The 107070-nt window shown below is 58.5% G+C and carries 99 protein-coding genes, 1 tRNA gene, 2 pseudogenes and 1 riboswitch; of the genes and pseudogenes, 50 read left to right on the top strand and 52 right to left on the bottom strand.

What is annotated here, in order from left to right; translation table 11 throughout:
* Positions 1 to 197: 197 nt before the first annotated feature.
* From ACVWXF_RS02720 to ACVWXF_RS02705, 4 genes are all read left to right on the top strand, one after another.
* A complete protein-coding gene (locus tag ACVWXF_RS02720) occupies positions 198 to 1985 on the top strand; it encodes an ABC transporter ATP-binding protein (RefSeq protein ID WP_457473559.1) in 1788 nt (595 codons plus the stop codon).
* A gap of 203 nt (positions 1986 to 2188) precedes the next feature.
* Positions 2189 to 2941, top strand: coding sequence for a response regulator transcription factor (locus ACVWXF_RS02715; RefSeq protein WP_011431916.1), 753 nt, complete (start codon positions 2189 to 2191; stop codon positions 2939 to 2941).
* Between the two features lie 84 nt (positions 2942 to 3025).
* Entirely contained in the window at positions 3026 to 5158 is a 2133-nt protein-coding gene (argZ, locus tag ACVWXF_RS02710) for a bifunctional arginine dihydrolase/ornithine cyclodeaminase (RefSeq protein ID WP_457473555.1), read from the top strand.
* A 68-nt stretch (positions 5159 to 5226) separates the two neighbouring features.
* The gene (locus ACVWXF_RS02705) at positions 5227 to 6009 is read left to right on the top strand and encodes an SAM hydrolase/SAM-dependent halogenase family protein (protein WP_457473554.1); all 783 of its coding nucleotides are present in this window, start codon (positions 5227 to 5229) and stop codon (positions 6007 to 6009) included.
* A gap of 46 nt (positions 6010 to 6055) precedes the next feature.
* On the opposite strand, the gene ACVWXF_RS02700 is transcribed toward ACVWXF_RS02705, so the two are convergent.
* Positions 6056 to 6529, bottom strand: coding sequence for an Hsp20/alpha crystallin family protein (locus ACVWXF_RS02700; protein WP_011430710.1), 474 nt, complete (start codon positions 6527 to 6529; stop codon positions 6056 to 6058).
* Positions 6530 to 7033: 504 nt separating this feature from the next.
* On the opposite strand from ACVWXF_RS02700, the gene ACVWXF_RS02695 reads away from it, so the two are divergent.
* Positions 7034 to 11164: a hypothetical protein gene (locus ACVWXF_RS02695; RefSeq protein WP_457473553.1), complete on the top strand. Its 4131-nt coding sequence runs from the start codon at positions 7034 to 7036 to the stop codon at positions 11162 to 11164.
* Between the two features lie 27 nt (positions 11165 to 11191).
* Here the strand turns inward: ACVWXF_RS02695 and ACVWXF_RS02690 are convergent, their stop codons facing one another.
* From ACVWXF_RS02690 to ffh, 3 genes are read right to left on the bottom strand one after another with little or no spacing between them, the layout of a single operon-like run.
* Complete coding sequence (locus tag ACVWXF_RS02690; protein WP_457394778.1) at positions 11192 to 12253, bottom strand: histidinol-phosphate transaminase; 1062 nt, start codon at positions 12251 to 12253, stop codon at positions 11192 to 11194.
* A gap of 48 nt (positions 12254 to 12301) precedes the next feature.
* Positions 12302 to 12760, bottom strand: coding sequence for a tRNA (cytidine(34)-2'-O)-methyltransferase (locus tag ACVWXF_RS02685; RefSeq protein ID WP_414342486.1), 459 nt, complete (start codon positions 12758 to 12760; stop codon positions 12302 to 12304).
* A gap of 9 nt (positions 12761 to 12769) precedes the next feature.
* Positions 12770 to 14233: a signal recognition particle protein gene (gene ffh, locus ACVWXF_RS02680; RefSeq protein ID WP_011431929.1), complete on the bottom strand. Its 1464-nt coding sequence runs from the start codon at positions 14231 to 14233 to the stop codon at positions 12770 to 12772.
* Positions 14234 to 14399: 166 nt separating this feature from the next.
* Between ffh and ACVWXF_RS02675 the strand changes: the two genes are divergently transcribed.
* From ACVWXF_RS02675 to darG, 6 genes are all read left to right on the top strand, one after another.
* On the top strand, positions 14400 to 15848 hold the full coding sequence (locus ACVWXF_RS02675) for a carotenoid oxygenase family protein (protein ID WP_457473552.1): 1449 nt from the start codon (positions 14400 to 14402) through the stop codon (positions 15846 to 15848).
* An 802-nt stretch (positions 15849 to 16650) separates the two neighbouring features.
* On the top strand, positions 16651 to 17376 hold the full coding sequence (locus ACVWXF_RS02670) for a hypothetical protein (protein WP_457473551.1): 726 nt from the start codon (positions 16651 to 16653) through the stop codon (positions 17374 to 17376).
* An 82-nt stretch (positions 17377 to 17458) separates the two neighbouring features.
* Positions 17459 to 17749 carry a DUF7219 family protein gene (locus ACVWXF_RS02665; RefSeq protein ID WP_099835047.1) on the top strand — a complete coding sequence of 97 codons (291 nt, stop codon included), beginning with the start codon at positions 17459 to 17461 and terminating at the stop codon, positions 17747 to 17749.
* Positions 17750 to 17816: 67 nt separating this feature from the next.
* Positions 17817 to 19544, top strand: a complete 1728-nt coding sequence (locus ACVWXF_RS02660; RefSeq protein ID WP_457473550.1) for an ABC transporter permease — start codon at positions 17817 to 17819, stop codon at positions 19542 to 19544.
* Between the two features lie 28 nt (positions 19545 to 19572).
* On the top strand, positions 19573 to 20946 hold the full coding sequence (locus ACVWXF_RS02655) for an ABC transporter ATP-binding protein (protein WP_414522746.1): 1374 nt from the start codon (positions 19573 to 19575) through the stop codon (positions 20944 to 20946).
* A gap of 148 nt (positions 20947 to 21094) precedes the next feature.
* Positions 21095 to 22105 carry a type II toxin-antitoxin system antitoxin DNA ADP-ribosyl glycohydrolase DarG gene (gene darG, locus ACVWXF_RS02650; RefSeq protein ID WP_457473549.1) on the top strand — a complete coding sequence of 337 codons (1011 nt, stop codon included), beginning with the start codon at positions 21095 to 21097 and terminating at the stop codon, positions 22103 to 22105.
* 63 nt (positions 22106 to 22168) lie between these two features.
* On the opposite strand, the gene ndk is transcribed toward darG, so the two are convergent.
* The 3 genes from ndk to ACVWXF_RS02635 all read right to left on the bottom strand — a co-directional run bounded on the left by ndk (position 22169) and on the right by ACVWXF_RS02635 (position 23939).
* Positions 22169 to 22618 (bottom strand): nucleoside-diphosphate kinase, encoded by a 450-nt coding sequence (ndk, locus tag ACVWXF_RS02645; RefSeq protein ID WP_011431937.1) that lies wholly within the window; start codon positions 22616 to 22618, stop codon positions 22169 to 22171.
* An 87-nt stretch (positions 22619 to 22705) separates the two neighbouring features.
* Positions 22706 to 23377 carry a HupE/UreJ family protein gene (locus ACVWXF_RS02640; RefSeq protein ID WP_457467129.1) on the bottom strand — a complete coding sequence of 224 codons (672 nt, stop codon included), beginning with the start codon at positions 23375 to 23377 and terminating at the stop codon, positions 22706 to 22708.
* Between the two features lie 49 nt (positions 23378 to 23426).
* Positions 23427 to 23939 (bottom strand): hypothetical protein, encoded by a 513-nt coding sequence (locus tag ACVWXF_RS02635; RefSeq protein ID WP_414522914.1) that lies wholly within the window; start codon positions 23937 to 23939, stop codon positions 23427 to 23429.
* Between the two features lie 61 nt (positions 23940 to 24000).
* Between ACVWXF_RS02635 and ACVWXF_RS02630 the strand changes: the two genes are divergently transcribed.
* The 3 genes from ACVWXF_RS02630 (at position 24001) to ACVWXF_RS02620 (ending at position 27398) form a co-directional block, all read left to right on the top strand.
* A complete protein-coding gene (locus ACVWXF_RS02630) occupies positions 24001 to 24354 on the top strand; it encodes an MGMT family protein (protein WP_414329999.1) in 354 nt (117 codons plus the stop codon).
* 212 nt (positions 24355 to 24566) lie between these two features.
* The gene (locus ACVWXF_RS02625) at positions 24567 to 26519 is read left to right on the top strand and encodes a bifunctional metallophosphatase/5'-nucleotidase (RefSeq protein WP_457473558.1); all 1953 of its coding nucleotides are present in this window, start codon (positions 24567 to 24569) and stop codon (positions 26517 to 26519) included.
* 351 nt (positions 26520 to 26870) lie between these two features.
* A complete protein-coding gene (locus ACVWXF_RS02620) occupies positions 26871 to 27398 on the top strand; it encodes a hypothetical protein (protein ID WP_414343588.1) in 528 nt (175 codons plus the stop codon).
* Positions 27399 to 27433: 35 nt separating this feature from the next.
* Here the strand turns inward: ACVWXF_RS02620 and ACVWXF_RS02615 are convergent, their stop codons facing one another.
* Entirely contained in the window at positions 27434 to 28654 is a 1221-nt protein-coding gene (locus tag ACVWXF_RS02615; protein ID WP_457473548.1) for an RNA-guided endonuclease InsQ/TnpB family protein, read from the bottom strand.
* A gap of 57 nt (positions 28655 to 28711) precedes the next feature.
* On the opposite strand from ACVWXF_RS02615, the gene tnpA reads away from it, so the two are divergent.
* From tnpA to ACVWXF_RS02590, 5 genes are all read left to right on the top strand, one after another.
* Positions 28712 to 29173 carry an IS200/IS605 family transposase gene (gene tnpA, locus ACVWXF_RS02610; RefSeq protein WP_457440533.1) on the top strand — a complete coding sequence of 154 codons (462 nt, stop codon included), beginning with the start codon at positions 28712 to 28714 and terminating at the stop codon, positions 29171 to 29173.
* A gap of 33 nt (positions 29174 to 29206) precedes the next feature.
* Entirely contained in the window at positions 29207 to 29671 is a 465-nt protein-coding gene (locus ACVWXF_RS02605) for a GUN4 domain-containing protein (protein ID WP_414389061.1), read from the top strand.
* Positions 29672 to 29699: 28 nt separating this feature from the next.
* Positions 29700 to 30449 carry a DUF1995 family protein gene (locus tag ACVWXF_RS02600; RefSeq protein WP_457473547.1) on the top strand — a complete coding sequence of 250 codons (750 nt, stop codon included), beginning with the start codon at positions 29700 to 29702 and terminating at the stop codon, positions 30447 to 30449.
* Positions 30450 to 30561: 112 nt separating this feature from the next.
* A riboswitch (TPP riboswitch) is annotated at positions 30562 to 30662 on the top strand.
* Positions 30663 to 30667: 5 nt separating this feature from the next.
* A complete protein-coding gene (gene thiC / locus ACVWXF_RS02595) occupies positions 30668 to 32035 on the top strand; it encodes a phosphomethylpyrimidine synthase ThiC (protein WP_457473546.1) in 1368 nt (455 codons plus the stop codon).
* Positions 32036 to 32241: 206 nt separating this feature from the next.
* Positions 32242 to 32628 (top strand): VOC family protein, encoded by a 387-nt coding sequence (locus ACVWXF_RS02590; RefSeq protein ID WP_414399249.1) that lies wholly within the window; start codon positions 32242 to 32244, stop codon positions 32626 to 32628.
* Positions 32629 to 32766: 138 nt separating this feature from the next.
* Here ACVWXF_RS02590 and psbM read toward each other — a convergent pair whose 3' ends face one another.
* Together psbM and ACVWXF_RS02580 are read right to left on the bottom strand one after the other, a co-directional pair.
* The gene (gene psbM / locus ACVWXF_RS02585; protein WP_071818137.1) at positions 32767 to 32874 is read right to left on the bottom strand and encodes a photosystem II reaction center protein PsbM; all 108 of its coding nucleotides are present in this window, start codon (positions 32872 to 32874) and stop codon (positions 32767 to 32769) included.
* Between the two features lie 86 nt (positions 32875 to 32960).
* Complete coding sequence (locus ACVWXF_RS02580; RefSeq protein ID WP_414350488.1) at positions 32961 to 33257, bottom strand: 2Fe-2S iron-sulfur cluster-binding protein; 297 nt, start codon at positions 33255 to 33257, stop codon at positions 32961 to 32963.
* 362 nt (positions 33258 to 33619) lie between these two features.
* Between ACVWXF_RS02580 and psbB the strand changes: the two genes are divergently transcribed.
* The 3 genes from psbB (at position 33620) to ACVWXF_RS02565 (ending at position 36167) form a co-directional block, all read left to right on the top strand.
* Positions 33620 to 35152, top strand: a complete 1533-nt coding sequence (gene psbB / locus ACVWXF_RS02575) for a photosystem II chlorophyll-binding protein CP47 (RefSeq protein WP_011431948.1) — start codon at positions 33620 to 33622, stop codon at positions 35150 to 35152.
* Positions 35153 to 35258: 106 nt separating this feature from the next.
* Positions 35259 to 35357: a photosystem II reaction center protein T gene (locus ACVWXF_RS02570; protein ID WP_011431949.1), complete on the top strand. Its 99-nt coding sequence runs from the start codon at positions 35259 to 35261 to the stop codon at positions 35355 to 35357.
* A gap of 399 nt (positions 35358 to 35756) precedes the next feature.
* The gene (locus ACVWXF_RS02565; protein ID WP_457473545.1) at positions 35757 to 36167 is read left to right on the top strand and encodes a response regulator; all 411 of its coding nucleotides are present in this window, start codon (positions 35757 to 35759) and stop codon (positions 36165 to 36167) included.
* 17 nt (positions 36168 to 36184) lie between these two features.
* Here the strand turns inward: ACVWXF_RS02565 and purQ are convergent, their stop codons facing one another.
* Together purQ and purS are read right to left on the bottom strand one after the other, a co-directional pair.
* Complete coding sequence (gene purQ / locus ACVWXF_RS02560; RefSeq protein WP_457473544.1) at positions 36185 to 36862, bottom strand: phosphoribosylformylglycinamidine synthase subunit PurQ; 678 nt, start codon at positions 36860 to 36862, stop codon at positions 36185 to 36187.
* Between the two features lie 115 nt (positions 36863 to 36977).
* Entirely contained in the window at positions 36978 to 37235 is a 258-nt protein-coding gene (purS, locus tag ACVWXF_RS02555; RefSeq protein WP_011431952.1) for a phosphoribosylformylglycinamidine synthase subunit PurS, read from the bottom strand.
* Between the two features lie 62 nt (positions 37236 to 37297).
* On the opposite strand from purS, the gene ACVWXF_RS02550 reads away from it, so the two are divergent.
* Both ACVWXF_RS02550 and ACVWXF_RS02545 read left to right on the top strand, forming a co-directional pair.
* Complete coding sequence (locus tag ACVWXF_RS02550; RefSeq protein ID WP_457473543.1) at positions 37298 to 38071, top strand: ABC transporter permease; 774 nt, start codon at positions 37298 to 37300, stop codon at positions 38069 to 38071.
* 16 nt (positions 38072 to 38087) lie between these two features.
* Positions 38088 to 38816, top strand: coding sequence for a 2-phosphosulfolactate phosphatase family protein (locus tag ACVWXF_RS02545; RefSeq protein ID WP_457473557.1), 729 nt, complete (start codon positions 38088 to 38090; stop codon positions 38814 to 38816).
* Positions 38817 to 38952: 136 nt separating this feature from the next.
* Here the strand turns inward: ACVWXF_RS02545 and ACVWXF_RS02540 are convergent, their stop codons facing one another.
* Positions 38953 to 39237: a hypothetical protein gene (locus ACVWXF_RS02540; RefSeq protein ID WP_011431955.1), complete on the bottom strand. Its 285-nt coding sequence runs from the start codon at positions 39235 to 39237 to the stop codon at positions 38953 to 38955.
* 231 nt (positions 39238 to 39468) lie between these two features.
* On the opposite strand from ACVWXF_RS02540, the gene argC reads away from it, so the two are divergent.
* The 4 genes from argC to ACVWXF_RS02520 all read left to right on the top strand — a co-directional run bounded on the left by argC (position 39469) and on the right by ACVWXF_RS02520 (position 44855).
* Entirely contained in the window at positions 39469 to 40575 is a 1107-nt protein-coding gene (gene argC / locus ACVWXF_RS02535; protein ID WP_011431956.1) for an N-acetyl-gamma-glutamyl-phosphate reductase, read from the top strand.
* A 38-nt stretch (positions 40576 to 40613) separates the two neighbouring features.
* Positions 40614 to 42044 (top strand): hypothetical protein, encoded by a 1431-nt coding sequence (locus tag ACVWXF_RS02530; RefSeq protein ID WP_457473542.1) that lies wholly within the window; start codon positions 40614 to 40616, stop codon positions 42042 to 42044.
* A 299-nt stretch (positions 42045 to 42343) separates the two neighbouring features.
* Positions 42344 to 43786, top strand: a complete 1443-nt coding sequence (gene murD / locus ACVWXF_RS02525) for a UDP-N-acetylmuramoyl-L-alanine--D-glutamate ligase (protein ID WP_457473541.1) — start codon at positions 42344 to 42346, stop codon at positions 43784 to 43786.
* Positions 43731 to 44855 (top strand): FtsW/RodA/SpoVE family cell cycle protein, encoded by a 1125-nt coding sequence (locus tag ACVWXF_RS02520; protein WP_457473540.1) that lies wholly within the window; start codon positions 43731 to 43733, stop codon positions 44853 to 44855. Before murD ends, ACVWXF_RS02520 begins: the two co-directional genes overlap by 56 nt.
* 144 nt (positions 44856 to 44999) lie before the next feature.
* Here ACVWXF_RS02520 and ACVWXF_RS02515 read toward each other — a convergent pair whose 3' ends face one another.
* Both ACVWXF_RS02515 and ACVWXF_RS02510 read right to left on the bottom strand, forming a co-directional pair.
* Positions 45000 to 45194, bottom strand: coding sequence for a hypothetical protein (locus ACVWXF_RS02515; RefSeq protein WP_414409501.1), 195 nt, complete (start codon positions 45192 to 45194; stop codon positions 45000 to 45002).
* Between the two features lie 115 nt (positions 45195 to 45309).
* Entirely contained in the window at positions 45310 to 45921 is a 612-nt protein-coding gene (locus ACVWXF_RS02510; RefSeq protein WP_011431963.1) for a hypothetical protein, read from the bottom strand.
* 331 nt (positions 45922 to 46252) lie between these two features.
* Here ACVWXF_RS02510 and ACVWXF_RS02505 point away from each other — a divergent pair, with 331 nt between their 5' ends.
* On the top strand, positions 46253 to 46432 hold the full coding sequence (locus ACVWXF_RS02505; RefSeq protein ID WP_011431964.1) for a hypothetical protein: 180 nt from the start codon (positions 46253 to 46255) through the stop codon (positions 46430 to 46432).
* A gap of 191 nt (positions 46433 to 46623) precedes the next feature.
* Here the strand turns inward: ACVWXF_RS02505 and ACVWXF_RS02500 are convergent, their stop codons facing one another.
* Positions 46624 to 48210, bottom strand: coding sequence for an NAD(P)H-quinone oxidoreductase subunit 4 (locus tag ACVWXF_RS02500; protein ID WP_457473539.1), 1587 nt, complete (start codon positions 48208 to 48210; stop codon positions 46624 to 46626).
* A gap of 253 nt (positions 48211 to 48463) precedes the next feature.
* Positions 48464 to 49465, bottom strand: coding sequence for a pyruvate dehydrogenase (acetyl-transferring) E1 component subunit alpha (pdhA, locus tag ACVWXF_RS02495; RefSeq protein WP_414350741.1), 1002 nt, complete (start codon positions 49463 to 49465; stop codon positions 48464 to 48466).
* A 326-nt stretch (positions 49466 to 49791) separates the two neighbouring features.
* Here pdhA and ACVWXF_RS02490 point away from each other — a divergent pair, with 326 nt between their 5' ends.
* Positions 49792 to 50613: a phosphatidate cytidylyltransferase gene (locus ACVWXF_RS02490; protein ID WP_457403230.1), complete on the top strand. Its 822-nt coding sequence runs from the start codon at positions 49792 to 49794 to the stop codon at positions 50611 to 50613.
* On the opposite strand, the gene ACVWXF_RS02485 is transcribed toward ACVWXF_RS02490, so the two are convergent.
* On the bottom strand, positions 50603 to 51097 hold the full coding sequence (locus tag ACVWXF_RS02485) for a putative iron-sulfur cluster-binding metallochaperone (RefSeq protein ID WP_457473538.1): 495 nt from the start codon (positions 51095 to 51097) through the stop codon (positions 50603 to 50605). The two genes, ACVWXF_RS02490 and ACVWXF_RS02485, sit on opposite strands and share 11 nt — an antisense overlap.
* On the bottom strand, positions 51094 to 51519 hold the full coding sequence (locus ACVWXF_RS02480) for a heavy metal-responsive transcriptional regulator (protein ID WP_414401614.1): 426 nt from the start codon (positions 51517 to 51519) through the stop codon (positions 51094 to 51096). The genes ACVWXF_RS02485 and ACVWXF_RS02480 overlap by 4 nt, the downstream gene beginning before the upstream one ends.
* A gap of 170 nt (positions 51520 to 51689) precedes the next feature.
* Here ACVWXF_RS02480 and ACVWXF_RS02475 point away from each other — a divergent pair, with 170 nt between their 5' ends.
* Both ACVWXF_RS02475 and ACVWXF_RS02470 read left to right on the top strand, forming a co-directional pair.
* A complete protein-coding gene (locus ACVWXF_RS02475; protein ID WP_457473537.1) occupies positions 51690 to 54428 on the top strand; it encodes a valine--tRNA ligase in 2739 nt (912 codons plus the stop codon).
* Between the two features lie 224 nt (positions 54429 to 54652).
* Positions 54653 to 54952: an RNA recognition motif domain-containing protein gene (locus tag ACVWXF_RS02470; protein WP_457394815.1), complete on the top strand. Its 300-nt coding sequence runs from the start codon at positions 54653 to 54655 to the stop codon at positions 54950 to 54952.
* A 205-nt stretch (positions 54953 to 55157) separates the two neighbouring features.
* On the opposite strand, the gene cobN is transcribed toward ACVWXF_RS02470, so the two are convergent.
* From cobN to ACVWXF_RS02415, 11 genes are all read right to left on the bottom strand, one after another.
* A complete protein-coding gene (cobN, locus tag ACVWXF_RS02465) occupies positions 55158 to 57374 on the bottom strand; it encodes a cobaltochelatase subunit CobN (RefSeq protein WP_457395706.1) in 2217 nt (738 codons plus the stop codon).
* Positions 57375 to 57952: 578 nt separating this feature from the next.
* The gene (locus ACVWXF_RS02460; protein ID WP_457473556.1) at positions 57953 to 58729 is read right to left on the bottom strand and encodes an RNA-guided endonuclease InsQ/TnpB family protein; all 777 of its coding nucleotides are present in this window, start codon (positions 58727 to 58729) and stop codon (positions 57953 to 57955) included.
* Between the two features lie 33 nt (positions 58730 to 58762).
* Positions 58763 to 59047 (bottom strand): hypothetical protein, encoded by a 285-nt coding sequence (locus ACVWXF_RS02455; RefSeq protein WP_457388257.1) that lies wholly within the window; start codon positions 59045 to 59047, stop codon positions 58763 to 58765.
* Between the two features lie 633 nt (positions 59048 to 59680).
* Positions 59681 to 60457 (bottom strand): gamma-glutamyl-gamma-aminobutyrate hydrolase family protein, encoded by a 777-nt coding sequence (locus ACVWXF_RS02450; RefSeq protein WP_414389413.1) that lies wholly within the window; start codon positions 60455 to 60457, stop codon positions 59681 to 59683.
* A 167-nt stretch (positions 60458 to 60624) separates the two neighbouring features.
* Positions 60625 to 61689, bottom strand: coding sequence for an ABC transporter permease (locus tag ACVWXF_RS02445; RefSeq protein ID WP_011431976.1), 1065 nt, complete (start codon positions 61687 to 61689; stop codon positions 60625 to 60627).
* A 43-nt stretch (positions 61690 to 61732) separates the two neighbouring features.
* Entirely contained in the window at positions 61733 to 63526 is a 1794-nt protein-coding gene (locus ACVWXF_RS02440; RefSeq protein ID WP_457473536.1) for an ArnT family glycosyltransferase, read from the bottom strand.
* A gap of 109 nt (positions 63527 to 63635) precedes the next feature.
* Positions 63636 to 64112 (bottom strand): hypothetical protein, encoded by a 477-nt coding sequence (locus ACVWXF_RS02435; protein ID WP_457473535.1) that lies wholly within the window; start codon positions 64110 to 64112, stop codon positions 63636 to 63638.
* Complete coding sequence (locus ACVWXF_RS02430) at positions 64096 to 65313, bottom strand: DUF2254 family protein (RefSeq protein WP_457473534.1); 1218 nt, start codon at positions 65311 to 65313, stop codon at positions 64096 to 64098. Before ACVWXF_RS02430 ends, ACVWXF_RS02435 begins: the two co-directional genes overlap by 17 nt.
* A gap of 27 nt (positions 65314 to 65340) precedes the next feature.
* The gene (gene ftsY / locus ACVWXF_RS02425; protein ID WP_414329639.1) at positions 65341 to 66834 is read right to left on the bottom strand and encodes a signal recognition particle-docking protein FtsY; all 1494 of its coding nucleotides are present in this window, start codon (positions 66832 to 66834) and stop codon (positions 65341 to 65343) included.
* A gap of 103 nt (positions 66835 to 66937) precedes the next feature.
* Positions 66938 to 67765 carry an LmeA family phospholipid-binding protein gene (locus tag ACVWXF_RS02420; RefSeq protein ID WP_457473533.1) on the bottom strand — a complete coding sequence of 276 codons (828 nt, stop codon included), beginning with the start codon at positions 67763 to 67765 and terminating at the stop codon, positions 66938 to 66940.
* 68 nt (positions 67766 to 67833) lie between these two features.
* Positions 67834 to 68301 carry a hypothetical protein gene (locus ACVWXF_RS02415; protein WP_414390857.1) on the bottom strand — a complete coding sequence of 156 codons (468 nt, stop codon included), beginning with the start codon at positions 68299 to 68301 and terminating at the stop codon, positions 67834 to 67836.
* A gap of 327 nt (positions 68302 to 68628) precedes the next feature.
* Here ACVWXF_RS02415 and ACVWXF_RS02410 point away from each other — a divergent pair, with 327 nt between their 5' ends.
* The 5 genes from ACVWXF_RS02410 to ACVWXF_RS02390 all read left to right on the top strand — a co-directional run bounded on the left by ACVWXF_RS02410 (position 68629) and on the right by ACVWXF_RS02390 (position 73864).
* The gene (locus ACVWXF_RS02410) at positions 68629 to 68775 is read left to right on the top strand and encodes a hypothetical protein (protein WP_414424419.1); all 147 of its coding nucleotides are present in this window, start codon (positions 68629 to 68631) and stop codon (positions 68773 to 68775) included.
* Between the two features lie 403 nt (positions 68776 to 69178).
* Entirely contained in the window at positions 69179 to 69922 is a 744-nt protein-coding gene (minC, locus tag ACVWXF_RS02405; protein ID WP_457473532.1) for a septum site-determining protein MinC, read from the top strand.
* Positions 69919 to 70725 (top strand): septum site-determining protein MinD, encoded by an 807-nt coding sequence (minD, locus tag ACVWXF_RS02400; RefSeq protein ID WP_414406662.1) that lies wholly within the window; start codon positions 69919 to 69921, stop codon positions 70723 to 70725. The genes minC and minD overlap by 4 nt, the downstream gene beginning before the upstream one ends.
* A gap of 98 nt (positions 70726 to 70823) precedes the next feature.
* Entirely contained in the window at positions 70824 to 71126 is a 303-nt protein-coding gene (gene minE / locus ACVWXF_RS02395) for a cell division topological specificity factor MinE (protein WP_011431985.1), read from the top strand.
* Positions 71127 to 71509: 383 nt separating this feature from the next.
* A complete protein-coding gene (locus ACVWXF_RS02390) occupies positions 71510 to 73864 on the top strand; it encodes a cation:proton antiporter domain-containing protein (protein ID WP_457473531.1) in 2355 nt (784 codons plus the stop codon).
* Here ACVWXF_RS02390 and ACVWXF_RS02385 read toward each other — a convergent pair.
* The 5 genes from ACVWXF_RS02385 to ACVWXF_RS02365 form a co-directional block, all read right to left on the bottom strand.
* The gene (locus ACVWXF_RS02385) at positions 73842 to 74210 is read right to left on the bottom strand and encodes a gamma-glutamylcyclotransferase family protein (protein ID WP_414329655.1); all 369 of its coding nucleotides are present in this window, start codon (positions 74208 to 74210) and stop codon (positions 73842 to 73844) included. The genes ACVWXF_RS02390 and ACVWXF_RS02385 overlap by 23 nt on opposite strands.
* A gap of 42 nt (positions 74211 to 74252) precedes the next feature.
* The gene (plsY, locus tag ACVWXF_RS02380) at positions 74253 to 74864 is read right to left on the bottom strand and encodes a glycerol-3-phosphate 1-O-acyltransferase PlsY (RefSeq protein ID WP_414522593.1); all 612 of its coding nucleotides are present in this window, start codon (positions 74862 to 74864) and stop codon (positions 74253 to 74255) included.
* A gap of 202 nt (positions 74865 to 75066) precedes the next feature.
* Positions 75067 to 76995, bottom strand: coding sequence for a DNA topoisomerase (ATP-hydrolyzing) subunit B (gene gyrB / locus ACVWXF_RS02375; protein ID WP_457473530.1), 1929 nt, complete (start codon positions 76993 to 76995; stop codon positions 75067 to 75069).
* Between the two features lie 201 nt (positions 76996 to 77196).
* Positions 77197 to 77736 carry a ribosome maturation factor RimM gene (gene rimM / locus ACVWXF_RS02370; RefSeq protein ID WP_457385950.1) on the bottom strand — a complete coding sequence of 180 codons (540 nt, stop codon included), beginning with the start codon at positions 77734 to 77736 and terminating at the stop codon, positions 77197 to 77199.
* Positions 77737 to 77748: 12 nt separating this feature from the next.
* The gene (locus ACVWXF_RS02365) at positions 77749 to 78714 is read right to left on the bottom strand and encodes an SPFH domain-containing protein (RefSeq protein ID WP_457473529.1); all 966 of its coding nucleotides are present in this window, start codon (positions 78712 to 78714) and stop codon (positions 77749 to 77751) included.
* Between the two features lie 223 nt (positions 78715 to 78937).
* Between ACVWXF_RS02365 and ACVWXF_RS02360 the strand changes: the two genes are divergently transcribed.
* The 3 genes from ACVWXF_RS02360 (at position 78938) to leuC (ending at position 82694) form a co-directional block, all read left to right on the top strand.
* Entirely contained in the window at positions 78938 to 79969 is a 1032-nt protein-coding gene (locus ACVWXF_RS02360) for an NAD(P)/FAD-dependent oxidoreductase (protein WP_457473528.1), read from the top strand.
* A gap of 64 nt (positions 79970 to 80033) precedes the next feature.
* The gene (locus ACVWXF_RS02355) at positions 80034 to 81125 is read left to right on the top strand and encodes a polysaccharide deacetylase family protein (protein ID WP_457473527.1); all 1092 of its coding nucleotides are present in this window, start codon (positions 80034 to 80036) and stop codon (positions 81123 to 81125) included.
* Between the two features lie 165 nt (positions 81126 to 81290).
* A complete protein-coding gene (leuC, locus tag ACVWXF_RS02350) occupies positions 81291 to 82694 on the top strand; it encodes a 3-isopropylmalate dehydratase large subunit (RefSeq protein WP_414522598.1) in 1404 nt (467 codons plus the stop codon).
* A gap of 18 nt (positions 82695 to 82712) precedes the next feature.
* Here the strand turns inward: leuC and ACVWXF_RS02345 are convergent.
* From ACVWXF_RS02345 to ACVWXF_RS02325, 5 genes and pseudogenes are all read right to left on the bottom strand, one after another.
* Positions 82713 to 82786, bottom strand: a tRNA-Met gene (locus tag ACVWXF_RS02345).
* Between the two features lie 48 nt (positions 82787 to 82834).
* A pseudogene (locus ACVWXF_RS02340) lies at positions 82835 to 82969 on the bottom strand (XdhC family protein); the annotation flags it as partial.
* A 6-nt stretch (positions 82970 to 82975) separates the two neighbouring features.
* Positions 82976 to 84217, bottom strand: a complete 1242-nt coding sequence (locus ACVWXF_RS02335; protein ID WP_457473526.1) for an RNA-guided endonuclease InsQ/TnpB family protein — start codon at positions 84215 to 84217, stop codon at positions 82976 to 82978.
* A 69-nt stretch (positions 84218 to 84286) separates the two neighbouring features.
* Positions 84287 to 84877: an XdhC family protein gene (locus ACVWXF_RS02330; protein ID WP_457473525.1), complete on the bottom strand. Its 591-nt coding sequence runs from the start codon at positions 84875 to 84877 to the stop codon at positions 84287 to 84289.
* A 379-nt stretch (positions 84878 to 85256) separates the two neighbouring features.
* Complete coding sequence (locus ACVWXF_RS02325; protein WP_457473524.1) at positions 85257 to 86408, bottom strand: serine hydrolase domain-containing protein; 1152 nt, start codon at positions 86406 to 86408, stop codon at positions 85257 to 85259.
* 124 nt (positions 86409 to 86532) lie between these two features.
* Here ACVWXF_RS02325 and ACVWXF_RS02320 point away from each other — a divergent pair, with 124 nt between their 5' ends.
* The gene (locus tag ACVWXF_RS02320) at positions 86533 to 87495 is read left to right on the top strand and encodes a LysR family transcriptional regulator (protein WP_414329225.1); all 963 of its coding nucleotides are present in this window, start codon (positions 86533 to 86535) and stop codon (positions 87493 to 87495) included.
* A gap of 108 nt (positions 87496 to 87603) precedes the next feature.
* Positions 87604 to 88644 (top strand): anthranilate phosphoribosyltransferase family protein, encoded by a 1041-nt coding sequence (locus ACVWXF_RS02315; RefSeq protein ID WP_457473523.1) that lies wholly within the window; start codon positions 87604 to 87606, stop codon positions 88642 to 88644.
* A 24-nt stretch (positions 88645 to 88668) separates the two neighbouring features.
* Here ACVWXF_RS02315 and ACVWXF_RS02310 read toward each other — a convergent pair.
* Positions 88669 to 88852 (bottom strand): annotated as a pseudogene (locus ACVWXF_RS02310) (hypothetical protein); the annotation flags it as partial.
* 164 nt (positions 88853 to 89016) lie between these two features.
* Positions 89017 to 90297: a DUF4912 domain-containing protein gene (locus tag ACVWXF_RS02305; RefSeq protein WP_011432000.1), complete on the bottom strand. Its 1281-nt coding sequence runs from the start codon at positions 90295 to 90297 to the stop codon at positions 89017 to 89019.
* A 454-nt stretch (positions 90298 to 90751) separates the two neighbouring features.
* Here ACVWXF_RS02305 and ACVWXF_RS02300 point away from each other — a divergent pair, with 454 nt between their 5' ends.
* The 3 genes from ACVWXF_RS02300 (at position 90752) to ACVWXF_RS02290 (ending at position 93997) form a co-directional block, all read left to right on the top strand.
* A complete protein-coding gene (locus tag ACVWXF_RS02300; RefSeq protein ID WP_148202674.1) occupies positions 90752 to 91558 on the top strand; it encodes a hypothetical protein in 807 nt (268 codons plus the stop codon).
* Between the two features lie 127 nt (positions 91559 to 91685).
* A complete protein-coding gene (locus ACVWXF_RS02295; RefSeq protein WP_011432002.1) occupies positions 91686 to 92807 on the top strand; it encodes a glycosyltransferase family 9 protein in 1122 nt (373 codons plus the stop codon).
* 248 nt (positions 92808 to 93055) lie between these two features.
* The gene (locus tag ACVWXF_RS02290; RefSeq protein WP_238376852.1) at positions 93056 to 93997 is read left to right on the top strand and encodes a DMT family transporter; all 942 of its coding nucleotides are present in this window, start codon (positions 93056 to 93058) and stop codon (positions 93995 to 93997) included.
* Positions 93998 to 94021: 24 nt separating this feature from the next.
* Here ACVWXF_RS02290 and ACVWXF_RS02285 read toward each other — a convergent pair whose 3' ends face one another.
* Entirely contained in the window at positions 94022 to 95149 is a 1128-nt protein-coding gene (locus ACVWXF_RS02285) for an iron-containing alcohol dehydrogenase family protein (RefSeq protein WP_457473522.1), read from the bottom strand.
* A gap of 279 nt (positions 95150 to 95428) precedes the next feature.
* On the opposite strand from ACVWXF_RS02285, the gene ACVWXF_RS02280 reads away from it, so the two are divergent.
* Both ACVWXF_RS02280 and ACVWXF_RS02275 read left to right on the top strand, forming a co-directional pair.
* Complete coding sequence (locus ACVWXF_RS02280; RefSeq protein WP_041436116.1) at positions 95429 to 95701, top strand: tellurite resistance TerB family protein; 273 nt, start codon at positions 95429 to 95431, stop codon at positions 95699 to 95701.
* Positions 95702 to 95824: 123 nt separating this feature from the next.
* Positions 95825 to 96076 (top strand): hypothetical protein, encoded by a 252-nt coding sequence (locus ACVWXF_RS02275; RefSeq protein ID WP_457395888.1) that lies wholly within the window; start codon positions 95825 to 95827, stop codon positions 96074 to 96076.
* Here the strand turns inward: ACVWXF_RS02275 and ACVWXF_RS02270 are convergent.
* From ACVWXF_RS02270 to ACVWXF_RS02240, 7 genes are all read right to left on the bottom strand, one after another.
* A complete protein-coding gene (locus tag ACVWXF_RS02270) occupies positions 96054 to 97313 on the bottom strand; it encodes an aminotransferase-like domain-containing protein (protein WP_457473521.1) in 1260 nt (419 codons plus the stop codon). The genes ACVWXF_RS02275 and ACVWXF_RS02270 overlap by 23 nt on opposite strands.
* A gap of 22 nt (positions 97314 to 97335) precedes the next feature.
* Complete coding sequence (locus ACVWXF_RS02265; RefSeq protein ID WP_457473520.1) at positions 97336 to 98457, bottom strand: hypothetical protein; 1122 nt, start codon at positions 98455 to 98457, stop codon at positions 97336 to 97338.
* A gap of 200 nt (positions 98458 to 98657) precedes the next feature.
* Positions 98658 to 99242: a hypothetical protein gene (locus ACVWXF_RS02260; RefSeq protein ID WP_414344494.1), complete on the bottom strand. Its 585-nt coding sequence runs from the start codon at positions 99240 to 99242 to the stop codon at positions 98658 to 98660.
* Positions 99243 to 99373: 131 nt separating this feature from the next.
* Positions 99374 to 100081 carry an orotidine-5'-phosphate decarboxylase gene (pyrF, locus tag ACVWXF_RS02255; protein ID WP_457473519.1) on the bottom strand — a complete coding sequence of 236 codons (708 nt, stop codon included), beginning with the start codon at positions 100079 to 100081 and terminating at the stop codon, positions 99374 to 99376.
* Positions 100078 to 100506 carry a DUF6464 family protein gene (locus tag ACVWXF_RS02250; protein ID WP_457473518.1) on the bottom strand — a complete coding sequence of 143 codons (429 nt, stop codon included), beginning with the start codon at positions 100504 to 100506 and terminating at the stop codon, positions 100078 to 100080. Before ACVWXF_RS02250 ends, pyrF begins: the two co-directional genes overlap by 4 nt.
* Positions 100507 to 101270: 764 nt before the next feature.
* Entirely contained in the window at positions 101271 to 102071 is an 801-nt protein-coding gene (pgeF, locus tag ACVWXF_RS02245) for a peptidoglycan editing factor PgeF (protein WP_457473517.1), read from the bottom strand.
* Entirely contained in the window at positions 102068 to 102499 is a 432-nt protein-coding gene (locus ACVWXF_RS02240; protein WP_011432011.1) for a DUF3119 family protein, read from the bottom strand. Before ACVWXF_RS02240 ends, pgeF begins: the two co-directional genes overlap by 4 nt.
* Positions 102500 to 102930: 431 nt before the next feature.
* Here ACVWXF_RS02240 and ACVWXF_RS02235 point away from each other — a divergent pair, with 431 nt between their 5' ends.
* Entirely contained in the window at positions 102931 to 103842 is a 912-nt protein-coding gene (locus ACVWXF_RS02235) for a diguanylate cyclase (RefSeq protein ID WP_457473516.1), read from the top strand.
* 21 nt (positions 103843 to 103863) lie between these two features.
* Here the strand turns inward: ACVWXF_RS02235 and gcvH are convergent, their stop codons facing one another.
* Entirely contained in the window at positions 103864 to 104253 is a 390-nt protein-coding gene (gcvH, locus tag ACVWXF_RS02230; protein ID WP_011432013.1) for a glycine cleavage system protein GcvH, read from the bottom strand.
* Between the two features lie 82 nt (positions 104254 to 104335).
* A complete protein-coding gene (locus tag ACVWXF_RS02225; protein WP_414331097.1) occupies positions 104336 to 105241 on the bottom strand; it encodes an alpha/beta fold hydrolase in 906 nt (301 codons plus the stop codon).
* Between the two features lie 142 nt (positions 105242 to 105383).
* On the opposite strand from ACVWXF_RS02225, the gene ACVWXF_RS02220 reads away from it, so the two are divergent.
* Positions 105384 to 106331 (top strand): NAD(P)H-dependent glycerol-3-phosphate dehydrogenase, encoded by a 948-nt coding sequence (locus ACVWXF_RS02220; protein ID WP_457403193.1) that lies wholly within the window; start codon positions 105384 to 105386, stop codon positions 106329 to 106331.
* Between the two features lie 276 nt (positions 106332 to 106607).
* On the top strand, positions 106608 to 106973 hold the full coding sequence (locus tag ACVWXF_RS02215; protein WP_011432017.1) for a response regulator: 366 nt from the start codon (positions 106608 to 106610) through the stop codon (positions 106971 to 106973).
* Positions 106974 to 107070: the final 97 nt, after the last annotated feature.

Below are 107070 nucleotides of genomic sequence, written 5' to 3'. Positions count from 1 at the left end.
CACATGGCCGACACTGCGTTTTTAAAGGGCGTCGGCTACGGTCGGCGCTATCCTTCCCCGCCCTGAAGGACGGGGCTTGCCGCGCCTTTTGGTCAGCGGTGCGGAGCACTTTGGAGGCCAAGGCGGGGGCGGTAGTCTATAATCCTGCCAATTCCCCTAATGCGTTCGCGCCAGCGGTGCGGAGCACTTTCGTCGCCATGACTGAGGCTGTCTCTACTGCCGATTCTGCCTTGCTGACCGTACAAGGGCTGCGGGTTTTCTTGCCCAGCCGTGCAGCTGGCGAGCCCTCGGGATCCCCGGTGGTGGACGGGCTGTCTTTCCAGATCGGGATCGGCCAGACCTTAGGCCTGGTGGGGGAGTCGGGATCCGGCAAAACCATGACCGCCCTGACGCTGATTGATCTGCTGCCCAGCTCGGCCCGGGTGGAGGGCAAAATCCTCTTCAAGGGCCCCAACGGAACGGTGGACTGGCTGCAGTTGGATCCCCGGCAACGGCGGCGCTATCGCGGATCCCAGATCGCCATGATTTTCCAGGAGCCGAGCACCGCCCTCAACCCCCTCTACACCTGTGGCCAGCAGTTACAGGAGACCTTGAGGGCCAACACCTCCCTGAGCCCGGCGGAGATCCGCGCCCAAGCCATTCGCCTGTTTGAGGAGGTGCAGCTTTCTCCCCAGATGCTGGAGCGCTACCCTCATCAGCTCTCCGGCGGCCAAATCCAACGGGCGGCCATCGCCTGTGCCATCGCCTCCAATCCCCAACTGTTGATTGCCGATGAGCCGACCACCGCTCTAGATGTTACGGTGCAAGCGGAAATCCTGCGCCTGCTCTGGGAGCTGCAGCAGCACCGGCAGATGGCCATCCTCTTCATCACCCACGATCTCAATTTGGTGGCCGAACTGGCAGATCAGGTGGTGGTGATGCGCCAGGGCCAAGCTGTGGAACAGGGATCGGTGGAGCAGATCTTTCGGGATCCCCAGCATCCCTACACCCGCGGCCTGTTGGCCTGTCGCCCGGTGTTGGAGCGGCGGTTGCGGCGGTTGCCCACCGTCCAGGATTTTCTGGAAAAAGGGGGATCCCCAGAGGAGCAGTGGCAGCAGGTGGAGATCCCGGCTGCCGAAGAGGAAGAACGGCTGCGCCGGCTGTACAGTCAGCCCCCCCTGTTGCAGGTGCAGGATCTGCGAACCCACTACGCCGTCCGTCGAGGGCCATTTGGCCGCCAGGTGGGCGAGATCCGGGCCGTGGATGGGATCACCTTTGACCTCTACCCCGGAGAGACCTTGGGGCTGGTGGGAGAATCCGGCTGCGGCAAAACCACCCTGGGGCGAACCCTGTTGCGCCTGGTCCGTGCCAGCTCTGGCCAGGTGATCTACGACGGCGAGGAGCTGCTCCGCTTGCCGCCCCAACGCTTACGTCGTCTCCGCCGCGAGATTCAGCTGATCTTTCAGGATCCGGCAGCCTCACTGGATCCGCGCATGAGTGTGGGAGCCAGCGTCATAGAGCCGATGGCCCTGCACGGGATTGGGAGAAATGCTGCTGAGCGACGAGCACGGGCCCAACGCCTGTTTGAACGGGTAGGGTTGGATCCGGAAGCGCTGGATCGCCTGCCCCACCAGTTTTCCGGAGGACAGCGGCAGCGGATCTGTATTGCCCGCGCCCTGGCCTCGGAGCCCCGCCTGATCGTCTGCGATGAGGCAGTGTCTTCCCTGGATGTCTCCGTGCAGGCCCAGGTGCTGAACTTGCTCAAGGATCTGCAGGAGGAACTGGGGTTGGCCTACCTGTTCATCTCCCACGACCTGAGCGTGGTCAAGTTCATGAGCGACCGCATCATGGTCATGAACCGGGGCCGCATCGAAGAGCTTGGCCCCGCCTCCCAGATCTACCAGCAGCCGCAGCAGGACTACACCCGCCGCCTCATCGCCGCGTTCGCGCCAGCGGTGCGGAGCACTTCCCCCAAAGGGAGATCCGTTCGCGATAGCGGGCCGTAGGCCTTAAAAACGCACCCATTTGCCCCAAACGGGTTGAAAAGTTTCCCCTGCATCCGGCTCCGGGCTGGGCAACCCTGCGGGTTAACTTCGCAGTAAGATTTGCAATGAGGCTAAAATTAAGTAAACTTCCAGTCGTAAAGCTTCGGCTCTTTGTTAGCACATTTAACAAAACGTTTTATCCGCAGTTTGGGCTGCAACCGGCTATGGCTCGCATACTCATTATTGAGGACGACCCTTCGATTCTGGATATCCTGCGCATCAATCTGGAGTTGGCGGGCTACGAGGTTGTGAAGGCCACCGATGGGGTGCGCGGGCAAGCACTGGCTCTGCAAGTTCTCCCCGATCTGATCATCCTCGACCTGATGCTGCCCCAGGTGGATGGCCTAACCGTATGTCAGCGCTTGCGGCGGGAGGAGCGCACCAGTGAGATCCCGATTTTGATGCTCACCGCCCTGGGCCAAACTCAGGATAAGATCGAGGGTTTCAATGCCGGTGCCGACGACTACCTGACCAAGCCTTTTGAAGTGCAGGAGCTGCTGGTGCGGGTGCGGGCCCTGCTGCGTCGCTCAGACCGGATCCCACAGGCGGCCAAGCATGGGGAGATCCTCACCTATGGCCCTCTCACGCTGGTGCCGGAGCGCTTTGAGGCGTTGTGGTTCGGCAAAACGATCAAGCTCACCCACCTGGAGTTTGACCTGCTCCACTGTCTGATGCAGCGACATGGGCAGACCGTTTCCCCCAGCGAAATCCTGCAGGAGGTGTGGGGCTACGAGCCCGACGACGACATCGAGACCATCCGTGTTCACATCCGCCACCTGCGCACCAAGCTGGAGCCGGATCCCCGCCACCCCCAGTACATCAAAACCGTCTATGGGGCGGGCTACTGTCTGGAGTTGCCCAACATCGCCGATCCCGTCCCACCGCAGCCAGAGCTGGCGAAAGATTCCCACAAATAATGATTCTTTCATGATTCTTGAGGATGCTGCTCACGCAACTGATAATCTAGGGGATGCCCTGCTGCAGATTGCGCTCTGAGATCTATGCCTGGTGCCATTCGGTATTTGATGTGCCCACCCGATCACTACGAGGTGGACTATGTGATCAACCCCTGGATGGTGGGGAATGTTCACCGCTCTTCGCGAGAACGGGCGCTGCAGCAGTGGCAGGCTCTTTATCGGCATCTCTCGCAGCGGGCGGAGGTGAAGCTAATCCAGCCGGTGCCGGGATGGCCGGATATGGTGTTTACGGCGAATGCTGGGCTCATCCTGGGATCCAAGGTGGTGCTGAGCCGTTTTTATCACCCAGAGCGGCAGGGGGAACAGCCCCATTTCAAGGCTTGGTTTGAGGAACAGGGCTACACCGTCTATGAGCTGCCGCCAGCCCTGGCTTTTGAGGGGGCGGGAGATGCTCTGTTGGATCGGGCAGGGCGCTGGCTGTGGGCGGGCTACGGCTTTCGCTCCATGTTGGAGTCTCACCCCTACTTGGCCAAGTGGCTGGGGATCGAGGTGTTGTCTTTGCGGCTGGTGGACGAGCGGTTCTACCACCTAGACACCTGCTTTTGCCCCCTCTCCGAAGGCTATTTGCTTTACTATCCACCGGCTTTTGATACCTATTCCAACCGCTTGATCGAGATGCGGGTGCCCCCTGAAAAGCGGATCCCGGTTCAGGAGGCGGATGCCATTCACTTTGCCTGCAATGCCGTGGATGTGAACGGCACGATCTTGGTGAATCGGGTCAGCCCAGAGCTGGAAGCCACCCTACAGGAGCGGGGATTTGCGGTGGTGCAGACGGAGCTGACGGAGTTCCTGAAAGCCGGTGGGGCGGCCAAGTGCCTGACGCTGCGCCTCGACGAGACGGTGGCTCCCCAAACCGATCCGGTGGCCACGGTGCTCAGCCGGACGGTGACCCTCCAGGGACATTTGGTGGACAGCGATCTGCTCACCAGGGCCGTCGATTGCATTGTCGACAATGGCGGCAGCTTCCAGATCCTCAAGTTTCAGCTTGGGGAAAAACGGCAGAGCACTTCCACGGTGGAACTGGCCGTTTCCGCTCCCACCGAAGAGACCCTGGATACCATTCTCAGCGCCTTGATCGAGCAGGGGGCCCGTCTCTCGGAGGAAACCCAGCAAGATGCCCGTCTGGAGCGGGTAGAGAAAGCAGGGGTAGCGCCCGACGATTTTTATGTCACCACCATCTATCCCACGCAGGTGCGGGTGGCCGGCCAGTGGATCCCGGTGCAGCGGCAGCGCATGGATGGGGTGATCGTGGTCAAGGGATCCGATTGCAATGGCAAGACGGAGTTTTCAGCCTATTGCACCCTGATTCGAGATTTGCAGGTGGGGGATGCCGTGGTGTGTGGGGTGGAAGGGATCCGCACCGTGCGCCAGGCCAGCAAAGAGCGCTCTTCCCAGGAGTTTACCTTTATGGGATCGGGGGTCTCCAGCGAGCGGCGGGTGGAGATCCTGGTGGAGCAGATTGCCTGGGAGCTGCGGCAAATCAAGGAGCGGGGCGGCAAAACGGTGGTGGTGGCAGGGCCGGTGGTCATCCACACAGGCGGCGGATCCCACTTGGCCACCCTCATCCGCGAAGGCTATGTGCAGGCGCTGCTGGGGGGCAATGCCATTGCCGTTCACGATTTGGAGCAGAATCTCTACGGCACCTCGCTGGGGGTGGATCTGTCGCGGGGCACCCCGGTCAAGGGCGGCCACAAGCATCACCTCAAAACCATCAACCTCATCCGCAAGTATGGCAGTATCCGAGCTGCGGTGGAAGCGGGCGTGATTACCGGCGGGGTGTTCTACGAGTGTATTCGCGCTCAGGTGCCCTTCTCCCTGGCGGGATCCATCCGCGACGATGGGCCGCTGCCAGATACGGAGATGGATCTGATCAAGGCCCAACAGGATTATGCGCGGCTGCTGCAGGGGGCCGACATGGTGCTGATGCTCTCCAGCATGTTGCACTCCATTGGAGCCGGGAACATGACGCCTGCCGGGGTCAAGCTGATCTGCGTGGACATTAACCCGGCAGTGGTGACCAAGCTGGCCGATCGGGGATCCCTGGAGTCGGTGGGGATTGTTACCGATGTGGGCCTGTTCTTGAGTTTGTTGGTGCAGCAGTTGGCGCGTTTGGGGCAGGTGTATGAGCGCCCGCAACCTGCTCTTGCTGCCCGCTAGCCACCCCATCCATAAGCGCTGTTATCTTTTGGGATCCTTAAACTGGGATCCTCAAGCCTCAAAAGGGTATGCCTTTTATTAGCCTGTTGACGGATTTTGGCCTGCAGGATCCCTATGTGGGCATTATGAAAGGGGTGATTCATACCCTTTCCCCACAGGCTCAACTCATCGACCTCAGCCATGGGATCCCGCCTCAGGATGTGGCGGCGGCTCGCTTTGCCCTGATGACGGCCTACCCCTATCTGCCGTCGGGCGCCATTCACCTGGCCGTTGTGGATCCAGGGGTGGGGAGTAGCCGCCGGGCGGTAGCCATCCAAACCGAGACGGGCTTTTTGGTTGGCCCTGACAATGGCCTGTTCAGCGGCGTTTTGGCCCAAACTCCGGCGCTGGCTGCTGTGGAACTCAACCGGCCCCGCTATTGGCGCACCCCCTCTCCCAGCCGCACCTTTCATGGGCGGGATATTTTTGCCCCGGTTGCCGCTCATCTGGCCAACGGGATCCCTTTGGCGGAGCTGGGGGATCCCCTAGACGTAGCAGAACTAACCCGCTGGGAGTGGCCGCCACCCCAGATGGAGACCAACGGCTGTCGCGGCCTGGTCCAGGCCATCGACCACTTCGGCAACGGCATCACCAACCTGCCCGGACAGTGGGTGGAAGGTCGAAGCTGGAGCGCCTGGATCAAAGGGATCCCCGTCCGCTCCGTGGCCACCTTTGCTGAGGGAGAAGTTGGGGAAGTGCTGGCCCTGGTGGGCAGCTCCGGCTGGGTGGAGATCGTGCAAAACCGAGGCAATGCCAGCCGTGCCTTGGGTTTCAAAGTGGGAGATGAGGTGCGCGTGCAGTGGGATAGCTAGCCGAACTCCCTCCCCCCTGCCCCCTCTCGCTTGGGGAGAAGGGAGACTAGGCAGGCTGGCTTTCCACCGTTAAAGTTTCCGGCTCAGCTGCGGAAGTTGAGGTTCCTATCTGAACTTTGACCGCCCGCACGGCATCGGCCTTGGGCAGGGTGAGGGTGAGAATGCCATCCCGGTAGATGGCCGAGACTTTTTCCGGCTGAATGCTTTTGGCTAGCTTGAGGGTGCGTTGAAAAGGCTGAGGCTCCACCTCTTGGTAGCGTAATTCAGCACCTTCAGGGCCTTGAAGCTGGATCTCACCGCTGATGGAGAGCTGCTGGGCTGTGGCCTCGATGTGGAAGCGTTCCCGATTGGCCCCCGGCGCCCACAACTGGACGATGTAGGCTTCGCCGCTCTCCCAAACCTGTAATGGCGTGGGGAAGAAAGTGCGAGGGTGCTCTCCAGAGCTCTGCTGCCTCGGGAAGTCAAGGGTGCTTTGCTGCACGCGCACATCGAGGATGGGGGTGAAGTAAACCAATTGCATAGCCGCTCCTTGGGTAGTAGGGTGGACAATTCTTGAAAAACGGGTCAACAGGGGTAACAACCGGATCCCACCGTTCTACAGAACTCCCCCCACGTCGGAAAAAGCTGTATTGAGACGAGATGGGATCCAAACCCCGTTCTGCTTCAATGATCCAAGACCGCTGTTGCCAGCAGGGAGGGCAAACCGATCCAGCTAGGGGAGGATCCCATCACCTTTCTCCAAAGTTCACTTTGGACAACCTCATCTAGAGCCAGCGGGATCCCTGTCGCAACCTTTTCTCTGCCGGTTCGATCGGCTTCTGCTGAGAATGCTGCCGCCAGACAGCTTGACAGAGGCATGGGCGTTAGGGCCGCGCGGTAACAGCCTGGATTCTCTAACAGTTCAGCACAGTTTATCAAAGCTTAAAAGTCTAACTCTAGCTTCAATTGAAGTTGTTTGGTTAGTCTCTCAGTTTGGTAGCAAGTTTTGAGAGAGACCTGACAGACAAGGCAGGCCGCCTCTAAGATGGCCTTCAAACCAGGACAGCTTGAGCAGTGGGATCCCATGTACGTGTATTGCCCAGAAGAAGTTTTGGAGGCAGGAGCGCCATACAACCTTGAGGAGCTGATAGAACGGCTGGAGCAGGGGGATCGCACCCTTTTAAGCCGGTTGTTCGACGTTCGCTACCCCTACTGGAAACGCAACCTCCGGCGCAACGTTCGCTTGGTGGCTGATCTGCGCTATCTGGGAGAGGTGCCGGTTTTGGTCTTGTTTGGCCTTTGGGGGAGAGGCAGCCACGAGTACCGAGAGTTCCTGGAGCGGCGGCAGGATCCCAGCTATCAAGAGCGGGTGAGGAACTGGGTGTCTGACGATCAGCTACAGGCATGGCTGGCACAAAGGCAAGCGGAAAATGAACAAGAAGAAGCGCGGCAAAACCAGCTCCTCCCTCTGCCCAACGAACTGTACGATTGGACACAGTTTTTAAATACTCTCAACCGCCAGGAGCGGCTTGTGTTGGAAAGCGGGGAATGGGTTCGGCAAGTGCAAGCCCTTTCTCTAGAACAGCGGCGCCAAGTGTATCGGGCGGTAGAGCAATTTATCATTGGCGATGAGAAAGGGAATCTCTACTGGAAACTACCACTGTTTTATCCAGAAACTGAGGTTAGGTGCTGGCGGGAAGGCTCGATACATCTGGCTATCAGCCTGGTGCAGGTATGTGAGCAGGAAAAAGTCTTATCTCCATTTTTAATTGGAGTTTACGACCACGCTCCGGAGCAGAGAGAGCGGTTTGACCTGGGGCGCCGAACTTGCCTATTTGGGAGGGGGGCCGATCAGCCGGATATTCTCCAACACCCACAATCTTTAGAGATTTGGAAGCGATATGCCCGCCGCGCCTACCCCGACTGCATGGTTGCAGATGAAAACGTCTGGCTGGAAATCCAGGAGACTACAGAGGGGAACTTAGCTTTGTCGATGGAGGAAGAAGAAATTCTCCAAAGCACCTCTATGCCTCTACTAATCAACGGGCGAGCTGGGAGCGGCAAATCTCTGATGTTGTATTACCGTTTTGCTGATTACTGCAGCCATTACCTGAAGGATTCAAGCAAAGGAAGCTTTCAGTACCGTCCTCTCTTTTTAACCTATAGCCCGAGTCTAGTACAGCAAGCCCGCAGCAAGGTAAGTACAATTTTGCGGGTCAACCATCGTTACCGAGAGAGAGGCAGTGACTTCTCAGAAGGGGGAATTGAGCGATGTCAAGCTTTCTTTAGCACCTTCCAGGACTACCTGTTAAGCTGCCTTCCACCAGAGAGACAAGAACGCTATCAACCGGAGCGATATGTCAATTTTTATCGATTCCGGAGCTGGTACCGCGGCCGCAGTGATGTAGAATTAGCTTGGCATACGATTCGTACTCTGATCAAGGGCTATGGAGTAAGCGACTACTTGGATCCAGATTGCTATCGGGAATTGCCTCAAGCCGACCGCACTGTAAATGTAGAAGTCTTTGATCGAATATACGAGCAAGTTTGGCCGGGTTATCAAGAACGAACTACCTACGGAAGCTACTGGGACGATCAAGATTTGGCTAGGGATGTGTTACAGAATGGTTTTCTTAGATCAATTCACCCAGTCATTTTCTGTGATGAGGTTCAAGACTTTACCCAGCTTGAACTGAATATTGTTTTCTGCTTGTCCCCCTGGGGAAAATATAAGTTGGATTGGGCTATCGAGCGTTTACCTTATGCTTTTGCTGGGGATCCTCTGCAAACTATCAATCCTACAGGATTTCGTTGGGGTGCCCTGAGGAGGTATCTCTACGAGCATATCCATGCTTACTTGTTGCCCGGCCATTCTCTCGAGATTCCAAGTCCCCGGGAGTTAAAAAATAATTACCGCTGTAGCCCTCAGATTACTCGTTTTAGCAACCTTATCAACTTGTGGCGGCGAGTTCTTAGCAATGATCGGGGGATTTGCCCACAGCAGCCTTGGCGTTTTCAGGAACCGGGGAGGCCAGCTCAAAAGTTTGTACTGGATGGCCAAGACAAGAACTTAACTCAACATGAGCTGAGGAGTATGCTCAGGAACAGCACGGGTACAGTTTGCATCCTGCCTTGTTCTATAGGAGAGGAGCTGGACTACGTGCGCCAAGATCCCGACCTCCAGAGGGTTTTTGCCGAAGAGCTGGAGCAAAATCTCAAGCCGGCGCTGCTGCAGACTGTTACCGCTGTCAAGGGCATGGAGTTCAAAAAGATCATTCTCTACAAGTTTGGCGACTGCTATCGACAAAACTTTAGCCGAAGGCTTAACCACTACGCTCAAGAAGCTGCAGAGAAGGTATCCCTGCAACTACATTATTTTCTCAACCAGCTATACGTTGGTATTACCCGCCCCATCGAAGCCTTAGCTGTTGTGGATACTGCAGCCGGCTGGCGGGAATTCTGGGATCCTGCCTTGGAGATTGACTTTTGGCTCAATCACTCTCATTTGCAGCCCGATCGATCCCAATGGCAAACGCATCCGCCTGTACTGGCCGGCTTCGCTCAAGGCACTGGCATCCAATACTGGACGGATAAAAACTTACAGGATGTGCTGGACTTGGCTCTTGGGTTTCTTAGGCAAGGGGTAGAGGAGGGAAATCCTGAGCTCTTGGAAGATGCGCGCGCCTTTGCTCGGCAGGCAGGCAACCAGAAATTAGAACAGGAATGCCAAGCTTGGATCCTCAAGCTGCAGAGGGATTACGTTTCTGCAGGCCGTCAGTTTTTAAGCTTGGAAAGATCCGCCCTACCCAATAGAAATCTCATCCGAGAAGCCTGGGAGTGCTTTTGGAAGGCAAAAGCTTGGTCAGAGTTGCAGCAGCATCGTTCTACTCACTTTGCCAGGTGCTCCGAGATCCCTAACTACGGTCCTCTGGTGGATTTGATGGTGGTAACCCAAAGCAGCTCTGCCAAGTCCATGGAGCGCTTTCGACAGATAGTTCGAGTGCGAGATTGGTTGAGCGTTGAGGTCAGCCCGAAGCATTCGGATCTGACTTGGAAGGTTTGTGTGGAGAAGTTTTTGGCGGAGCTGGAGGAAGTTTTCGATAACCTAGGGACTTTTTGTCCTAAGCCGGAGGATCGTGAACTTTTTTGGCAAGAGACTCTTGAGGCTTTGAGGGAGCGTTTGGCCTTTCTTGGCCAGCGGCAGCCGTTCGCAGGGCAATATCACAAGATTCTCGGCATCTGTTATTTCCAGCAACAAAAACTTGAGGAGGCAGTTGCCATTTGGGATCAAGGTGGCCAAACGGAGCATTCCCGCTACTACCGAGCCAAGATCCAATTGGAGAAGCCGCCTGGCCAGGTGAGGTGGCTATCCAAAGACCGGCAGGACGCAGCAGTGGTGAGCAAATGGCAGGAGGCGGGACGTCCCCTCGCGGGCGAGTGGGAGGAGTACATCAACGACGTCATTCTCAGTCTGGAGCGCTTGAAAGACTGGCCGCTGATGCTGCGAGTTCTGATCCAGTGCCGAGAGTGGGAGAAGCTCTGGAAAACGGTGCAGGCCCATCCTCAGGCGTGGCAGCGGGGACATGACTACGAGCTGGTGGCTGCCATGGCCCGGGATATCCGGACCAACTGGGAAGACTTAAGGCGCAAATCCCCTGGGCTGCGAGATTTTCTGCAGGAAGTGGTTACCAGCACACAGATGGAGCGGGCCTGGTGGCTACAGCCCCTGGAGGTAGGCTTGGCTTGTGAGCGATTGGGCCACTACCGAGACACGCTCAGGTTTTACGAGCGCTTCACCGAAAGCAGAACCGGCAGGCTGAAACGCTCTCAAATCCGGCAGCGCTGGCTGGTGACCCACCAAAGGTATCAGGAGTTTCTCCAAGCAGAAGGACGCCCAACAGACCGTTTGGCAGAGGAGTTTCGACAGGCTCAAGAGCGCTGGGGGGAGCAACTGCCCCAGGCAGAACCTGAGCTGGACGAACGGGATCCCTGGGCGTTTGACTTTGTGGAGTACCCCAGCCCTGTCCAAAGTTGGCTGCTGCAGCGGGCCCAAACCGACACCCAGAGCCGACTCAGAGCAGAAATCGCCCAGGCGCTGGAGCATCTGGACGAACGACACTTGCAGCAGGTGCACAGCTTGATCCAGCGCTTTTCGCGCGCCGACCCATCCACCTAGGCTGGCTCCGAACGCAGGCCGGGAGGCCTATTGCAGGATTTGGCGCAGGCGCTCCAAGGCCCGTCGGTTCTCTTCAGGGGTGCCCACCGTCAGACGCAGCCCCCCACCCGTGTAGCGCACACCAGTCCCCAGCTCCTGCCAGGCCCGCTGCAGCTCTTGGGGATCCCAGCCGGCCACCCGGAAGTAGAGGAAGTTGGCTTGGCTGGGCCACACCCGCACCCCTGGCAGCTCCTGCAGAGCTTGATAAAGGGCTTCCCGCTCCTGACAAATTAGCGTCACGTCGGCCAAAAGCTCCTCGGCATGCTCCAAAGCCATCTGAACCGCCCACTGAGAAAGGGCCGTGAGGTTGTAGGGCAGGCGGATCCCATCCAACACTTGCATAAGCTGTGGATGACCCACAGCATAGCCCACCCGGTGGGCCGCCAGGCGAAAGGCTTTGGAGAAAGTGCGCAAGATTACCCAGTTGGGATGCTCCGCCAATTTGGGCAGGGCTGTGTGCCGGCTGAACTCAAAATAGGCCTCATCCAAAATCACCAGAATCTCTTCGGGCAGCCCTTCCACCCACTCCCACTCTGCAGCCGTCAGGCCGTTCCCCGTCGGCGAGTTGGGATCCACCAGGCACACCACCCGAATCGGATGCTCCCTCAAAGCCTGTTGACAGCGCTCCAGATCCAGAGCAAACGTCTCGGGATCGCGGGGAACTCGCACCACTGGGATCCCCAGGCTCTGGGCCAGGATGGCGTACATGGAGAAGGTGGGCTCTGCCACCAAAATGCCGCCCCGCCCGCCCAGACAGGTGGCAATCAGCAGGGAGCGGATCAGCTCATCCGACCCATTGCCCAGGCTGATCTGCTCTGGCTCCGCTCCGGCATAGGCGGCGATGGCCTGCTTCAGGCCCCGGTGGTGGGCATCGGGATAGCGGTTGCTGGGGATCCCCTTTTCCCAAAGGAGGGAGAGCTTCTGCTTAAAGCCCACCGGCCAATCGAGGGGGAACTCATTGGCATCCAGCTTGTCGGCAGCCGGGGCAGGCACGGCGTCGTAGGGCTTGAGGTGAAGCAAATCGGGGCGCAGATACTGCAGAGCACACATCTTCCTGACGGGGAGAAGTAGCTATTATATCAGGGCCAACCCGACCACTTATTCTTTTGTCAGGGATCCCTGCTGACGTAGCGCCTCAAAAAGGGCAATCGCTACGGCATTGCTGAGGTTCAGGCTGCGCACCGGCCCCCGCAGTGGGATGCGCACGCTGGGATAGGTTTCCAAAAACATGGGATCCAACCCCCGGCTTTCGCTGCCGAACACCAACCAGTCTCCCGGCTGATAGGTTACTTCCGTATAAAGGGCTTTGCCGCGCACGCTAAAACACCAGAACCGGGCCTCAGGGTGGGCCTGCACCAGAGCAGACCAAGAGGGGTAGCGATACAGTTGGACGTGCTGCCAATAGTCCAGCCCCGCCCGCTTGAGGTAGCGATCCGAAAGGCGAAACCCCAGAGGATCCACCAGATGGAGAGGCGTATCGGTGGCTGCACAGGTGCGGGCGATATTCCCTGTGTTGGCCGGGATCTCTGGGGCAACCAAAACAACGTGGAAGGGCATAATCCTATCCTACTTGCCCCCAAATCCGCGGTTGCCGCCCCCTTTTTTACCCCCACCTTTGCCCGGCTTGCGGCTGGGCTGTTGCCGAGAGGGAGAGGCCGTTGAACGTCCGCGCCAACTGGGATCCCCGCCAGGAAGAGAGGTACGCCCACCCCCCCAACCCATACCGGGAAAACCGCCACCCATGCCCATGTTGCGCATCATGTCGCGCATGCGTTGAAAATCACTGACCAGTCGGCTGACATCCTCCAGCTTGTGGCCAGATCCGCGGGCCACCCGTCGTTTGCGGCTGACGCTGCGGGCCAACAGATCCGGGTTGCGCCGCTCTTCGGGGGTCATGGAGTTGATCATGGCTTCGGCGCGGGCCAGTTGGTCTTGTCCCTTTTGCAGTTGTTCCTCGCTGATTTTGCCCATCCCTGGCATCAGTCTCAGCAGCCCTGCCAAGGATCCCATGCGTTTAATTAGGCGCATCTGCTTGAGGAAATCGGTGAAATCAAACTGGGCAGTCATCATCTTCTCCGCCATGCTGGCGGCATCTCCCAGGTCGATTTCCTCTTGAGCTTTTTCCACCAAGCTGAGGATATCCCCCATCCCCAGAATGCGGGAGGCCATGCGATCCGGGTAGAAGGGATCCAGCGCTTCCACCTTTTCGCCAACACCGATGAACTTGATGGGCTGACCGGACACTTGGCGAATGGAAAGGGCGGCCCCACCGCGGGTGTCCCCATCCAGCTTGGTGAGAATGGCCCCAGTGATGCCCAAGCGCTCGTGGAAGGCTCGGGTAAGGCTGGCTGCCTCTTGGCCGATCATGGCATCCACCACCAGCAGGATCTCGTGGGGCTGCACCGCCGCCTTGATCCGCTCCAGCTCCGCCATCATCTCCAGGTCAATCTGCAAACGACCGGCAGTGTCCAAAATCACGTAGTCGTAGCCCTGCTGCCGGGCCGTCTCCACCCCCTGCCGGGCAATCTCGACGGGATCTGCTTTGCCCAGGTCGAAAACGGGGATCTGAATTTGCTGGCCCAGCGTCTTGAGCTGGTCGATGGCCGCCGGACGGTAGATGTCTCCGGCCACCATGAGAGACTTCTTGCCCTGCTTGCGCAAATACAGAGCCAACTTGGCGCAGGTGGTGGTTTTCCCGGATCCCTGCAAACCGGCCATGAGGACAATGGTGGGAGGCTGCTCCGCTTGGGCAATGGGCACGTTGGCTTCCCCCATCACTTTCACCAGCTCGTCGTGGACGATCTTGATGAACTGCTGATCCGGCGTCACCCCCAGGATGACCTCGGATCCCAGGGCAGCTTCCCGCACATCCTCGATGAACTGCTTCACCACCTGCAAGTTGACATCCGCATCCAGCAGGGCTCGCCGCACCTCCCGCAGAGCTTCTTGAATGTTGGTTTCGGTGATCTTGTCCTGGCCGCGCAGCTTTCTCCAGGCCAATTCCAACTTCTCGGAGAGGGCATCAAACATGGGTACTGTGGATCCTGTCAGGCGCTTTGGGGGCATTTCCTACCATAGTCGAATCGGGGCGACTCCATCTTGGGGATCCCCACCCAGGAGACCATCCCGGCCCAGAAAAACTGGCGACTTCACAAAAGTTTAAGCAACAATAGAGGGCGTTGCATGCAGATCTTCCATGGTCAGCGTCGCTTCCCTTCCCTACAGCACCACCGACTGGCAATTGGGCTATCGCTCCCTATCCCAGGAGTACGACTATTGGATTACGGAGATCGAAGGACGGATCCCGGCAGGGTTGCGGGGAACCCTGTTTCGCAACGGCCCGGGCAAGCTGGAGGCGGGATCCCAGCGCTACGGACACCCGTTCGATGGCGACGGCATGGTCTGCGCCATCACCTTTGTGGGGGGGAAAGTTCATTTTCGCAACCGGTTTGTGCGCACCCGCGAGTTTGAAGCAGAGGAAAAAGCCGGTCGGGTGCTTTACCGAGGGGTGTTTGGCACCCAAAAGCCGGGCGGCTGGTGGAGCAACTTTCTCGACTTGCGGTTTAAAAATCCCGCCAACACCAATGTCATCTACCAGGGAGATAAGCTGCTGGCCCTGTGGGAGGCCAGTGCCCCTTACCGGCTGAACCCGGCCACCTTGGCCACCGAGGGGATCGAAACGTTTGCAGGAGGGATCTCAGCCAACCAGCCTTTCACTGCCCATCCCCGGCGGGATCCCCACACGGGAGATCTCATCGCCTTTGGGGTGCGGGCTGCCCAGAACTCCACGTTGCTGTTTTATCGTCTGGACTCGCGCGGGCGCTTGGTGGAAAAGCGGGATTACCGCCTGCCCGGTTTTGCCTTCCTGCACGATTTTGTCTGGACACCCCGCTACCGCATCTTTTTCCAAAATCCCTTGGCTTTCAATCCCCTGCCGTTTGTGTTGGGCTGGCAACCGGCGGGCACCTGTCTGACCTTGAAACCGGGGGAGCCGACCCGCATCTGGCTCTTTCCCCAGGGCGATAAGCCGCTGCAACTGGAAGCGGAGCCGGGGTTTGTTTTCCATTTTGTCAACGGCTACGAAGTCGGGGATCGGGTTGTGGTGGATGCCGTCCTCTATGAGAACTACCCTGCCCTGGAGCCGGATGCCGATTACCTGCAGATTGACTTTGCCCAGATTCCGGCGGGCAAGCTGTGGCGGTTCTATCTGGATCCCAAGGGGGGCAGCGTGAAGCGGGAACTGCTGCTGGATCGCTCGGTGGAGTTTCCGGCCATCCACCCGGCTCGAATGGGGGGATCCCACCGCTACATCTACATCGGGGCCACCCATGCTCCTGGCCCCAATGCTCCTCTGCAAGCCATCCTCAAGCTGGATACCGCCACAGGCCGCACACAGCAGTACAGCTTTGCCCCCCGCGGCTTTGTGGGAGAACCGGTGTTCATCCCCAATCCAGAAGACCAGGGAGAAGAGGCAGGGTGGATCGTGACGGTGGTTTTTGATGCGGCCAGCCAGCGCTCTCAAGTGGTGATCCTAGAAGCAGCCGACCTGACAGCCGGCCCCGTCGCGCGGATCCCATTGCGGCACCACATTCCCTATGGCCTACACGGCAGCTTCACTCCGCAGGTATGGGCAACGCCTGCCTAAGCGATGAGCTTCAAGATGGCTGAATGGATCCCCTTGGCTGAGGGAATGCAATCCAGCCCTTAGAGAGCCCTGGGGATCGGTCAGTCGGATCCCGGCTGTGCAGAAACACCTCCAGTCAGCGTTGCCGGAAAAAACTACAGGTACTCTATTCGTTTCAGCTTAGGGTGAGACGCCTGGGCTACTGAGAAAAGCCTTCTGGCTCTGCACCTTCAATGTTTTGGGTGTGAGTATAATGTCCTAGTTCGAATCGAAATGACCATAAAGATGAAATGGTTCTGTCTGGGGGATAAACATTCTGCGGCCTGAGAACCATTCCCTTGGAACAGTTGCTAGTATTGGCTACACGTCGGCTACAGTGTTGACAACTGCTGGCTCCCCAGTTCCCGACGAGGGCACCTGCTGGGAGTTTGTCAATGGAAGCAGGATGGAAAGATGCTGTTGGGCGTTGTTAGGCTAGTGAATGGTGTGTTGAGCAGGTCTTGGGTCAAGAGCAAAGTTATGGCCTGTTTTTGCAACGGTAAATGTCTGCCGCCGAGCATTCTGAATTGACAGCAACGGAACCGTCACAATGTCCTCCGATCTGAGACCTCCCTTTCGACCTGTACGGCCCCCCAGACCCAGCTCAACCGGCGAGGCCAAGGGATCCCTGTCATCAGCGAAAGCTCAGGATCCTGCGGCAGCTCCTGGTGCTGTTCGCGACAGCGGGACGGAGTCCTTGCAGCCTGTTGTCAGTACCACTGCTAGCTTGGAAGAAAAGAAAGAGCGAGTCTGTTTGGAACCCATCCCCCCGCCTGGGGAGAAGATGCAATACCGAGCCATCGGCCTCATCGAAGGGCAATACATCCCCTCCCCAGAGCACTTTACCCGCGGGATTTTGCGCACCTCGGATGGCTTGGATCTGAATGCCGTATTGCTGGGCCGGGTGATGAGCCTGGTACGCAAGCATCTACGGCCGGAACGCAACTATCTGTGGGTGGTTTATCCTCGCACCCGCGACAAAACCGAAGATCTGCACGTGCAGTTGCTGGGGGTGTGGGCCCCAGAAGAAATGGGGCGAACTCTCCCCGAGGGATCCCGTCCAACAGTGGTGCCGGATTGGTTTTCCATCCGGGGCGAGGTCGTTTTTCAATCGCAGGAGAAAGGGTTCATCATTGTCAAGATCCGTCAATCGGGCAAAAAAGCTTCCGCCAACTCTCCCTCTCAGCGAGTCCAGAAGGATGGAGCCGCAGCCCCCAAGCCCCAAGCCTTTAAATTGCGCCTGATCGGATCCCTGCCGGGCAAAGGGGTAGGCAATTTCTGGGATCTGCAGGTGCGCCGCCGCGGATCCCTGCTCTATGTGGAGGCGGGCACTCCCATCGGCCCAGTACTCAAAACGCCGCCGCGCCCACGCCTGAAGCGTTCAACCCCCCGACTCCAGAAGGGCCCTCTCCCCCCGCCGCGAGGGCAGCAGCCCATTTCCAATCCACAAGTGTATCCGCCGCGGGATCCCACAAAAGTACCCAAGCCGGTTAAGAGAAAACGCCCATAAACTGGGCTAGCAGATCCTGCTTTAATGGAGCTTTTCATGTTGACCTTCTTGTTGTGAACCATTCTTTTACCCTGGTTAGGCCGTGGCAGAACCAACTCCTCCCAACAAACCTCCCAACAAAGATGAATTCATTTCGCCTCGCTATCCCTACTGGGGCGAAGTGAGGCCGCAGAACCTAGTTTTTGATGCCAACCTGCAGGAATTTAGCAATAAAGTGTCCTTGATTTGTAGCTTGGAAACCGGGGGCAAAATTACCCCGGAAGAAGCCTACCGGCAAATCAAGAAGCTGTGGAAACAACTCAAGCAGACCAAAAAAGCCATCTTGGACGATCCCCAGTGGAAGGAGTCTCCCCCCGACTTGCCGGAAGAGTAGCCGGCTGGATCCTGGCTAACCGCAAACGGTGTACACTGGGCGCGGACGCCGGGCTTAGTCAGGGAAGATGAGGACTTTTCCTTCGCCGGAGGCGCTTCGTCGGCTGCCAGCAGGGGCTGCGGATGGGGCCATCATTCTGGGCACGTTGGTTCTCCTGGCCTTGGTGGCGCAGGTGGGAGTGGGGGCTTTTGAGCGGTTTCAGCCTCCGGCGGTGGTGCCCCGGATCGACTTGGATCCGCGCAACCTGCCCTACTATGCGGCCCGCTCCACCTTGCGCATGTTCATTGCCTTGGCCTTTTCCACCCTTTTTACCTTGATCTATGGCTACATTGCTGCCAAAAGTCGCTGGGCCGAGCGCATTTTGATCCCTCTGTTGGATGTCTTGCAATCGGTGCCGGTGTTGGGATTTCTCTCCATTACGGTTACCGGTTTCATTGCTCTGTTTCCTGGCAGCTTGCTGGGGCTGGAGGCGGCTTCTATCTTTGCCATCTTCACCAGCCAAGTCTGGAACATGACCTTTTCCTTCTACCAATCCCTGCGCACGCTGCCTCAAGAGTTGGTGGAAGCGGCTACCTTGTATCGCCTGTCGGGGTGGCAGCGCTTTACCCAGTTGGAAGTGCCGGCGGCAATGGTGGGCCTCATCTGGAACGCCATGATGAGCTTTGGCGGAGGGTGGTTCTTTGTGGCAGCCAGCGAAGCCATCAGCGTGCTCAACCAGGAATACACGCTGCCGGGCCTGGGATCCTATGTGGAAGCGGCCGTCCAGGCGGAGGATCTGCCCAAGCTGGGCTGGGCGCTCCTGACCATGGCCGGGGTGATCCTGCTGGTGGATCAGCTCTTCTGGCGGCCTTTGGTGGCTTGGTCGGATAAATTTCGCCTGGAACAGAGCAGCGGGGCTGCTGCCCCCGAATCCTGGCTGTACGATCTGCTGACCACGGCGCGGATCCCGCGGCTGATCGGCAGTTGGCTGTCCCCCTTGGCAGAGTTGGTGGATCGACTGTTGTCCCACTTAACTCGCCCCCGTTGGGTGGATCCCCTCAGTCCTGAGGTCGAGCGACGCCGCGAGCGGCTGCTGACTCAGCTTTCCTGGATAGCTATTGGCGGCATTGGGATTTGGATTGTTTATTTTGTGGCTACCACTGTGGGCTTTGGAGAGGTGATGCTGACCTTCGGGCTAGGGATCCTCACCTTGCTGCGGGTTAGCGTGTTGCTGGTGTTCGCCACGATGATCTGGACTCCCATTGGGGTGGCCATTGGCTTTAATCCAAAACTGGCAAAACTGCTGCAGCCGGTGGTGCAATTTCTGGCAGCTTTCCCGGCCAATTTCCTCTTTCCTTTTGCCACGTTGTTTTTTATCCGCGCCCAGATCAGCATTGAGTGGGGCAGCATTTTGCTCATGTCGTTGGGGGCACAGTGGTACATCCTTTTCAACTCCATTGCCGGCGCCCAGAGCATCCCCACGGACTTGCGAGAAATGGCTGTGGATGTGGGCCTGCGGGGATGGCAGCGCTGGCGAAAGCTGATCATTCCAGGGATCTTTTCCGCCTGGGTCACCGGGGGAGTCACGGCCAGCGGCGGCGCTTGGAACGCCAGCATTGTCTCGGAGATTGTGGCCTGGGGATCCACCACCCTCAAGGCTACAGGATTGGGCACCTACATTGCCGAGGCAACCTCGGTGGGGGACTGGCCCCGCATCACCTTGGGCATTGGCATGATGAGCTTGTTTGTGGTGGGCCTTAACCGCCTCTTCTGGCGACGGCTGTATCGGTTGGCAGAAGAAAAATATCACCTTTAGTCTTTTCAGTTTCTGAGGCAATCTCTCTATGAGCTCTGCAGCTTCCCCCGTTTTGATCGAGGTCGAGAAAGTCTACAAGCGCTTTCCTTTGCCAGAGGGCAAGGGGGAGTTTACCGTTTTAAGCCAGATTGACCTGCAGGTGCGGGCTGGGGAAGTCTTGGCTCTGCTGGGCCGCAGCGGCAGCGGCAAAAGCACCCTTCTGCGCATCATGGCGGGCCTGATCCCCCCCAGCCAAGGGCGGGTGCTGAGCAACGGCCAGCCTCTACGCGGGCCTAACCCCGATGTGGCGATGGTGTTTCAGAGCTTTGCTCTCCTACCCTGGCTGACCGTGCAAGAAAATGTGGAGCTGGGGCTGCAAGCCCGAGGGATCCCCCGCGAGATCCGCCGGCAAAAGGCCCTGAAGGCCATTGACCTGGTGGGCTTGGATGGGTTTGAGAACGCTTACCCCAAGGAGCTTTCGGGGGGGATGAAGCAGCGGGTGGGCTTTGCCCGCGCCTTTGTCCTAGAGCCCAAGGTGCTGTTTATGGATGAGCCTTTTAGCGCTTTGGACGTGCTGACGGCGGAAAACCTGCGGGGGGAAATTGATGAGCTGTGGAATGCGCAAGCCTTCCCTTCCCAAAGCATCCTTATCGTTACCCACAACATCGAAGAGGCGGTGTTTTTGGCAGATCGGGTGGTGATTCTGGGATCCAACCCGGGGCGGATCCGGGGGGAGGTGAGAATAGATCTGCCGCGGCCTCACGAGCGCACGGATCCCCGCTTTAAGTCCTTGGTGGACTACATCTACGAGATCATGACCAACCCCGAAATTGCTGTTACCGGAGAGGTGGCTCTGCCTGCGCTGGCTGGTGATAAGACCACTTCCCCCTATGCCCTGCCTCTGCCCCATGCGCGGGTGGGCGGGATCAGCGGTCTGCTGGAGTTGATCGTGGAGTGGCCGCAAGGGCGGGCGGAGATTGCCGATTTGGCCGAGCGGCTGCAACTGGCCGTGGACGATCTGCTGCCGATTTTGGATGCGGCGGTGCTGTTGGGCTTTGCCGAGGTGGCCAGCGGGGTGGTGCAACTGACCGAAATTGGCCAGGACTTTGCCAACACCACCATCCTGCGCAGCAAGGATCTCTTCCGACAACAGCTATTGGCACGGGTTCCCGTGTTCCGCAGCATCTTGCAGACTCTGGAAGAAAAAGGCAGCCGCTCCATGCGAGCGGACTTCTTCTTGGATCTTTGGGACGAACACTTCCCCCACGCTGAAGCCGAGCGGCAGTTTGCCACCGCCATTGACTGGGGACGCTATGCAGAGCTGTTTGAGTACGACGCCTCGGAAGAACGTCTCTATCTGCCGGAGCCAAGCGAGAGCTCCACTGCTCAAAAGCCTGTCGGTCTCAACTCTCGTTCCGACTGAAGCGCATCTGGCTCTGCCTTTTTCAAAGCTGCATCGTAGAGCGGAGGTATGGCGCCAATTCCAGAAAGTCCCAAAATCTGCCACATTACCCATGTAGACAACTTGCAAGGGATTTTGACATACCCCCCCGCTTTTAGGCAGGGGATTCTTGTTACTGGTTCTGCGACAGCACTTGAAATCATGGCCTGGGAACTTCAAGGCCTATGCCGCAGCCTGCCGGCGGGGGGAAGTCCAACCGGGCAAAATGTTCGTTTTCGAGACCGGAAACCTGACCAATCCGCGCTACATCATCAATTTCCCCACAAAACGCCACTGGCGGGGGAAGTCGAGGATTGAGGACATCGAGGCCGGGCTACAGTCCCTTGTGGAAGAGATCAGGCGTCTTGGCCTACATTCGGTTGCTCTGCCACCCCTGGGTTGTGGCCTCGGTGGTCTCAGTTGGCCGGATGTTCGCTCCCGCATCGAGTGGGCGCTGGCAACGCTCCCAGATGTGCGCATTCTTGTTTTTGAGCCGACTGAGGTTCAGCCTTTGCCGAAGAGCATGCGCCGTGGGCAGGTTCCTACCCTAACTCCGGGAAGAGCGGTGCTGGTGGGCCTTATGGAGCGCTATGTAAACGGTCTACTTGTTCCGTTTGTCTCTTTGCTTGAGCTGCACAAGCTGATGTACTTCCTGCAGGAAGCCGGGGAGCCGCTTCGCCTGCGATTTACAAAGGGCGTTCATGGACCCTACGCCGAGAACTTGCGGCATGTTCTCAAAGAAATCGAGGGATATTACATCTCTGGGTACGGCTCGGGCGGTGATCGACCAGACAAGAAGCTGGAGCTGGTGCCTGGCGCCATCGAGGAGGCCCACAGCTATCTCGCCGATCAGCCAGAGACGAGAGAACGCTTTGAGCGTGTCAGTGACCTCGTGGAGGGCTTTGAGTCGCCCTATGGTCTAGAATTGCTGGCTACTGTCCACTGGATCGTGACTCGTGGGCACCCTTCTACGACGGCAGAGTTGGTGGAAAGCTTCTACGCCTGGGGAGATAGAAAACAACAATTCAGTAGCAAACAGATCCTGCTTGCCGCTCGAGTTTTGGCAGAGAAGGGGTGGTTCAAGGCACTTCCAACAGAGTCGCTTGCGGCCAGCCGAAGCCAGTTCGAAACACGGCCCTAGCGCTCTGCACTACTTCCGGTCTGGAACCTGCGAACACGACTACCCCTTGCCTGCAGCAAGTACCTACTCATAAATCCAGCTTTGGGCAACCGGTGTCCAGCTCACCAATTCCGACTCATCGAACCAAAGGGCGATCTCCCGCTGCGCGGTTTCAACTCCATCGGAGCCGTGAATGAGGTTGCGGCCAATGTCGATGCCAAAATCGCCGCGAATGGTGCCCGGTTCTGCCTCCAGGGGGTTGGTCTTGCCGATGAGCTTACGGGCGGCAGCAATCACCCCTTTGCCCTGCCAGACCATAGCCACCACCGGCCCCGAGGTAATGAACTTCACCAAACTGTGGAAGAAGGGGCGCTCCTTGTGTTCGGCGTAATGGGCTTCCGCCAGCTCTTGGCTCACTTGCACCAGCTTCAGGCCCACCAATTGGTAGCCCCGGCTCTCCAGGCGCTGGATGATGGTGCCCACCAGCCCCCGCTGCACGCCGTCTGGCTTGATGGCAATAAAGGTGCGCTCCATGGGATCTCCCCTCGTTTTACAGATCTTCACCGCTATCCTTGTACCGGATCGGGGATCCCGAGCGCAAGGGAGCAAAATTAGCGCTTTTTACGCGCCCACCACTGCCAAGGTCAGGAAGGCAGCCCCCACCACTGTAATCGCCCAGCCGGCCCAGCGAGTTAAGCCAGGGATCCGCAACCCCCAGCCTTCTGCTGCCCAAAGGGCCAGGAGAGCTACCCCATACTGGACGGTGCTCAACCCCAGTAGATATCCCACCCAAGGCATGGGTTGGGCGCCGATAATGGTTTCGGCGTAGGCATAGCCATGGAATAGCCCCGCCAGGGATCCCCCTATTAGCAAGAGCCAACTTGGGATCTGCCGCGGTTGCACCAGCAGCAAGCCGAAGAGAACCACGGAAGAGGCAATGGCCAGCTCCGTCAGTCCCAGGGGATCCCAGCCGGCCAGGTGGATCCCAGTGCCCACCAGACCCGCTAGCACAAAGCCCAGCGGGATCCCGTAGCGCCAGGGCTGCCCCGCCGCAACAAAACCGATGGCCACGACGAAGGCCAGGTGATCCAAGCCAATGACAGGGTGAGCTAGCCCAGAGAGAAATCCCTCCCAGGCCGTTGCAGGCAGTTTCCCTCCCAGGGCGTGGTGGGCAAAAGCCGGCGAAAAAAACCCCGTAACTGCCAGTGCACCCCCAGCAGCGGCAAAGCTGGGGATCCCTTCCTTCCGCCACCGCCCAAGCGGCGATGGGACTTGCTGCCACAGCCAAGACATGCTTTTGGACCTCCCTGAGTTCTCTCAATAGCTGCCCAGATCTCCCAGTCTAGGGGCGCTCTCTGTACCCTTGCAGATTCTCCGGCTCAAATTGGCGCAGAATCCGAGTGGCTTCGCGGATGCGGGGCTCGCTCTCTTCTTCCACAATGAGCACATACTTGCCTGCGTCTAGGCGGTTGCGGTAAGCCAAAGCATCGCCGGAGCCACTGGACAAGCCCACTCCGCCGCCGACGAAAAAGCTGCCCATGGCCCCGCCCATCGCGCCCAATAGGCCGCCGATCAGGTGGTTGCCTATAGGTCCCGCCCAGGCAAAGGTATCCAAACCACTCAAAACGCTGAACCCCACCCCAGCCAAAAAGCCAAAGGGCACCAACCAAATGGCCAAACGCTGCATCTGACGGCGGGCGGCTCGGGCCGGATCGATCAGCCCAAACTCATCGGCGGTTTTGTAGCCTCGCCCCAGTAGGTGCAATCGCTCTAGCGGGAAGCCCGCTCGCTCCAGGGCGCTGTAGGCCGCCTCAGCGGCCATACGATCCGGCAGTACCGCGATCAAATAGCTCATGGATGCGGAGAGCCAATCAGTTCCGTACTTCATTGTCTGCCAAGTTTGAGCGAGGATCCCTGTGACCCAGTCTGGCTCCACTAGCGCTCCATCTACTAGCCTCTACCAGCGCTTTTACGAAGTGGTGCGGCGGATCCCGCCGGGCCGAGTGGCCACCTATGGGCAGGTGGCGCGGGTTGCCGGTTACCCCGGCTATGCTCGCCAGGTGGGCTATGCTTTGTTTCGCCTGCAAGGCCAAAACACCGACATCCCTTGGCACCGGGTGATCAACGCCCAGGGCTGCATTTCCTACTCCCCTTTTCGCCTGGGCTACGACGACCTGCAGAAAGCGCTGCTGCAAGCCGAAGGGATCCACTTCGACGCCGAGGGCCAGGTGGACTTGCAACAATTTGGCTGGGATCCAGGGGAAGTTTAACCTAGGCTTGACCTAACCTTAAACAGGTCATAGCGAAACCCCAATCCCAGCCTTGGTAACGTGAACGCGGATGCGTCCTCTCTTGTGGATGGAGTGAAGGAATTGTCATGAAACCAGCTTGCCGTGCTCGAGGGTCTGCCCCTGCCAAGAGATGGCTCCCGGATTGGCTGAACCCTCTGGCCAGGTCCCTGTGGGTCGGGTTGTGGTGTTTGGTGCTGAGCCTGGCCAGCGCCTGCGGTAGCAGCAGCTCGGTTCCCCCAACCGGCGGAGGGGCTGGGTTTATCGCCTCGGATCCCAATGTGGCTCTCTCGACTCAGCCGCCCGCTTTTACCCTGCAAATCCTACATGCCAGCGACTTGGAAGCCTCGATCGCTGCCGTACAAGATGCGCCGCGCTTCTCGGCGGTGGTGAATGCTCTGCGCCCCCAATTCCCAAATACGGTGGTGCTCTCCAGTGGGGACAACTATATCCCCAGCCCCTTCTACAACGCCAGCACGGATCGGTCTCTGCAAGGCCGTTACAACCTCACCCCTGGCAAAGCCGATATCGAGATCATCAACGCCATTGGCTTTGAGGCGGCTGCCTTCGGCAACCACGAGTTCGACCAGGGCACGCGCCAAATTCGCGACCTCATCCGGCCCGACACTGGCCGCGGCTACGCTGGGGCTCGTTTTCCCTACTTGAGCGCCAACCTCAGCTTCAGCGGTACCGGGGAATTGGCCAGCGCTGACTTTGCCGCCGATGGCCAAGAGGCCAGCTCCATTCGAGGCAGAATTGCCAAGACAGCAGTGATTACCGTAGGAGGGCAGCGAATTGGCTTGGTGGGAGCCACCACCACTCGCTTGGCTGCCATTTCCAGCCCCGGCCCAGAGGTGAGGGTGGAAGGCAGAGTGGACGACACCGACCAGGTAAGTGCTGCCCTGATCCAGGGCTTTGTCGATCAACTCACTGCCCAAGGCATCAACAAAATTATCCTCCTGGCCCACCTGCAACAGTTGCAAAACGAGGTGAGCCTAGCCAGCCAATTGCGAAATGTGGACATCATCATTGCCGGCGGATCCCACCGGGTGATTGCCAAGCCCACCGACCGCCTGCGCACCGATTTGCCGGATACCCGCACGGGTGACTACCCCATCTTGCGCTCCTCCGCCAGTGGTCAACCGGTGGCGGTGGTCAACACCGGCTCCAACTATCGCTACGTGGGCCGCCTGGTGGTCAGCTTTGACGCCAACGGGGTTATTGCCCGCATTGACCCGGTGAGCGGTGCCTATGCCACCGACGACCAAGGGGTAGCAGCTGTCAGGGGCACCCCCAATCCTGACGTGGTTCGGGTGGCCAATGAGATCGGCAACATCATCCGCACCAAGGATGGCCGCACCTTTGGCTCCACCACTCAATTTCTCAACAGCCTGCGGGCAGAGGTGCGCACCGAGGAAACCAACCTGGGCAACCTCACTGCCGATGCCAACTTGGCCTACGCCAGAACGGTCGATCCTTCTACGGTTATCTCCCTGAAAAATGGCGGTGGCATTCGCGCTCCCATTGGGGCTACCACCGGCGGCGGCGGCGGTGAGCCGGTGCGGCGCATCCCACCGGTGGCTAACCCTGAAGCCGGCAAGCAGTCCGGTCAAATCTCTCAGCTGGACATCGAAACGGCCCTTGCTTTTAACAACGGCCTCTCTCTGTTGACCGTCACCGCTGAGGAACTGAAGCAGATAGTGGAACACGGGGTGGCGCAAACCCAGCCGGGAGCTACGCCGGGCCGCTTCCCCCAAATTGGCGGCTTTGCCTTTAGCTTTGATCCCTCGCGGCCACCGGGATCCCGCGTCCTCTCCTTGCGGGTGGATACGCCCACAGGTCGGGATGTGGTGGTGCGCAACGGCCAAGTGCAAGGGGATCCCAGACGCACCTTCCGCCTGGTGACCCTGGACTTCTTGGCCAATGGTGGGGATGACTATCCCTTCCCTCGCCTGTCTAACCCCAACCGGGTCAACTTGGCCCCCAGCTCTGGCATTACCTTCGACACCCCCGGCAGCGAGCAAGATGCCTTGGCTCGGTATTTGCGGCAGATCGGCGTGTTCACCCAAGCAGACACCCCGCCTGCCCAGGATACCCGCATCCAGAACCTGTCGGCCCGCCCAGATACGGTGCTGCAAGGGCTGTAGATTGGGTTAATGGACTGGGGCGGATGGATCCGGAGGAGTAGGGATTCCGATGCCAGACTCACTTCTTGCAAAAGGGGAGATTGGCTTGGATGAGTTGCCTCAGCAGCGTGCCGGAGAAATGTCTTGAGCTTTTTAGGAAGGGATCCCTGGCCAGTGTCAAGGATCCCTTTTCTTTTTCCCACTTCCATCCCCGCTGTTGTTGCTTGGCAAGGCTTACACGAATGCCCGGACGGGCTGTGAACCTTTTGGGCATTGCTCCCAACAAATTCATGGATTCTGTATACGAATCGAATTGCAGATTGAAGGAGGAATCATTACCATCAAGGGTGACGTTCGCTCCTTTTGCTGTTCATGACCCTGGAGACGTTTTTTACCCAGCTCAACGCCAATGGCTTAGCCATTGCGCTTTTGCTCTTTGCCACCCCTTGGGTGGTTTGGGTTCTCTGCGACTGGATCCCAGGCCAATGGGAGGAGCCTTTTTTGCTCAGCTTAAGTATCGGCTTGGGAGCGGTAACTCTTGTCCTCTGGGCGGGCTACTTGGCCTATGCCACCAACACCGCCGGCTGGCAGGCGGTGGTGAAGCAGGCGGATATGTTCTTGCTGCTGGTGCCTCCCTGGACTTTTCTTAGCTCCATCTGGGTGGCGCGGCAGCGCATGCCTCTCTCGCGGGTGCCGGCTTTTCGCACCTTGCAAGGGATCGGCATTTTGGCGGCAGTCTATCTTATTTTTTCTTGGCTCAGTCGCCGGGTTTATCTTGTCTTCTTTTCCCGCCTACCCTTCTCGGCTTTCCTGTGGATCCTGGCGGGGCTGTTGGGGGTAGCCTACATTGGCTATCGCATCATCTTCGGGGATCCGCCCAAGTACCCGCCTGAAACCTGAGGGGACGGACAGCAGGGAGTGACATACTCCCGCACTCATGCTGACGCATAGAGTGCGGGCTTCTCAGTGACTCCTGTGAAGGACGTTTCCTGAGCTTTAAGAACGGGATGCCCCACCGCTCTGTATTTGATGTTTATCGCCGCGTTGTGGTCTCGGTGTAGTTCCAGTCCACAATGCGGGCAAGAGTGCCACCTGTCTTGAATGGTCTTCGGTACCTTTTGGCCGCACCGAGAGCAGTTTTGGCTTGTGCCGTTTGGATCCACTGCGATCACCCTCAGCCCAGCTCTTTCAGCCTTGACTGCGAGAATCCGCAGGAATTGCCCCCACCCGGCATCATAAGTAGATTTCGCTAGTTTGGTTCTGGCAATACCTTTGATGTTGAGCGCCTCATACGCAATATGCTTTCCCTTGCTTACCAGCTTCTTGGCTGTTTTGTAGTGGAAGTCTTTACGCTGGTTGGCCACCCTGAGATGAGCCTTGGCCACCCGCTTCAGGGCTTTCTTGTGACGGTTTGATCCTCTCCTCTTGCGAGACAAGGCCCGCTGCAACCTCTTGAGCCTGAGCTCTGCCTTGCGATAGTGCTGGGGAACTGGAACAGACTCCCCCGTGTCGGTTACCAAAAAGGAGTCCAGCCCCATGTCGATCCCCATGGTGTTCTCCAGTGTTGGCAGGTCAGGAGTGAACTCGGGGACAGACGTATCTTGCAGGCTTAATGTCACATACCACCCGTCCGCTTTGCGGGTGATGGTAGCAGTCTTGATGACAAAACCGTCAGGCAAAGGACGGTGCTGAATCAGCTTAACTGTGCCAATCTTGGGCAGATGAATGAACTTCCCCTGAATGCAGTCCTGCTTCATCTGGGGGAAGGTGAAGGAACGATACCGGCCCACCCCCTTGAATCTCGGCCTCCCTGTCCTCTTGCCGTTGTGGTCGCCTTTCAGCCAGCGGTCGAATACTTTGTGCACTCGCTCTACGCAATCTTGGAGGACTTGCGCATGGACTGTTTGGTATTCGGGGAACCTTGCCTTGGTATTCACCAGATCCCGTTTTTGGGAGTAGTAATCAGGCCTGTCTTTCAGTTCAGGCAAATGACAGATTAAGGGGCAAGCTTTGATATCACAGCGGTTTTGCTCCCACCAGTTAAACCGCTCTGCCAACCGATAGTTGTACTGCTTGCGCAACAGCTCCAGCCACTGATCCATCAGGGCAACCTGGCTGGGCGTAGGCCGCAGGCGGTACTGATAAGTAGTCCTCATCTTAAGCGTGCCTAGAAACCGCTACACTGATTATAGCACCAGTAAGGATTAGCAGCCATGAAGCATGATTTTGTTTCCAGCGGCAGAGCTGTATCTGATTTGAAGGCACACTTGGTCTTAACCACCAAGTACCGACGCAAGGTATTTACTAGAGAAATGTTGCAGCGATTGCATGAAGTTATGTATGACCTCTGCCAAAAGTGGGGCTGCAAACTTATTGAGTTTAACGGCGAGGCAGACCATATTCATCTGCTGTTCCAGTACTATCCGCAGATAGATTTGTCCAAGTTGGTAAACAACATTAAATCCGTCTCTAGCCGTAGGATGAGAAGCGAGTTTGCGGACTACATCAGCAAGATATATCGGAAAAATGTACTGTGGAATGAATCTTATTTCATCGCTTCATGTGGTGGGGTGACGGTCTCGGTTTTGTGCCAGTACATTGAAAACCAAGGAACTCCCGCCTCTCATCCCGACCCTCGTCCTGCGGACAGAGGGCGGGGCTTCTCGGCGGACTAGCTAAAATCAAGGGAGACCTTTTGCAACTTGGCAATGGTGACCGTCCCTCTGACTTCAGCCCTGAATATCGACTATCGTCCTCTGCAGGAGCTGTTATCGGCGGGAGCCTGGCTGGAGGCGGATCGGCTGAGCCTACAACTGCTATGTCGGGCGGCAGGAGAGGGGGCGGCGCGGCGGGGCTGGCTGTATTTTTCCGAGGTGAGCCGGATTCCGGTGGAGGATTTGCGAACGATTGATCACCTGTGGCGAGTGGCCTCTGGGGATCGCTTTGGCTACTCGGTGCAGCGGCAACTGTGGCTGGGGGTGAACCGCAACTGGGAGCGCCTCTGGCCGCTCATTGGCTGGAAGCAGGGCTACCACTGGACTCGCTACCCCGACGAGTTTACCTGGGATCTGTCTGCCCCCAAAGGCCACCTACCCCTTTCCAACCAACTGCGGGGGGTGCGGGTTCTGGAGGAGTTGCTCACCCACAAGGCTTGGGAAGAAGCTTCTGGCTGAGCATCCCTGGTTACTGGCTGAATCATAATTGGACTGGACTGTGGCCGAGCAACTGCAACTGACTCAATTTCCCGACCTGCCCGTCGATCTGGCCCAAGCCTGCGAACAAGCCATTCGGGCAACTCGCTTGGCCATGCAAGCGGGGTATCGCCGCCTGCTGATCGAGATCCTCGCCCCCGACCTGAAGCCGGAGGTTTTGGCTCGCCCTTTTTTGGAACTTGTGCAGCCACCGGCTTTGGTGCTATTTAGCGATGCCGGCGGAGCGGCTCTGGCGCAGCGGGAATGGGGATCCCTACCCGAAGGGATCGAATTGCAGAGCCTGACTTCCCGCACTCAACCTACCCCAGAACAGAGCATCCTGCTGGTGATGCCCGCGGTTTACAGCTTGGATCAGGTGGAGCGGGTTTGCCAAGCGGTCAGTGGCGGGGATCCCTCTGGGCTGACTTCCAAAGGACGGGATCCCAAACCCGTCGTGCTGCTCAACCCCCAATTGCAGGATGCCGCCACCGTGGGTGTGGGTCTGGCCGGTCGCCGACTGCGGCAGCGGTTCCTGAGCACCTTTGAGACCAGCTACTACCTGCGCTCCCTGGTGGAGGGGGCCCTGTTTCGGGCCTATCCGGATCCCTGGAGCGTGTGGCAGCAGGAAGAGCCCGGCCTCTACAGCGTCTTGAAGACTTTTATTGCCCAGCCCACCGGCGAGGAAGTGGCCGAACTGTTCAGGGCCAGCAAGGGAAAGGATCCCTGGTGGAGCTGGCGGCGCTGGCTGGGATCCCTGTGAGGGTCAGGATCTCATGGGGAGAGAGGCCAGGGGTGAGGGTTAGTACTATCTCAAACTCTTTTAATAAAGACTATAAAGCTCCCCGCCTCATCTCTATTTCGGTGATATGATCACACCACGCTAGGAGTGTCTGGGGATTATCCCCAGGCTGAGATTACATCCTCAGAACCTGATCTGGTTCATACCAGCGTAGGAAAGCGAGCACTGGAGTTGACAACATGCGCAGCGAATGGGTTGCCCGTCGCCGTGGGCAAGCAAACGTAACGCAAATGCACTTTGCCCGTCAGGGCGTGATTACCGAAGAGATGGAGTATGTGGCCCAGCGGGAAAACCTGCCGCCGGAACTGATCCGCTCGGAAGTGGCCCGGGGTCGCATGATCATCCCTGCCAACACCAATCACACCAACCTCGAGCCGATGTGCATTGGGATCGCTTCCCGGTGCAAAGTCAATGCCAACATTGGCGCTTCCCCTACTTCTTCCGGCTTGGCCGAAGAGCTGGAAAAGCTGAAATTGGCCATCAAATACGGCGCCGATACCGTTATGGATCTGTCCACCGGCGGGGGCGATTTGGATGAAATTCGCACAGCCATTATCCAAGCTTCTCCAGTGCCCATTGGCACGGTGCCCATCTACCAGGCCCTAGAAAGCGTGCACGGCAACGTCGAAAAACTTTCTGCAGAAGACATCTTGCATGTTATCGAAAAACAGGCCCAGCAGGGGGTGGACTACATGACCATCCATGCCGGGATCCTGATCGAATATCTGCCGTTGGTACGCCACCGCCTGACGGGAATTGTTTCTCGTGGGGGTGGGATCCTGGCCCGCTGGATGTTGGCCCACCACAAACAAAACCCGCTTTATACCCACTTCCGCGACATTATCGAGATTTTCAAGAAATACGATGTTTCTTTTAGTCTGGGAGATTCTTTGCGACCGGGATGTTTGCACGATGCCTCTGATGAGGCGCAACTGGCGGAGTTGAAAACCCTGGGCCAGCTGACCCGCATGGCCTGGGAGCACGATGTGCAGGTGATGGTAGAAGGGCCGGGGCACGTGCCGATGGATCAAATTGAATTCAACGTGCGCAAGCAAATGGAGGAGTGCGACGAAGCTCCCTTCTACGTTTTGGGGCCTTTGGTAACCGATATTGCGGCAGGCTATGACCACATCAGCTCCGCCATTGGGGCGGCCTTGGCTGGCTGGTATGGTGCGGCAATGCTCTGCTACGTCACCCCCAAGGAACACTTGGGTTTGCCCAATGCTGAGGACGTGCGCAACGGCTTAATTGCCTATAAAATTGCCGCCCATGCTGCCGATATTGCCCGTCATCGCCCCGGTGCCAGGGATCGGGATGATGAGATGTCGAGGGCTCGCTATAACTTCGACTGGAACCGGCAGTTTGAATTGTCTTTGGATCCAGAACGCGCCAGAGAATATCACGACGAAACCTTGCCGGCAGATATCTACAAAACGGCAGAGTTTTGCTCTATGTGTGGGCCAAAGTTTTGCCCTATGCAAACCAAGATGGATGCAGAGGCTTTGAGCGAGCTGGAGCGGTTCTTGGCCGCGCAGCCAACAGGATAAGTCTTGGTTCATCCCCAATCCAATGGGTTGAAACCATCTTCTGTCCTGCCTATGGACTGGATTGGGATCCCTGTCTCAAGTTCTCAAGAAGTCAGGTCTAGAGCCCTGTCTTGCTCCGGGGATCCCTGCCCTTTGCGGCGGGGAGTGTGTCAAGCTGATCTGTAGAAGAACCATTGCAGTTGGCTCACTTGAGCACAGAGGATGACATGGCACTTAGACAACTCGGGCATGTCGCCATCCGGGTAGAGGACATTCCCAAGGCGGTGGAGTTCTACCAAAGGCTGGGCATGGTTAACGTCTGGCAGGATCCCGACTGGGCCTACATGAAGGCAGGAGAGGATGGGCTGGCACTGCTGGGGCCGGGCTATCGCGCAGCAGGGCCTCACTTTGGCTTTGTCTTCGACAGCATAGAGGAGCTCCAGCAAGAACACCAACGCCTGAAATCCCAAGGGATCCCGGTAGGGGCCATTCACACCCACAGGGATGGCACGGCCTCTTTCTACGGCAAGGATCCCGACGGCAACCTGTTTGAGTTTTTGTATGAACCTGCGGGAACCTTCGACCAAGCCAAGGCAGCCCAAGCCACAGCTTGACTTAGCACCTTGAGGGCGCTCCCCCAAGTACTCTCAGTTTGTCCAACGCAAAGGGATCCTCTTGTACACAGGGGATCCCCTTTTTGACCGGCTTTAGGAATACCCCTTGCCCAATTTGAATCGGCAGGAGCTGCCCACTCAGTCACCAGATCTGCTGGAGGTTTGCACGTACAAAATCACCAGGAAGATGGCGGGCACCAGAACGACTAAGAGAGTGGCCAAGATGCCCAGGTAGTTCGTCTCCATAACTCACAAATGCCACAAGCCCAACTGGCAGTCAGCATACCACTCTGAGGTGCGACTTGCCCAAAGGGAAAACGGGCGGGCCAAGGCTAGGGCTTGGTTTTGACGGAAACATCCCCCAGCACTTTGGTCTGGCAGGCAAGGCGGTAGCTATCGGGCTTGCGCTTGAGCTTGCGGTTTTCTGCCTCGGTGCGAGGGGAGAGATGCTCGGATCCCTCGACAATCTCCACCACACAGGTGCCACATTGGCCGTTGCCGCCGCAGTTGAGCAGCTTGGCCATCATTTTGTAGAGATCGATCTGGTTTTCCAGAGCCTTCAAGCGCAAGTTAGCGCCTTCAGCGACGAAGATCTCTCGGTTCTCGTTGACGAAGCGAATCGTTGCCATACCCCTGCCAGAAACCACGACACCTTTCAGCCTGAGCCAGGAGAGCGCTCACAGTTGCTAAGTATTGTAACATTTTAAGTCATATTTTTAATCTCTGGCGAGAGATCTGGGATGATGATGCCTAAAGTGAGACGGCATCCTGCCTGAAGCCACTCAGGTCGGTAGCGTTTCGTTATACTGTTTGATGCCCGCGATGGAAATTCTGAGAGCGATATCCTCTTGGGTGCGCTCAGGGGTTCAAGCGGGTGCGGTACCCCCCGACTCTGAAGAGACTGCTCGGGTCAGGATCCTAGGTAAGATGTCGGCTTAATTGTTTGACTGGATATCGCGTAAGTGTTGGAGAACGTGGAGGACCGAGCTTTATGGGACTACCGTGGTATCGGGTCCATACGGTTGTACTGAATGACCCAGGTCGCCTGATCGCGGTTCACCTGATGCATACCGCTCTGGTAGCAGGTTGGGCCGGGTCGATGGCGCTCTATGAGACGGCCATTTTCGATCCGTCGGATCCTGTCCTAAATCCGATGTGGCGTCAGGGCATGTTTGTCATGCCATTTATGGTTCGCCTGGGGGTGGTCAACTCCTGGGGCGGTTGGAATATCTACGGCGAGAGCGTAGCCAATGCGGGCTTCTGGACGTTTGAAGGGGTAGCTACTGCTCATATCGTTTTGTCCGGATTGCTCTTCTTGGCGGCCTGCTGGCACTGGGTGTACTGGGATCTGGAGCTGTTCCGGGATCCCCGCACCGGCGAGCCGGCTTTGGATCTGCCGAAAATATTTGGGATCCACCTGCTGTTGGCCGGGATCCTCTGCTTTGGGTTTGGCGCCTTTCACCTGACGGGGGTGTTTGGCCCGGGGATGTGGGTGAGCGATCCCTATGCGACGACGGGGCACGTCCAGCCGGTAGCACCGGAATGGGGGCCAGCCGGTTTTAACCCCTACAACGCCGGAGGGGTGGTGGCCCACCACATTGCTGCAGGCATCGTGGGCATCATTGCAGGTCTATTTCACATCACGGTACGCCCACCCCAGCGCCTCTATCGCGCTCTGCGGATGGGGAACATCGAGACGGTGCTTTCCAGCTCGATTGCGGCGGTGTTTTTTGCCGGTTTTGTGGTGGCCGGAACCATGTGGTACGGCAGCGCCACTACCCCTGTGGAGCTGTTTGGTCCCACCCGCTACCAATGGGATTCTGGCTATTTCAACCAGGAGATTAACCGCCGGGTAAATGCGGCTATGGAAGCCGGGATGACCCGCAGCGAGGCCTACAACTCCCTGCCCAAATCTTTGCTCTTCTACGACTACGTGGGCAACAGCCCGGCCAAGGGGGGTCTGTTCCGAGCTGGCCCCATGAACAAAGGGGATGGCATTGCCATCGAGTGGCTGGGCTACCCGGTGTTCCGTGACCGCGAAGGGCGCGAGCTAACGGTGCAGCGGATGCCCAACTTCTTCGAGACCTTCCCGGTTATTCTGCGGGATGCCGATGGGGTGGTGCGGGCAGACATTCCCTTCCGTCGGGCAGAGTCTCGCTATAGCTTTGAGCAGGTGGGCGTGACGGTGGAGTTTTACGGCGGCAAGCTGGACGGTCAGGTGTTTACCGACCCGGCAACCGTCAAGAAATATGCCCGCCAGGCCCAGTTGGGTCAGTTGTTTGAGTTCGACCGAGAAACCCCCAAGGCGGACGGCACCTTCCACACCAGCCCCCGCGGTTGGTTTACCTTTGCTCACGCGGTCTTTGCCCTGCTGTTCTTCTTTGGCCACATCTGGCACGGCGCCCGTACCCTCTTCCGGGATGTGTTCGCCGGTATTGACCCCAATATGAGCGAGGAAATGGTGGAGTTCGGCGTCTTCCAGAAAGTAGGGGATCCCACCACTCGCAAGGTTCAGGAAGCCTAGAGCCCTTTTCGGCGATGCCGTCGGCACTCTGCTTCACTTTGGAGATGGGGTGCTGGCGGCTCTGAGTTAATCTGGAATCAAGCCCCCTTAGAAATGGAGGTTTTGTATGGAAGCCATCACCTACACCTTTATCCTGTTTTTGACGTTGGGCCTTCTGTTTTTCGCGGTCGCCTTTCGGGAAACTCCGAGAATTACCAAGAAGTAACCCAGGGTAGTGGCTGCCGTTCCTGCTGTGCCGGGCTCAAGCAAGGCAGAGGGAAGGTCAGTCTCTTTTGAGATTTGTGGTTTAGGCTTAGTTCTGGATGGGGCCGGAGCTCTCTCCGGCTTTCCTATTTGCGGTTGGGTAGCGGCAACTCGGAATGGAGTGATTCCAAAATAAGATTCCAAAATAAATAGTCAAGTAGCGGCAACCTGAGGATCCTTCCTTTTGGGAGAGGAGGGGGGAGTTCTCAGAGCTACTGAGACCCTTTTCGGTACTCTTCAGTACTCTGTAGGAGAACGCTTGTCCTACTGCTCAAATTGAACTCGCTAAGGATGCCTTAGGATGGCTTTTGGGATCCCAGAGACAGCTTAGCTTGGGTTCAGATTCAAGATTGGGTTAACGATGGCAACAGTGCTGCTGGTGGAAGATGATCCGATCAACGCCCGTGTTTTTGAGAAGGTGTTGCGACGGCGGGGAGGTTTTGAGGTCTTTCACAGCCAGGATGTGGAGCAGATTTTGAAGCTGGCCCAGGGGCACGAGGTGGATGTCATTTTGTTGGATGTTTCCCTGTCCCAGAGCACCTTTCGCGGCGAGGCGGTGGACGGGATCCGCATTGCCCAACTGTTGAAGGCGGATCCGAAAAGCCGCTCCATCCCCATCATTTTGGTGACGGCCCATGCGATGCGCGGCGACCGCGAGGCATTTTTGGCCCAGAGCGGGGCAGATGGCTACATTGCCAAGCCGGTGGTGGATCATGAGGAGATGGTGAATCAAGTTCGCCAGGTGTTGTCTCGAGGGCCGGGGCAGGGGTGAGTTCTCCTGGAGAAGAGTTAGGCGGCGAAGCTGTGCAAAATCGACTGCCAGAAGGGGATCCCATCCTGCCCTGGCAAATCGGGATCTGCTGCCCGCTCAGGGTGGGGCATTAAACCCAGAATCCGACCGCTGGGATCGCAAATGCCGGCAATATTATCCACAGAGCCGTTGGGCGCAACCGGAGCATAGCGAAAGACGATCTGCCCTCGATCCTGCAACTGCTTGAGGGTATCCGGATCACAGGTGTAGCGGCCTTCCCCATGGGCGATGGGCAGGGTTAGGGTGGATCCCTGGGGATACGCGCTTGTCCAGGGGAGATCCTGCCGTTCTACACGGATCCCCACTCGGTCGCAGATAAAGTGCAGGTTGGCATTGCGCACCAGTGCCCCCCGCAGCAGTCCTGCCTCTGTCAAGATCTGAAAGCCATTGCAAATGCCCAGCACATAGCCCCCTCGCGCCGCGTGCTCCTTCAGGGATCCCATCACCGGAGCAAAACGAGCGATGGCCCCACAACGCAAATAATCCCCATAGCTGAAGCCCCCCGGCAGCACCACCACATCCAGCTCCGACAAATCCGTCTCTCGGTGCCAGATCAGCCGCGTTGGGCAGCCCAAGAGGCCGCGGGTTACCCAGGCTACATCTCGGTCGCAGTTGGAACCCGGAAAAACAACAACGCCAAACCTCACGCCAGCCATTGGGATCCCTTAAGTGAGAGGAAAGAAGATGGTCAGATTAGAGGGATGGAAGAGGGGTTGGGGGTATTCTTGGAATGGCCATCAGATCAACCCCAAATCGCGTGAACCCATCAAATTAACCACCGATGGCAGCCACTTGGATTTGATAAGTCTCAATCACCGGGTTGGCCAGCAGTTGATGGCACAGCTCATCCACCTGGCGGTGGGCGGTCTCGGCGTCGGGGGCCTCTAGCTGCAGTTGGATATGCTTGCCAATGCGCACCTGCTGTACCTGGGTATGCCCCAGCTGATGCAAGCTGGACTGAACCGCAGCCCCGGCGGGATCGAGAACAGAGGGGCGTAGGTGAATCTGAATCTGGGCCTGGAACTGCATAGAATAAAGGCTGGATCTGTTACCAGTGTATCAGTCGGATCATCACAGCTTTGGGTTCAGTCATGGATGCGTCGCGCGTGGTGGCCATTGCCCACAACGTTTTCCGGGAAACGATTCGGGATCGGATTCTCTACCTGGTGATGGTATTTGCGGTGGCCATGCTGGGAGCCACTGTTTTGATCCCGCAGGTGGCCAACCAGGCCCACAACAAAATCATTGCCGACCTGGGGTTGGCAGCCATTCACTTCTTCGGCCTGATCGTGGCCATTTTCGTGGGCACAGGGCTGGTGAATAAGGAGATTGAAAGACGCACGGTGTATGTGCTGATCGCCAAACCCATGAGCCGGGCAGAGTTCATTGTCGGCAAGCATCTGGGCCTATCGGCGCTGCTGTCGGTGCTGGTGCTGCTGATGACGGTTGTGTTTCTGCTGAGCTTGCTGCTGATGCAGGCCCCGATCCCCCTTTTGGCCATTCTCTGGGCAACAGTCTTCACTTTCTTAGAGCTGGTGCTGATCGTTGCCGCAGCCCTGCTGTTCGGGGTTTTCACTTCCTCGATTCTGGCCACCCTCTACACCATTGCCCTGTTCCTGATGGGCCATGCCAGCCGCGCCCTGCTGCAACTGAGCAAGCTGGTGAAAGATGCCGGATTTGGCAAACTGTTTGAGGTGATTTATTTGATCCTGCCGGATTTGGAGCGCCTCAATTTGAGAGATGCTGCGGTTTACGGCCAAGTTCCGCCCCCAGCAGAACTTCTCGGAGATGCACTGTACGGCTTGGTTTACACCCTTTTGCTGCTGATTCTGGCAGTGTTGGTGTTCGCCCGGCGTGAGTTCTGACGTTACCTCTTCCCCCATGCGTTTTTTCCACTTCTATACGCCCGAACAGGTGCCTTCATCTGAGATCCCGGAGTGTGCGGTGGCCATTGATGTGCTGCGGGCCACCACCACCATTGCCACAGCGCTGGCAGCAGGAGCAGAAGCGGTACAGGTGTTTGCCCACCTGCAGCAGCTCCAAGAGGCAAGCCAAAACTGGCCGGCTTCCCAGCGGCTTTTGGCCGGGGAACGGGGGGGCAAAGCGGTGGCGGGGTTTGATCTGGGCAACTCCCCCCTCGACTACACTCCCGACCGCGTGCGGGACAAGCGCATCTTCCTGAGCACCACCAACGGCACGCGCAGCCTACAGCGCCTGGAAGGGATCCCAGTGGTGATTACAGCAGCCCTGGTGAACTTGGGAGCCGTGGTGGATTTTCTCAGACGGGGCTCCTTTGCCGAGGTGTGGCTGGTGGGATCCGGGTGGGAAGGGGCCTTTTCGCTGGAAGATACTGCCTGTGCCGGGGCTATCCTGCATCGCCTGGGCTGCTCTTTGAACCAGTTGGGCAACGACGAGACCTTGGCGGCCTTGGCCCTCTACCAAACTTGGCAGGACGATCTGCTGGGTTTGTTGAGACGCTCTAGCCACGGGCAACGGCTATTGGGTCTGGGGCCGGAAAACGATAAGGATCTGGCCTACTGTGCCGATCTGGATCGTCTCTCGGTGGTGCCCCGACAGGTTCAGCCAGGGGTTTTGGCCAGTGGCGGGTAGATTTTGGACAGGTGGAGCGACCTGTGGATCCCACCACCCTCTGGGCTGGAAGTAGGCGGCCATTGTCAGCATGGGCTGGATCTCAACAGGCCGGGCGTAGGCTTGGGGATCCTTCCACGCCAGATATGGTCTTCGGCTAACCTGCTTGTGCCGTGTCGGGAGCGATGCCCAGCGCTTTCTGGTGCAGCCACGCCTGCCATTCTCCTGGGATCAGCTTGTTGTTAAACGCATCGCCAGAAACAAACATATCCCGCTGATTCTGGGCCAACACAAAAATGGAGCGGCGATCGAAATGGGAAGTGAGTTTGTAGAGGGTGTAGGGGCCTTCTGAGTAGAGGGTCAGAGTTTCCTGATCCAGACCGTGGCGGCTGCTTTGGCCATAGGCCCGCAAGACCATGTTGATCAATCGCTCATAGTGCATAGACCGCAGATTAGAAAGCTACACAGAACATAGACAGATATTACGGAAACCGCTGCCAAGGCCTGAGCGGCTCAAGTTAACTCAGCATAACAAATCCTCTTGGATTGCTAGGCAACGCCAACGCGAATGAACAAGATGGGATCCGCACCCATGCAGCGTCAAATGCAGCAGAAAAATGCGGTAGAACTTAAGGCAAGCCATCACGCAACCCTCTTGCACAGGCAGCCCCCCATGGCCAACATGGCGCCCCGCCCACCCCACCCCACAGAGCCTGTCCGCATTGGCATCGTCGGCGCTTCCGGCTACGGAGGGGTGCAGTTGGTGCGGTTACTGAGCGAGCATCCCGGCGTGCAGATCACCTACCTGGCCGGGCAAGACAGCGCCGGCAAGCGCTACGGGGATCTCTATCCCCAGTTGGCCCAGGCGGTGGATCTGACCGTTCAGCCGGTAGAGGTGGATCGTATTGCCGCCAACAGCGATGTGGTGTTTTTGTCTCTCCCCAATGGGCTGGCTGCCGAGCTGGCCCCGCCCTTGCTGGCCAAAGGGTGCAAAGTCTTAGATCTGTCGGCGGATTACCGCTTTCGCAACCTGGCCACCTACCAATCTTGGTACCGCATGGGTCAGACGGATCCCAACTGGCCCAGCCCTGCCTATCGCCAGGCCAATGAGCAGGCGGTCTATGGGTTGCCGGAACTTTATCGCGAGGCGATTGCCCAAGCCCAACTGGTGGGCTGTCCCGGCTGTTATCCCACTGCCTCATTGTTGGCGGTTGCCCCTCTGCTGCGGCAGGGGTTGGTGGAGCTGGACAGCCTCATTTTCGATGCCAAATCCGGCGTTTCGGGGGCAGGTCGTACCCCCAAGGTGGGATCCCTGTTTGCCGAAGTGGACGGCTCTCTGGCAGCTTATGGAGTGGCCCAGCACCGCCATACGCCCGAGATCGAGCAAGCTTGCACCGACCTGACCCACACCCCCATCACCGTGCAATTTACGCCTCATCTGGTGCCCATGGTGCGGGGGATCCACGTCACCTTGTATGCCACTCTGCGGGATCCCGGCTTTGTGGGGGAAGATTTGCTCACCATTTACAATGCTTTCTATCGCCAATCTCCTTGGGTGAAGGTGCTGCCGCGGGGGGTTTACCCGCAAACCAAATGGGTCTCCGGCACCAACACCTGCATGATCGGGGTGGAGGTGGACAGCCGCACCAACCGCGTTATTGTCCTGTCGGTGATCGACAACCTGATGAAAGGGCAAGCCGGGCAGGCAGTGCAGTGTCTCAACTTGATGATGGGATGGCCGGAAACGTTGGGTTTGCCTCGGCTGGCGTTTTACCCCTAGCTATAATGCCCGTGATCCCCTTGAGGCCGGTTCTGTCCATGTCTGAACCTCTGGATCCCGCTTTCCATTCCGAGCCCCAAAATGCCTCGCCCAGCTCAAAGGTTGCCTCGGATGCCGTCAATGGCGCTGCTGAGGGCCTGAACTGGGAGGAGCTGTGGCGGCAGCTGGAAGCGGGCTGGCAGGATCTACCCCGTCGCTCCGAAGAGACGGTGCAACAGACCCTGGCTCGCCTGCAACTGGAGTGGGGCGGGCTGTGCCGAGAGGCGCGGGATCGGCTGCAAAGCGCTCTGGAACAGTCGAGAACGGCGGGATCCCCAGAGCCCGTCCACCGAGAGCTGCAAGCGCTCTTGCCCCTGCTTAACCCCTGCCAATGGGAAGTGGTCATTGGCTCTTTGCGGCAGGCTGCGGATCGCGCCTGGGTGGCCAGCCTACTGTATCACGGCTTACAGGAACCGGCCCATCCAGATGGGATCCCTTCTTGGGCTCGGACGCTGACCTCTGACCAACGCTCTGCTCTGGAGGCGATGAGTGCCCGTGCCTATGGCAACAGCCGCCTGCCTTTGGTGATGGACAAAAGCGGCCAGATTCAAGTAAAGGCCTCAGCCGCCTTGTTGGCCGCCTTGATCGCCATCGAGATCGGCAGTGTGGGTTCGGCAGGTGCCTTGTCCTTGCTGGGCACACCGGAGCTGCGCAAGCTCTTGAATGCCGAGGGCAAGCTGCGGCGAACTGGCTTAAAACAGGGACGAACTGCCCTCACAGAAGAAGAATGGCAAACGCTGCGCCGTTGGCTGGATCCCAAGGGATCTCCTCCCGACTGGTATCTCAATCTCACTCAAGTGGGGATCCAGACCACCCAAGTAGGGGACTATGTGGCACGGCGGCTGCGGGAGTTTTTCCAGAGTGAGTGGATTAAGCTCGTGATCCCCCCCTTGTATCACCTGGTCATCGATGCAGTGCGGCTGCTGACGGGAGAAGTGTTTCTCAGCGTGGGCACCACCCTGGAATCGGCTTTGGAATCGGCAGAGGCAGGGCGGCGACTGGAGTTGGTGCTGCAAGCCTTGCCCCAGGCGCGGAACATTCCCAGACCCAACCAGATCCAGGCTGCCATCCCTGCTGTGGTGGAAGCTGCCGAGAAACTCCTCAGACCTCTGCTGGCGCGCCAGTTAATGACGGTGGCGGACATCTTCGATCCGCCCATTCGCAACGAGAGCCTAAATGAATTGGGGCGGCAGCTCAACCTCTGGAACCCCTTCCAGTTTTTGCTCACCTGGAGCACGGCCGGCTGGCTGGAGGCCCTTCTGGATCAGATCAGCGAGTTGCAGCAGACCTACCCGGAAATGCCCCTGTGGGAGAGCTATCGCCAGGGCGTTGAGACGGCAGCGCAAGCTCCACGGGTAATGGATCAGGCGGAGGCTCTGCGTCTAACGGCCAAGAGTCTGGATCCCAAGTTGGATCCCTTGGAAGATTGAGTAGATGATGCATAGGGAAGAAAATTTCCTACAGCATCCACAAAGTGAGGCTGGCAGGCTAGGTGGAATCTTTTCTACGCCAAAGACAAATCTGCACGGGTTGTAGAGGGTGGCCGGCGGACTGGTTTCCAACCTATTCCCAAGTTAGCCATCCAGGCGGCTAGGAAAACTCCATCCACGCCACCAACTGGCCACCCCCGTAAGCAAGGGGAGTGTCGAACAAAAACATGCGGGTCAAGGACGTGACCGGTAAGATCCAAGCAGGGATCCCCAAATAAAGAAACGAAGAAGAAACCAACGTGCGACATCAAGTTTTGGGGTTAGGCATTGCGGGGCTGGCGGCGGCGCGGCTGTTGCGGGCCCAGGGCTATGAAGTGCTGGTTTGGGATGAGCAAGATTCCCCTCTTCTCAGACAGCGGCAGGCTGAGCTCAATCAAGAAGGGATCCCGGTTCGGCTGGGGCAGCCTTTTCAACTGGCCGAAGGGGTGAAGCAGGTGGTGGTCAGTCCGGGCATTGCTTGGGATCACCCGCTGCTGCAGGAGGTGCGTCAACAGGGAATCCCGGTGGTGGGGGAGGCGGAGCTGGCCTGGATCTATCTTGACCACCTACCCTGGGTGGGGATCACCGGCACCAACGGCAAAAGCACCACCACGGCTCTGGTGGCGGAAATGTTCAAGGCGGCGGGGTTGCAAGGGATCCCCTGCGGCAACATCGGCCTGCCCCTGTCGCAGGTGGCTTTGGCAACGCTCCAGGGAAAGCTCAAGCCGGATTGGATCGTGGCGGAGCTGAGCAGCTATCAGTTGGAAGCCAGCAGCCGCCTCATGAGCAGTACTCCTGGAGGGCCGCCGCGCATTGGGGTGTGGACCACCTTCACTCCCGATCACCTAGAACGGCATGGGACGCTGGAGCGCTATGCCAGCTTTAAGGCTCGCCTTTTGGATCGGGCCCAGTGGCGGGTGCTCAACGGCGAGGATCCCTACCTGTGCTGCCGCCGGCAGGACTGGGAAAATACCTATTGGACTTCCCTTGTTGCTACCCAAGGCTGTTGTGACCGGGATCCCACCGCAACCCTTGACCTGCGGGAAAACCGCCTCTACATCCAGGGGGAGATGGTGGCGGAGCTGGAGGACTTTGCAGAACGCTGCCCTGGCCAACACAACCTGCAAAACCTGCTCTTGGCGGCAGCAGCAGCACGTCTAGCTGGGCTCCCCAACGCTGCCATTCAAAAAGCCATCCGATCTTTTGCCGGCATGCCCCATCGACTGGAGCGGGTGGCGCAAATCCAGGTGGGATCCACCCCTATCCGCTTTGTCAACGACAGCAAGGCCACCAACTACGAGGCCGGCTGGGTGGCGCTCAACGCCCTTTCCCCACCCATTATTCTGATTGCCGGAGGAAGGGCTAAGCAGGGGGATCCCGGCGCCTGGTTGCGGTTGATTCGGGCCAAGGTGGCCCGCGTGGTGCTGATGGGGGAGTCTGCCCCAGTGCTGGCAGAGGCCCTCCAGGGGATCCACTATACTGACGTTGAGCTGGTGCCAACCCTAGATGTAGCGGTGGAAAGAGCCTTTGCAGCGGCTTGTTCCCTTTCGCGTCAAGCTCAGAGCTTGGGGAAGCCCGCTCAACCCATCACCATTTTGCTGTCCCCCGCCTGTGCCAGTTTTGACCAGTACTCCAGCTTTGAACACCGTGGCAACCATTTCCGAGCCTGCTGCCAAGCCCTCCAGGGATCCCTGGAATGCTGAGGCTCGCTGGCTGCGCTGGCTCACCTTGATCTGGCTGGTGCTGGGGCTGATGATGCTGTTTTCCGCTTCCTACCCGGTGGCTCAGCGGATCACCGGCGATGGCCTCTACTTTTTCAAGCGCCAATTGCTCTGGGCCGGGTTGGGTCTGGGTTGCTTCTGGGTTCTGGTGCGGATCCCGCTGCGGCGCTGGTTCCCCTGGGCCGGGATCCTCTGCTTGGTGGGAGTTGGCCTGGTGTGGGCCACCCAGGTGCCGGGATTGGGGGTTTCCCGCCTGGAGGCCAGCCGCTGGCTGGATTTGAAGGTGATCCCTGTTATCCAGCCCTCGGAATTGCTCAAGCCCCTGTTGGTGTTGCAGGGATCCTGGATCTTTGGCCGCTGGTTTCACCATCCTCCCTGGTTCCGCATCCTCTGGGTGGTTATCTTCGCCTTTGCGCTCTTGGGGATCCTCGCCCAGCCCAACCTGGGCACCACGACCATCTGCGGCCTCACCCTCTGGGCTATGGCTTGGACCGCCGGGATCCCAGCTTTCACCCTTTTGGCCACAGCGGGGCTGGGGATTCTGGCGGCTGTGGTGAGCATTCTCAGCAAAGATTACCAACGGCGGCGCATCTTGGCCTTTTTGGATCCCTGGGGTAACGCCCAAGGGGATGGCTACCAGCTGGTGCAAAGCCTGTTGGCCATTGGCTCCGGCGGCCTGTGGGGCAAAGGGTATGGCCTTTCCCAGCAAAAGCTGTTCTACCTGCCCATCCAATACACCGACTTCATCTTCTCGGTGTATGCAGAAGAGTTTGGCTTGGCCGGATCCCTGTTCTTTCTGGGGTTGCTGACCTTCTACACTCTGCTGGGCTGGCGGGTGATGGGGCGCTGTCGGGAGTTGACCATTCGCTTAGTAGCCTGCGGCTGCCTGATGTTTCTGGTGGGGCAGTCGCTGATGAACATCGGCGTGGTCACCGGGGTTCTGCCCACCACAGGCGTGCCCCTGCCTTTGTTCAGCCATGGGGGTAGCTCCATTCTGTCAGGGCTGATCACAGCAGGATTGTTGGTGCGGGCAGCCCGCGAAGCAGGGTAAAGTAAGGCTGCATGTTGCCAACCCAGCAAAGGGATCCTTTCACCCAAGCAGCAAACCCAGAGGGCCAGGGATCCCTATTGGTTGGCCTCTGCTTTAGACCGGCTTCTTATGCGGCAAAATCCAGAGCTGACGTTGCAACCGAGCCTAGATCCAGCCCATTTCATCCAAAACGAGGGCAAATACGGTCGCACAACAAGCCACCAACAGTGACACATGAGCCGGTTGACCGTGGGCAATGCAAACGCCGGCTGCCACCGAAGCGCCCGTAGCAGCGGAAAAGGTGCGACCTGCCCAATTGCCTTTGGAGGGTTTGTCAGAAGGATTGAATTTGTTAAACATTTTTACAGCAGAAAGAGGATACAAAAGGAATAAACTTCATTAGGAAACGGCCTCAGATTATCACCCCCCGACCTGACTCAAGAAGGATCCAAGGCCATTCTCAATATTTCTTCGCTTAGGCTTCAATCTTTCGTAAAATTGCGCTGAGATGCTCATAATCATCCCGCAACAGAGAGCTCAACTGCCGACCTGCCTGTAAAAGCCAGTTGCGATCCCGGTTCAGGATTCGGTAAGTCTGGCGGATCACGGCAGCCACCAGCTCATCGGTTGGGATCCCGTTGACCCGTAGCAGGGTGCGCAAAAACTCGAAAGAGCGGCAGAACTCCCTCACTTCCGTATCGGAGCAGAGATAAACCGGCTGGTGAATCTGGGGAGGGCGTGGCGGCAAGTACTGATAGACCCGTCCCCCGCTGACAAAGCCGACAATGGCCGCGCGAAAATCGGTGCGCAACATGGCAAAAATCTGGGGCTGTTGCTCCCGCAGCTCCTGAGGGGAGAGGCCCAAAGCCCTGGCGCGATGGACGGTGTCGATGGGGGCGATGGCGGCATAGCAAACCACGCCATAGATCAGGTTGCCGGTCTCTTCGTCTTGGGAGCGCGTCCAACTGCCGAGAGCAGGCATGGGCGGGAAGGTCAGACGTTCCGGCTCGAAGCACTGGGCCACAAAGGTTGTGGTGTCGGCCTCCACCACTTCTCCAAAAGCAGAAGCAGGCTGGGGGGCTCTCATCGGGATCTCAGACTTCTCAAGGGTTGCTGCTGCAAAGGCCGACGGAGGGAGACAGAGGAGTCAGGAGAAAATGGAATTTTTCCAGGTTTTAAGACTTGTGAAGATAGGGGCATCCCCTTGCCCAACATTTTGCCCCTTTTGCAACGTTTTGTCCGATCCCCGGACGGCAAATCGGCAACTCAACGACCTATGAGATCCTCATTGCTAAGAAAGTTAGCCGATTTTGGGGATCCCTGCGTAATATATTTTTTCACACGCTCCCGCGCAAATTCGCCATCCTAAATATTAGCCATTCTAAGTATTGAGCAGTTGGCGAGCGGAGGGAGAAACAATGAATGCTCAGCAACGCGGCCAAATCATCGCTTCTGAGTGGATGATCGACAGCCAAAACCCGGTACACTCCATTTCTCGGCTCAAGCGTCGGGCGACCTACTCCGATGTAACCCTCTGGTGGTTGGTGGTGCAACTCAACCTGATGGAACAAAACTCTATTCATACCGATCACCGATAGGATGGACGGCACAAGAACAATCGGCCACAAGAAAATCCCAGCCCAGGGATATCCCGGATCCTAAATCCAATCTTAAAACTTAAAAAAAACAAAAGAAGAGCTGAAAGTTGAGTCGGGTTGCACCTCGAACACCAGCTCTTCTGGACAGAGTAAGGAATAGAGATAAAGAAGAACCGAGTCTCGACCCCCCTTTAATCCTCCAGAGGCAAAGCCGCCACCTGAGCCGATTGCACTGGCAAGGGGAAGAAAGGCCGCTGCACGATTTCAGTTGCCAACACACTGCGCAACTGGGCAGCTACCGCCACCGTCGTGACATCGTAGGTTTGGGTAGCCAGGCGTGGGTAGAAGCCAATGCCGAGGATCGGCAACAGCAGACAGAGGGCCACCGCCATTTCCCGCGGGCGCATATCCCCCAGGTAATCTTCCAAAACCAAGCCGGGATCCTGAGCCCCGTAGAACACCTGACGCAGCATAGAGAGCAAGTAAATGGGCGTCAGAATGATGCCCACTGCCGCCAGCAGGGCAATTCCCGCTTTGAAGGTCGGCGCATAGGCATCGCTGGTGGTCAAGCCCAAGAACACCGTCAGCTCACCCACAAATCCGCTCATCCCCGGCAGCGCCAGAGAGGCCAGGGATCCCGCTGTAAACAGGGCAAAAGCCTTCGGCATCTGCTTGGCCAACCCTCCCAACTTGTCGAGGGCAAGGGTGTGGGTGCGCTCGTAGGTGATCCCCGTCAGGAAGAACAGAACCGCGGCAATCAGACCGTGGGAGATCATCTGCAGCACTGCCCCATTGATGCCCAGCTCCGTGAAGGCGGAGATCCCGATCAACACAAAGCCCATGTGGGCAATGGACGAATAGGCCAAGCGCCGCTTGAGATGGTTCTGACCAAAGGCCGCCAACGCCCCGTAGATGATGTTCACCACACCCAACACCGCCAGCACCGGGGCGAAGTACACGTGGGCTTCCGACAACATGCCCACATTCATGCGGATCAGGCCATAGCCCCCCATCTTGAGCAGAACTCCCGCCAAGATCATGGAAATGGGAGCAGAGGCTTCGCTGTGGGCATCCGGCAGCCAGGTGTGCAGCGGAAAAATCGGCAGCTTCACCCCAAAGGCGATCAGCAAAGCCGCATACACCAACAGCTCCAAGGCTAGTGGGTAAGACTTAGCGCTCAGCTCTGCCATCTCCAGGCTGAAGCCCTCGCCGTAGAAGGCCATCGCCAGGGATCCCACCAGGATAAAAATAGAGGCGGCAGCGGTGTAGAGGATGAACTTGGTGGCGGCGTACTGGCGCTTCGGCCCACCCCAAATGGAGATGAGCAGATAGACCGGCACCAGCTCAATCTCCCACATCAGGAAGAATAGAAGCATGTCCTGCGCCAGAAACACGCCCACCTGGGCACCGTACATCAGCAGCAGCAAGAAGAAAAACAAACGCGGCTTGTGGGAGAGATTCCAAGCCGCCACAATCGACAGGGTCGTGATCAAACCGGACAGCAATACCAGCGGCAAGGACAGGCCGTCCACCGCCAGCGACCAGTGGAATCCAATTTGGGGCACCCAGGCGTAGCGCTCCGCCAGTTGCAGAGAAAAGTCCTGCAGGTCATAGTGCCGCGCAAAGACATAGGCCATCAGGCCCAAATCAAAAGCCCCCACAGCGAGGGCATACCAACGCACCCAACGGCTCTGGGGGATCAAGGGGATCCCGAAGGCTGCCAGCAGAGGCAAGAGCACCAGCACCGACAGCCAGGGAAACTCAAAAGAATTGCTCATGACCGGGAATAAATACTCATGCTCGATACCTCAATGATATGAAGCTGTGTAAACAAATGGGAAGCGATATTTACAAAAAAATCTGCGCAATAGCGCAGATCTCGAGAAGGTTTCTCCAATGCCAATCATCGAGGATCCTCAAGGGATCCGGCGCGATAGCGCTCCGTCGGGTGGATAGGCCGCCCGAGCTGGCCAGGGATCCTCCGGCCAAGCAAGATCTCGGCTCCTGAACTCCCCCGGTACCTGGGGGGGTCTACTCATCTTCGGCAAAGACAAAGCGGTGCAGCTCGTCCAGGGTTGGCTCTGGGCTTTCCAGAGCAAAAAGAACCGCGTCCTCAATCACGGCGCTGACCTCCGCGTGGATGGCTTGGAAGTCTGCCTCGGACATTAGGTTGTGCTCCAGGGCATAGCGTTCCAGTTGTTTAATGGGATCCCGCTGCCGCCAGAACTCTTTTTCCTCAGGACTGCGCAGCTCGTCAGGGTCGGCAAGGGAATGGCCCCGAAAACGATAGGTGATGCACTCTAGCAAGGTGGGGCCTTCTCCGGCACGGGCGCGGGCGATGGCCTGTTGGGCGGCCTCTCGCACTGCTAGCACATCCATCCCATCCACCTGGTAGCCGGGCATGCCAAAAGCCGGGCCTTTGCGGTAAATATCGGTGTCGGAAGTGGCGCGTTCATGGGCCATGCCAATAGCCCAGAAGTTATTTTCCACCACATAGACGATGGGCAACTTCCAGAGGGCGGCCATGTTGAGGCACTCGTAAAACTGGCCGTTGTTGCAGGCTCCATCCCCAAAGAAGCAGGCGGTTACCTGGTCAGTGCCCCGGTATTTGGCAGAAAAAGCAGCCCCCGTCGCCACTGGGATCCCTTCGGCCACAAAGGCATAGCCCCCCAAGAAATTGTGCTCCGCCGAGAAGAGGTGCATGGAACCACCCCGACCCTTGCTGCAGCCGGTGGCCTTGCCGAACAACTCTGCCATGACCGCCCGCGGCGGGATCCCGGTGCTGAGGGCATGCACATGATCGCGGTAGGTGCTGCACACGTAGTCGGTGGGCTTGAGCGCCTTGATCACCCCCGTAGAGACGGCCTCCTGGCCGTTGTACAGATGCACAAAGCCGAACATCTTGCCCTTGTAGTACATTTCGGCGCACTTGTCTTCAAACAGGCGGCCCAGCACCATGTCTTCATAGAGAAGACGAGCCTCTTCGGCAGAAATGCGAGCAGTCGTGGAGCGCGAAGTGAGTTCTTGAACCATGCTGCGGTGCAACGAATCAGAGGTATCTTAGGCGGTCAGCAGTGAGCTTTGCGGTTTGCCCATTATCTCATGCTCCAGTCTGTCTGCCACCTTACCTGGAAATCCCATCCTGCAGGGCCGAAAGCGGTTGTTTCGAGGCCAAGGGAGTTAAACTGAAAGGCTAGGGCAAGAGGCGTTTCCATTGCAGCAGCCGCATCAGGACTCCGTCCCGCAAACGCGAATCTTGAACACCAGAGGGGGGGTTTCTTCTGCTCTCGGCTTGGACGTCGATCTGCTGGAGCCGGGGGCAAGAGGTATTTGGCCAGCCAACGTGACGGGGTGCGCCCATGGGAGCCCGTTGGGTTAGCGGTTTTGCGGCGGTGTTGTTTGCGTTGGCGGTCACCCTGCTAGGGGGCTGGTATTTTACTGCAGCCATTGGGCTGATCATTTTTTTGGCCCAGTTGGAGTTTTTTCGCTTGGTGCAAGCCAAAGGCAATGCGCCGGCCATGCGCACCACCATGTTTTCCAGCCAGGTGCTGGTGATTTTGCAGCAGGTGAGGCCGGAGTGGACCAGCCCTGCCTTTATCGTGGCGGGATCGATCATCTGTTTTTATTTGCTCTTTAAGCCCAAGGTGGCCACCATTGCCGATATTGCCACCTCGATTTTGGGGTTGTTCTACTGTGCGTTGCTGCCCAGCTTCTGGATTCGGGTCAGGGCCTTGTCTTTTGCGCAAGGGCTGGGCGAAGGGCTATGGATTACGCTGCTGGCCATTGGCTGCGTGATCGCTGCCGATGTGGGGGCCTACCTGTGTGGTCGGGCCTTTGGGCGCACCAAGCTCTCCATCCTCAGCCCGAAAAAGACGGTGGAAGGGGCGGTAGCCGGGATTGCCGCCAGCATGACCCTGGCCGTGGCCGGAGCCCACGCTCTGAGCTGGCCCTGGAGCTGGCTGAGCGGCAGCGTGCTGGGTTTTTTGATTGGGTTAACTAGCCTGCTGGGGGATCTCACCGAGTCCCTCATGAAACGAGATGCGGGAGTAAAAGACTCCGGGGATCTCATTCCCGGCCACGGCGGCATTTTGGATCGGGGCGATAGCTACGTCTTTACCGGGCCGCTGGTGTTTTACTTTATGGAATGTCTGGAATGGCTCAACGCCTATTTCAGCCAATAATCGGGTTTTGTTCCTCAGCCTTCCTTTGCTGCATCTCCAAGATGACTTGTCTGACGTTTTCCAGACAGCAAAATCCCTGCGGGTTGTTCACCTGACAGCCACAGCCCCTGGCTTTGATGTGGTCGGCAATCCCCTCGAGGATAGCCTGGGGCGTTTTGGATCCCTGGAGCTCTTGCCAAATGCGCCGGCGCGTCCATCCAAAACAGTAGCAGACAGGCACGTCCTCGCCACTTTCTTTTTGAAAGACGGGAACCTTGAGGTCGTCAACCCCAAAGCTTTGACCTTCCTCAGAAAAATAGACGACGGGGCAAAGGGGATCCCGACAAAACGCATAGCTGGCGTTAGCATTAAGTTGCTCCAAAGCCTGACAAGACAGAAGGCTCTTCAGCGTAATCAGTTGAATCGGGATCCCTTGCTCCCCGCTATTTGGACACAAGGGCTGCCAAGCTTTAGCAGAAAATGGGAAAAAGGGTTCTCTTGTCATGGGTTATTAAGCTGTTGCTGTTGAAAGATAGCGCAAGAGGAACTTTTCTCCTGCTCAGAAAATTTTTGTTGACACTTTTCAATGAGTGTCGATAACTCCCCTCTGAGTTCCTGTAGATGGGCGATTGACTTGTCGATTTGTCTTAGTTTTTCAGTTAGCTTTACGTACACCTGCCAACAGGGCAGGGCTTGCCCGTTCTCCTGAAGCAGGAGCAATTCTTTGATCTCGGCCAGGGTAAGTCCCAAAGCCTTAGCGCGGGCAATGAAAGCTAGCCGCTCCAGCTCAGCTTCTCCGTAGAGGCGGTAGCCCCCCTCTGTCCTACGGGGCTTGGGGATGAGCCCCAGGCGCTCGTAGAAGTAGAGGGTTTGGGGGCTGATGCCCAACTTCTCGGCTACCTGACCCACCCGCAGCAGCTCAGACATGCCGGGTTCTCTACCCTCTCTCCAGAAGCTCTCTTAGCCTAAACCCTGTAGCTAACTACAAGGTCAAGAGAGATCCCCAGCAAAGCCCACCCCCCCAAAAGAAAACCCGACGGCTGGGAGTAAGCTTGCTAACCTAGTTAGGGTAGTCCTTTGAGCAACCCAGCCCCCGCATGACTGCTGCACCTTCCCTCGCCAACCTGCCCAGCCAGTACAACCCCTTCGAGACCGAGCCGAAGTGGCAGCGCTTTTGGGAGGAGAAGGGCTTTTACGTGGCGGATCCCAAGGCGCCGGGAGAGGCTTTTAGCATGGTGCTGCCCCCGCCCAATGTGACGGGCAACCTGCACATGGGCCATGCTTTTGCCTTTACCCTGCCGGATGTGGTGACGCGCTACAAGCGGATGCGCGGCTACAACGTGCTCTGGCTGCCCGGCACAGACCATGCCAGCATCGCCGTGCACACCATCCTGGAAAACCAACTGCGCCAAGAGGGCAAGACCCGCTTCGATCTGGGCCGCGAGGCTTTTCTGGAGCGAGCTTGGGCTTGGAAGGAGCAGTCGCAGGGAGCTATCAAGAGCCAATTGCGGCGGCTGGGTCTCTCGCTGGACTGGACGCGGGATCGCTTTACCCTCGACGAGGGGCTGAGCCGGGCGGTAACCGAGGCGTTTGTGCGGCTATACGAGGCGGGGTTGATTTACCGGGGCGAGTATTTGGTGAACTGGTGCCCGGCCACCCAGTCGGCGGTGTCAGACATTGAGCTAGACGACAAAGAGGTCAAGGGCCACCTGTGGCATTTTCGCTATCCCTTGGCCGAGGATCCCAGCCAGTATCTGGTGGTGGCCACCACTCGGCCCGAGACCATGCTGGGGGATACGGCGGTGGCGGTGAACCCCCAAGACGAGCGCTATTGCCATCTCATCGGCCAGTTCATTCGCCTGCCCATTAGAAATCGCCTCATCCCCATCATTGCGGATGAGTACGTGGATCCCTCCTTTGGCTCCGGGTGTGTGAAAATTACCCCGGCCCACGACCCCAACGACTTTGAAATCGGCAAACGGCACCAATTGCCCTTCATCAACATCCTCAATAAAGACGGCACCCTCAACGAAAACGGGGATCCTTTCACCGGCCTAGATCGCTTTGTGGCCCGAGAAAAGGTGGTGCAGTGGTTTGCCGAACATGGCCTGTTGGAGAAGGTGGAGGACTACACCCACACCGTTCCCCACAGCGACCGCGGCGGCGTGCCCATCGAGCCTTTGCTTTCCATTCAGTGGTTTTGCGATGTCTCGGGGATGGGGGCTCGCTGTTTGGAAGAGGAATACCAACGAAATAGCCCCCGCTTTATCCCTGAGCGCTGGACCAAAGTCTACACGGGCTGGCTGGAAAAGCTGCGCCCCTGGTGCATTTCTCGGCAGTTGTGGTGGGGCCATCAGATCCCAGCTTGGTATCCAGTCCTCAATGGCCAGCTTCTCGAGGATCCCCAAGCTTTTGTGGTGGCCCGCAACGGCGAGGAAGCGCTGCTCAAGGCACGGGAAAAGTTTGGCCCAGAAGTTGAGCGGGTGGAACAGGATCCCGATGTGCTGGATACCTGGTTTAGCTCTGCTCTGTGGCCCTTTTCAACCCTGGGCTGGCCGGAAGAGACCGAGGATTTCAAACGCTACTATCCCAACTCCCTGATGTCCACGGGCTTTGACATCATTTTCTTCTGGGTGGCCCGCATGGCCATGATGGGATCCCAATTTACCGGCCAGATCCCCTTCAAAGATGTGTACATCAATGGCCTGGTGCGGGATGAGCACGGCGCCAAAATGTCCAAGACCAAGGGGAATGGTATCGATCCCCTGGAGCTGCTGGACAAATACGGCACCGACGCCCTGCGCTATGCCCTGGTCAAGGAGGTGGTGGGGGCAGGGCAGGATATCCGCCTGGCCTATGACCGCAAGACCGGCGAGAGCGCCAGCGTAGAGGCCGCCCGCAACTTTGCCAATAAGATCTGGAACGCCTCCCGCTTTGTGTTGATGAACTTGGAGGGGCAAACCCCTGCCCAACTGGGATCCCCTGTTCCTGAAGCGCTGGAATTGGCCGATCGCTGGATCCTGTCGCGGCTGCACTCCACGGCCACCCAAGTTATCGCCGAGCTGGAAGCCTATGGCCTGGGCGAGGGGGCGCGCCTGCTCTACTCTCTCATTTGGGATGACTTTTGCGACTGGTACATCGAGCTGGTCAAGCCCCGGCTGCGGGGAGAAGACCTGGCTTCCAAACGCGCAGCGCAGCAGGTGCTGGCCACCGTTTTGGAAACCATTCTCAAGCTGCTGCACCCCTGGATGCCCCACATCACCGAGGAGATCTGGCAGCTGCTCACCCAGGTCAATCAAACCACTTCCATCTCTGTGCAGCCCTATCCCACCCCAGATCCCAGTTGGATCGACCCTCAACTGGAGCGGGAGTTTGGCTTGGTGATCCAAACCATTACCAGCCTGCGCAACCTGCGGGCAGAAGCCGGCCTCAAGCCCCAGCAGGCCGTCACCGCCCTCCTGGTTACCGACGATCCCACCCAGCAGCAAATTCTCAGGGCTGCCCAAGCCTACATCCGGGATCTAGCTAAGGCTGAGGCTTTGGAGATTACGGGATCCCTGGCCACGGAGCCCAAACAGGTGGCGGCTGCAGTGGTGGGCACGGTGCAGGTGCTGATGCCCTTGGCAGGACTGGTGGATGTGGAAGCGCTGCGGGCCAAACTGCAAAAAGACCTGGCCAAACTGGAAAAAGAGGCCCAAGGGATCCGCGCCCGCTTGGAGAACCCCAATTTTCTCAACCGGGCCAACCCTGAAGTGGTGCAAGCCAGTCAGGAACAACTGGCAGAGCTGGAAGCCCAGATGAGGTTACTGGGATCCAGGCTGGAGAAGCTGGGCTGAGATGGCATCAGCGCAGGCAGAGCGGCGGGGTGATGAAGGCAATCTTCCCAGGATTTGGAAAAATCGGGGTGGCGAGCCCCTACTTCTGTGTTAGGATAGGGGACGAGATCGTTGTCGGTTGTAGTGCTCGTTTCTTCTAGTCTTGACGGATTTTCACGTTTTGTATTGGCAGACGGCTCTCCGAACATCTCACCCTTTGTTACTCTCTCTTTCGGAGATCGTCTATGTCGATTTATGTTGGCAACCTTTCCTTTAAGGTGACAGAAGCGGATTTGACCGCTGTTTTTGCTGAGTACGGTTCTGTGAAGCGGGTGCAGATCCCCACTGACCGCGAGACAGGCCGCATTCGAGGCTTCGGGTTTGTGGAAATGAGCTCTGAAGCAGAGGAGCAAGCCGCCATTGCTGCGCTGGATGGGGCGGAATGGATGGGGCGCGACCTCAAGGTGAACAAAGCTCGTCCCCGGGAAGAACGCCCTGCTTTCGGTGGTGGTGAGCGGCGGCGGAGTTTTCAATCTCGCTATTGAAACGCCTGCTGAGGCTTCCCGGTAGCTGGCCAGGGGGCACCTAGGCGCGAGCCGGTCTTGGGCTACGATTCCGGGATCCAGCTGTTTCTCTAGCCTGCTTCCATTGTTCCAACAGAGGAGTTGATGAGGGATCCCGATCAACTCCTCTTACTCTTAAGATTCTTCCTTGCTCCCTGAGAGAGGAAAATAAAACGCTTGGCTTGGGTTACGGCGAGTTCGGGGATCCCTCTGGCCAAGGATCTGTCAGGTCGGCGGTCAAGGGATCCCAATCCCATCCCCAATCGCGGGCAATGGCCTGAGTAATCCCCAGTTGCCCGTGGCCAGGGTAGCGGGCCAGGGCTACCACCAGATCAACAAGCTGCTCACCGGCAGGGATCCGGCCAAAGATGTGCAGCCCATCGCGAATCTGGGATTCTTTTAGCTCGCAGAGATAGCCATCCAGGCGATTCCAATCTTCTTCTTTTTCCAGGTTGAACTGTTGGTCTAGATGCTCTGCTCGAACCAGCTCCTGAATCTGGGCGCGAATCAGGGGACAACGACTGGGATCCAACTGTTGGGCCTGCACGTACTCATCCATCAGCCGTTCCAAATCCGCCAGGGGGCCGTACAGCTCGGCGCGGGTAAGGGGCGGGGTGAGGTGGTCGATAATCACTGCCTGGGCTCGCCGCTTGGCCTGGGATCCCTCTCCTGGGTCGTTGACGATGAAGGGGTAGAAGTGGGGCATTGGCCCCAGAGCAACCTCCGGGTAGCAGGTGGCGGAAAGGGCGGATCCCTTGCCAGGCAGCCATTCCAAGTTGCCGTGCTTGCCCACATGCACCACCGCTTGAACGGCGAAGACCTGCCGCAGCCACAGGTAAAAAGCCAGGTACTCATGGGGGGGCACCAGATCCGGGGCATGGTAGTTCAAGGACGGATCCCGGTCATAGCCTCGCGGGGGCTGAATGCCTACAAACACCTGCCCTAACTGCAGTCCCACCACGGGAATATCTCGAGAGGGCGGATCCCCCCACTGCCGGACGAGGTCGGTCTGGATGGGCTCAGGCAAGCGGGCAAACCACTCTCGATAAAGGGCAGCAGAAAGGCATTGCCGAGCCGGGCGCAGGGATCCCAAGGGGTCGTAGGTCTGGCCTTCGGTTAGCCAATGGATGAGTTCATCTCCAGTCTGGGGCAGGGGATCTACTGAGTAGCCAGCTCCCGCCAAAGCTTTGAGAATTTCCACACAACTGGCAGGGGTATCCAGACCCACCCCATTGGCCAGTCGCCCGTCCCGACTGGGGTAGTTGGCCAGGATCAAAGCCAGTCGCCGCTGGGAAGGGGGGGTACGCCGCAATTTCACCCAGTTGGCCGCCAAATCGGCTACAAACTCCACCCGATCCGGCACAGCCACGTAGGCCACCACCTCCGTTTGCAAGTGGGGATCCCGCTGTTGAACCGCCTTGAAGGAAACGGCGCGGCTGATGATGCGCCCATCCACCTCCGGCAAAGCCACATTCATGGCCAGATCCCGCGCTCCCAGTCCTCGCGTGGAGTCCTCCCAGCTCTGGCGGGATCCACCGCTGAGGATTACCTGCAAAACAGGCATATCCAACTCCTGCCACAGCCTCACGTCGGGCTGGTGGCTGTCCAACCGCGCCAGCGAAAAACTGGTGGTGTTGAGCAACAGGTCAATCTGGCCGCCGAAGTGATCCCGAATGGCTGGGGGCAAGTCTGGGTCTTGAAGGCTATAGGTATACAGGCAAAGGGGTTGTAGCCCCCGCTCCACCAAGGCTTTTGCCAATTGATCCACCGGCTCTGTATTCCCCGCCAGAACATGGGCCCGGTAGAGTAAAATCCCCACCTTGGGAGCTTGGGGATCCGTCGGCGAGGCTACGGGAGGTTGGTAGATCCCAAGACGAGGCAACCCTTGTGGATCCGGCGCCGAATATTGGCCCCCTAGGAACTCCCCAGCCAGCAACAGCAGACAGGCAGCCACATTCTCCGCTCCCCCCTCCAGCCAGTACCGCCACACCCGATCCGCCACCGCCAGGGGCACAGTGGAATGGCTCACCAAATCCCAGTCGGGGCGATCGTCCCCAGGAATGACGATCAGGGTGGATCCCTCCTCGGCTGCCACCTGCTTGGCCACCTCCAGGCCATAGCTCCAGTAGGATCTCCCCCCCAACAGGCGGATCAAGATTAGCCGGGCCTGCCGCAGCACCTTCTCGGCGTAGTCATCCAGGCTGAGGGGCTGTTGCAACTGCAGCAGATTAGCTGCCCGTATGGCCGGAAAGTCTTGGGGCAAAAGACGGATGGCCGCGCTCAAAGCCGTCAGGTCCGTATCGGCTGCCGAGAGAACAACAATGGGAGCAGGATCCTGCTCCAGGAAAATGACCCCGGACTGGGTGGGATCCCATCCCCCTGGCAAAGCAGCTATTCGGTGCATGGCCGCTCTCCCAAGAGAAGGAAGCTCAGGCTTAGCGACTGTACTTGAAGCACAGAAGCACCCCAGCTCCCAGCGCTCAACTGGTCAGGAAGGGCTCCCGTAGTGGTTCCCGCTACCCAAGCATTGCCCTGTCCAAAGTGCTCCGCACTGCTGGCGCGATCGACAGCAATAGAGTCAGCCACCTCATTCGCAGGAGTTCCGAACTGGCGAGCCCACTCGATTGAATGCGAACCGTAGGCTCTCAGAAGAATTGAACTGGCAAAAAAAGTTAAAGCACTTGCGAAAACTACCCTGCCCACCCTTTTTTTCATATCCTTCAAGTCCCCCCTTGCCGACTAGGGCAGCACCGCCTAGAGCCTAGCATGGGGCAGCTTTCTGCTGGCTACTGGGGTGTTGAGCTGCCGCAGAGGGATCCCGCCCTGGCAAAGCCTCAGCCTAACGAGCGTATTTGAGTACCAAGACATCTTTCATGCCCGCTCGGGGTTGGTCAGGAAAGGCTCCCCAAGTTACCCCCGCCACCCAAAGATTTCCCCTTCTATCCGAAGCAAGAGAACCGATCCATTGACATTCTCTCCCGCCTAAAGGCGAGGGATTCTTTCCCGGTTTGTGAAACGACTTTCACTTGCCGGGCTACATTGGGCGTGAGGCCAATACCTCAACCCAATGGGGGATGCCATCACCCCAACTACTGGGACATCGAACTGCCCCAGATACTTCCGTCTCAAATTCACTGCACCCACACCGTCGCGGTGAAACCTAAAGCCACAGGCTCGGCAATGATACTCCCTACCACTGGGCTTGTGGAGCATGTTGCAGCGCGGGCACTTCTGCGAGGTGTACCGCTCCTCTTGCAACACCACCCGCATCCCCAACTGCTCTGCCTTGTAGGTGAGCATCCGCCGCACCTGTCCCGACAGCATTTGGTGGATTTTCTGGTTGGCTACCTTGTTGTACTGGGCCGACCGCCGGATATCCCGGATGTCCCCAATCACAACCGTCTGCACGCCTCTTGCTTGGAGCGTGGAGACCAACCTGGTCGTCTGCTTGTGGAAAATGTCCGCCATCTGCTTTGCCAGCCTAGCTAACTGACGCTGCTTAGAACGAACTAACCGCTTCCACCGCCGTGAGTCTCTCTTCTTGCGAGCCATTAGCCTGGAGAGCTTGCCCTTCAGCTTGTTCTGGTAACGCCTTTGGGAACGCAGCAACCGCCCGTTGGCTATGAAAGTTTCCTTCCCATCGTGGGCAACGGCCAGATGCACTTCTCCCAAATCCACCCCTGCCACTTCCCCGGCCTTTGGTGTTTCCTCTTCTTTCCTCTCCGCCTGCCGTTTGCTGGGGTCGTAGCAGGCCCGCAGCTCGTACTGCTTGCCATCCCAGCCGATTTCTACTTAGACTGGAGTCTCCCACGCCCAAGAAATGACCACAGGCGGGTTGGTCTTGCCGTTGGAAAGAACTAACTTCCCACCCCGAACCCTAATGGCAGAGGACTTCCAGATGACCTTGAAGTAGCGCCGCCGTCTTTTGGGGGGCTTGGCGGTGGGGTCGCTGTTGCGGCGGCTGCGCCAGGATTTCAGGGCAGCACAGAAGCTCTGCACTACGGCGTCAGCACTGTGGGCATGGAGCTCATTTTCTGGGCTGTTGGGGAACCAGCGCATTAAGCTTGCGGGTTTCAACCACAAACCTTTTTTACGGACTACCCGCCAAAAGGAAACGAGGGTTTGGGAATACAGCTGGCCTGCTGCCAAAGCCAACTGGTGCAACTGTGGGGAAGTTCCTAACTTGAGCCTGCGGACGCGATACACTTACTTTCACCGGTGCCCCAACTAAGACAGACTATAGCGCTCTGCGCCGCCGCAGGCGTCCGCGAAAGCGTCACGTAGCGATGAAGTAAAAGCCGCCCTTAAGGGCAGGGCTTGCAACCCAGTTTTCTTGGTCAGGGGTTCTAAACTGGTGGCTCCAGAGTTCATTGCCGATGGCATCGTAAAGGCGCACAAAGGCATCGCTAGGCAACTGACCCGGTCTGCTCGGGAAGAGTTCCACTCGCCGCAGGCACCCAAAAGAGCTGAGCTGGCAAAAGCCAGCCCTAGAGAGACAACCCTCTCCAGCGGTCGCTCCCTGTTCATATGCCCACGGCACCCTGACGGGAAAGGACTCCGTCCCGCTACCGCGTTCGCGTTAGCGTCGCGTAGCGACAACGGCGCTTCTTGACAAGGGGGCACCGCCTAGAAGTTAGCACGGGATAACTGACGGGATAACTGTTGGATGATTCTCCAACGGCAGGACTGTCCTCTGGCCGGGAACCTTCCTCAGGCGACTTGGGGTACGGGCTCAGGGTTGGGCAGCAGGCCAGCTAGGCGCGGGGAAAAACGCAGTGCTGCCTGCACAAAGGCTTGAAACAGACGGAAGTGCTCGGCTTCTTCAAAGGTGAACTCGGGGTGCCACTGCACGGCAACAGCCCAGGGGTGGGTTTCGTGTTCAATGGCCTCGATCAGCTCATCTCGAGAACGGGCAGCCAAACGCCAACCTGAGGGCACATCGCGGATGGCCTGATGGTGCCAAGAGACCACAGAGATTTCTTCTGCGCCGACGATTTGGTGTAGCCGTGTGGAGCGGATCAGGCTGACATTGTGGCGAATGGGCTTGCGATCAGCGGGGTTGAAGTGATCCAGCTCGTCGTACACATCAGGCACATGGGGGATCAGCTTGCCGCCACTGACCACATTTAACAATTGCATCCCCCGGCAAATGCCTAAAACAGGGATCCCCTGGGCCAGCACGGCCTGAGCCAAGGCCACCTCAAATCGATCCCGCTCCGCGTTCACATAGCGCACCTGGGGATGTTGCGGATCCTCTCCATAGGTGCTGGGGCAGAGGTCGCCGCCACCGGTCAACACCAGGCCATCCACCCAAGACAGCAAAACCTGGGGTTCGCTTTCGCCTGGGGGAAAAAGAACAGGGATCCCTCCGGCAGCACGAATGGCATCCACATAACGGCCTGGCGCTACAAAGTCTCCCTCGTCATTGCGGTTGCGGGTGGTAACGCCGATGAGCGGTCGATTTGAAAAAGGGGATGTCCGATTCATCCTTCTACGATAACCTTATTTCCCGATGTTGATGGTGCTATGCCTACGGCAGAGGAACCGCACCACTGTCCTGAGCAGAAAAATCCAAAGTTTTCCCCCGCGATAGGAGTTAAATCTCGTTGTTGCGCAACGCTAACGCAAAGGGATCCCAGAAATCGCCGAAGCCATTAACCTTTCCCAAGGAAGTAGCGGCGGCTGATCCCTTGGGCCAGCAAGACGAACAACACCAGGGATCCCTGAATCACACCGGCCAAAGAAGACTCCAATTGCAAAGAGAGAGGCAGTTGCAAGCTGCCGATGTTAAGACTGCTGAAGAAAAAGGCAATCGGCAAAATCAGCAGGGGGTTAAAGCCTGCCAGCATCACCACCAACAAGGCCAGAAAGCCCAAATTGCTGGAGATATTGGGGATGAGGCGATGGAACAGAGCCAACACCTGCAAGGCGCCCGCCAGCCCTGCTAAGCCCCCACAGCAGGCAAATGCCATGAGCAACCTGCGGGTAGCCGGGATCCCCAACCGGAAAGCAGCTACAGGGTTTTTCCCCACCGCCCGCAACTGCAGGCCGAAGCGAGTGTTGCCCACCACCAGCACCGTCAGGGCCAAAGCCAACAGGGCCAGCAGCAACGCCACCGGACTGGCCTCTGACCGCCCCCAGGTGGGCAACCACAGACGGGGATCCAACACTTCCGTCCCGCTCATGGAAGCCACCCCCGGCCTTTTCCAAGGGCCGAAGATCAGGTAGAGCACCCAACCTTGGGCAACAAAATTCAGCCCCAGCCCAGCGAAGATCTCGTTGACCCGCCCCCACACATTCAGGATCCCAGCCAACAGGCCCCAGCCCGCCCCGCCCAGGATCCCGGCCAAAAGCGCCAAGGTAATGGCCAGTGGCGGCGGCAACCATCCCGCTTCCAGACGCACCAGAAACGTGGCCGCAATTGCCCCGACCACCATTTGCCCTTCGATGCCCAAGTTGTAGAGACCGGCAACAAACGTAAACACCAGCCCACAGCAGCAGAGGACAAGGGGAGCCAGCGTTGCCAAAACCCGGCCAAACTGAGCTTCAGTGCCGAAGGCCCCCTGCCACATGCTGGCCGCCACCTGGAGAGGTGAAGCCCCCGCCAGCAGGATCACCCCCGCCACAAATAGCAGCGCTGCCAGCCAAGCCAATCCCTGGATTACCCAGGTACGCTCTAGAGACACCCACGACCGGCCCGATTCCGCTATTCCCGCCATGCTTTAACACTTCCTAGGATTCTTAAACTTAAGATTTTTAAACTCAAAGAGGCTCCCCGCTGCCCTGCTCCAAGAGGGGATCCAAACGGCGCACCAGTTGCCAGCCCTCCACCGCCGCCAGAGGTTGTAACCCCAAATCCCGGATCTCCACCTGTTCTGCCTGCACCGGAGATACCCAAAGGTAGTCTCCATATTCCCCTCGTTGCAGAGCCTGATCATCCACCCATCTCCCCGGATTAGGGGTATAAAAAGCGATGGCCTGGGCCTGACAGACATCCGGCAAGCCGCTGCGGCCAATATCCACCACCGTCTCCCCAGCCTCTGTCGAGGACTCCGTCCGAATAGCGCGAACGGACGGGGGCAGCATCTGGCTCCAATCCATGCGGGCAAAAGCAGGGCTGAAGTTGCCGAAATCAGGCCGCAAGACGATGGTGATCATGGCGAGGATCCCGGCCAACAAGAGGATTCCCACCCACAGCTCGCCGGCACAGCGCAACACCCGCCACCAACTGCAGATCCCTGGCAGCAAGAGGTACAAAAGACCCATCGCCACCAGCGGCCAAGCATGAGGCTGTAGGAGCTCCAGACCGTCTACGCCCAGCCGGACGGCCACCCCCAAACCCAACAGCAACAGCCCCACCGCTGCCAGGCCCCAAGAGATCACCTGAGCCAGACGGGGCTTTAAGTGCAAGGACTCCGTCCCGCTAACGCGATCCGCACCGCTGACCCGACCCCGCATAGCCAACGCTTGATCCAAGGCTACCCCGGCCAAGAGAGCCAGCCAAGGGTAAAGCTGCACGGTGTAGTAGGGGGTTTTGGTGGGATAAAGCTGCAACAACAACAGCAGCAGCAGGGGGAAAGACCAGATTAGCAGCGTGGATCCCGGCTGCTGGCGCACCAGGAGAAAGCCTCCCACCGGGGCCAAAACCGTCCACGGGAAGCCATGAACGGGAATGTGCCAAAGGTAGTACCAGCCGGTGGCATCCGCATGGAAGGGCTCTTGCCCCAGATCCCACACCTTCCCCACCAGGGTGGTCAGCACCTGTGGGCCATACACCTGCATGGCTGGACCTAGCCAGAGGCCAAAAATCCCCAAGCCCAGCCCAAGCGCCAGCCAAAATGGGGCGGATCCCATCCAGCGGCGCCGTTGCTGCACGAGATAGGGGATCAAAGCCGCCCCCGGCAGCAGGATCATGGCACTTTTCATCAGCAGGCCCAGCCCGAAGGCCACTCCGGTTAGCCAAAACCAAACCCTGTGGCCGCGGATACCGTTGACCAGCCCCAGGATCCCTAGCAGCTCCAGAAAGGTCAAGGGCACATCCTGCCCCACCAGCCGCCCCTGCTGCACCCAGAGGTAGCACAAGGGCAAAATTGCCATCCCCAAAAGGACCGCCCGCATTGGCAAAAAAGGTCGCCCAATCCAGCCCACCAGGGGAATGGAGAGCAAAGCAGCGAGGATCCCTGGCAGCCGCGCTGCCCACTCGTTTACCCCGTACAGGGCAAAACTGAGGGCCACGCTCCAGGTGAGCAGAGGGGGTTTCTCGAAAAAAGGCTCCCCCAAAAAAGTGGGCCCCAGCCAATGCCCTCCCCGCAGCAGCTCGCGGGCCATTTGGGCATAAAAGCTCTCGTCGCAGCCAGCCAAACTGGGATCCGCCCCCGAAAGCACAAACAGAGGCACTGCCAGGCCCATGACTAGTAGGCTTAGGCCCCAAAAGGGCACTAGGTGCGGGTCGCGGCGAAACTGAACGAAGGAGCTGGATCCCGGCAGGGATCTGCGGCTAGGAGAACTGCCCAGACGGTTGGGGTTGCCGAAAGGACGCATGGGACAAGTCAGCAAGGGGCGGCTCTAACCAGACTAGACAAGGACTCCGTCCCGCTTACGCGAGCGGCAGAATTTTTTAGGGAAGCTCCAGAGATCCAGAGGAGCTCTAAGGACTCCGTCCCGCTTACGCGAACAGCCTGGCCCAGTCCTCCCGGCCACGACTGAGGAAAAAGGACTCCGTCCCGCTGACGCGATAGGCTGCCAAGCGGACTTGGGTTTTGCGGATCCCACGCAGGGTGGTTTCCTGTTGCTCGCTTAAGGACTCCGTCCCGCTGACGCGAACGGGGTCTTGATCCAGGCGTAACAAGGCTTGCACAATGGCTTCCGTTGTTTCAGAGCCCAGAGCACAGCTCGACTGGGCCAACATTCCCAAATCGAAGCCAAAGGTTTCAGAAAGGACTCCGTCCCGCTTACGCGATAGGAAAAAGAGGCCAGCTTTGTAGGCAATTAAGCTGTAGTAGCGAAAGTAGCCAACAATCTGCAAGACCAGAGCCGACTGGCGGTGTTGTAGGGCTGCCTCGGCCAACAAGCGGTACTGCTTGAGCAGGTTGTAGCCGCTGCGGATGTCTCGCGCGTTGTTCGCGTTAGCGGTGCGGAGCACTGATGACGGCCCGCAGATAGGTGTTGAAAAACTTGATCACCCACCCCGCTACCGTGAGTTGTTGGGCTTCCAGGGCGCGGATCCCCAGCTCCCGGCTGTGAATGGCCACCAGGGTGCTCGCCTGGCGCATGCCGTTTAGCCCTAAGGACTCCGTCCCGCTTACGCGATCGGCAAATAAGGCTTGATACTGCCGCAGGATCTTCAGCTCCAGCCAGGATCCTTCTGCCTCGATCCGGCCCAGCAGGCCCCTATCCACCGAAGCAAAGTCCGGATCCCGCCACAGAGCTGGAGTAAGGAGAAACCAGGCAGGGGGCAGTTGTGCTTTGTGAGCGGCATAGAAGACCCATAGAGACTTCAGGCTATCCAAGGCTTCCAGGAGAATGCTCCCCTCCTGCTGGCGGAGAGCGCTGGTGGCGATGCTTTTGATCTCATCGAGGGCAGACAGGCAGCGCTGATGAGCTGGCGAGCATTCGCCCATTGGAGAGTGCTGCTCTGTTGCTATGCCTACGGCACCCTGTATTCCTGCGCATCGCTGTTGCTGCACAACGTTGTCGTGACGAGGCCGCAGTTGCAGTGAACAACGGGAGAAATAGCCCCTCTTGGATCCGGAGTCCGATCCTGATCTCCTGGAAGCAAGGGATCCCAGGATGGCCTGCCGCACTTGCTGCTCAATGGGATGGATAATCGAAGCCGGCTGCAAAAAGTGAGACACGAAGCGAAAGTAGGGGATCAGCATCAAAAACGAAGCTGTGCCCAGCAGCAGATTCAGCCCGACGAGCAACCCTGGAGGGTGTTGCTCCGCAACGCCAACACGAACGTAAAAGCCCAGGGCTGCCGAACTCCACAAACTGACCACATTGGCCAAAATCAGGAAAAAGAAGAGGTAGAAATTGACTTTCTCGCGCAAAAACAGCTCCGTGACCTTTGGCGTGAAGCGATCCGCGCTCAACTGCACCACAATGGCCACCACCGAGAGGGTAAAGCCCAGCACCCCCGACAACACCTGAGCCAAGGTGGTTACAAATTCCTGCAAAGCTTCTGTATCCTGCGTGGATCCCGCCCGAACCAGGTTCAACCCGCTCTGGATCCAGCGGTGCCCACCCCAAGCCCAAAGCAAACCTGCCCCCACCACTGCAGCACTCCAGGGCAGAAAGCGGGGGCGACGCCCAACAAAGCCTGGATCTGTGTGTCTCTCTTTCACAATGGCCCTTCTCAGAGAGGGGGTGCCTCAATACTCGCTTAGAAGAGCTTCCACAAACTCGTAGCTGGAAAAAGGCCGCAGATCTTCTAGCCCCTCGCCGGCGCCGATAAAGCGGATGGGCAGGTTCATCTGCTGCGTAATGGCCAGGGCAATCCCCCCCTTGGCGGTGCTATCCAGCTTAGTCAGGATCACACCGCTCAACTTGGCAGCCTCGGCAAACACCTCGGCTTGGCGCAACCCGTTTTGCCCTTGGGTGGCATCCAGCACCAGAAGGCTTTCTACTTTGGCTTCGGGAGCTTTTTTATCGACGATGCGGCGGATCTTGGCTAGCTCGTCCATCAGGTTTTTCTTGTTTTGCAGACGGCCTGCCGTGTCCACCAACAGCAACTCGGTGCCCCTGGCCTTGGCGGCTGTGATGGCGTCAAAAACCACCGCTGCCGGATCGGCATTGGGAGAGGGATTGGCGATCACCTCTACCCCTGCTCGCTCTGCCCAAACCTTGAGCTGCTCCACAGCAGCAGCCCGGAAAGTATCAGCAGCAGCAATCAGACAGCGGTATCCAGACTTGCGGGCGACATGGGCAATTTTGCCAATGGTGGTGGTTTTGCCCGCCCCATTCACCCCGACAATCAGCCAAATGTTGAGCGTGTCCCGTTGTGGGGCAAAGGTGGGATTCCCCACCGTCAACATCTGCCGCATCTGCTGCTTGAGGTATTTGACGGCCTCCTCTGGGGGCACCACCTCCTCTCGCATGCGCTTTTGTAGGGCTTGGATGATCTGCTCGGTGGCGTCGATCCCCACATCGGCCTGCAGCAACAGGGCCTCAATTTCTTCCACAGCCTTCTGATCCAGAGGGCCGCGGCCTACCAGGGCTTTCAACTGGTTGATCAGGTTAAGGCGGGTTTTGCCCAAGCCTCGCCGCAGCTTTTGCAGCCAGGAGATTTCCTCAACGGAAATCTCTTCCGGTTTGCGCCCTTGAGCCGCCAAGATCTCGGCTGACCAGCGGAAGCCCTCATCGAAGACCAGCTCTTCCGGCCCCGTCTCTGGAGAGGGAGCAACGGCTGGAGTCACCGGCTCGGGTTTGGGCTCGTCCACAGCGCTGGCTTGCAGGGCTTGGAGACGCTCAGCAGCGCGGGGAGCCAGATCGAAAAACGAGGGAGCTGCCGCCGGCTGCACAGGGGGCGATTCTGGAGATGCTGGTTCTTGTGTTGGAGTGGAGGACTGGACGGGTTCACGGGGTTCTGCTTGGGCAAGTGGGCCGGAGTCCTCAGTCGAGGCCGGTGGCTGCAGCTGGACGGATTCTGCTCGCGCAGGCGGGGCGGACTCCTCGGTTGCCGGTGGGGCTTGGGCAGCAGCACGGGCCTTCAGGTTGGCATAGGCGGCTTTGGCAAAAGCCAAATAGTCTTCAGGGGAGATCTCCGCCGGTTCTGTGGCTGGCGCGGGGGCTGGTGGCGAAGACTCCGCTTCACCAGGAGAGTCGGTAGAGTCGGTATAGCGGCGGCGAAACCAATCGAAGGCCATAATCCCATCTCCAGCCTGGCTGATCTTTATCCAGTTTGACAGAGTAGCTCTCCTGCTAGAGCGCAGCCCTGGGGAGCTCATCCCTGCTCAATGGGGATCCCCGTTAGCGGGACGAGGTCCTTTCCAACCCTTCCACCCGCACAAACCCAATCACCTGCAACTGGTCAGGCTCTATCTCTAGGCTGAGCACCCGCATCAGGATCCCAATCTCTTCCAGCTCTTGCAGGTCAAGCACCTCATTGAGCCCGCCCAAAAACGCTGCTGAGATCTCATCGGGAACCCGCACAGAACCGATCACAAACTCCGGATTCTCCAGCTTTAGGCTGCGCCCTTCTTCCACGCGGATCCCGGTGTTAAACACCACCTCCACCGCTCGCGTTAGCGGGACGGAGTCCTTTTGCTCAGTACCGCCGTCTTTCTCCACCAAGAGGGCAGAGAGCTGAATGCGGCTGGGATCCAAAAACTCGACGCGGGGCTGACGCAGATCGAAACGGCGAGCTTCCCTTCCCGCTCCCCCAAAAGGCAGATCGGCCCGGAGATCCTGAAACTGGCGGAGCACCTCTGGCTTGTTGAGGGCAGCATTCAAGTCCTCTTCTCGCACCAACACCCGTACCGCCGCTTGCAGAGGTCGCGCCAGGCGCAAGGGAGCCCCCTGGAAAAAAGAGGGGTCAATTGCCACCGGATCAGTTTCCAGCTCCAGAAGCTCGATGCGGGGAAAGGGCGCTCGATAGAGCCCGCGACCGGCAATCAGCAGGCGATCCGCTTGGCCATTCAGCAGCCGGTAATTGGGCTGGCTTTGGATGCGCACCTCCAAAACCTCTGCCCGATCCAACTGATCCAACAGAAGCTGCCGCGCCGTCTGATCCGCCAGATAGCCCGCTCCTCCTCCCAAGCCCGCCAACAGCCCCAAGAGAACTGCCAGGATCTCCATGATCACTAACCGGATGTGCCCCAACCCAGGTTAGCAAGGGGATCCCTGGCCCACCTTGGGGATCCGGGCTAGCGCATCACCTTGAGGGGGCTGGCCTCAATGGGGCGATTGCCCATAAAGGTTTTGGCAATTTTCAGGCCATCGGCCATTATCGGCCGATTGAGCGCGGGGTCATGGATGAATTTGGCGCCAGAGGCAACCGTTGGGCGTCCCTCCCCCCAAGTGTCCACGACTTTGAGAGTTGCAGCAGTAACTGGACGTCCGTCGGCATAGTAATCCACCACTTTCAGGGTCGAAGCCCCAACCGGACGGTGGTCAATCTCAATTTCGCTGAACTTGACAGGGCTGGGAAACACGGGCGGGCCGGATTTCTCCTCCAGCAGTACCGGCATCTGAGCAGCCGCAGAGGCCCCATCAGCAGGCAGGGGAGCCAGGTTTAGAGCGTTACCCGTTTGCGTTAGCGGGAGGGCGTCCTTTCCCATAGAAGAAGCCTCTTGCTCTGGAAGCGTGCCGGAATGACCATTTGGAACGGCCATAAGAAACTCCTGAGTTGGTAGAGATAATGAACAAAACAGGACGGGAAAGGGCAGGAAGCTAGATCCCAGTGGAGCGCTGCAGAAGAGGGATATCCTTGGCAAGGCTAAAGGTTGGCCTCCCCAAGTTCAAATGAGTGAGACTGAATCTCGAATCTAAAAATATTCTAAACCAAAGTTTGGCATGGGATCCGCCGGCTGTGACCCAACGGTTCCTGAGACGATGCCGGCCAGTCGCGTTAGCGTTGCGCAGCTATGACGTCCTCTTCGCTTCAGCCACTCCCTGGCAAAATCCAAAGCGGACGGTACACTAGTGAGTTAGCAAAGTCTATGGCAGGGATCCCCTATTCCTATTGGCGCTGGGCAAGGTGGCCGGCACCGGCTCTGTGGGCGTTGCTGCTTTGGTTTGCTCCTGCAGCTCGAGCTTCTACCCTGGACGCGCCCCCATTTGACCTGAATATCGATCTGGCGGCCTAAGCTCACCTCTTGGGCATCGTTCAACTGGCTCACCTGCAGCCACTGAAGGCCATGAATCAGCAAACGGCCCAGATCTTGGGCATGGGCAGGGGATCCCATCCCAGATGCCGCAAGAATGCTGAGTAGGGCAATGGCGACCGGTCTCACCGCGCGAGAACTCCACCCCTTGGAGAGGAGAGGATCCTGTCCTGCTGGCGCGAGCAGCCTGAGGGTGTGGCGAGGTTTCAACATCAGGAATTGGCTCCATCAAGTACCCTCAAGTTAGCGATCCCGAAGCAAGATTGTCCTGCCACCCAAGCGAAACCGCTTTGCTATCAAGGGCAACCGCCGAGAGAGTTTCCCCTGGCTTGGGGGAATGGAATAGGATAGGGCTCTATATTCGGGCAGACGTTTAAGGGCGGTCATGACGGGATCCTCTATATGGAATCCTGAAATCTCCCCAGCTACCCCATCTCCAAACTCCTGGGTCACAGACGGCGTTTACTTTCGGTCGGATGCCCAGGGGATTCATCTGCACTTGCCCAGCACCTTGCCTTGGGAGGAGCTTTGGGAAAACCTGGTTTGGCAGTTGCGCAGCCGCAAACCCTACTGGGCCGGAGTCGCTCCCCTCACCCTCTGGAGCCAGCAGCGAGAGCTGGACATGCCCACCCTACAACTTCTTGCTGCCCTATTGTCTCAGCATGGACTGCAACTGTGGCGCGTTCAAACTCGATCCCGCTCGACAGCGATTGCAGCAGCGACGTTGGGGTATTCTGTGGAGCAATCTTCCCTTTTGGAGGCAGTTCCCCCTGCTCCCCCAGACACCACACCTCTGTACCTACGTTCGACGGTGCGCTCTGGCATGTCCGTGCGTCACAGAGGATCCGTATTCCTGTTGGGGGATCTCAACCCCGGCGGCGAGATCATTGCTGGAGGAGATATTTGGGTTTGGGGACGCTTGCGGGGCCTGGTTCACGCGGGGGCCGACGGCGACAAGGGAGCTGTAATCTTGGCTTTGCAGTTGGAGCCCACTCAGTTGCGCATTGCCGATCAAGTGGCCCGTCCGCCAGAAGGCGGATCCCTGCCCAACACCCCTGAAGTGGTTTACCTGCAGGAGGATGTCATCTGCGTCGCCAGCCTTCAGGATTTTCTGCGGAGAGGAGTATGAGCCGAGTCATTGTCATAACCTCTGGTAAAGGTGGAGTCGGCAAAACCACCGTGACGGCCAACCTGGGCACTGCCTTGGCGCGCTTGGGTCGCTCGGTGGTGGTGGTGGATGCAGACTTTGGCCTGCGCAACCTGGATTTGCTACTGGGGCTGGAGAATCGGGTGGTGTACACAGCCCTAGAGGTGATCGCCGGGGAATGTCGCCTCGAGCAAGCTTTGGTGAAAGACAAGCGCACCCCCAATCTCTCGCTGTTGCCGGCAGCCCAAACCCGCAACAAAACGGCGGTGAATCCGGATCAGATGCGCCAGTTAATCGAGAAGCTGGCCAGCAGCCATGACTACGTGCTGATCGATTGTCCGGCAGGGATCGAACAAGGGTTTCGCAATGCCATTGCCGGGGCCAACGAGGCCATCATCATCACCACCCCAGAAGTGGCAGCGGTGCGGGATGCAGATCGCGTGGTGGGCCTGCTGGAAGCTGCACAGATTTCATCGACTCAGCTCATTGTCAACCGCCTGCGCCCGGACATGGTGGCAGCCGGCCAGATGATGTCGGTGGAAGATGTGGTGGAGGTGCTGGCCATCCCGTTGGTGGGTATTATTCCAGAAGACCGCGAGGTGATCGTCTCCACCAACAAAGGGGAGCCCCTGGTTCTCTCCGCCAATCCAACTCTGGCTGCTCAGGCCATCCAGCGCATTGCCCGACGGCTAGAAGGGGAAACAGTGGACTTCCCCAAGATGGCCAGTTTGGGCGAGTCCTTTTGGGAGCGGGCCAAACGGTTTTTAAACCAAAAGGTGCTCTGACAACTGTTTTGTCGTTTTTCCCCACTTTATCCAGATTGGAATGGCAATTTTGACCTGTTCACAACTTTCACAACTGAGTAACAAGGCCGGCAAAACCTATGCTCCTCGATTTTTTGGATCAGCTTTTTTCTCGGCACTCCGGCAACAGCCGCCAGCAAGCCAAGCAACGGTTGAAGCTGATCTTGGCCCATGACCGCGCTGACCTCACCCCGGCGGCGCTGGAATCAATGCGCCTGGAGATTTTGGGGGTGGTGTCCCGCTATGTGGAGCTGGATTCAGAAGGGATGCAGTTTCACTTGGCCACGGAAGGGGGAACGACTGCTCTTATTGCCAATCTGCCTATCCGTCGCGTTAAGCCCTTAGAGACCGGTCTCAGCCGCTCAGAAGGCGAGAAAGCCTAGAAGGGGAGATTTCTGGCAGCATGTTAATTGGCCTTCATTCCAACAGGGCTCCCAATGCCAGAGTGGTCGTCAAGCTCGCTCTGTGATAGGTTGAGGTAAGTCGTGTGTACTGTAGAAAGAGTGGAGCTGGGTGTAGCTTTTGCAACCTTATGGAGCCAGCACACAGAGGTTAACTAAATGTTAACTCTGCATGTTCGAGCTCATGAACTGCTGACGTGATGGGCAGAGCCCCCTTGACGATTGGAGACTTTCCAGCAGTCTGCATTGGCGTTAGCGTTGCGGAGCAACAACGACGTTAACGATGGCAGCGACGAGATTGTTAGCGTTCAGTAGCTGGAAAGGTAAGGGCTCCGTCCCGCTATTGCGTTCGGTCAAGCCTCAATATGCAAGATTCACTTGAGCTGACGATCCTGTTTACGCTAGCCCTGGTGGCTGGGATCGCTGCTCAGGTGCTGGCCAATTTTGTCAAAGTGCCCAGCATTGTATTCCTGCTGCTGTTTGGCCTGTTGCTGGGGCCAGATGGTTTGGGCTGGGTTCATCCCCAAGTCATGGGATCCGGGCTGGAAGCGCTGGTGTCGTTGGCGGTGGCTCTGATCTTGTTTGAGGGGGGGCTGAACCTGCGGCTGCAACGTCTCAATCAGGTATCCGATAGCCTGCGCAATTTGGTTTTGTTGGGATCCCTGCTGACCCTGGTGGGGGGAGCAGCAGCAGCTCACTATCTGGGGGAGTTTCCCTGGCGGCTGGCTTTTTTGTTTGGATCCCTGGTGGTGGTGACGGGGCCGACGGTGATCAACCCTATCCTGAAGCGGGTACGAGTCGATTCGGCAGTCAGCACGCTCCTGGAGGGAGAAGGGGTGCTGATCGATCCCATCGGGGCCATTTTGGCGGTGGTGGTGCTGCAGGTGGTGCTCTCTGGCCATCCCAGTTTTCTCATGGCCCTGGAACAGTTGTCCAGCCGTCTGGCCATCGGGTCGGCGGTGGGAGCGCTGGGGGGCTGGCTGATGGGATCCTTCCTGCTTTGGTCGCGGCAGTTTTTAACCGAGGAGTTGCGCAACTCGGTGGTGCTGGCGGGGGCCCTGGGGGTGTTTGCCTTGGCCCAGTCGCTGCGATCGGAGGCGGGGCTGATGGCGGTGGTGATGGCGGGCCTGGTGGTGCGGCAGAAGGCGGCCATTGCCGAGCGGGGTGTGCGGCAGTTTCACGGCCAGTTGGTGGTGTTGGCCATCTCTGTGATCTTTATTTTGCTTACCGCCACGCTCTCCCTCAAGGCGGTGTTTGCCCTGGGCTGGGGATCCCTGGCCACAGTGCTGTGCTTGATGCTGGTCATCCGCCCCTTGAGTGTGTGGCTGTGTACCTGGCGCAGCGACCTGAATTGGCGGCAGAAGCTGTTTGTGGCTTGGCTGGCTCCTCGGGGCATTGTGGCGGCTTCGGTGGCCTCCTTGTTTGCCATTCTGCTGACAGAACGGGGCATTACCGGGGGAGATGCCCTCAAGGCGCTGGTGTTTTTGACCATCTCGGTGACGGTGACGGTACAGGGGCTGACCGCGGCTTGGGTGGCCCGTTGGCTGGGTCTGGATCAGGGCAGTTCCACCATAATCATCGGCGATCATCCCCTCACCAACCAATTGGCCCAGTTGATGCGCTCGCTCAACCAGACGGTCGAGGTGATCCCGTTGGTTTCTGGGTCTTCCAAAAATGGGCACGGCAGCTACAAAGCTCCCCACCCAACAGACGGTAAGGACTCCATCCCGCCATCCCGTAAGTCCTCCACATCCCTGTCAGGAACGCCGAAGCGTCGTCCAGCAGATGGCTTGCCCCCACAACTTCATTCCTCTGACGGCAACGGCACCCACAAGTCTGCCCCAAGCCAGGAAGTCGGCAAGCCAGAAGCCATCCCCGGATCCCTGCAGGAAGCTGTACTGAACGAGTCTGCTTTGTTGAAGGCCGATATCGACCATGCGGAAACTCTGTTGATCCTGACTCTGGATCCGCAGGTGAACTGGGCCATTGCCGAGTTGATGGTGAAACTCTCGGTTTCGGCCACCATCTGGACGGTGTTGCTGCCGGATATGCCCATCTCAGAAGGGATCCGCACCTTGCAGCCTTCCTTCCCCCAACTGCAGCGCTGGGCCGGCTATCTGGAGGCCAACCGGGCTGAGCTGCGCTCGATCACCCTACCCACGTTGGCAGACCTGGGCCTGCCTCTCCCTTTATCGCTACGTGACGCTTCTGCGAATGCGGCCTCAACCCTGCCGGAGGCAGTGCGGAGCAATAAAGCTGATGTCTTGACGGCTCAAGAGTCGTTCCCGACAGCGGTGCGGAGCGCTTTTTCAGCACCAGCGCTGCCCAATCCCTTCCTGGCCCAGATGGGACTGGAGGATCCCACCCTTGAACGGCTGCGGGATCAGTTTGCCTATCGAATCAAAGCCGATCTATGCCTGCCCTTGTTGTTGGTGCGCCCGCAGCGGCTGAGGAGCGGCTCATCTCGACCGGGTCGGCTCTTCTACCTGCCTGAGCCAGACATTTGGCGACGCGGGGATCGCATCTACTACCTGGAGCGCGTTTCCAGCCCTGTGGATGCCGGTGCTCTCTCCGCCAAAGAGCCTGATTCCCAAGAATGGGATCCGTCCGCAGCCGTTCACACTCGCGTTCGCGACAGTGGTGCAGAGCACAACAGTGGGATAGAGTCTTTGTTGCCGCCCCAGTATGTTGAGGGCGTCAAGCTCCACTTTGATCTCTAGCCAGCCAGCGGCCACTGGGGATGAGGGAACACCCCTGCACCTGCTCAGGCCGACCCAGATAAACCCAAGCAAAGGTGCCGCTATCCAGTTGCACCCACTGCCGTTCGTACACCCGCGGGTGGTCTTCCAGCTCGTCCAATCGGGGCAATAGACTCAAGGGGATGCGGTAGCACTCGCCGTAGAGCCGGTTTCGGCCACGAACTGCCATCGGGTAGGGGCCGAGACTGTAAAGATCAATGTGGTTGAGGCTGTCTGTCCCCAAAAATTCTGCCCCCTGCAGCAAGCTGTGGTATTGGCCGCCCCGCAGCAGGGATCCGTAGACAAAAACCACTGTGGTCGGTTGCATAGCGTTGCGGAGTAATACAGCTGCTTCACAGTGCCTTGAAAATTAGGGAGATTGCGTCCATTTTTGGCCAATGCGCGGCTCCGACCCGGCCAGTAGGCGCTCGATGTTGCGCCGATGAGCACCGATCACATACACCCCGCCCGCCAACGCAAACAACAAATAGGGCAAAGGCTGAGCCGTTGCCCACATCATCACCGGAGCCGCCACTGCCGCCAAAAGGGAGCTGAAGGAAACGATGCGGGTGAGGGCGAGCCCCAGCAGCCAGACGCCGAAAGTTGTCAGGGCTACTGGCCAAGCCATAGCCAACAAGATCCCCAGGCTGGTGGCCACCGATTTGCCCCCCCTGAAGCCCAGCCAGCAGGAACGGCTATGGCCGATCACCGCGAACAATGCCGCCAAAACCACCCACCACGCGGATCCCAAGGCCGATCCCAGGGCAACTGCTGCTGCCCCCTTGGCAGCATCCACCAGCAACACCAGCAGGGCGGGCCCCTTGCCCAACGTCCGCAACACATTGGTTGCTCCGGTAGAGCCGGATCCCTGTTGACGAATATCGATCCCCCCCCACCAACGACCTACCCAGTAGCCGGTTGGAATGGATCCCAGGAGATAGCCCCCCAGCACCGCAAGAAGAGCCGTAAGCAATGCAGGCATAGCAGGATCTGGAACGCTCTTCCCTCACTTTGCCACAGGGTCTGAGCTGCAACTGGGATCTTGCCCCGTCCAGGAGCTTTTGGCTGTTTGCGGCCTCGTCTGCAGCACCGTTACGTTCGCGCCAGCGGTGCGGAGCACTTTCCCCCTGCCGTGGGCCCCGAAGAGGCGGGACAGAGTTCTCTCCACCCAATATCGAGAGTCGCTAAATATCGAGAGCCGCCAGATCCAAATGGGCACTGTGGGCCTCAATAAACTCCCGTCGGGGACCAACAGCATCTCCCATCAAGATGGTGAAAATGCGATCCGCCTCCACCGCATCTTCGATGGTGATTTGTTTGAGGGTGCGCGTTGCCGGGTTCATGGTGGTCTCCCAAAGTTGTTCAGGCATCATTTCCCCCAGACCCTTGAACCGTTGGATGGTGTACTTGGTGTTGGCAGGCAGCCCCCGCAGGATCTGGTCTTTCTCGGCGTCGCTGTAGCAATAGCGAACATTGTTGCGGCCCCACTCGATTTTGTAGAGCGGCGGACAGGCGATATAGACATAGCCCTGTTCCAGAAGCGCCTTTTGATAGCGGTAGAAAAAGGTCAGCAACAGGGTGCGAATGTGGCTGCCGTCCACGTCAGCATCGGTCATGAGGATGATGCGGTGGTAGCGCAGTTGGCTGGGATCAAATTCATCCCCTTTAACTCCCAAACCCAGCGCTGTGATCATGGCCTGAATTTCGGCGTTTTTGTAGATCTTGGCGGGATCTGCCTTTTCAATGTTGAGAATCTTGCCGCGCAGGGGCAACACCGCCTGAAACTGCCGATCCCGACCCTGTTTGGCGCTGCCGCCTGCAGAGTCGCCCTCCACCAAATACACCTCAGATTCCGCCGGGTCGCGGCAACTGCAATCGGCCAACTTCCCCGGCAGCGTGGAAGATTCCAGGGCAGATTTGCGCCGCACCAATTCTCTGGCCCGCCGGGCTGCCTCGGCAGCATTGAAGGACTGGATGGCCTTATCGACGATCCCCCTGGCCACGTTGGGGTTGAACTCCAAGTACTCCGTGAGCGCCTCGGAGACGAGGGTTTGCACAATGCCCCGCACCTCGGTGTTGCCCAACTTGGTTTTGGTTTGCCCCTCAAACTCGGGGTTGGGCACCTTGACCGAGACGATGGCCGTCAACCCCTCGCGCACATTTTCTCCAGCCAGGTTGCTGTCGGAATCCTTCAGCTTGTTGAGTTTGCGGGCTTGGCTGTTGATGGTGAGGGTGAGAGAGGTTTTCAGGCCCTCTAGGTGGGTGCCTCCTTCGCTGGTGCGAATGTTGTTGGCAAAGCCAATCAAAGTATCGGTGTACACATCCGAGCACCACTGCAGGGCCACTTCCACCTCCACACCATCCCGCTCCCCTTGGATGTAGATGATGTCGGAGTGGATGGGCGTTTTTTCGTGGTTGATAAAGGCTACATATTCCCTGATGCCGCCTGCATATTGATAGGTTTCGCAGTGGGGCGGATCCCGCCGCAGATCGCTAAAGGTAATTTTCAAGCCGGCATTGAGGTAGGCCAATTCGCGAAAGCGGGCCGCCAGCAGGGCATAGTCGAACTCTCGCTCGGGAAAGATCAGCCCATCCGGCTTGAAGCGCACCTCTGTACCCCGCCGGTTGGATCCCTTGGGTTGGGGTTCAGATTTCAGGGATCCCACCACCGCCCCGCGCTCGAACCGTTGAAAGTAAACCTTGCCCTCTCGCCAAACCGTCACCTCCACCCATTCGGAGAGGGCATTCACCACCGATACGCCCACGCCGTGCAGCCCGCCGGAGACCTTGTAGCCGCCACCGCCAAACTTGCCCCCCGCATGCAACACCGTCAGCACCGTAACCAGGGCCGACTGACCGGTTTTGGGGTGGATGTCCACCGGAATGCCACGGCCATTGTCCAAGACGGCTACCGAGCCGTCGGGATGCAGGCTGATCTGAATATCGTCGCAATAGCCGGCCAGGGCCTCATCCACAGAGTTGTCCACCACCTCGTACACCAAATGGTGCAACCCCTTCGGCCCGGTGGAGCCAATGTACATGCCAGGGCGTTTGCGCACAGCCTCCAAGCCTTCCAAAACTTGGATCTGCTCTGCACCGTAGTTTTCCGTCATTCCCAACTCCAATCCCGAGGAAGGCTCCCGGCCAAGATCAACAGAAACCCAGAAAAATTGACCTTAAAGGCCAGGAATCAGCTTATCATCAAAAAACTGTCCCCATGATAGCACAAAAGGCTAGAACGGCCACACAGACGCTTCTGAGGGCCAAGTTCAGGATGGGATGCAGGTACGGAAGTCAGGCCGTCTTGCCGAACTCTAACCCAGAAAGCTCTCCACCAGCCCCGGCGGCGGCTGCACGTGAAGCGCGCCTTTTTCCAAGTCCACGACAGGCACCAGGGCTTTCACAAAGGGGATCAACACCTGCCGGTGATCAGGGGTTGTTATCTCCAGCACATCCTGGCCGGCTGCCAAAATCCCCGAAACATGTCCCAGCAGCTCCCCCTGGCGATAGACGGTCAAGCCGATGAGATCGCGGTAGTGGTACTCTTCCGGCTGCAAGGGCAAGCGGTGGGAAGCCGGTACCAGCAGCCTAGCCCCCACCCAGGTCTCAGCCACCGTTCGATTGGGGATCCCTTCCAGTCGCACCAAATAAAGACCCTTAGCCGGGAAAAACTGCCCCTCGATCAAGGGGTGCAGCAGGGGCTCGGGATCCGTATCCCGCTGCAACCAGCGTGGTCCAGGCTCTGTGAAGCGCTCTGGAAAATCCGACCAGCACCTAACCCGCAGCCAGCCCCGCAAGCCGTGGGCCGCCACCACCTGTCCCACCAGCAGCCAATCGGGATCCCGGGCCATCATGGTCGGTCAAACTCAGTCGAGCCGCGGAAAGTCCACTTCGGTTGGGAAAGAAGCCGGGGTACGCAGCTTCTGAGAGGCCGCCGCGCGAGATCCTTCCCCACCCTTGGCCACGTCCACCATGGAGAGCAGCCCTTGCAGGGTGCCAGGGATCGAATTGGGATCCATGAAGATTACCTTGGCGCTGGGACTGCTGCCTACCTTGAAGCCCATGTCGATATAGTTTTGCGCCATCAGGTATTGCAACGCATTGGCTGCCTCTGGATTCTCCTGCAGCGTGGCGGCGATGGTCTTGATGGCTTCAGCCGTGCCCTCAGCCAACAGCAGCCGCTCCCGTTTCTCCGCTTCTGCCCGCAATAGCTGCGCCTTGGCGGCCCCAGCCGCTTGGTTGATGCTGGCCTGCTGCTCCCCTTCTGATTTCAGAATGGCGGCCCGCTTCTCCCGCTCGGCAGCCATCTGCTTTTCCATCGAGTCTTGCACAGTCTTAGAGGGTTGAATGTCCCTGACTTCCACGCGGGTGATCTTGATCCCCCAGGGATCTGTGGCCTCGTCCAGCTCTGTCAAAAGGCGAGCGTTGATCTCGGCGCGGGAGGAAAAGGTTTGATCCAAATCCATGCGGCCAATTTCTGCCCGCAGAGCCGTCAGCACCAGATTAACCAAAGCCCGCTGCACGTCCTCCACCGCATAGCGGGCCTTGATCATGTCGGTGATGCGCCAATAGACCACCGCATCGGCCATCAAAGAGACGTTGTCGCTGGTGATGCACTGCTGAGGAGGCACGTCCAACACCTTCTCGCGGATGGTTTCCTGGAACACAATCCTATCGATAGGGGAAAGAATAAAGTGCAATCCTGGGGTCAGCTTGCGATGAAACCTGCCCAAACGCTCCACCAATGCCTCATACCCCTGGCTGATGATTTTGACCGAGTTGAACAGGTAGCCGACAAAGATCAGGGCAATGGCCGCTAAGATACCTGGCATAGGGCTTTTCTCCTAAGGGGGAGTTCAGTCCCCATTCTAGACGGTTGCTAGACGGTTGTTGGGACTGCTCCCTTCACTTGGATCACGCCTCAACAGAAATGTGAATGTGGTGGACTCAGCAGGATAAGCAGTCCTCGGAACATATAGAGTTTCTTAAGATTTTTCAGGCCGCAGCCAACGACCTGAGATCACCCGGCAAAAAGCTCGTGAGGGGATCCCGTCTATGAAACTGAGCAGCAGGAATCTAGAAGTTGCTTTGAACAAAATCTATGACGTGATCGTGGCCGGAGGGGGAGCAGGGGGGTTGTCGGCGGCAATCTATCTGGCCCGTTACGGACTGAGTTGCCTGGTGGTGGAGAAGGGCAGAGGCCGCTCTTTTTGGATGCAGGATTTGCGCAATTATCTGGGATTGCCTCCGATCACTCCCGGACGAGAGCTGTTGCGACAGGGAACAGAGCATGCCCTCAGCTTGGGGGTAGATTACCTGCGCGGTTTTGTGGAAGATGCCACCGATGAGGGAGACCTTTTTGCAGTCAAGGTCAAGGTGGGAAAAATGAACAGCCTCTACCCCGTTTTTCGGAGCAAATATCTGATTGCAGCAACCGGCATTATGGACGAGCTGCCTCAGTTGTCGGATATGCAGAATGTTTACGACTACGCCGGCTATTCACTGCATGTCTGTATGATCTGCGATGGCTACGAAATGCGGGATCAAAAGTCAGTGTTGATCGTCAATTCGGAAGATCGGATCAATACAGCTTTTGTCCTCAACTGGTTTACACCCTATATCTCGGTGTTGACCCACGGCCTCTGCTCGGTCGGCCCCGACATGCGCAAAAAACTGGCGGATCATGGCTACCCCCTCTACGAATCTCCTATTCGCCGCTTTCTTGGAGAAAACCATCAATTGCAGGGTGTGGAGCTGGAAGATGGCACCTACATCGAAGCGACCACCGGCTTGGTGGCGATGGGAGCCAAATACCACAATGCTTATTTGAAAGGGATCCCCGGCTTGAAATGGCAAGGGGAAAACCTGCTAACCGACGAGTGGTGTCGCACTGCCCATCCGCGGCTGTTTGCGCTGGGCGATTTGAAGCAGGGCCTGAACCAGGTGGCGATTGCGGTTGCCGATGGTACCTTAGCTGCCACAGCCATTTGGCGGGACATCCGACGGGCCTCGCCTGCACGTAAATGGGAAGAGCGGCTGCTCTCGCCACCTGGGATCCCAGGGCCTTCCGGATCCTCACTAAATTGATGGGCTCTATCGAGCTTGGGTGGCTTCTGTCCTATGATTGGTTGCGAAGGCTTAAGCCATTCCTATGCACTCTCTGAAAGCGTTGATATGTTGCCTGGTTTTCCTACTGGTTGGACTGATCTACTACTGCACGGTAGGGGCCCAGCCTCTTTTTGAGCTGAACCTGACGGCCACCTCGGAATACAACCTCATTCTCCCCATCGAAAGCATTCGGGTGGTGCGCGGTGCCAATCCCCAAGATTTGCTCATTTATCTATCAGCTCCTTCGGCAGCCTGGATCCATCAAGAAGAGGTGAACGGGCACTATTTGATTGACATCCCCTACGGAGTCATTACCCGTACAACAACCGTCGAGATTGCCTCGGATCTGCCCTATCGACTGAGCTGGGGCAACCAAAATGAGCAGACGGGGCGACTGTTGATTACCCCTGCTCCCCCTCGTGTGGAGGTGTTTCTGCAGCATAGCTGGATCCCGGATCCCGACTTTCTCGATCCGGCGGAAAACAGCCAACCTTTGCAATTGCCCTTGGAAGAAATGCTGGGGCCTTTACTGGAGGTGCCGCCTCGTTCTGCCTTTCTGACCATTGACGATGGCCCCTGGCCCCAATCCACCCCCCGACTTTTACAGGTTTTGGATGATCTTCAGATCCCGGCCACTTTCTTTGTTATCGGCACCCACGTTTCCCGATTTCCTGAATTGGCTCAATTGATCCAGGCCCATCACCACACCCTAGCCAATCACACTTTTACCCACGATTATCAACGTCTCTACGGAAGCAACGAGCTGTTTTATGCTGAGGTGGATCAGACAACCCAACTGCTCAAAGCGTTGAACTTGGATCCCCAACTGGTTGTTCGCCCACCGGGAGGTTTTCGCCTAGATTCTGCTTTGCGTCGCTCTCTGGAGCAGGCAGGATATCGAGTTCTTTACTGGAACATGAGCCCGGAAGATGCTTACGCGGGCCAAAGCGCAGCCCAACTTTTGGAGCGTGTTCGAGCTCAGTTGCCGGCGATCCAAGCTTCCGAGCGGCCCCTGGTTTTGCTGCTGCACGATCGCTGGCCCCACACTGCAGAGGCCCTGCCGGATATCGTCGCCGCCATTGAAGGGGCGGGCTATCGCTTTTTGCCCTGGCCGGCCATCAGGGATCCCGTTTGAAGGGCGAGTTTCTCGTTGGCTGAGGCAGGGGTTTCCCGGTTTGAGGACTCAGATCCGCCTTCGCCCACCGGGATCGCATAGAGATAACGGCAGCCCGTACCTTGACAACCCTTTCCCCAAGTAGCACATTGAAAGTTCACAGGACTTGGCTGCGGGCCGAGGAAGATGAGCGAGAGGACATTATTCGATAAGGTGTGGGATGCCCATACGGTGCGGATTTTGCCCTCTGGGCAGACGCAGTTGTTCATCGGCCTGCACCTGATCCACGAGGTGACCAGCCCGCAGGCTTTTGCCATGCTGCGGGAGCGTCATCTGCCGGTTCTGTTTCCCGAGCGGACGGTGGCCACCGTGGATCACATCATTCCCACCGACAACCGGGCACGGCCTTTTGCGGATCCCTTAGCGGAGGAGATGATCCAGGAACTGGAGCGCAATTGTCGGCAATACGGCATCCGCTTCTACAACAGCGGCTCCGGTCGGCAGGGGATCGTGCATGTGATTGCCCCGGAGCAAGGGTTAACTCTGCCGGGGATGACCATCGCCTGTGGGGACAGCCACACCTCTACCCACGGGGCCTTTGGGGCCATTGCTTTTGGGATCGGCACCAGCCAGGTGCGAGACGTATTGGCCACCCAAACTTTGGCTTTGTCCAAGCTCAAGGTGCGCCGCATTGAGATCCACGGCAAGTTGGGGCCGGGAGTTTACGCTAAGGATGTAATTCTGCACATCATCCGCAAGCTGGGGGTCAAAGGCGGGGTGGGCTACGCCTACGAGTATGGGGGCAGCGCCATTGAAGCCATGAGCATGGAAGAGCGCATGACCCTCTGCAACATGTCCATCGAGGGAGGGGCCCGCTGCGGCTACGTCAACCCCGATGCGGTGACCTTTGAGTATTTGCGGGGGCGAGAGTTTGCCCCCCAGGGATCGGATTGGGAAGAGGCGGTAGCCTGGTGGAGAAGCCTGGCCAGCGATGGCGATGCCCGCTACGACGATGTGGTGGTCTTCCAGGCCGCAGATATTGCGCCGACGGTTACTTGGGGGATCACCCCCGGCCAAGGGATTGGGGTGGATGAGCGGATCCCTGCCCCAGAAGATCTGCCGGAAAGCGAGCGGGAACTGGCCAAAGAGGCCTATGCCTACATGGACTTGCAGCCGGGGGATCCCATTGTAGGGACACCGGTGGATGTCTGCTTTATCGGCAGTTGCACCAATGGCCGCTTGAGCGACCTGCGGGAGGCAGCCAAGATTGCCAAGGGGCGGCGGGTGGCCCCAGGGGTGAAGGCGTTTGTGGTGCCCGGCTCAGAACGGGTAAAGCAGGAGGCAGAACAGGAGGGCCTGCGGGAGATCTTCGAGGCGGCGGGGTTTGAGTGGCGGGATCCCGGTTGCTCCATGTGTTTGGCGATGAACCCGGATCGGCTGGTGGGGCGCCAGATCAGCGCCTCTTCTTCCAACCGCAACTTCAAGGGCCGCCAGGGATCCCCCAGCGGGCGTACTCTGCTCATGAGCCCGGCTATGGTGGCCGCAGCGGCAGTCAGCGGCAAGGTGGTGGATGTGCGGACGCTGCTCTAAGCAACTGTCTCCTAGGTATAGCGGGGACTGGATTTGAACCAGTGACCTTCGGGTTATGAGCCCGACGAGCTACCAGGCTGCTCTACCCCGCAGCGCTTTTCTAGCCTAGCTTGTTCTCGGGCCAACCGGCAAGCCTACGCCTAAGTTTCGCCCTTTTGTGTGGGTATTGTCTTCGGGGATCCCCGTCGCACCTGGATGAGCTGGGCGGTGATGCTGATGGCAATCTCGGCGGGGGTTTCGGCGTGGATCTCCAGGCCAATGGGGGCAAAGAGCCGAGTAAACTACCCGGCCCTGACTGCTTCGCAGTACGGGGCGGGCTTTCGGTAGCCCTGCAGTTGGCAAGCCAACCACGGGCCTCTAGGCTGGTTTACGACAGCCCCAAGCTTGGCAATCATGTTGGCCCCATTCCAGTCCGCATCCCCTTCCCATCCACAGTGCCCACACTTGAACTGCTTCCCACTGCGGTAGGATTGCGCAGGATCGGGATGGATGTGCAAACACCGGTGGCAGGTCTGCGACGTGTAGGCAGGCGGCACAAGAATCAGAGAAACCCCTGCAACCCTCGCCTTGTACTCCAGAAACTGACGTAGTTGGTAGAACGCCCAACTGTTGGCCCTACGCCGCTCGGCTTTGCTGCGTGGCTGTTGATTGACCCTTTCCCGATCGCGCCAGCGGGACGGAGTCCTTATCCCTGTCAAGTCTTCCAGAGCAAGAGCGCTGTTTGTGGTCTTTGCCCTAGAGACAATAGCTTTGGAGATGCGATGATTGACCCACGCCTGAAAGCGCCTCTCCTTGCCAGACAGCCGTTGCAACAGTTCTCTGCATCTGCGCCGCGAACTGCGGGTGCCCTTACTGGCTTTGCGTTGGAGTACCGCCCTCAACCGCGAGTGATGGTCTCGGACTTTGTTCAACTGCTGTCCATTCCAGTTATCTCCTTCCGATGTATGAGCAATATCCGTCCTGCCCAAGTCCACCCCCAGCACTCTATCCGTGCGTTGCGGTGGGGATGGCTCCGCTTCCACACAGATTTGAATGGAGTAGGAACCGTCTTTGCGCTTGACCAGAGTGGCAGATTTGGGATTGGAGCCCGCCAACTGTTCTCTCTGGTAACGGCCAATCGCCAGCTCAAAGCGCTCCCGACCCTCCACCGTGGTCAGCGACACCGTCCAGTCTTTCTCGCGGAACGAAAAGATACGGGCATCGTAGGTCGCAAAGCCTCTCTTGAACGCTTTGACGGGGCGGTTTTTCTGTCGGGCAACTTTACGGGCACTGGCCAGCCGTCTGCAGACCTGCTGGTCGCGTAAGCGGGACGTAGTCCTTGCCAAGTTACTGGACAAGCCGAACCGGGCACGGATTTCGCGGTAGCACAGAGACTGGAGCTTAACGGCGTTGGCGACTTTCTCGGGTGTGTTTTGGTTGACCCAGTTCAAGGCTTGGCCAAAAGCCTCCAAAGTCGCGTCCAATTTGGCGGCTTGCGACTGGGACGCCTTGAGCTTGCAGGATACGGTCAGGACTTGGGTCATGGTTCTATTGTAACCTCGCATTCCTCCCGACACTGACCCTACGGGTACAGTGCGGGGCTCCTGCGATTTCTAGCTGAAGGCGGTCTCCGGGATCCCTTCCTGGGCCAGGGACAGGCCGCAGTGGCCCGCTCCGACGATCAGCAGGGTGGGGGAAGGGAGGAGGGGCTCGACCCAGGATCCCGCGAGGAGCTGTGGGCGGGATGGCAGGGGGGCAAAGTGCTCCACATTGCTGTCGCCAAGCCTGAGGTAGGGGAACCCCTGGGGATCGAGGGGAGTGATCAGCCAAGCCCTTTGCCCTTGGGTCAGAGCCTGGAGGATCTGGGCCACCAACGTTTGGGCAAGGGATCCCTGCCATCGCTGTAGCCAAATGTGCATCCGTCCCCCGCAAACGCCCAGGGGAGGGCTGTTGAGATCGAGGGAAACCGGCATCCCAGCCGGCGAGGACTCCCCATCGCCATCGCCAACGGGAACAGCGGTCTGCAAAAGGGTTTGCGCTCGGGCAATGACTTCCGCTTCGGCAGCCCCACCGCCAACAGTGCCCAACAGGGTGCCATCGGATCCCACGGCCAGTTTTGCCCCCGCCTGGCGAGGCACAGATCCCTGGGTGCGGACCACCGTGGCCACCACCAGCGGCCCGCGGGAGAGCATGACCCTAGTCAATAATAAGCTCAACTATACTGAAAATAATGTATAACATGTTCAGTACGGATTACTACCAGTTGATCTTTCTGTTTACTTTCGAGTCTGCCAACATGGTAGCCAAAGCAAAGCAGAAAATTGGTAGTAAGACGACACGGAAACTGCGCTTTGGGTATTCTACTCAAAGCTTTGCGGGATACCGCCATTCTGTTTGGACTCCGTCCCGCTAACGCGAATGGAAACAAGCAGAATGCTATCGCTGCATAGTTGAACAGTGATGTTCAGCAGTGTTCAGCGTAAATGTATCAGCATGTCTGCCAACTGTCGGTAAAAGGTCTCGTCCACCTCAGCCTCGGTTATGCCTACGGCACCCTAGCGGGAACGGTCAGGGACTCAATGATCAAGAAAGCCCCTCTAGGATGGCCTGATGGAGGGCAACCCGGAAAGCCTGGAATCCGTTCTCCTGCCGACCGTGGTAGACGGCGTTGGTGAGCAGCGTCACCACCAGCTCCCGCTCTGGATCGATCCACAGGGAGGTTCCGGTGAAGCCGGTGTGGCCGAAGGCGCTGGGGCTGAACGGGGAGCTGCTGGCCAAGGGATCCGGGGAGTGCAAGGCAAACCCCAAACCCCGGCGCTCGTGACAGCGGTGGGCATCCCCTTGCTGAGGCAACTGCTCGCGGGTCATTTCCCTCACCGTCTGCGGCTGCAACAGGGATCCCGTCAAAAAACTCTCTCCGAAAGCAGCTACTTCCTCTGCCGTGGCGAATAGTCCGGCATGGCCGGCGATCCCGCCCAGGCGGGCGGCATTTTCGTCGTGAACCTGCCCCTGTAGGCGGCGCTTTCGCCAAGGACACAGCTCGGTGGGGGCACAAGAGACAGAGACAGGGGGTGGGTCGAAAGGATCCCCTGGATAAAACTGAGTTTGGCTCAGGCCCAGAGGCCGCAAGATCCGGGCGTACAAGATCTGATCCAGAGGGGTTCCGCTCAGACGTTCCAAAGCCAGCCCCAGCAGGATCAATCCAAGATCGCTGTAGACTCTGCGGGATCCCGGCCTGTAGGCCAAAAAGGTGTGCAGGGCCATGTGCCGGGCCGATTCGGCATCGGGCTGTCGAAAAAGGGGTCGCCAGGCGGGCAAACCGGCGGTGTGGGCCAGCAACTGTCGCACCGTCACCTGTTCTGTTGCAACAAGCTGGCCTAAGGATTCCGGTTCCACAGCAATCCATTTCCCCGGCTGCAGAGGATCTTCATAGGGGGCAATGGGGCGGGATCCCTGAAACTCCGGCAACAGGAGACTGACCGGTTGATCCAGCAGCAACGCTCCGGCTTCCACCAGGGCCATGCAGGCAGTGGCGGTGTACAGCTTGGTCAGCGAGGCCAGGTCAAAACGGGTGGCCGAGGTTGTCGGTTGGCGCCGGGTCTCAGGGTCGAGATGGCCTGCCGCCCTTGAGTAGATACACCTTCCCTTGTGGCGGATGACCACCTGGGCAGCGGGGAAAAGGTGGGGAATGGCGGAGTTGAGCAGCCCCTCCAGCAAGGCTGGATCCCAACCCATCTGCTTCTCCTCCTGGCTTGGGGATCCCCAGTCCAACAAACAACTTGTAACGGTGTTTACAAAAGCCTACCGCTTCCCCAGCTAGGATGCCACCACGGCAGGCTACATCATCAAGGGATCCCAGGTGCGGCTGGAGTTGTTGCAAGCTTTTTTGAACGTGGTGGAAACGGGCAGCTTTTTGGCCGCTGCTCGCCTCAGCGGTCTGACCCAATCGGCCATTAGCCGCCAGATCCAGGCCCTGGAAGAAGCAGTGGGCGCTCCGCTGTTGCATCGCAAAAGCCCGGTGGCCCTAACTGTGGCCGGGGAACGGCTTTTGCCCCATGCCCGTCGCATCTGTCAAGAATGGCAGCGGGCTCAGGAAAGCATTCGAGAATGGCTGCAGGGCCAGCAAACCGAGCTCTGCATTGCTGGGATCCATTCTCTGATCGCCCATCAACTGCCGCCGGTGCTGCAACAGTTTTGCCGGGAGTACCCAGAGGTGCAGTTGCGGGTTACCGCTCTGGGCAGCGACCGCGCCTTAAAGGTGCTCAGAGATGGGCTGGTGGACGTGGCCCTGGTGATGGAGAACCCCCTGATGACGCGGGGGGCAGAGCTGGTGGTGGAGCCACTGTACTCCGAGCCAATTCAAGTATTGATGCCCGCCAACCATCCCCTCAGCCGCTACGAGCAGATCCCCTGGAAGGTGCTGGCGGAGTATCCCCAGGCCGTGTTCAAGGATGGCTATGCCATGCGCTCCTTGGTGGGATCCCATCTGGCCCGACAGGGGCTTCCCCTGAAAGCAGCCCTGGAACTGAACACCTTGGATGCCTTTCGGGGGGTGGTGCGACAGGGGCAGCTCATTGCCCTCCTGCCGGAGTCGGCCCTGGTGGACTGCTGCGCCGATCCGGATTTGCAGGTGCGGCCCACCGAGCCCCCCCTCTTGAGGCGACAGGTGGTTATGGTTACCACCAGCGATCGCTATCGGATCCCTCCCATTCGCCGGTTTTTGCAGTTGGCCGCCCAGCTGATTAGGCAGTCTGGTAATGCTGAGCCTGCTTCCGGCGCAGATCCCCATTGGCCCTCTGCTGGGCTGTTGTCGGTTTTGTAGAGACCTTTTGTAGAAATTTCTGGTCAAATACCCATATCGGTAGTTTCAAGTGTTCCGCCCTTATCTCCCCCTATCCTGAGTAGCCCAGCGCTCCCGACCGCCGATGCTATGAGCCAAGAGTTTCGCGAGCTGTTGAAAAAAATCGGCAGCGGCACCCACACCCACCAGGATCTCAGCCGGGCAGAGGCCGCCAGCGCTGCTCGGATGCTCCTGCGGGGGGAAGCCACTCCCGCCCAGATCGGGGCTTTTTTAATTGCCCACCGCATCAAGCGCCCCACTGCCGAAGAGCTGGCCGGTATGTTGGATGCCTACGCAGAAGACGGCCCTCTTCTGCCCCAACGGGATTTGCCCCATCCCTTGATCATCTTTGGCCATCCCTACGATGGCCGCTCGCGGACTGCGCCGCTGGGGGTGCTGGTGGCTTTGCTGCTGGCGGCGGCAGGGTCAGCCGTTTTGCTGCATGGCTCTGGCTTCTGTCCCACCAAGTATGGGCTGCCTTTGGAAACGGTGTGGCGGAGCTTGGGGGTAGATTGGCGGGGGCTATCCCTGGAGCGGGTGGGGCAACTGCTGGAACAAACCGGGCTGGGATTTTTGTATTTGCCCACCTGTTTTCCCCAGGCTCAGGCCCTGATGGACTACCGGGATCAAATCGGCAAGCGCCCCCCCTTGGCCACCTTGGAGCTGGTCTGGACACCCTACCAAGGCCCCTTTCACCTGGTGGCCGGGTACGTGCATCCGCCCACCGAGGCCACGATGCTGGAGCTGTTTGCCCTGCGGGAGATTCGGCAATTCACCACCGTCAAAGGTCTGGAAGGCAGTTGCGACCTGCCGCGGGAACGGGCGGCCATTCTCAACCAGGGCGGGAAACGGCTGCTCTTGAAGGCTCGCGATTGTCACTTGGCAGGCCCGGAGATTCCCCTCTCCGGCGAGAAAGAGCTGCTCCAACAGATGCAGCAGGTGCTCAGCGGGGATCCCTGTGAACTCACCCCAGCCGTTCTCTGGAATGGGGGCAGCTATCTGTGGCTCCTCGGCCACGCCCCATCCTTGCCAGAAGGGATCCAACAGGCGGAAGACCTGCTTCGCTCTGGACGGGTGATGGAGAAGCTGAAACAACTGATCCGGGTGATCGACCTGATACATTTACGCTGAACACTGCTGAACATCACTGTTCAACTATGCAGCGATAGCATTCTGTTTGTTTCCAACCAGAATGGCGGTATCCCGCAAAGCTTTGAGTAGAATACCCAAAGCGCAGTTTCCGTGTCGTCTTACTACCAATTTTCTGCTTTGCTTTGGCTACCATGTTGGCAGACTCGAAAGTAAACAGAAAGATCAACTGGTAGTAATCCGTACTGAACATATTATACATTATTTTCAGTATAGTTGAGCTTATTATTGACTAGAGTCATGCTCTCCTAGGGCTGGGATCCCCTGTTTTGATGGCTGGAGTCAAGCTCTCCAGCCCAGGAAAGAAAGCCCCCCGGCCAGCTCCAGGGGGCAAGAAGGGAAAGGTTGGAGCCTTCAGGGCAACAACTCTTCGATGGCCTCTTCTTTGGTGTTGGTGCGGCGGGAGAGGGTGCGGCGGTCGAAGGTCATGTGGATCTCCCGGTTTTGCTCGCCATCGGCAGCCACGGCGAAGATGGGGAAGTCGATGTTGCCGTCTGGGAAAGCCATGTGGAAGCGGAAGGTGCCATCGGGGTTGAGCTGGATCTTGCGCCCGCCAATGGTAACGGTGGCATCCGGCTCTGTGGCCCCATAGACAATCAGCTCGGCATCGGCCACCAACCAGAACTTGCGAGAGCGCTGCGGCAGCACTTCGGAAGCCCCCGAGAACAGGCCCAGGCCGGATCCTGAAGCCATCCAGGGAGCAGCGGGCACCTCCGCCATGGCCATCCCCATCATGCCCACACCCGAGGGGATGATAAACGAGCTGATGGCCTGCTCCGGCACCAATTGGCGGCTGCCCATCTGGTGGCTGCCAAACAGGGATCCCGCCACGCGCATCGCCTCAAAGCCACCCACCATTTCCAGGAAGGGATCGACCGTGGCACCCTGCTGCGGCTCATCGCCTTTGTAGTCCACCACGCCCATGCCGGTGGCGCTGCGCTTGTAGGGCTCGCTGAGCTGGTAAAGGGTGCGGCCCTGCAGAGCCATGTCGAAGGGCACCGTCAGGAAATGCTCTTCAAACCAGTCGGAGGGAAAGACTGGCGGCACCATCACCGCCGCCGAGCGGGCCAACATCAGCCAGCGGCCATCTGCCGTCCGGTAGCCAATTTCCACAATGTAGGAACGATCGCTCACCGGGATCGGCAAATACCACTCCCGCGCCAACTCGTCACAGGGGTACTCCTGCATGCTGTGGGCCGGCTGGTAGCTGAAATCGATATCCGTCACATCGTAGAGGCGCAGCGCCAACTGTTGGCCGCCCTCGCGGCGCTTGCTTTCTTTAGCCTCGTTGGGCACATCCCAATAGGCGTAGGCCCACTGGGGATCCCGCGGCAGCAAAACAATGCGGCTTTCCCCATAGCCCTCCGGCAGATCCCCCAGCCCTTTGTCCACATCGGCCAGATCCGTCTTGCCGGCAACCTCTTGACCCCTAAACTTCGTTTGGGTGACCGATTCTTGCCCCTTGGGCTCCGGCATGGCATCGACAGGGCGGCCAGCTTTGACTTGGGCCTCTCGAATGGCCTCAATCAGCTGGTCTTTGGTCATGCGGCTGTACTTGGGGATCTGATAGCGGGCAGCTTCTTCCCGCAACTGCCGGATGGTCATTTCTTCCAACGGGATCCGCTCTTGTGGCATGGTCGGGGTCTCCTGTCTTCGACAAATCGGGCTTCGTGCAATGCTCCAGCTTTTGTCCTATGGGCCGATCCCAGCTTGTGGTTCTGAGGACAACCTTGAACCTGCTGATGTATGGGCTTGCCTCGGGCTCTCCAGCCGCTGATGACCACAGGTGGGGATCAACGGGGATCATCAAGAATGATGAACCCATGTTTGCGTATTTTTGCCTGTCGGTCAAGACCCTGGGGATCGCTGGGGATCAATCTCTTGTTCTCCGACCCACCTTTAGGGAGAGGCCAGGAGCCCCAGCTGCTCTCAAGCCAAGGGGAAGACTGCGCGGGATCCCCTGCCGAACCGGCCCTGCCTGGGTAGCATGGGGGAGGATGAGCGGTTGCCGAGCGGGCCGCAGGTTTTGAGGCCAAGAGGTGTGGGCATGAGGTGGTGGAAGTATAGGATTCAAGGCATACGGATCCAAGTGAGCTGGGCAGCACTGGGGATCCTGCTGGCGGGGCCGGTCTTGCCGGTGGAAGCTGTGGATGCCCAAACGCTGTTTCCTCCCCTTTACCGCTTGCAAGGGGGATCCCCTACCCTGCCCGCTTCTGAAGCAACGCCCTGGCGTCCAGTAACCCAGGATTCTGTTCCGCTCCCACAAACAGATCAAGCCGATCCAAAAGTCCAGCCGGCCCAACCCGGCCATGGAGAAGTGGCAGAAGGCCCGGTTTTCGATCTGGATCTGTTGCGGCAGTTCGGCACCAGCCCTGGCGGCAGTGGCTCTGGATCCCGGCAGGGGGAAGTGATCGGGCCGGGCAGCGGCCAGAGTGGGGTGCGCGGAGCCAGTCCTGGCTCAGGGGTGGGCACAGGCCAAGGGCCAGGGGGCGGAACGGGTCTGGAGGCGGGATCCCAGCGGCGGGAACCGCAAGTGACAGGGTTGATTGTGGATGCACGAGGCTTGGATTTCTTGCCTAGCCAGTCAATGCGCTTGTTTGATCCCGATGGCAATCAAGTCTATACCCCCGTTACTCTTGGCCAAGACCTCAACGCGGCCTTTGTGGGCAGCGAGGGCACAGCTGCCTATGCCACCTCGGAAGAGCAGGCCCGCTCACTGGTGAACCGCATCGGGGAACGGCCTCACCGCATTCGTGCCATCCGCACCCTGGGCTACGACCTGGTGATTTCCGCCGAAGATGCTTTTAGTCTGCGCCAGATGAATGCGACAGATGGCTTTCTGGATCGCTTTGCTGTGGTGGTCATCTGGGATGGCAGCCAAGCCAGTCTCCCCTGAGGCCCAGGGATCCCAGCATGGCCATCCAAGTGCAGGACAGAGGAATGCTAGCCTAGCAAAAGTGCTCTGTCTGCACCACCCGCACCACCTCCAGCGGGGTTGATATCTTCCTGGGGATCCCAGCCTTATGCAACGGTTTGCCAACCAACCTCTGCGGGAACATCCCCACCTGGCGGTGTTTTCCTCCAGCAAGGTGGGCAATTTTGTGGTTACCATCCCGCTGTTGCGGGGCCTCAAGGAAAAATACCCCGGTTGTGTGCTGGATTTTTTTGGCAGCGAGATTACCCGCGACTTTGAGCTCCACTGCCCCTACATCGACTTCAGCTTTCCTCTCTACAGCCGTCGTCCCGATTACCTCGAGGCCCTGACCGCTGCTGTGCGAGAACGGGTGACCCAGGCCGGCCCCTACGACTTGGCCATCAATTGCGACGAGTTTAGCGAGCTCAACCTGGTGGCGGTAACGGCCCTGCGCCCCCAGTACATTGCCGGGGCCGGCTTGACTCTGGATTTTCGCCGCAAGTTGGATCCCGGCTCCGACCCGGTACAGCGCATGCTCCAGGATGACGACTGGAACGGCCTGGAGTTTCTGCAGCGCTACAAAGGGATCCTCACCAGCAACTACATTGCCGAAATCTTCTGTCGCCTGGCGTACGTGGAGACGGATTTTTTCCGCCTGGAGCTGCCCAGCCGGGATCCCGGTTTTCCGGTGCCAGAGGTCTTGGTGCACATCACCACTACCCGCCGCGCCAAGATGTGGCCTCTGGAGTACTGGCGGCAGGTGATCCAGTGGTGCCAAGGCCAGGGCCTGCAGGTGGGGCTAATCGGCAGTGCGCCGGAGCTGCAGCGATCCCTCTACCACGGCGGCAGCAGCGAAGACGAACTGCTGGCGCAAACGGGAATGGTTGACCTGCGGGGCAAAACCAGCCTCATGGAGCTGGCGGGGGCCCTGAAGCGGGCGCGGGTGTGTATCTCCGTGGATGCGGGGCCGATGCACATCGCGGCGGCAGTGGGCTGTCCCACCATTGCCCTGTTTGGCAACGATGCCGATGGGGATGGGGCCAGCCCGGTGCGACTGTGGGCTCCTCGTCTGCCCCACGTCTATCTCACCCAAACCGCCTACAAGTGCCGGGTCTGCGCAGAGAACAAGTTCAAAAACGAAACCTGCCTGGTGGAGGGTCATCCCTGTATGGCCCATCTCAAGCCGGAAACGGTCATCGGCTACTTGAAAGAGATTCTCAAGCAAACCTAGAGGTTCCACGCCCTCACCCCCAGCCCCTCTCCCAAAGAGAGAGGGGAGCTATGGAGCGACGGGGTGAGTTGTTTCATGGCTACTTGAAATGGCCATGTCTTGGGATCCCCATCTTTTTCCCCCTGGGAATCAGGGGGGCCGGTGGGCAGCAAGGAGTGCCCAGGGGCGCAGTTCGGATCCCTGGAAGTCCGTTTAAGCTGAGAGTTCAAGGCTGAAAACTTAGTGCCTAAACCATTTGGGTGTGAGCTGTGACTTTGGAGATGTGGTATCGCCACCAGCTGAGCCGCTTTGCAGAGTGGGGAAAAATAAGGCTCTGGCAAGGAGTTGCCCTGAAGCTGCTGGCCACTGCTTGCTTTGCCTGTTTAGGCGCGATCATCCGGCTCAACACTCCCGCCCTTCACCCCTTTCAGATTGTGTTTTTGCGCAACCTATTCGGGTTTCTCGCCCTGTCGCCGCTGGTGTTGCGGGCTGGGATCCAGTCTCTGCACACCGCCAAGATGGAGTTTTACCTCCTGCGCTCGGCGATCAGCACGGTGGGGATGTTGCTCTCCTTTTGGGCAGCCAGCCTGTTGCCTCTGGCAGAAGCTACGGCGCTGAGCTTTGTTCAACTTTTGTTTGCCGGCACGATGGCGGTATGGGTGTTGGGCGAGCAGATGCGCTCGTCCCGCTGGCTGGGATTGGGCCTGGGGTTTGCCGGGGCTTTGGTGATGTTGAGGCCAGGCTTCCGAGAGTTTTCTCTGGGAACAGGGCTGGCCTTGGGGGCGGCAGCACTCTTTGCCTGGGTGACCATCGTGCTCAAGATCCTCTCCCGCACCGAGTCCAGCCTCACGATTACGGCCTACATGGGCCTGCTGCAGACCCCCCTTTCCTTTCTGGCTGCCGTCTGGGTTTGGACCTGGCCTTCTCCTGAGCAGTGGCTGTGGATGGTGGCCATGGGGCTACTGGGCAGCATTGGCCAGGTGGCCCTCGCCCAGGCCTACAAGCTGGCTGAGGTGACGATGCTGCTGCCTCTGGATTTCTCCCGTCTGCTCTGGGCCAGCCTAATCGGGTTTTGGGTGTTTGCCGAGATCCCGGATGGGTGGACTTGGATGGGCGGAGCCTTGATCTTGGTGGGCGCCACCTCTGGAGCCTACGGCGAAGCCCGCCTGCCCACAATGCCGACCCAGGCCCGTACCGGCGGAGTTGGATAGCAGACAGATATCCTCTGCCAGGACTTACAGCCGAGGGAGAACAGGGCTGGAGCTGGTCAGGTCTGTGGTGGTAAGGGCCACCAACAGGGCTTCTGGACTGACGGGGAAGGGCAGGTGGTGGATGTCGGATCCTGGCTGGCAGGCCACTTGGGCAGCATGCAGCAGGTCGGCGGATCCCAAGTGACCTAGCTTGAGATCCCGCAAGTTGAGGGGCAGCCCCACCTGGCGGTAGAACTCCAGCAACTGGGTACGTGCTGCCAGCGCCAACTGGCTTCCCTGCAGGATCTCTTCTAGGCGGAGCTGGGCCAAAATGCCGAAAGCCACCTTCTCGCCGTGCAGGGTGGCCCGGTGCCCCGACAAGTGGGTTAGCCCGTTGTGGACAGCGTGGGCGGCCACGGTGCGACACTTAGCCCCACCCATGCCGCCGACGATCCCCGCCAGGCAGATGCAGGCATCCACCACCTGCTTCCAAGCGGTTCCGCCCGGCTCCCTCAAGGCCGCCGCCGATTGCTGGAGGAGCAAATCCCGCAAGACACGGGCTTGCTGCACTGCCCCAATCACCAGGGCATCTTCTGAACTGCCGCTGCTGACGGAAGACTCGTACCACTTAGCCAAGGCATCTCCGATCCCAGCCACTAGGGTGCGCGCTGGAGCTTGCAGAATCAGCTCATAGTCCAGGATCAGGGCAGCAGGGGCGCGATCCAGGCTCACATCCTGCTGAAAAGCGCCGCTGTCGGAGTAGATATTGGATAGGGCGCTCCAGGCGGCACAGGTGGCCGCAGAGGTGGGCACGGTAACCACCGGGATCCCCAATCTGTGGGCCACCAGCTTGGCCGTATCCAGAGCCTTGCCCCCGCCTACCCCCAAGATGCCGGTTGTGGACTCCGCCATGGCTAGCGCCTGCAAACGCGCCAGCTCCGACTCGCTGCAATCTACCCCGTAGGTAGTCCAGTGAACTTGGAGGGCGGGATCCCGGGCGAAATTGCGCTCCAGGGGGGCCTCAACTACAGCCAAGGAGCGTTCCCCCCCGATCACCAGCACGCGGGATCCCAGTACCGTAAGGGGCACAGCTTCCAGAATGCCGCTGCCGCGGTACAGCCGACCTGGGGCCGGAATGGCAAGATCCAATTGGCAAGGAGAGGCGCTCAGCATTGCAAGAATGGGCGAGAAAAAGGACTCCGTCCCGCTATCGCGAATAGCTCAGTGTTCGTAATACAGATAACGATCCTAGCCGCAAAAAGGGCTCCGCGCTGCTGACGCGAACGCAGATGGCTCAAACGCAGATGGCTCAAACGCAGATGGCTCACCTAAGGTCTGGCTATAGTTAAGCTGTTCATCCCCTCAACTCTGCAGCCTCTAAGGTCTCTGGCCCCCTGACACGTTCGCAGAAGTGTCGCGTAGCGACAACAGTTCTCAGCAAGGGATCCCACCATGAACCCCACAACTCAACATCAGCTCATGCTCAAAATTGTGGCCGGCTCTGCTTGGGCCGATGGGCATTTGGAACCCCAGGAATTGGCCTACTTGGGATCCCTGCTGCGCCGCTATGGTTTGGAGCACGATACCGAGCTGCGAGAAGTAAACTACCCGACCCTGACCTTCGCAGTACAGGGCGGGCTTTCGGTAGCCCTGCAGTTGGCAAGCCAACCACGAGCCTCTGGGGTGGTTTACAGCACCCCCAATCGACCGTTACCAGTGCCTTAAACAACCGTTTCTGGTGTCCGCAGTACAATTATAACCATGGAGGCGGACTTTCCTCTCGACACCGACCCTACGGGTACAGTGCGGGGCTCCCGCGATTTCTAGCTGATCCAAGAGCCCATCCCGATGGAGCAAACCGAGCGCTGGATGGCCGATTATCTTGCCCAGGCCAGCGAAACCGAGCGCATGCAACTTTTGGGAGCAATCGGCAACCTGATGATCGCGGACAACACGGTCTCTCCAGAAGAGCACACCCTCTTGGATGACTACTACACCCTCATGGCCGGGATCCCGGCTCGTCCAGAAGCTGCACCCAACCTGGTGAAGGGCGTTGGGCAATTTTTCCGGCGCATGGCTAAGGCTGTGGGGAGCAGGTGACGCGAGAGTGCATCAGTCTGTGCAGTTGCTCCCCAATAATCTGGATGCCGCTGACAATGCGCTCTTCCGGTTGGTAGCTAAAGGCGAGGCGCAGGGCGTGCTCCCCTTGGCCATCGGCAAAGCAGTGGGTGCCCGGCAGGAAGGTGACCCCCAGGGCACGGGTAGCCTGCAACAAGGTGCTGGCGCTTAGGGAAGGGGGCAGCTCACACCAGACGAAAAATCCACCCCCAGGGGCCTCCACCTTGACTTCGGGCGGAAAATATTGAGCGATGGCCTCCAGCATCACCTGGCACTTTTCTCGGTAGCGACGGGTGAGAAGTTGAATGTGGCTTTGCAGACGGCCCTCCCCGCAATAGCGGGCCACCACCCGGCCCAAAAAGGGCCCCAGGGATCCCTCGCTGCGAAACATCTCCAAGCGGCGGATGATCTCAGGGTGACCACAGGCCCAGCCCACCCGTACTCCCGGCACCACAATCTTGGAGAAGGTGCCCACGTGCAGAACCCAGCCTTCCCGATCCAGGGAAGCCAAGCTGGGCAAGGGATCCCCGGCAAAGCGCAGGTCGTAGTAGGCCTCGTCCTCCACCACCACCACACCGTACTCAGCTGCCAACTGCACTAATTTCTGCCGCCGTGGCCCAGAGAGGGTGCAGCCTTTGGGGTTTTGGAAGGTGGGAATGGTATAGACAAATCGGGGGCGGATCCCTTGGCGAGCCAGATCGCGCAGCACCTCTTCCAGGCGATCCACCACCATGCCTTCCCCATCCACCGGAATCGAGATCAGACGCGCTCCTGCCGCCGCAAAACGGCTGACAGCCCCCATGAAGGTGGGCCCTTCCACAATGACTACATCCCCCGGCTCCACGAAGACCTGAGGCAACAGGCCGAGGATCTGCCCAGAGCCATAGCCGATCAGTAGGTTTTCCGGCTGGGCCTCTACCCCTCTATCCCGCATCAACTGCAGCACCACGTCGATCAGCCCGGCAAACGTGCCGCCGTAATTGAGGGCATTGTCCCCATCTTCCGCCAACACCTCCGCCGTGGCCCGCGCCAAGTCGGCCTTGGGAAACAGGCGCGGATCCGCCAGCCCAAAGGTAAAACTGGTAACCACTGGCACCGCCCCTGGGATCTCCGCCCCAAAAGGAGAAGGGATCACAGCCTGAGCCCGTTGGGCAAAAAGGGTTTGCAACAAGGGCCGCGAAGTGCTACGCGGTGCCGATGCGGACGAGGTCTGGGTCATGGCAAGCAAGAGAAAGAATACCTTAGGCCAGTGCCTGCCACGATAACAAGAAAGAACTGCCCAGGAGTAGGGATCCCAAAACCCGCCGCCAGCTCCGGTAGGGGATCTCAGCCAAGACGCCGCCGGCGCTCAGGCATAGGAAGGGGAGCACCACCAAACCCCAGCGAGCACTTTGCTGCAGGGTGTTCACTTGGGGATCCCAAAACCATGTCGCCAGCGCCCCCATCCAGAGGACATGGCCCAAACCGGCCAAGCTGAGCAGGGCTTGCTGCCGTTCCGCCCAAGGCCAGCCCAACCGCACCAAGCTCAACCCCAAGGGCAGCATCAAAGTAGCCAAAACGGCCAAGCCACCTTGGGAGCTGAGAGGATGGGGAGTCACCTCAGCAGAGGTAGCTGGCCAATCAATCCGTCCCAACCAGGAAAAACCCATCACCAGCAGCAGCAAAAGCAGTCCTGATGCCCCACACTGCTGACGCGAACGCAACGGTTGCCGTGGCCACTGCTGGCTCGTCCACAGCCCCGCCCAGAGCAGAGCCAAGGGCCAAACCTTATAAGACAGGGCACAAGCTAAGGCCAGACCCCACCAGCGCAAGGTGGATCCCGGCCCAACACCACAACTGCAAAGCAAAACCAGGCTGCCCAAAATCTCGCTGCCCGGCTCCAACCCTTGGGTCAACACCCAGGGGCTGAGTCCCCATAGACCGGCACTCCAGAAGTTGCCCCAGCTCCAGCACAACAGCAGAATGGCCAAGCAGGCCATAGCTGAGAAGATGTGCAGGATCCCTTCAGCCGAGATCCCGGTTCCCTGAGCCAACCAGGGCAGTAGCCCGTCTGCAAAAGTGCTCCGCACCACTGACGCGAACGAGTGGTAGAGAGGCAGTTCCGGTTGGACAAAAGTCAGGGATCCCTCAGAACCGCTCACCGGCAAAACGCGCCACCACTGCAGAGGAGCCGGTTGCCCCCAAGAGCGGAGTCGCTGCCCCAAAAGAAGGCCCATCCCCCCCCAAAGCAGCCAGTGGCCCATGAAACCAAAACCGACCAAACGCCGAAGGCGATGGTTGTCCCTGTTGGAGGAGCTCAGGCGGGGAAATGAGCCGCGGGGCAGCCGCTTGCCCGGGCGGGGTGTGGCGGGGGGAAACTTCATGGGTAAACCCTAGCCTGTTCGCATGAGCAGTGCAGAACACTATCCCTACACGGGGTGGGCCCTCGACCGGCAGCAGAACATCCGACGCCCTCTACTCTTGGCCGGTTGGGGAGAAAAAGTGCCCTTTCGTTACTTCCAAAAGAGAATCTCCCCGCGTGACATACTCCCGCACTCATGCTGACGCAAAGCGCTCCGCGCCGCTAGAGAGAAGGTCTAGTCAACTCTAGATCGCCCGTCAAGGGGCAACCCGACTGTTGCCAGCGGCGGATGGCCTGGGCAGTGAGTCCATTCGTTACATCGCGAATGGGGATCCCCGATCCGGTTACCTGCAGACGCACCAACCGCCAGGGATCCCCAGGAGCAGCCCGCAGAACATAAGCCTCGTAGGCCAGTTGCAGGGTTTCGCTGCGCCGACCGGCCAAGGAGTTGCCCTCCTTTTGGGGGTGTTGGGGCAAGACCAAGCGGCGCTCCAGCGTGGTGAAATACAGCCGAAAAGCTTCTGGCGAAACAGCAGTTGCGGTGTCCGGCAAAACCGGAGCCAGCTCCTGTTGGCGTAAGCGGGCCGGAGACCCTGGAGAGAGCATTTCAACCTCCGGCTTCCCCACCAGCACAACCTGAAACTCAGAGCGGGAGCGGCTCAAGGCCAGATTGAGAAACAAAGGCAACTGCTCCGTTAGAGCCTCAGCCCAAACCTGAGGAGCAGCCAGGCAAGTTTCCCCTCTTGCCGGAACGAAATGCTCCGCACCCCTAACGCGCCCAGGAGTGCTGACCAGGCCCAAAACCACCGACAAACCGACTCCTAGCCAACATCTCCTGCCGGATCCAGCCGGCCTTTTTTCAGGGATCCACTGCACAAGCCTACGGCGTCGTTGCATTACAGAACTACCCCAATAACATCGGGCATCTCCCCACACCCTCACCCGGCAGCATCCCATGAGGCTTGGAAGCGCCGCAAGGCGGCCACGGGATCGGGAGAAGCGGTGATGGGGCGGCCCACCACCAAATAATCGGCTCCTGCCCGCAGAGCTTCGTCGGGCGTGCAGATGCGCTGTTGATCCTCCTCTCCATCCCCCGCCTTGGCTTGGCCCAGACGGATCCCGGGAGTAACCAGCAAAACCTCCGGCCCCAAAGCTTGGCGCAACCGCGAGACCTCCTGAGGAGAGCAAACCAGTCCGGTAAAGCCTTGAGCTTGAGCCAGCCGGGCCAAATGCAACACATAGTCGGCGGGATCCATCTCGATGCCCAGTTCCTGTCGCACCTGCGGGGGGCTGATGCTGGTTAAGAGGGTAACCGCCAATAGCCGACAAGGACTGCCCTGGGCAGCTGCCACGGCTGCCCGCAACATGGCACTGCCGCCGGCAGCATGGACGGTGAGCAGATCCACTCCATAGCCGACGGCCACCTCCGTAGCCCTCCCCACGGTGTGGGGAATGTCGTGCAGCTTCAAATCCAGAAAAATGCGCTTGCCCCTTTCCTTGAGAGCCTGCAGAATGGGAAAACCCGCAGCAGTGAACAACTCCAGGCCCACCTTCCACCACAGCACCTGCGGCAAAGAGTCCACCCACTTCAAAGCCTGCTCTTGAGAAGAGGTATCCAGCGCAACAATCAGGCGGTCACCCTTCATCGGGGCTCATTCCGAGGCTCGTAGTGGGGACAGCCCTCACAGGGGCCGCAGGGGTTGACGGCACAGCGCAACTCTGGAGAATGGGCATTGTAGCGGCAGGTGGGATCCCCGATGTATTCTGGCGGCGAAGCCACGTAAGTGTAAACAACCACACCCCCAAATCCTATCGGGCTGACGAAGAAACGACTGGTGGTGAAAGATTCGCCAGAAGGGTTGAGGGTTTCCTCAAAGGGTTCTGGCTCAGGCTCCAGCTCCACTTCCTCCTCCAGATTCCAGAGGGCTTCCCACTGCCTAAGGGTTTCCTGTAAAGGCACAGCCAAGTGCTCTGCCAGCTCTATCAGGGCAGTCTCCAAAGAGGCCAAACTTTCTTCGGCCACTTGGGCAAAGGCTGCAACCCATTCCTCCAAAAGTTTCTCAAAATCCATGCAGCAGCGACCTAGAGGCTCCTTCTTCACCTTACCGCCAGCCTGGGCAACCTTTAACTTCCTCCCCGGCAAACGGCATCCACTAGAGCTTGATTCACCAATGGAAACAGCTCCGCCAGTTCTTCTGTGGATAGGTTTCCGGTACAGACATTGGCGCGAATATGCCACTCAGCCCACATCTGCGCCGAGGGAGCAGCGGGATCCCGGCCCTCCTCAGAACCTGAACCGCCCACAGGTACCCGAGGGAGGCTGCGTCCCGACCCAAGGTTCAGTTGCAGTACGCTGTCACGGTTGATGCCAGTCAGCGAGGTTTGAGCGTTAGCCTCCTCAAGGAAAGCGAGAGAGAAAGCCAAAGCCATCCCAGCTAATCCCCAGAAAACAGCGCGGTAAACCATGGGATCTCCAGTAGTTAGATAGAGCATGACTCTAGTCAATAATAAGCTCAACTATACTGAAAATAATGTATAATATGTTCAGTACGGATTACTACCAGTTGATCTTTCTGTTTACTTTCGAGTCTGCCAACATGGTAGCCAAAGCAAAGCAGAAAATTGGTAGTAAGACGACACGGAAACTGCGCTTTGGGTATTCTACTCAAAGCTTTGCGGGATACCGCCATTCTGTTTGGAAACAAACAGAATGCTATCGCTGCATAGTTGAACAGTGATGTTCAGCAGTGTTCAGCGTAAATGTATCAGCCCTGTCTTGAGCGCAATTATAGCCACTACTTCCCGTTCCTCCGGGCAGAACTGGGTCAAGTCTGCCTACGACCGCAGGCCGATTCCCGACCACTGCACGCAATGACGGCCCTGCTCATCCTTCAGGGATCCATCGCGGCGGTAGGAAAAGAAATCTTGGGGTTGGCTGAGGGTGCAATGGGGGCTGACGGCAATGTGTTCAGGGGGGATCCCTTGGGCTTGGGCTTGGGCACCGTTGACCCAGCGCAGATCCAGGCGAACCTTGCCGGGCAGAGGATCGGGCAAGAGAGCGGCGCGGGCATCCAGCCCCGGGGGTAAACTGTTCAGCACCAGCTCCGCCACCGCTTCTGACACCTGATAGACCGACCCCGAAATAGAGGGCCCGATGGCCACGCGGATCCCAGCAGCAGGGATCCCCGCCTGTAAAAACTCCTGCAGCACCTTGGACAAGATCCCCGCAGCAGTGCCTCTCCACCCGGCGTGAATGGCCGCCACCCATTCTCGACTGGCCACCAAAATCGGCACACAGTCAGCGGTGCAGACCCAGGCAGAATCCCCTTGGCGGCGGGCAATGACCGCATCCGCCTGAGAACGGGTAGAGATCCCTTGACCAGCAGAGCAGTCCTGCTCTCGTTTGTGTCCAAAGGTTTCGGTGATCCCATCTGCCCAAACCCAGTTGCAGCCATGCACCTGATGGCCCCACGCGGCCTGTTCAGGGGGCAGTTGCAGCCGGGCGGCCAACTGAGATGGGGGATGGGGATGACCTTGGCGAGAGCCAAAAGCGTGAGGCCACTCCGCCAAAAGCTGACACTCCAGCCAGCGCCATCTCTCTGCCTGCTGCCAAACCCACAAGGCGGAGCCACTCATCGGCGGGAGCTACCCGGACCAGCAATCGGCGGGGATCCTTGAGACCGATGTTGGGCGTGGAGATGACCCACCCGCTCTTCCAAACACATCTTCAGCTCAGCAGGGTTAAACAGCATCGGCAAAAAATGAATGCTTTTGGTTTCTCGGAAAAAGAACAACACCGGCAGCGGCGGCCAGAAAATTTGCCAATCCTGCCACTCGCTGTAGGGAAACTCGCGGATGCGCTTGGAGCCGCTGTAGACCTGCAGCGCCGTCCTGGTAAAGGCCAGCCCGATCAGAGAGGTCTGCACCATCAAAAACAGGCCGAACAGACCCACCCCCAGCCCCGCCCAAAACGAAAGCCAGAACAGCGGCACCGCCAAAGCCAACACCGACAGGCTGAGGCGAAAATCCGGAGTCAATAGATGGGCAGAATTGGGCCTGATCATGCCCCACTCCTCCTCTCAGGGATCCCAGCCCCATTCTAGGCCGCCTCGGCAACTCTTCAGAAGTCAGAGGATCTGTAGGACATAGAGGAGAGAGCCTCTTCTCGAAATCAGGGAACGAGGGGCAAACCGAACCCGTTTTTTGAGTTATCCCGAAAAATACTTGGGATCCTGGGGAAATTGGGGTTTGCCATTGAGCTTCTTCCCACAGCTGGCCGATACAACCGCGCAGGCGGGATGGAATCCTCGCGTAGCTCTCAACTGAGGGCCTCACCGCGTGCGATGGTATACGATAAACTCCAGAGTTCCGCAAGTTTACAGATCAGAACCGGCGAGACATCCCTCGCTCACCCAAACACGGCCTGGGGAAAACCGACATAATACGGATATAACGAGTGCTTACTGCTAACCCGCACAATTCGTTGGGCCTCTCCATGCCTCTCGACCCTCTCTCTCAGTTGCCAGAGGAGCCAACCACTCAGATCCCCTTGGAGTTTTACGAGCGCAGACCCCAGCCTGAGGCAACTGCGGCCTTTCTAACGGTGCTCAGCGGCGCCAATGTGGGCATGACGTTTCCCTTGGCGAGGGGTGGAGTTTTGGGGCGCAGCCACCGCGCGGACATTCAGCTCTTGGATCACGCCGTCTCCCGGCAGCACTGTCGGCTGGAAAGAGAAAGTGAGGGTTATGTTCTCACCGACCTGGAGAGCCTCAACGGCACTTATGTCAACGGCGAGCGCATCAGCCGCGTTCTCCTGAAGGATGGAGATCGCATTCAAGTGGGGGCCAGCACCCTCAAGTTTGCCTACTACGACGCGGCAGAAGAAGCCTTCTTTTTGCAAATGGCCACTGCCGCCCTCCACGACCCGCTGACCGGCTTGCATAACCGACGTTTTTTCCTGGAGCAACTGGAGCTGGAGATCCCCTTTGCCCTTCGCCATCGCATTCCCCTCCACGTGCTCTATCTGGATTTGGATGGGTTTAAGCAAATCAACGACCGCTGGGGGCACTGGGCTGGGGATCAAGCCTTGATCCAGGTGGCGCGGCGATTGCAAGCTCACGTTCGCCAAGACGATCTGGTGGCCCGCTTGGGGGGCGATGAGTTTGCCCTGCTGGTGCGCGGGATCCCGAACTCGCAGATCCTAGGGCTGGCAGAACGCTTGCGGCAGGCTGTCCAGACCCTGTTGGTGCAGGCGGGGACGGAGACCATCTCCCTAAGCTGCAGTGTGGGCATCGCCTCTCTGCTGGAGTTGGGAGAGGGAACTGACCCACAAAGTCTGCTGGCTGCTGCCGACAAGGCCCTCTACCAAGCCAAAGCTGAGGGGGGTAACCGAGAGACTTTGCTGTAGTTCAGGGCCAACTGCTGGAGTTTAGGATCCCTCCACCAAACTGGCGTAGGCTTCGGCGCTCATGGTGTCCTCGAGATCTTCGGGGTTGGCAATGCGCACCTTGATCAGCCAGCCATCGCCATAGGGATCGTCGGCAAGGCTTTCGGGGCTCTCCACCACCGCTGTATTCACGGCTACCACCTCTCCAGAAAGAGGGGCATAGAGATCTTCGACGGCTTTGACCGATTCTACCGAGCCAAAGCTTTCCCCTTTTTCAATCTCTGTCCCTTCTTCGGGCAAGCCCACGAAAACGATATCCCCCAGTTGATCGACGGCATAAGCTGTGATCCCAATCACCGCAATATCATCCTCAACATGGATGTACTCGTGGGTGTCCACGTAGCGCAGATGGGATGGATACTCCAGGGCCATGCCGGTTCTCCCGTAGAATTCAGTGGATTATTCTAGGGTCAACCCTTGAAGATGGTAAAGAGCGGATCCCAAGCCCGGCCCGCTAGAGAAACTCCATCAGCAGCCGATTTACGGTTTGCGGCGCTTCCTGCTGCGCCCAATGGCCGCATTCGGGGATGTACTCCTTGCGCAGGCCGTTGGGGAAAAAGGGATCCATCCCCTCGGTTAGCTCGCGGCTGAGGGCAAAGTCTTCTTCTCCCCAAATCAGCAGGGTGGGGGCGAGGATCTGCCGCATGGGCTGCAAAAACAGGTTCTGCAAGGTGGGCAGGTTAAACAGCTGGCGGTAGTAGTTGAGGGCAGAGGTGAGAACCTTGGGTTTGGAGAGGGCCTCTTGGTAGAGCTTGAGGTCGTGGCGGGTGAAGGCGCTTTTGCGCACCGAGGTTTCCTGGAAAATGCGGCGCACCCAATCTCCCAAATCCCACTGCAGCACCCACTCTGGCAGCCAAGGCAATTGAAAAAAGAACAGGTACCAACTGCGGCGCAGTTGATCCAAGTTGCTCAAGAATTCCCGGCGAAAGCAGGCCGGATGGGGAGAATTGAGGACGGCCAGCTTGCGAATCTCCTCAGGGAAAAATTGCGCCCAGTGCCAGGCAATGGCTCCCCCCCAATCGTGGGCTACGACCACCGCCCTCTGAGCCCCAAAGTGGCTTAGCAAGCCGCGGATATCCTCGGTAAGGGTATCCAGGTCATAGCCGTGATCCGGTTTGTCGGAATCGTTGTAGCCGCGCATATCGGGTGCCACCACGCGAAACCGCTGCGCCAACACCGGAATCTGATGCCGCCAGGAGTACCAAAACTCCGGGAAACCGTGCAACAAGATCGCCAGCTCCCCTTCCCCTTGGGTGACATAGTGCAGTTGAATGCCATTGGTAAGGGCATACCCGTGCTGCCAGGTTCCCATTTTGGCGGCTACCTCAGGAGGAAGACGGGGGATCCCTGCTTCTGCCATGTCGTCTGCTCTCGAGCTAACCCATGATTTGGTATCCACCCATACTAACCTTTGTCGCCGGTCTTCCCTTTGCCGGCGCAGGCTTTTTGAGAGGCATCCTACGAAGAAAGCTTAAGAGAAAGTCTGCGGGTGAACAGATTAGATGAACACTAGCGCAGAAGGCCAAAGCCCAACATCCCCGCAAAGCGTTGCCATTTTGGGAGCCGGGGCTTGGGGAAGTACCCTGGCGATGCTGGCTCAGGGGCAAGGGCACCGGGTGCGGGTTTGGGATCGCCGCAAGGGCCTGGATTTGGCAGAGGTGCTCCAGGGATCCCAAATCCTCATCTCAGCCGTCTCTATGGCGGGGGTACGCCCTGTGGTGGAAGCAGTGCGCCAGGTGGGGATCCCGCCGCAGGCAATTTTGGTCTCGGCCACCAAAGGGTTGGATCCACTGCAGCTTCTGACCCCTACCCAAATTTGGGGGGCCACCTTCCCGGAGCAGCCCCTGGTGGTGCTTTCGGGGCCTAATCTTTCGGCGGAGATCCGCCAAGGCTTGCCGGCAGCGGCAGTGGTGGCCAGCCGGGATCCCTGGGCCGCTGTGCAGGTGCAGTATGCCCTTTCCTCGGAGCGGTTCCGCCTCTATACCAGCAGCGATCCGCTGGGAGTGGAGCTAGGCGGCACCCTGAAAAATGTTATCGCCATCGCTGTTGGCGTGTGTGATGGCTTGCAACTGGGGGCCAATGCCCGTGCGGCTCTGGTTACCCGCGGCCTGGCAGAGATGATCCGGGTGGGATCTAAGCTGGGGGCACGGGCAGAAACCTTCAATGGCCTGTCGGGGTTGGGGGATCTGCTGGCCACCTGCCACAGCCGCTTGAGCCGCAACTACCGAGTGGGCTACGGGCTAGGCCAGGGCCAACCCTTGTCGCAGATTTTGGCGGAGATCGAGGGCACCGCCGAAGGGGTTTACACCGCTCCCGTCGTGGTCGAGATCGCTGCCCAGCACGGCATTCAGGTGCCCATCACCCAGGAAGTGCATCTGTTGTTGCAAGGGCAGACCACCCCCACCGCCGCCCTCACCCGCCTGATGGAACGTCAACTGACTTCGGAATAGGCTGCCTTCACTTCTCCCAAAGGAGGAGGGGGGTTTCTGGCATAACCGCAAATCTGCGGATGAGGAAAGTTGTTCCGCACTCTATCAGGATTTTTGCAGAGCAGGGAGATCCCAGAATGAGCGATTTGGCGGAGTTTTTTTTTCCAGAGTTTCCCTATGCTGCAGCTGTAGTTCTTCGACTTGTTCTTGCATCAACTCGGATCTCTCTGGCTCCGGGAAGGCGGACAGTAGGCCCGACAGGTTGGGCCAGGTCTTTGTTTAATTTTTTACAAAGTTATGTCCAAACGCATCCTGGTGATTGAAGACGAACCCTCTATTCGCACCTATCTGCAGAAGGTGTTGCAACGAGCGGGGTACGACACGGTGGCGGCCACCGATGGAGAAGAGGGCTTGCAGATGGTGCGCACCCTGATGCCCGACTTGGTGTTGTGCGATGTGGTGATGCCCAAGCTGAACGGCTATGGGGTGCTGGATGCCCTGAGATGGGATCAGTCTACAGCTCACATCCCCTTCGTCTTTCTCTCCTCGAAAATCTCTCCCGAAGAGATTGAACAGGGGCTATGTTTTGGCTCCGATGCCTATCTGACGAAGCCCGTTGACCAGAAACGCCTGCTGAAAGCCGTTGCTGCCCAATTGTCTTGAGTTGACCAAAAGGCGCGGCAAGCCCCGTCCTTCAGGGCGGGGAAGGATAGCGCCGACCGTAGCCGACGCCCTTTAAAAACGCAGTGTCGGCCATGTG

Source organism: Thermostichus sp. MS-CIW-40 (assembly GCF_054058315.1).
Note: the sequence above shows the minus strand (reverse complement) of the source record. Positions and strands in the feature narration are given on the sequence as shown.

Bases quoted from the DNA above. Each gene is read 5' to 3' on its own strand.
- ffh (WP_011431929.1), bottom strand. From the start codon at position 14,233: ATGTTTGATGCCCTCTCCGAGAAGTTGGAATTGGCCTGGAGAAAGCTG.
- purS (WP_011431952.1), bottom strand. From the start codon at position 37,235: ATGCAGTTCCAGGCCCAGATTCAGATTCACCTACGCCCCTCTGTTCTC.
- ACVWXF_RS02410 (WP_414424419.1), top strand. From the start codon at position 68,629: ATGGCAGGGATCCCCTATTCCTATTGGCGCTGGGCAAGGTGGCCGGCA.
- plsY (WP_414522593.1), bottom strand. From the start codon at position 74,864: ATGCCTGCATTGCTTACGGCTCTTCTTGCGGTGCTGGGGGGCTATCTC.
- gyrB (WP_457473530.1), bottom strand. From the start codon at position 76,995: ATGACGGAAAACTACGGTGCAGAGCAGATCCAAGTTTTGGAAGGCTTG.
- ACVWXF_RS02390 (WP_457473531.1), top strand. From the start codon at position 71,510: ATGCAAGATTCACTTGAGCTGACGATCCTGTTTACGCTAGCCCTGGTG.
- ACVWXF_RS02270 (WP_457473521.1), bottom strand. From the start codon at position 97,313: ATGACCCAGACCTCGTCCGCATCGGCACCGCGTAGCACTTCGCGGCCC.
- ACVWXF_RS02450 (WP_414389413.1), bottom strand. From the start codon at position 60,457: ATGAATCGGACATCCCCTTTTTCAAATCGACCGCTCATCGGCGTTACC.
- ACVWXF_RS02570 (WP_011431949.1), top strand. From the start codon at position 35,259: ATGGAAGCCATCACCTACACCTTTATCCTGTTTTTGACGTTGGGCCTT.
- ACVWXF_RS02220 (WP_457403193.1), top strand. From the start codon at position 105,384: ATGAACACTAGCGCAGAAGGCCAAAGCCCAACATCCCCGCAAAGCGTT.
- ACVWXF_RS02670 (WP_457473551.1), top strand. From the start codon at position 16,651: ATGCAATACCGAGCCATCGGCCTCATCGAAGGGCAATACATCCCCTCC.
- ACVWXF_RS02540 (WP_011431955.1), bottom strand. From the start codon at position 39,237: ATGCACTATGAGCGATTGATCAACATGGTCTTGCGGGCCTATGGCCAA.
- ACVWXF_RS02615 (WP_457473548.1), bottom strand. From the start codon at position 28,654: ATGAGGACTACTTATCAGTACCGCCTGCGGCCTACGCCCAGCCAGGTT.
- argZ (WP_457473555.1), top strand. From the start codon at position 3,026: ATGCCTGGTGCCATTCGGTATTTGATGTGCCCACCCGATCACTACGAG.
- purQ (WP_457473544.1), bottom strand. From the start codon at position 36,862: ATGGCTGGCGTGAGGTTTGGCGTTGTTGTTTTTCCGGGTTCCAACTGC.
- ACVWXF_RS02475 (WP_457473537.1), top strand. From the start codon at position 51,690: ATGACTGCTGCACCTTCCCTCGCCAACCTGCCCAGCCAGTACAACCCC.
- ACVWXF_RS02470 (WP_457394815.1), top strand. From the start codon at position 54,653: ATGTCGATTTATGTTGGCAACCTTTCCTTTAAGGTGACAGAAGCGGAT.
- argC (WP_011431956.1), top strand. From the start codon at position 39,469: ATGGCCAACATGGCGCCCCGCCCACCCCACCCCACAGAGCCTGTCCGC.
- ACVWXF_RS02590 (WP_414399249.1), top strand. From the start codon at position 32,242: ATGGCACTTAGACAACTCGGGCATGTCGCCATCCGGGTAGAGGACATT.
- ACVWXF_RS02635 (WP_414522914.1), bottom strand. From the start codon at position 23,939: ATGAGCTATTTGATCGCGGTACTGCCGGATCGTATGGCCGCTGAGGCG.
- ACVWXF_RS02295 (WP_011432002.1), top strand. From the start codon at position 91,686: ATGCAACGGTTTGCCAACCAACCTCTGCGGGAACATCCCCACCTGGCG.
- ACVWXF_RS02225 (WP_414331097.1), bottom strand. From the start codon at position 105,241: ATGGCAGAAGCAGGGATCCCCCGTCTTCCTCCTGAGGTAGCCGCCAAA.
- ACVWXF_RS02700 (WP_011430710.1), bottom strand. From the start codon at position 6,529: ATGCAATTGGTTTACTTCACCCCCATCCTCGATGTGCGCGTGCAGCAA.
- pyrF (WP_457473519.1), bottom strand. From the start codon at position 100,081: ATGAAGGGTGACCGCCTGATTGTTGCGCTGGATACCTCTTCTCAAGAG.
- ACVWXF_RS02485 (WP_457473538.1), bottom strand. From the start codon at position 51,097: ATGACAAGAGAACCCTTTTTCCCATTTTCTGCTAAAGCTTGGCAGCCC.
- ACVWXF_RS02515 (WP_414409501.1), bottom strand. From the start codon at position 45,194: ATGTTTAACAAATTCAATCCTTCTGACAAACCCTCCAAAGGCAATTGG.
- ACVWXF_RS02505 (WP_011431964.1), top strand. From the start codon at position 46,253: ATGAATGCTCAGCAACGCGGCCAAATCATCGCTTCTGAGTGGATGATC.
- leuC (WP_414522598.1), top strand. From the start codon at position 81,291: ATGAGCGAGAGGACATTATTCGATAAGGTGTGGGATGCCCATACGGTG.
- ACVWXF_RS02365 (WP_457473529.1), bottom strand. From the start codon at position 78,714: ATGCCAGGTATCTTAGCGGCCATTGCCCTGATCTTTGTCGGCTACCTG.
- ACVWXF_RS02655 (WP_414522746.1), top strand. From the start codon at position 19,573: ATGAGCTCTGCAGCTTCCCCCGTTTTGATCGAGGTCGAGAAAGTCTAC.
- psbB (WP_011431948.1), top strand. From the start codon at position 33,620: ATGGGACTACCGTGGTATCGGGTCCATACGGTTGTACTGAATGACCCA.
- ACVWXF_RS02285 (WP_457473522.1), bottom strand. From the start codon at position 95,149: ATGCTGAGCGCCTCTCCTTGCCAATTGGATCTTGCCATTCCGGCCCCA.
- ACVWXF_RS02500 (WP_457473539.1), bottom strand. From the start codon at position 48,210: ATGAGCAATTCTTTTGAGTTTCCCTGGCTGTCGGTGCTGGTGCTCTTG.
- ACVWXF_RS02640 (WP_457467129.1), bottom strand. From the start codon at position 23,377: ATGTCTTGGCTGTGGCAGCAAGTCCCATCGCCGCTTGGGCGGTGGCGG.
- minC (WP_457473532.1), top strand. From the start codon at position 69,179: ATGACGGGATCCTCTATATGGAATCCTGAAATCTCCCCAGCTACCCCA.
- ACVWXF_RS02605 (WP_414389061.1), top strand. From the start codon at position 29,207: ATGGTGACCGTCCCTCTGACTTCAGCCCTGAATATCGACTATCGTCCT.
- ACVWXF_RS02550 (WP_457473543.1), top strand. From the start codon at position 37,298: ATGGATGCGTCGCGCGTGGTGGCCATTGCCCACAACGTTTTCCGGGAA.
- ACVWXF_RS02695 (WP_457473553.1), top strand. From the start codon at position 7,034: ATGGCCTTCAAACCAGGACAGCTTGAGCAGTGGGATCCCATGTACGTG.
- ACVWXF_RS02265 (WP_457473520.1), bottom strand. From the start codon at position 98,457: ATGAAGTTTCCCCCCGCCACACCCCGCCCGGGCAAGCGGCTGCCCCGC.
- minD (WP_414406662.1), top strand. From the start codon at position 69,919: ATGAGCCGAGTCATTGTCATAACCTCTGGTAAAGGTGGAGTCGGCAAA.
- ACVWXF_RS02510 (WP_011431963.1), bottom strand. From the start codon at position 45,921: ATGAGAGCCCCCCAGCCTGCTTCTGCTTTTGGAGAAGTGGTGGAGGCC.
- ACVWXF_RS02690 (WP_457394778.1), bottom strand. From the start codon at position 12,253: ATGTGTGCTCTGCAGTATCTGCGCCCCGATTTGCTTCACCTCAAGCCC.
- ACVWXF_RS02445 (WP_011431976.1), bottom strand. From the start codon at position 61,689: ATGGCGGGAATAGCGGAATCGGGCCGGTCGTGGGTGTCTCTAGAGCGT.
- ACVWXF_RS02490 (WP_457403230.1), top strand. From the start codon at position 49,792: ATGGGAGCCCGTTGGGTTAGCGGTTTTGCGGCGGTGTTGTTTGCGTTG.
- ACVWXF_RS02530 (WP_457473542.1), top strand. From the start codon at position 40,614: ATGTCTGAACCTCTGGATCCCGCTTTCCATTCCGAGCCCCAAAATGCC.
- ACVWXF_RS02580 (WP_414350488.1), bottom strand. From the start codon at position 33,257: ATGGCAACGATTCGCTTCGTCAACGAGAACCGAGAGATCTTCGTCGCT.
- ACVWXF_RS02335 (WP_457473526.1), bottom strand. From the start codon at position 84,217: ATGACCCAAGTCCTGACCGTATCCTGCAAGCTCAAGGCGTCCCAGTCG.
- ACVWXF_RS02280 (WP_041436116.1), top strand. From the start codon at position 95,429: ATGAACCCCACAACTCAACATCAGCTCATGCTCAAAATTGTGGCCGGC.
- ACVWXF_RS02235 (WP_457473516.1), top strand. From the start codon at position 102,931: ATGCCTCTCGACCCTCTCTCTCAGTTGCCAGAGGAGCCAACCACTCAG.
- ACVWXF_RS02250 (WP_457473518.1), bottom strand. From the start codon at position 100,506: ATGGATTTTGAGAAACTTTTGGAGGAATGGGTTGCAGCCTTTGCCCAA.
- ACVWXF_RS02675 (WP_457473552.1), top strand. From the start codon at position 14,400: ATGGTCAGCGTCGCTTCCCTTCCCTACAGCACCACCGACTGGCAATTG.
- psbM (WP_071818137.1), bottom strand. From the start codon at position 32,874: ATGGAGACGAACTACCTGGGCATCTTGGCCACTCTCTTAGTCGTTCTG.
- ACVWXF_RS02240 (WP_011432011.1), bottom strand. From the start codon at position 102,499: ATGATCAGGCCCAATTCTGCCCATCTATTGACTCCGGATTTTCGCCTC.
- ftsY (WP_414329639.1), bottom strand. From the start codon at position 66,834: ATGGCCTTCGATTGGTTTCGCCGCCGCTATACCGACTCTACCGACTCT.
- ndk (WP_011431937.1), bottom strand. From the start codon at position 22,618: ATGGAGCGCACCTTTATTGCCATCAAGCCAGACGGCGTGCAGCGGGGG.
- ACVWXF_RS02565 (WP_457473545.1), top strand. From the start codon at position 35,757: ATGGCAACAGTGCTGCTGGTGGAAGATGATCCGATCAACGCCCGTGTT.
- ACVWXF_RS02360 (WP_457473528.1), top strand. From the start codon at position 78,938: ATGAAACTGAGCAGCAGGAATCTAGAAGTTGCTTTGAACAAAATCTAT.
- ACVWXF_RS02355 (WP_457473527.1), top strand. From the start codon at position 80,034: ATGCACTCTCTGAAAGCGTTGATATGTTGCCTGGTTTTCCTACTGGTT.
- ACVWXF_RS02215 (WP_011432017.1), top strand. From the start codon at position 106,608: ATGTCCAAACGCATCCTGGTGATTGAAGACGAACCCTCTATTCGCACC.
- ACVWXF_RS02715 (WP_011431916.1), top strand. From the start codon at position 2,189: ATGGCTCGCATACTCATTATTGAGGACGACCCTTCGATTCTGGATATC.
- ACVWXF_RS02545 (WP_457473557.1), top strand. From the start codon at position 38,088: ATGCGTTTTTTCCACTTCTATACGCCCGAACAGGTGCCTTCATCTGAG.
- ACVWXF_RS02385 (WP_414329655.1), bottom strand. From the start codon at position 74,210: ATGCAACCGACCACAGTGGTTTTTGTCTACGGATCCCTGCTGCGGGGC.
- ACVWXF_RS02480 (WP_414401614.1), bottom strand. From the start codon at position 51,519: ATGTCTGAGCTGCTGCGGGTGGGTCAGGTAGCCGAGAAGTTGGGCATC.
- ACVWXF_RS02415 (WP_414390857.1), bottom strand. From the start codon at position 68,301: ATGGCCGTTCCAAATGGTCATTCCGGCACGCTTCCAGAGCAAGAGGCT.
- ACVWXF_RS02720 (WP_457473559.1), top strand. From the start codon at position 198: ATGACTGAGGCTGTCTCTACTGCCGATTCTGCCTTGCTGACCGTACAA.
- ACVWXF_RS02620 (WP_414343588.1), top strand. From the start codon at position 26,871: ATGACCCTGGAGACGTTTTTTACCCAGCTCAACGCCAATGGCTTAGCC.
- ACVWXF_RS02705 (WP_457473554.1), top strand. From the start codon at position 5,227: ATGCCTTTTATTAGCCTGTTGACGGATTTTGGCCTGCAGGATCCCTAT.
- rimM (WP_457385950.1), bottom strand. From the start codon at position 77,736: ATGATGGCCCGGGATCCCGATTGGCTGCTGGTGGGACAGGTGGTGGCG.
- pgeF (WP_457473517.1), bottom strand. From the start codon at position 102,071: ATGAGTGGCTCCGCCTTGTGGGTTTGGCAGCAGGCAGAGAGATGGCGC.
- ACVWXF_RS02420 (WP_457473533.1), bottom strand. From the start codon at position 67,765: ATGGAGATCCTGGCAGTTCTCTTGGGGCTGTTGGCGGGCTTGGGAGGA.
- pdhA (WP_414350741.1), bottom strand. From the start codon at position 49,465: ATGGTTCAAGAACTCACTTCGCGCTCCACGACTGCTCGCATTTCTGCC.
- cobN (WP_457395706.1), bottom strand. From the start codon at position 57,374: ATGCACCGAATAGCTGCTTTGCCAGGGGGATGGGATCCCACCCAGTCC.
- ACVWXF_RS02305 (WP_011432000.1), bottom strand. From the start codon at position 90,297: ATGCCACAAGAGCGGATCCCGTTGGAAGAAATGACCATCCGGCAGTTG.
- gcvH (WP_011432013.1), bottom strand. From the start codon at position 104,253: ATGGCCCTGGAGTATCCATCCCATCTGCGCTACGTGGACACCCACGAG.
- ACVWXF_RS02660 (WP_457473550.1), top strand. From the start codon at position 17,817: ATGAGGACTTTTCCTTCGCCGGAGGCGCTTCGTCGGCTGCCAGCAGGG.
- thiC (WP_457473546.1), top strand. From the start codon at position 30,668: ATGCGCAGCGAATGGGTTGCCCGTCGCCGTGGGCAAGCAAACGTAACG.
- ACVWXF_RS02325 (WP_457473524.1), bottom strand. From the start codon at position 86,408: ATGGGTTGGGATCCAGCCTTGCTGGAGGGGCTGCTCAACTCCGCCATT.
- ACVWXF_RS02275 (WP_457395888.1), top strand. From the start codon at position 95,825: ATGGAGCAAACCGAGCGCTGGATGGCCGATTATCTTGCCCAGGCCAGC.
- tnpA (WP_457440533.1), top strand. From the start codon at position 28,712: ATGAAGCATGATTTTGTTTCCAGCGGCAGAGCTGTATCTGATTTGAAG.
- minE (WP_011431985.1), top strand. From the start codon at position 70,824: ATGCTCCTCGATTTTTTGGATCAGCTTTTTTCTCGGCACTCCGGCAAC.
- ACVWXF_RS02685 (WP_414342486.1), bottom strand. From the start codon at position 12,760: ATGCCCTTCCACGTTGTTTTGGTTGCCCCAGAGATCCCGGCCAACACA.
- ACVWXF_RS02315 (WP_457473523.1), top strand. From the start codon at position 87,604: ATGAGCCAAGAGTTTCGCGAGCTGTTGAAAAAAATCGGCAGCGGCACC.